Origin of the sequence: Gottfriedia sp. S16(2024), assembly GCF_050473765.1 — a bacterium.
Taxonomy (GTDB): domain Bacteria; phylum Bacillota; class Bacilli; order Bacillales; family Bacillaceae_G; genus Gottfriedia.
Window position 1 is genome coordinate 1,841,886 of the sequence record NZ_JBFLUO010000001.1, and the last position, 115,343, is coordinate 1,957,228.

Genomic DNA, 115,343 nt, shown 5'->3' on the forward strand with positions numbered 1-115,343 from the left:
AAAATGCTAGAAGTTGTAAATGAGATTCTGCCAAATTTACCTATCAGTAAGGTAAATATTAATGAAATAGTGGAAGAAGCTCAAAACTGGAAGGTTGAAAGTGTACCTTGTTTACTTATTTTTGAAAATGGGGAAATGAAACAAAAAATTTACGCTTTTCAATCTGTACCTTATTTACATGAATTGTTAAAAAAATATAATTTATATATTAAACGATGAGTTGATCATCAAGTTTTTAGGATTTTGTCATTACATTAAAGAGAGTGCATTCGAAATGCACTCTTTTTATTTGTCTTTTTAAGTGATCATACGAGAGCTATTTCATTTTCTAAATCCCTTATAAATGTCCCTAACCTTTGACATATTTCTCGGGAAATGAGTTGAATGTTGTAGAAATAAAATTAAAATATAGATTTTTATCAAGGTAAATGTCGAGCGAAATATAAAGAATACACCTCTTATCTATGAGAAAATAAGATTAAAGAAATCGGGAGAGGTGTTTATTATGGATATCAAGGAGTGGATAGGACAAGCAAGAAACTTATTTATAAAAAAGGAATATTTACAAATCATTTTGCCAATCGAAGAAAGGATTGTAGAATTAAACTGCCTAAATGAAAAAGTATTTATAAAGTTAAGTAAAAAGGCTCCTTTTATCGAGGTAATTGATCGTTCGATTCCGCAACTTAGAGTTAATTTTTCAAAAGATGGATGGGAATATCTAAATTCAGGTTCGCAAAGGTTAGGACTTTTATTAAAACTGAATGATGCTTCTTTTGAAGGGAACTATCGATTATTACTACTAATGGAAACGATTTTTCAATATACAAGTGTAGAAAACGAAAAAAAACTTTTAGAAAATTGTTGACAACTACTGTCTAAGTTTGTAGAATTGGACTTACGTTAAAGAAATTACGTTAAACAACTTAATAGATCGTAAGTTAACTCTTATCGAGAGAGGTGGAGGGACTGTGCCCTGTGAAACCCAGCAACCGTCAATGATTGTCATTGAAATGGTGCTAATTCCTGCAAAGCATATGCTTTGAGAGATGAGAGAAAGGAATACTTTTTGTATGTTAAACCTTTCTACTCATGTGAGTTGAAAGGTTTTTTTGTTTTATGCGACTAAAAAAGTACTTACTTACAAAAAATTGAAAGATAAGTTGTTAGAATGTTTTGAAAGGAGATCAAGTGTATGATTCAAATAAATAATGTAAGTAAAACATACAAAGGTAAAAAGGGCACAGTTACCGCAGTACAAAATGTTTCTTTAAATATTGAAACAGGTGAAATTTTTGGCATGATCGGATATAGCGGCGCAGGGAAAAGTACGTTATTACGTATGCTAAATGGACTTGAGTCCCCTACATCAGGTGAAGTGATTATTAATGGTCAATCGATCTCTAAATGCTCATCTAGTCAGTTAAGAAAAGCAAGACAAAAAATAGGAATGATTTTTCAGCATTTTAATTTATTGTGGTCAAGAACTGTATTAGAAAATATACTTTTCCCACTTGAAATTGCTAAAGTTTCAAAAAAGGAAAGCATTAATCGTGCGAAAGAATTAATTAAACTTGTAGGACTTGAAGGTAGAGAAAATGCTTATCCTTCTGAACTAAGTGGAGGTCAAAAGCAACGTGTCGGAATTGCAAGAGCACTTGCTAATAACCCAGATGTTCTTTTATGTGATGAAGCGACTTCTGCATTAGATCCTGAAACAACAGATTCAATATTGGCTTTACTGACAAATATTAATAAACAGCTTGGTATTACAATCATTCTGATTACCCATGAAATGCATGTTATTCAAAAGATTTGTCAACGAGTAGCAGTAATGGAAAACGGAAATGTAGTAGAAGAAGGCCATGTTGTTGATGTATTTACTCGTCCTAAACAAGCAATTACAAAGAAATTTGTGACGCAAATCAAAGGCAATGATGAAGGTGAAGTAATTTCTCAAGGTGATGGGAAGGATAATACTTACAAGCTAACCTTTAAAAATGGTCAAGCAGATCAGCCGCATATTTCTGAGGTAGTTAAGCACTTTGATATTGAGATTAACATTTTACAAGGAAAAATTGTTCAAACTGCTGAAGGCTCTTATGGGACAATGAAGATTCAACTTGTTGGTGACATAAAAAACATCAAAGAAGCAATCGCTTATTTAGAAGCAAAACAAGTTGAAGTGGAGGTAGCATAAGATGACACAACTTTTTCCGAATGTTGATTGGGATGCAATGCTTGTAGCTACTCAAGAAACATTATTCATGGTTGTAATTGCTGCGGTTGCAACTTTTATTTTTGGACTAATAATAGGTTTATTCTTATTTTTAACTAGTAAAGACCAGTTACTTGAAAATAAATTTTTTAATACAATCCTAGCAGCGTTTGTAAATATTTTTCGTTCAATACCGTTTATCATTTTAATCATTTTATTAATTCCATTTACGATCTTTATACTTGGCTCAATGCTTGGAGCAAAAGCAGCATTACCTGCATTAATTATTGGTGCTGCACCATTCTATGCAAGGATGGTCGAAATCGGATTACGTGAAATTGATAAAGGTGTAATCGAAGCTGCAAGAGCAATGGGAGCTAGTACCTTTACAATCATCGTAAAAGTATTAATACCAGAAGCTTTACCAGCAATTATTTCAGGTTTAACAGTTACTACAATCGCAATTGTTGGTTATACAGCAATGGCTGGTGTTGTAGGTGGAGGTGGACTTGGTAACCTAGCATTTATGGAAGGATACCAACGTTCTAATAACCAAGTAACTCTTGTTGCGACAGTCATTATTTTATTAATTGTATTTATTCTTCAGTTTATTGGAGATTTAGTAACAACGAAAATAGATAAAAGAGCTTAATCATATAAGGGAGGAACTGACAGTGAAATTCAAAAAAATCGCAAGTTTATTAGGAGCAGGTGTTTTAGCATTATCTTTAGCAGCATGTAATAAAGGTGGAGAAGATAAAAATAAAGAATTAGTGGTAGGTGCATCAAATGTACCTCACGCAGTTATTTTAGAACAAGCTAAACCAATCCTTAAAAAAGAAGGAATTAACTTAAAAATTGTTAAATTCCAAGATTATGTATTACCAAATAAAGCACTAGCTTCAAAAGAATTAGATGCAAACTATTTCCAACACATTCCATATTTAGAGTCTCAAATGAAAGAAAATGGTTATAAATTTGAAAACGCTGGTGGAATCCACATCGAGCCAATTGGAGTTTACTCTAAAAAATATAAGAGCTTAGATGAACTTCCAAATGGAGCTAAAATTATCATGAGTAGCTCAGTAGCTGACCATGGTCGTATGTTAAGCTTATTACAACACGAAGGATTAATTAAACTTAAAGCTGGAATTGATCCAACTACTGCTCAAATTAAAGACATTGTTGAGAATCCAAAACACTTAAAATTCCAAGCTGACGTAGACGCTGGTATGCTTCCAAAAGTATATCAAAACAATGAAGGCGATGCAGTTTTAATTAACACAAACTACGCAATTGATGCTGGATTAAACCCAATGAAGGATGCTATTGCTTTAGAAGGTAAAGACTCTCCATATGTAAACATTATCGCAGTTCGTAAAGGTGATAAAGATAAAAAAGAAATTAAAGAGCTTGTAAAAGTATTACACTCAAAAGAAATTCAAGATTTCATCATTAAAAAATATAAAGGTGCTGTAGTACCTGTAAGTCAATAATAAACAGAGAGGGTATCCCAAGTGAATTTTTATGGGAACCCTCTTTTTTCTATAGGGAATAAAGCTTTGAAAAACTATTAACTGCAAATAAATTCTGAAAATCGCTAATAAAATAAATAAAAAAGGGAATGGACATAAGTCAGTTAAACTAACTTATGTCCATCCCTTTTCTATATTTAGCTCTTCACAAGAATTTGATTTACAGGTGAGATTGGTGGTCGTTCAGCCATAACCTCAATAATATTTTTAGCTGCTATTTCTGACATAGCATCACGAGTTTCATATGTTGCATTACCGATATGAGGTGTTAATACAACATTTGTAAGTGATTTTAGCTCTTCTGTTATTTTTGGTTCGAATTCAAATACATCTAGAGCCGCACCCGCAATTACGCCATCCTTTAATGCGTCTACTAATTCCTGTTCGTTCGCTAAAGGACCTCTAGCTGCATTGATAAAAAATGCAGTATCTTTCATCTTATAAAACTCTTCTTTTCCAAATAAATGGTGTAGATCGGGCTTGTAAGGAGAATGAAGGGTAATATAGTCAGAAGTCTGTAAAAGTTCATCCATTGATACGTAAGTGGCATTTAATTCTTGTTCAAGTTCATTACTTAATCTTCTTGGTTGGTGATAAATAATATTCATATTAAAAGCCCTAGCTCGTTTAGCTACAGCTTGTCCGATATTACCGAAACCAAAAATACCTAAAGTTTTTCCTGATACTTCGGTTCCTCTAAAGAATAATGGAGCCCACCCTTCAAAACCTATTGTGCGGCAAAGTTCGTCCCCTTCGACTATTCTTCTGGATACAGCTAGGAGGATTCCAAAAGTTAACTCAGCAGTTGCGTCTGTAGAAACAAGTGGAGTGTTTGTAATATGAATGCCTTTACTAGTTGCATAATCTACATCGATATTATTAAATCCTGCTCCGTAATTAGCAATAATTTTTACATTTTTAGCAGCATCAATTACTCTTTTGGTGATTGGAGTGGATAGTAAACTTAAAATTGCATCTATCCCACCAACTAGTTCACACAATTCATCTTCTGTAATTAATTGCTCATTTTCATAAACAATGACATGATGATCTTTTAATAATTGCTCGGCTTTTTCTGGGATTTTTCCCGCTACTAAGATATGTGCCAAATTAGAAACCTTCTTTCAACAGTTTAATAATTGAATGTTATCGTTTTTATTATAAATGAAGTTTCAAGTTTTTGTTTAATTTAGTATTTGGTAGTTTAAAGAATTTATTTATTTTTAATGTCTGTCTGCAATGAAAAAAGTAGACACAAGTCTGCTTCACGTTGTTGAGAAAAAATCTTGTCAATTAATTATCATATTTTCGTAAAAGGAGTAGAGTGATATTGATTTCCACTAAGGGATGCTCGCTTTCCATGGGGCGAGATTCTTTAGCCTCCTTGGCGCGCCGCCTGCGGGGTCTCAGCCTTCCCGCATATCCCATAGGAGTCGAGCACCCCTTTCGTTCCAATCAACTTGTTTATCTCAAAGAAGCCTACAATAAAAACCTAATCAAATAGCCTTTACTTAGCATAAACTAACAGTTATTTATTAATCAGTTTATAGGTCAATTAATATCGAACATTTTACTAAACTATTATTTGAAATTGTTTTTCTAAAAATTAGCTCAAAATATTTTTAATTTCTCAAGAATAATTAATACTATAGTTTGTTGATATTTTAAAACAGCTAAACATATTAACATTAAAATAAATATTAGATAACAAAAAAATAGTAATAAGATTCACTTAATATCCGTTTGACTATTTTATATTTCAACACAATGAAAAAAAAGCAGACATTAGTCTGCTTTTGTCATTGATATCTATGATTTAAACTTGCAGAAGGGGGTGTATGATTTACTGAATAAAACTTATTTAAAGATTGATCTACATATACCCAGCCCTTCCAGCCTAAGTGAATTGTATCTTTTAGGAAAAACTCATCGTATTCATGTGAAGAAAAATCAGCCACTTGGAATCCAGAATCTTCAATTTGTTTTTTTACTTTTTTGTAATAAACTTCTCGACCTTCTTTAGGGAAACCAGCGTAATCATACCATGGTCCATTTACTGGAACGGAGATAAACAACGCTTTTGTGTGCTCTTTTTTTAATAATGCTAATACCATTTGAAGGTCATCATATTCTGGCGATACACCATAGTTACTATCGTGTTTATAATTTTTTAATGCTAGAAGACGGTTTTGAATGTGCTTTTTATAATATTTATTAATTATACCGAAATGGTTTGAAGTTGATTCACGTTGGCCCATTTTATCGGCAACTTGAGCTACTCGATCCCAGGATAAATCTTCATATTTTGATTTTTTTAATCGGAAGTTTTTATCTGGATCCATTATAACGGTATCAAAAAGATCTTTCTTTTCAAGTATTTTAAAATATGTGTAAGCTAACGGCTTTTCAGCCATAGCCTCGAATTTAATTTTTTTGTTATTTGAAATAAATGATTCTAGTTGAGTTACTAATAAAGAGTCTTTTTTGATAATTGACAGCGTTAAAAGTCTCTTTGCAATTTGTCTCTTTACTGAAATATCAATTGTATTATTAAAAACGAATGAATAAGTTTGAAGCGCAGAATAATTAGGTGAAAAATGAGTATCATCAATCCCATGTGGAATAAACCACTGTGGAGATAAAACAAACACAATTTTTCTATTTTTAATGCCATCACCTAAAGATGCTAAATCAAGAAAATGAACGAGACTTTGTGATCCCCCTCGACCAATTAGATAGGGAGTAAATTCATCTTTTTCTCCCATAAAAAATCTAGAAGGATGGAAGGGGTCTCTTCTAGCAAGTTCTGAAGACCCAAAAATAGGTAGAAATTTTGGGTCTTTTAACATTTTGCTTTGAAGTAAAGTCCCTTGAAATGTTTCAGGATTTAAAGATGCTGCTGTATTATTTAATCGTTCTTTTGTAATAAATAGTTCGTAAAAAGAATTTGGAAGATACAAAGCTAGTAAAAAAATTAAAATAGCTGTTATCATCCCAAAAAATTGAACTTTTTTCATTTTCTAGCCTCTAAAATCGAAATGATTTTATTTGGTGTTGCCCACTCCTCACGATCGAAGTCAGAAATCGTTACGTTGATACCAAGTTGTTCTTCGATTTCAACTAATAAGCTAACTGTACCAAATGAATCTAATAATCCTTCTTCAAAAATCAGAATATCTGGATTTTCAACCACTTCATCTGTATTACATAAATCTGCTAAAAGTTTTAAAACTTCTGCTCTTAAATTTTCCATTATACTCATTCTCCTTTAGTTAACTAGATGTCCTGAAAATATTAAAAATCCGAAACAAATAAAATGGAATGTAATAATAACCGCTAATACATGTGTTAGTTTATTATTTTTCCAAATCTTTTTTTTCTTATTGAATTGTTCAAACCAATCAAAACTACACATCAATATGGCTTGGTATACACCATAAAGTAGGTAATTTAGTTGGATCCCGTGCCATGCACCCATTAGTAAAAATAAAGTAGTGTAACTGATATATGATATATTTCTTCTATTTTTTATCACTTTTTTCTTAGTCAGTAAGAATACCATTCTCATATATACATAGTCACGAAACCAAAATGATAAGCTCATATGCCAGCGATTCCAAAAGTCCTTTATATTTCGACTAATGAATGGCATATTAAAGTTTTCAGGTGTTTTAATACCTACTAAATAACTAACGCCGATTGCAAATGCACTATAACCTGCAAAATCAAAGAATAAGTACAGACTATATGCATACATATACGTTAGATTTGAGACGAAAGTATGCCCTACAACAAGCTGTGTTTCAAGTATATGAACGTTAATTAAATAACCAATTATATATTTATAGAGAAAACCAATAAAAATTTTATGAACGCCAATTTGAAAATACTCCTGGTATTCACTAGCCGTTAGCTTTTTTTGATAATCCTGTTGAAATCTCCTGAAACGATCAATTGGTCCAGAGGAGATCGTTGGAAAAAATAATAAAAACTTCAAGAAATCAACAATGCTTATTTCTTTTATACTGTGGTCGCGAATTTCAATAATGACTTGTGTTGTTTTAAATGTTAAATACGAAATTCCTAAAAAGCCTACAAGTGTAGCACTTTCAAATATCGGTGAAACCTTTACAATTATTAAAGGTAAAATTGATAGAAAAACACTTAAGTAATAAACAGTTGAATGGTTCGCATTCTTCCGATAAACACTATAACCTTTTATTAAAATAACTACCCAAATTATATAAGCAACTAGATAGAAGGTTTGTATTTTAGAAGAGGAAAAGACTAATAATAAAAACACAAAAGAAAGAAATGTTGTGTAGTTAGTTAATCTTTTTCCTAAAAAGCCTAATATGACTGCTGGGATTAATAGAACAAACAAAATACCGAAAAACGTAAAACTACCGTAAGGAATCATTGGTAAGTTTGCTCCAATAATTTTTTACGATCAACTTTACCATTCGTTGTCATTGGTAAGCTTTGTAAGTAACTAAATTTTCTTGGAATCATATAAGTCGGCATATATTTATTTAATTCTTGTTTTAAAAAACGTGTTAAATGATATTCCTTTTCGAAATCGTGTTCTTTAACGACTGTTAAGCAATGTAAATCGATACACTTACCATCCTTCATCTCTGGTAATATAACTGCAGAATGGACTAATGGTAATCTTCTAATGTTATTTTCAATGTCCTCAATTTCAATCCGATACCCATGTAGCTTTACTTGAAAATCGATCCTACCTTTATAGAACAAAAGTCCGTGATCAAAGTAACCAGAATCACCTGTTTTATAGGCGCGCATACCATTTATTTGATAATAGGCTGCATCAGTTTTTAATTGATTATTAAGATACCCTTTACTAACACTTGGACCAGCTATAATAATTTCCCCTGTTTCTCCTTCTGGAAGTGGGTTCCCTAATTCATCCATAATGTAAATAATTGTATCATCTTTCGGAGTTCCAATCGGTAATGGGGAATATTGGTTTATGACCTTCTCAGTAATCTGGACGAATGTTACAGCAACTGTTCCTTCTGTTGGACCGTAAGTATTATAAATCTCGGCATTAGGAAATCTAGATAAAAGCTGTTTAGCACTATTATTCGATAGTACTTCACCACAGAAAAGAAAAGTCTTTAAGTTTGGTAGTAGGGATTCGCTGAAATTTGGGTTCATCATACACATCTCTATAAATGAAGGTGTAGAAGTCCAAACCTTAATATCACTTTCCATTAAATAATCGAATAATACTTTTGGTCGCTCAACCAAAGATTTTTCAACAGCAATGAGTGTGCCACCCGACAATAAAGATGGATATAAATCCATTACTGATAAATCAAAAGAGAATGGAGCTTGATTCAAAAATCGTTGTCCATTGTGTATATTAAAATCCTTCAATATCCAATCGGTAAAACTACGTAAGTTTTTTTCAGTAATTTGCACACCTTTTGGATCTCCAGTACTGCCGGAAGTATAGATAATATAAAATGTATCATCGTCTTTAACATTAAAATCAGTTAAAGAATTGACTAGATCAGTAGAATCAATAATTTCCTGTAGTTCTCCAAAATTTATGATTTTAATGGATTCAAACTCTAAAGTAATTTCTTTTGGTGTAATTAGTAAAGTTGCTCCAGAATTAGTAATCATTTTTTTGAGTCTTTCAAAAGGAATAGACTCATCAACGGGAATATATGCACAACCTGCTTTTACACTTCCTAAGAAAATGGAAATCATTTCTGTCTGCATATGCCCATACACAATAATAGGCTTATTCGTAAAATTATTTTTAATCATCCAGCTAGCAATCGCATCTGATTGTTGCTTTAAAGTTTTATATGTTAAAGAGTAATCACTATTTTGAAATGCGATCGTGTTTGGGGTGTTAATTGCCCAATAATCTATTTGTTCAATAATTGATTTCATCAGCTCACGTCCTAAAAATCGTTATATATAAAGGTCCCAGTAAATGAATCTTTAAATCCATATAGGTAAAGTAGTGCAAGTAAAATTGATAAATAAAACGCAGTATAAAATAAAAACCTTAAAGTCTTTGAACGGAAAATATGGATTTTACCCATTTGTTTCCCCTTTCTTAATTTTTAGCTAGACGTATTATAACACCGAAAAATAGATGAAAAATTAACAAAACACCTTTTAAAATTACAAACAGATAATAAATTATTAAGGTTTAAGTAAATTTTTTCTAATTAAATTTTAAAGATTAATGGACAAGATTGTTAATACAATTAGGATAAGTAATTGAAGTGAATTTTTGTTCTTCGTTCCGATTTAAAAGTTTTAGATACAGTAGCTTTAAGATAGTATGTGATTGGAACTAAGAAATTGCACAATAAAATAGGGGTAAGGTAAAAATAATGGGGAAGAGGGAATATAGGGAAATCCTCTTAACCCTGCAAAATGGGAGAGCGGTATATGATGAAAAAAATTTATTTGTTCTTGATTCCTAGTTTCTTAGCTGTTTTAATTATGTCTCCTTTTTGTAGTTTTATCTTGAATAAAAACTCTTCGAAAGTGACAGTTTCGAATCACTCTTCGATGAATAAAGTTGATTTTACTAATGATCAAAATAAGAATAATGGAGAGATTGATCGCTACTTACAGCAAATTCATTTTAACGGAGTTGTTCTTGTAAGGAAGAATGAAGAAAATATCCTTAATAAAGGATACGGTTATCGAGATATCTCAAATCAGTTACCGAACAAACCAAATACCTATTACCCAGTTGGCTCAATTTCTAAATTTTTTGTTTCAACGTCGTTAATGCAATTAAAAGAAGAAGGCAAAATATCTTTTAATGATCCGATTTCAAAATACATACCGGACTTTCCAAATGGGTCAAAATTAACATTATTTCATTTAATTTCACATACTTCAGGGATTAAGAAACAAAAAGAGCTATTTAATCCAATTTCATCATCGAATCTGATAAAGAAAATAGTTAAATCAAATGTACATTATAAACCGTTGAACAAATGGGATTACAATGACACAAATTATATTTTACTTGCTTATGTTATTGAAAAAGTAACTGGAATTCCTTATGGAGAATATATAAAGACACATATTTTCGATAAAGCGAATATGACTGAAATTGGACAAGGTAATGATTTTTATAAAACAAGGAATCATGCTCTCGGTTATTTATTAATTCAATCTAAAAATGATCCGCAGCAATTACGAATCCCAAATTTTAATTATTTATTAGGCTGTGGAGATATTTATGCAACGGTTTCAGGATTGCAAAAAATGGACGAGGCACTTATTTCAAATAAACTTATTTTGAGTAAAAGTTTTACTCAATTTATTAAGCCGTATCAAAACCATTATGCTTACGGATTTTATAATAAAGGCAAGTATTTATACAATCGTGGGGTAGTTCCAGGAATTAATTGTATGAATGTCTTCGATCCTGTTTCAAAAACATATGTAATTGTGTTTTCTAATAGTCAAAAGGTGAAACCAAACACTTATGAAATAGCAATGAACTTATTTAAACTAGTTAACAAAATGACTTGAGAACAGTCTGTTAATTGATTGTAAGTATTTAGACTCTCATAAAATATTTCATAAATAATTTAAAAGATACTCATACTATTTTTTGATAAAGAAAATAGGAGGAGTCTAGTGAAAAAGTTTCTATATTATTTCTTATTAATTATAATGACTAGCAGTATTAATTTGGGCTCTATTAAATTTGTTAATGCGGAAACTAAAGCTCGAATCAATGAAAACCCATTACCGCGTCATATTAAAATTACTGAACAAAAACTAAATGATGCACCGATTAAGTATCCACAAATAAGTGGAGCTTCTAATTCAACCGCACAACAAAAGATCAATGGTATTTTAAAACAAGGTGCTGATTTAGCGAATAGTAATCGTTTGAAGCTATTAGAAGACGAGAAAGAAGCTAAGGCAAAATGGGATGTTAGCCAAGGGCCGTGGAGACCTTATGAATATGTTTTTACTTATAAAATACTATACAATAATCTTGATAAATTAAGTGTTATTTATAATGAGTATTCATATACAGGTGGAGCACATGGGATGACAGTGGGAACTACATTTAATTTTGACGTGAAAACAGGTGAAGTAGTTCCACTATCTAAGTTAATAAACGAAAATACAAAATCCGTACAAGAATATGCTTATCAGCAATTACAAAAGAAATATAAAGGATATGTATTAATAAAATCTCCTAACGAAATTGATTTAAGTGACAAAAATAGATTATGGGCATTTGACCATGCGGGCATTAAATTAATCTTTAAAGAATATGAAGTAGCTGCATATGCTGCTGGTATGCCCGAAGTCTTTATACCTGTGCAAGTTTATCAATAAAAAATTCGTTTTTCTCATGTTTTAAAATCGCATTTGAGAATATATACGAGGGATGAATTAATGTTTTTGAAATATAGTTAAGGAAGTAAATTTATTTAATTGAACAAAGCCTTTTTTCTTTAGAGTGTTGAAATATGTAAAGGTTATTGATGTTTTGAGGAACTATTAATGATTTTAGAAGTAAATGTATTTCAATAAATTTAATATATCAACAAACTATATTAATTGTTTTTTTTGAAGTTAAAAATGTTCGATCTGACTTGAATTACAAACTGATTAATAAACCGTTATTTTACTCTAAGTAAAGGATATTAAATTAATCTTTTATCATAATCTTTTTTTGATGAACAAGATACAACTTTATTTAATTGGTCAAATTCCTTATTAGAAAGTTAAAAAGAACCTTCATTATAGTAAAAAGGTTCTTTTTTTTGATAATTTGATTAATGAAATCTAGTTTTTTCGTAAATAATGGAAGAGTCTGCATTAAAACATTTATTTGTTTTAACAATGCAAGAATAATTTGAACAACTATATAAATATTGAATAATCTAAAATTGAGTATGTACGTAAAATAAAGTGTGTGCTAAAGGTCGTTAAAAACTAAAAGAAAAGAAGTTTACTAAAACAACTTAATCTTCAATCTGTTCTTTTAATAATAAAGCATATAGATCTTCAACCCGTTCGGACATAAATCTTTGTGAGTCTTCAACTCCCTTATTGTAAAACATAGGTCCAAGTTTTTGTGAAATAAAGTCTAATAGCAACATCGAACTTAATTCACTTAATTCTTCGTCTCTTTCTTGTAAGAAATATGTTTGTAGTTGAGTAATCGCAAATTTTTGTTGATCTGGTGAAAGCTTAGTTGTTTTAGACATTAAATTCCCCTCTTTTTTAGTTGTGATATTAGATATTTTATTTCCTATATATATAGTATCTCTATTTATTCTTTTTTTGTGAAAAAAAGTTACACGTAATAAAACTTTTTTGGTAAAATAGGGCACGGCTTGAAAATACTTTTTAATTGCTTTAAGATTAGAATGAGAATAAAATGAGAATGAACTTAAAATAGCCATTTTCTATTTTATAGAATTTTTATGTAATATTATGGAGGGTGTAAAATGGGAGCTTCTACATTAAAAATAAAAGACCTTCAAGTAGCAATTGAAGGAAAGCAAATTTTAAAAGGTGTAAACCTTGAAGTAAAAGGTGGAGAAATTCACGCAATCATGGGACCAAATGGTACAGGTAAATCAACTTTATCTTCTGCTATTATGGGTCATCCTAAATATGAAGTAATCGGTGGTAGCATCGAGCTTGATGGCAACGATGTTTTAGAAATGGAAGTTGATGAGCGAGCTCAAGCTGGTCTTTTCCTAGCTATGCAATACCCAAGTGAAATTAGTGGTGTAACAAACGCAGATTTCTTACGTTCTGCAATGAATGCACGTCGCGAAGAAGGCGATGAAATTTCATTAATGAAATTTATCCGTACATTAGATAAAAACATGGAATTCTTAGAAATGGATCCAGAAATGGCTCAACGTTACTTAAATGAAGGATTCTCAGGTGGAGAGAAAAAACGTAATGAGATTCTTCAAATGATGATGATCCAACCTAAAATTGCTATTCTTGACGAAATTGACTCAGGTTTAGATATCGATGCATTAAAAGTAGTTTCTAAAGGTGTTAACGAAATGCGTGGAGAAGAGTTTGGTTGCTTAATCATCACTCACTACCAACGCTTATTAAACTACATTACTCCTGACTTCGTTCACGTAATGATGCAAGGTCGTATTGTAAAATCAGGTGGTCCTGAATTAGCTGCACGTTTAGAAGCTGAAGGATATGACTGGATTAAACAAGAATTAGGTATCGAAGACGAGACTGTTGGGCAAGAAGCTTAATCGGATAGGAGGGATTCTCATGACAACTGGTACTACAATTCCATTTAGTCAAGAAACAGTTAAGCAGCTTTCTGCACTGCTAAATGAACCTGCATATTTCACAGAGTTCCGTTTAAATGCACTAGCAAAAGCTGAATCACTTTCTCTTCCAAAGCCAGATAAAACAAATATCTCTAAATGGGATTTCTTTGGAAAAGAATTTAATGTTACAACAGGAAATGTTCCTACAAAAGATCAATTACCAGAGTCAGTAACATCTTTAATAAATGAAGACACTGATCAATCAGTTTATGTACAATATAATGGATCTGCTGTATATCACTCTCTTTCTTCTGAAGCAAAAGAAAAAGGTGTAGTATTCGTAGATTTACACACGGCGATTAAAGATCACGAAGATCTTGTGAAAAAATATTTTATGACAGAGGCTGTAAAAGTCGATGAAAATAAATTAATCGCATTACATGCAGCATTAGTAAATGGTGGAGCTTTCTTATACATTCCTAAAAATGTAGTATTAGAAAAACCAATCCAATCTATTTTTGTTGTAGATGGCGAAAACGTACCTGCATATAACCACGTACTTGTTGTTGCAGATGCAAACAGTGAAGTTACTTATGTTGAAAACTATGTTTCTACATCTGCTGATTTAGATGCGGCTGTTGTAAACGTTATTACAGAAGTAATTACATTAGATAATGCAAAAGTTCGTTATGGTGCTGTTGATACGTTAGCAAAAGGTGTAACTGCTTATGTTGTTCGTCGTGGTCATGCTGGTCGCGATAGCAAAATTGAGTGGGCACTTGGTCTAATGAACGATGGAAACTCAGTTTTCGAAAATGTTACAAACCTAATTGGAGACGGTTCTTTCGGCGACATGAAAATGGTTACTGTAGGCCGTGGTGAGCAAACTCAAAACTTTACAACAAGCATTATTCACTTTGGTAAAGGATCTGAAGGTTGGATCTTAAAACATGGTGTATCAATAGATTCTGCTACTTCAATCTTTAATGGTATTGGGAAAATTGAACACGGCGCTTCTAAGTCTAATGCACAACAAACTTCACGTGTATTAATGCTTAGTGAAAAAGCTCGTGGAGATGCGAACCCAATTCTATTAATTGATGAAAATGATGTTATGGCAGGTCACGCTGCTTCAGTTGGTAAAGTAGATCCAACTCAGCTGTACTACTTAATGAGTCGCGGTATTCCGAAGAAAGAAGCAGAGCGCTTAGTTATTCACGGATTCTTAGCACCTGTAGTTTCGGAATTACCAATTGAAGAAGTTAAAAAAATGCTTGTTGATGTAATTGAGAGGAAGGTTAAGTAATGGATGTTAAAGCAATCCGTGAAGCCTTTCCGATATTAAATCAAGAAGTAAATGGACATCCTTTAGTATATCTGGATAGTGCTGCAACTTCACAAAAACCTGTTCAAGTAATAGAAGCTGTTGCTAACTACTATAAAGAATATAATTCTAACGTTCATAGAGGTGTACACACTCTAGGAACAAAAGCTACTGATGCATACGAGGGAGCTCGTGATAAAGTTCGTAAATTTATTAATGCATCATCAATTGAAGAAATTATTTTTACTAGAGGCACAACTACTGCAATTAATACAGTTGCTGCTAGCTACGGAAGAACGAACTTAAAAGCTGGAGATGAAATTGTGATTTCTTATATGGAACATCACAGTAATATTATTCCTTGGCAACAAGTTGCAAAAGCTACTGGCGCAACATTAAAATATATACCATTAGAAGAAGATGGTTCAATCAGCGTTGAGCAAGCAAAAGCTATAATTAACTCAAATACAAAAATAGTTGCGATTATGTACGTTTCAAACGTACTTGGTTCAATTAACCCTGTTAAAGAGATTGCAGCAATTGCTCATCAAAATGGAGCAATCATGCTTGTTGATGGTGCACAAAGTACTCCACATATGAAGGTCGACGTTCAAGACTTAGATTGCGATTTTTACGCATTTTCAGGTCATAAAATGTGTGCTCCTACGGGTATTGGTGTACTTTATGGTAAAAAACATCTTCTTGAAAACATGGAACCTATTGAATTTGGTGGGGAAATGATTGATTTTGTTGACTTACAAGATTCTACTTGGAAAGAACTACCATGGAAATTTGAAGGTGGAACTCCTATCATTGCTGGTGCAGTTGGTTTAGGCGCTGCTATTGATTTCTTAACTGAAATCGGTATGGATAATATCGAAAAGCATGAACATGAGATTGCGAATTATGCACTTGAACAGTTATCTACTGTAAAAGGAGTAACAATCTATGGTCCGAAGCATCGTGCAGGGCTAGTAACGTTTAATGTGGAAGATGTGCATCCACATGATGTTGCAACTGTATTAGATGTAGAGGGAATTGCTGTTCGAGCTGGCCATCACTGTGCTCAGCCATTAATGAGATGGTTAAAGGTATCTGCTACTGCTCGTGCAAGTTTTTATCTGTATAATACAAAAGAAGATGTAGATGCTTTTGTAAGAGGATTAGTTAAAACGAAGGAGTATTTCAGCGATGTCTATTAATCGAAACATTGATCTAGATGCTTTATATCGTCGCGTGATAATGGACCATTATAAAAACCCTCGTAACAAAGGGGTAGGGGCAATATCAGAAAACGATGTAACAATAAACATGAATAACCCTACTTGTGGTGATCGCATTGAACTTCGTTTAAAGGTTGATGATGGAATAGTATCAGATGCGCGTTTTGACGGTGAAGGATGTTCAATTTCAATGGCGTCAGCTTCAATGATGACTCACGCAATTAAAGGTAAAAAAATAGAGGAAGCTCTACAGCTTGCTCAAATATTTTCAGATATGATGCTTGGAAAAGAATACGATGAATCAATTGATTTAGATGATATTGAAGCACTACAAGGTGTTTCGAAGTTTCCAGCACGAATTAAATGTGCAACACTTGCATGGAAAGCGATGGAGAAGGGCTTAAAATCAGAGGAATAATCCTCTGAGCTTAATCCTACTCTTCTATTAGAAGGGAGTATGAATAATGTCTACTAATTTGCCGGATATTAGTGATTATAAATATGGTTTTCATGACCGTGACGTATCAATCTTCCGTTCAGAGCGTGGTTTAACAAAGGAAATCGTTGAAGAAATTTCACGTATGAAAAATGAACCACAATGGATGTTAGATTTCCGTTTAAAATCTTTACAATATTTCTATGATATGCCAATGCCTCAATGGGGTGGAGACATGTCTGATTTACGCTTTGATGAAATTACTTACTATGTAAAACCATCAGAGAAAACAGAAAAGTCTTGGGATGAAGTACCTGAAGAAATCAAAAATACTTTTGATAAATTGGGTATTCCTGAAGCAGAACAAAAGTATTTAGCTGGTGTATCTGCACAGTATGAGTCTGAGGTAGTTTACCACAGCATGAAACAAGATTTAACTGATCTTGGTATCTTATTTACTGATACAGACACAGCATTACGTGAGCATGAAGAAATTTTCAAAGAGCACTTTGGAAAAGTAATTCCGCCTACTGATAACAAATTTGCTGCATTAAACTCAGCTGTTTGGTCTGGTGGATCATTCATCTACGTACCAAAAGGTGTTAAAGTTGATACGCCACTTCAAGCGTATTTCCGTATTAACTCTGAAAATATGGGTCAATTTGAACGTACATTAATCATTGCTGATGAAGGTGCACATGTTCATTACGTTGAAGGTTGTACAGCTCCTGTATATACAACAAACTCACTTCACTCTGCAGTAGTAGAAATCATCATTAAGAAGGATGCATACTGCCGCTATACAACAATTCAGAACTGGGCGAATAACGTATTCAACCTAGTTACGAAACGTGCTGTTTGTGAAGCGAATGCAACAATGGAATGGATCGATGGAAACATTGGTTCAAAATTAACAATGAAATACCCAGCAGTTATCCTTAAAGGTGAAGGTGCTCGTGGCCTTACACTTTCTATTGCAATCGCTGGTAAAGGACAACACCAAGATGCTGGTGCTAAAATGATTCACTTAGCTCCAAATACTTCATCTACAATTGTTTCGAAATCTATTTCTAAACATGGTGGTAAAGTAACGTATCGTGGTATCGTACACTTCGGTCGTAAAGCAGCTGGATCACGTTCAAATATCGAGTGTGATACGTTAATTATGGATAATGCGTCAACTTCTGATACAATTCCATACAACGAAATCTTAAACGACAATATTTCTCTTGAGCACGAAGCGAAAGTTTCGAAAGTATCTGAAGAGCAATTATTCTACTTAATGAGCCGTGGTATTTCTGAGCAAGAAGCTACAGAAATGATCGTAATGGGCTTCATTGAGCCATTTACAAAAGAATTACCAATGGAATACGCAGTTGAAATGAACCGTCTGATTAAATTCGAGATGGAAGGTTCTATTGGTTAATCCATTGAATAAAGATAAACCCTGTTGCCAATTGGTAACAGGGTTTTTTGAGGTTGAATTTTATATGAAATTTAAGAATAGGTATAGAACCATTGGATGCATTAGTTTTTTTCATTGGTTCTTTTAGTCGTGTTAATTATTGAAAGAATCATGTCGAGTTCTGTTAAAAGTGATTGAAATTATAGCATATTATTAGCATTTTGACCTTAAAATAACACGACTTAACACGATTGAGTAATACATTAATAATCTATATAATTCGAATTGTATGAAAATTGAATGGAAAAAATTTCAATTAGAAACTACTAAGCTTCAAAAGAAGTTATTAGTAACCCCTATTTTCAAAATTGAGCCATTCAATTTTCCTCATCTATATTTTATTATTGAGGAGTGAATTGAAAGCATGAAAAGGAAATTAAAAAAGGTTTCAACCGTTGCACTAGGAGTAGGTTTAGCTTCTAGCAGTTTAATAGCTTCGTATTTGAGTACCTCTTCTAAAGTCCATGCAACTACGTCAACTCAACAAGTTATATTCAGTAATTTACAACAAGAAAATACGTCTAGTAGTTTGAATCAAACAGAGAAATTACTTAATAGTTTAACTTCCGAACAAAAGAAAGCCCTAGTAAACTTGCAATCAATCAATGAAACGGGTTTACACTTAGCACAAAATATTGACAAAAATAGTTCAGAAGAGATCTCCGTTATAGTTGAATTTAAACAACCTACAACTAAAGCCGCAGTATTAAAAGCAGCAACGGAAGGGAAAATTTTAGATGAAAAGGAAGCGGACAAATTAGTAGATGATTCACATGCTTCTTTTAACAATGATTTATTAAAAGTATTATCGGCAAAAGGAACTAAGAAAGCATCTGCATACAAAGTAAATCGCACGTTTAAAACAACATTTAATGGTATTTCAATGAAACTTCCTGCAAATCAAGTTGAAAATTTATTAAAATCGGAAGCTGTTAAAGCTGTTTATAGCGATGTAGAAATAAAGGCAGAACCACCAGTTCAGGCTAAAGATATTGCTCCAGAACAAATGGGGTTAGGAATGGCTGATGAGCGCTCGTATTTACAAGTGGACAAGTTACATGCTGAAGGCCATACAGGTAAAGGAATTAAAGTAGGAATTTTAGATACTGGTATGGATTATAACCATCCGGATTTAAAATCGGCCTATAAAGGTGGATACGATTTTGTAGATAATGATAATGATCCAATGGAAACTACATATGAGGATTGGAAGAAATCAGGAAAGGCAGAAAAAAACGCCAATGGTACATATTATACGGAACACGGTACGCACGTTTCTGGTACGATAGGCGGTCGAGGTGCAAATAACAGTAAATATGCTACAACAGGTATTGCCCCGGGTGCTGATTTATATGCATATCGAGTATTAGGTCCATATGGATCGGGTCCGACTAATGGAATTATTGCTGCAATAGATAAAGCTACTGAGGATGGGATGGACGTTATTAATATGTCATTGGGCTCCGCTACAAATAATCCAATGGAGCCTTTAAGTATAGCGGTAAATAATGCTGTTTTAAATGGAGTAACGGTAGTTCTATCTGCTGGTAATTCTGGGGATGGAATGTATTCGTTAGGTACACCGGGTGCTTCAGCATTAGCAATTACTGTAGGTGCAAGTGATGTACCTGTTTCCATAGCAAGCTATAAAGGGATACTAGACACAGTCACTGCAGATTTACGTGCAATTGCGTTTAGCTATAAAGATGATATAAATTACCTTAAAGGAAAATCACTTCCTGTTGTATATGCTGGCATGGGTGCAGCAGCTGATTTTGCAGGAATCGATGTAAAAGGTAAAATTGCTTTAATAAGCCGTGGGAAGGGTATTCCGCTAGCTAATAAAATTACAGAAGCAAAAAATAATGGTGCAGCTGCTGTGCTTTTGTTTAATGATAATGCGGCAGAAGGTCATATTCCTGCCTATTTAGCAGAAGGCCAAAATTACATCCCAACGTTTTCATTAAGTAATGCAGACGGTCTAGCGTTAAAGTCAAAGGTAGATAATGGGCAAAATAACTTTACTTTTGGAGAGATGAAGGAATTAAAATTACAAGGTGATAATTTGGCTACTTTTAGTTCTCGAGGACCAAGTAGGACAAATTATGACATAAAACCAGAAGTAGTTGCACCAGGTGTGTCCATGATGTCAACTGTTCCTTCCGATGTAGTAAATGGTGATAAAGGGGACGACTATGAGTATGCTTATGCACGTTTATCGGGCACATCAATGGCAGCTCCTGTTGTTACTGGTATTTCTGCTCTTTTACTAGAAGAAAATCCTAATTTGCAACCGTCCGATGTTAAGAGTGTTTTAATGAATACTGCAGATTCATTAAGTAAACCATATAGTGTTTTTGAGCAAGGCGCAGGACGTGTCGATCCATATGAAGCGGTTCATTCAACTATAGAAATTACAGTAAAAGATAAAACAAATATGATTGAAAATGGAGAAACGAAGGTAATTAATGATGAAACTGGTGGCCTTAGCTTCGGGCGAGCAGTTTTAACAGGTGAAGACATTTCAGATTCACGTTCTGTCAAGATTAGTAACAACGGGGAAAAAGCTAAAACATTTGATGTGAAAGTACAATATCAAACAGATTTAAGAGGATCAAAAGACGCAGAGAAAAACGGAGTGAAGGTTCTAACCGAAAATTCTATAAAAGTAAATGGTAATAGTAGTAAAAAACAATCCGTGTTTTTATCGATTCCAAAAACAGCAGAAACAGGTATCTATGAAGGGTATGTAATCTATACTAACAGGAATAACCCATCTGAAGTGTACCAAATACCGTTTGGTGTAACGTATGAAGAAAACAAATTTGAAGCATTTGACATTTTAGGATCGCATGCAGTTGCTGCAAACGCCACTTTCGATCAAAGTATATTTTCAGTAAGCGGTTTTTTTGTAAACTTTAAATTAAAAGGACATGTTAAACGAATTGATTTCTTATATTTGGATCCAAAAACTAACAAAATCTTGGGACATTCAGGATATATTAGTGGAAATGCTTTAAATCCAAGTACAAATTATAATTCTGCAAACTTAGGCTTTAGTACACCATTTACAGGTGATCAAAGTAAGCCGTTTTCTTCTGATGCTGAATATATGTCAACTCAGTTTGATCATTTTTCAGAATTTGTTAAGCATGGAGACTATAAATTTAGGGCAATTGCAACGGACGATCAAGGGAATACATTTAGTTCTGACACTTACTTATTTGTAGATAATACGGCGCCAAAATTTAATATCACTTCTCTTCCTCATGGTGTTTACGAATATGAAGATGGACAAAAATCAGTATTAGTTTCGGGATCAATTGACGAAGAAAATATTAAAACGATGAATGAATATGGTTTTACTAGAGATCAATCTGCAAATAAAGTAGCGTTTTATTATAATAGAGATTTACTAAAACCAGACAAAACAGCAAATACTGCAAATGGTTTTGTTCCTTTAAATCCAGATGGTACGTTTAATGCGAATATGCCAATTGATGATACGGTGCCAATTCTTCCAGTTCGTTTCTTTGGTGTAGGTGTATCAAGTGCAGTTGATTATCCGAACGCACACGTAACCTATTTTGTAAAAAAAGGCACGCAATATGTAGATGCTAAGCCAGATCAGGTTAACCCAACGATGGGAGATACAGTTACTTATACACTAACAGCAAATAATGTAAAAAAAGTAAATGATCAAACATTTACTTTTGATTATTTAAATAAAAATTTTGAAATAGAAAATGTAACAATACGTCCAGAATTACTGAAAAAAGCTAACGTACAGTTAGAACATAAAGAATTAACTAGTAATGGAGAACTGAATAAACATTCGATCCATCTAGCAATAAATAACACAGATGGTATAACTGGAACAACTCCAATGGTAGACGTTAAGGTAAAAGTAAAGAATGAAGATTATTATGAAGGGATTTTACAATTGCAAAATCTTACTTCTACTTATGTGAATACAGATAAAGCGGAAATCTCTATTCCTAGTTTATCGGTGGAATCTTATGTGAAACCATCATTCTCACAATTAACATTTTCTCCAATTGCTGAAGGGTTACATTACACGTATGATGGAAGAAATTTAAACATGAGGGACTATACAAATATAGGTGCGAGTGCATATGTTACAGATGCAAACAACAAATTATACAATGGCACTATAACTTCTTATCCTATAACTTCACCAGCTTATGGGACATACCTGTGGCCTAAAGCAACAATTAAATTGCCTGTCACAAATAAAGAAATGATGTTCACTATTCATGTTCCAGGGCATTTTAAATATAGCAGACCATTTACATTATTTAAACAAGCAGGCGATCAGTATCGTGGCGAATGGAACAATATTTATGGTGAAGTGCAATTAGAAGCCGGTGATGTGAACGGTGACCAAGTCGTTGACGTTATGGACGCAATTTATATGCAAACATATTGGGGTACGAATAAGCGTGCTGCAGATATTAATTTTGATGGCAAGGTTGATCTGACAGACTTTGCATTTATTGAAAAAAATTACAAGTTAAAAAATCCGTCAATGACGAATGCTCCAAGTCCGAAATTAAAATATAAAGGTTTGACATTAGAAAAAGTCAAAGCAGAGTTGGAGAAGATGGAATAGACGTTAACTTTATCATTCTTTAGGGACTCTCCTACTTAAAAGCATGGCAATCTTGCCATGCTTTTTTCTATTAGGAACAATAAGCATGATTTTAATTTAGTTACCTTTTTTATGGTAAAATTTAACTTGAAAGGTCACGAGATGTTGTTAAAGGAATTTATATTTTAGTGTGGGAGGAGTTTTTTTATGAATTTTAACCTTAAAGAAGCGATTGAAGTTTTAGAAAGAACACCCAAATCATTAGAGTCCCTTTTGTCAGGTTTATCTGAATCTTGGCTATGTAGCAATGAAGGTGAAGGAACATGGAATGCTTCTGAAGTAATCGACCATCTAATTGAGTGTGAAAAAACAAATTGGATTCCAAGATTGAACAGCATACTTAACAAAGAAGGAAACAACCATTTCCCGCCATTCGATCGTTTTTCGCATTTAAATGAAAAACATGAAAAATCAGTAGAAGAAAGATTACTAGAATTCAAAAATTTAAGAGCAGAAAATATTACAAAATTACAATCATTGGTTGACCCTAATTTACACCTAGAATTAGAAGGGGTTCATCCAGATCTTGGAACAGTTAAATTAAGAGAATTACTATCTACTTTTGTCGTACATGATCTAACCCATATAGCTCAAATTACAAGAGTGATGGCAAAAAGATATAAAACTGACGTAGGACCTTGGATTGCAAATTTAAGTATATTAAAACAATAGCCAGTGTTTATAAATGGTATTATTCATACTCGGGGAAATCCGAGTTTTTTTGTGTTAAACTATTATTTAAAATATAGAGAAGATAGATGTTTAGTGTATTTATAAAGGGGAGAAATTTAGGTTGGATATCATTCTACAAATTCTTATACTCATCAGTATAGGACTCGCTGCAGGAACAGTCGGATCATTGATTGGTTTAGGCGGAGGAATTATTATTGTTCCAATGCTACTTAATATTGATCACTTTTTATCCGCTTTTTCGACTGTGCCAATTCATGTTGCAGTTGGAACTTCACTGATTACAATTGTGTTTTCTTCGCTTTCATCCACCCTTTCGTATCATAAGCAAAAACGAATCGATTATAAGAGTGGCATTTTATTTTTAATAGGTAGTGTTCCTGGTAGCTTACTAGGTACTTACATCAATTCGCTTTTAAATACTGAGCGGTTTACTTTATTTTTTGGGATATTTTTAATCTGTATATCAGTCTTTCTATTTGTTTCTGCAAAATTAAATAGAAAATCAAAGGAATTACATAAGGGTATTATACGAACATTTACAAATGATGAAGGCGAGGCATATACATATAGCTATAGTCTTCCATTGGCGATTTCATTGTCTATTTGTATCGGGATCATCTCAGGTTTATTTGGAATTGGTGGAGGAATATTGTTAGTACCAATGATGGCGTTTTTATTCGGTTTTCCACCTCAGTTAGCTGTAGCGACTTCAATGTTTGTCGTTATGTTTACGACACTTGGAAGCTCAATTTCATACATCACATTAGGAGAAGTAAATTTCTATTACATTCTTTTACTTATTCCTGGCGCATGGTTTGGTGGGAAAATTGGAGCGTATATTAATCAAAAATTAAAAACTGAAACAATCGCATTAATTTTAAGGTTAGTCGTGTTATTTTATGGCATAAAATTAATTATAGAAAATATTTAAAAAAAGGATGGTGGAACAATGGAAACAAATCAATCTATAAATATTCGGTTGTTCCATACAAATGACATTCACAGCCACTTCGAAACGTGGCCAACAATTGTCGGTTTGTTGAAGTCTAAAAGAGAATTAGCCAAAGGAAAAGGGGAGGCCACACTTACTTTTGATATTGGTGATTTCGTTGATCGATTTCATCCAATCTCTGAGGCCACTTTAGGAAAGGGTAATGTGAAACTTTTAAATGATGCAAAGTTTGATGCAATTACAATAGGTAATAATGAAGGAATTACCTTATCTAAAGGTGAGTTGTTAAATCTTTACGAAGATGCAAAGTTTGATGTATTAGTTGGTAATTTAGCCATTACAGATGAAGGTACCGAGAGTATCAGCAAGCCTTTTGAAATATATGAAAAAAATGGAGTAAAGCTAGGAGTAATTGGATTAACAGTCGCTTATCCTGTGTTTTATGAAACTTTAGGATGGAGTATAAAAGATCCGTTTGACATGTTAAATAGCGTCCTTCCAATTGTCAAAGCGCAATCTGACATTGTCATAATACTTTCTCATTTAGGTATGAGAGACGATCAGAGAATTGCTGAACAATTTTCAGGAGTCGATATTATCTTAGGCGCACATACTCACCATCTATTTCCAAATGGGGAGTATGCTGGTGAAACTTTACTTTGTGGAACAGGTAAACACGGTAACTATTTAGGCGAGGTTTTAATTACTGTAAATAAAGAGACGAAAAGTATAATGAATACTGAAGCTTCAGTTACTGAAGTTCATACAGTCCCTAAAGATTATCAAGATGAAGTGACGAAACTCATGCTGGCTAATTTAATGAGATTAAGTGAAGAAATTTTAAGTGAACCAGTGACACATCTACCGAGTGACATGCATGTGAATTGGTTTAAAGATAGTCCATTGCTGAAATTATTAGCGAATGCACTTCGCCAATGGACAAAATCAGATATCAGTATATTAAATTCGGGTATTTTACTTGATGGCTTATCGCATGGACTTGTTACAAAGGGTGACATTCATCGAATATGCCCACATCCTATTAATCCTTGTGTTGTTAATTTGTCTGGTAAGGAATTACTAGATGTTTTAAATCGCTGTGAAGATAAAGAGTTGACTCATTTGAAGATGAAAGGTTTTGGATTTAGAGGTAAAGTAATTGGAAAAATGGTTTACGATGGAATCACTTTTGTTAAAAGGGATAAGAAAAGACATTTTTATCAAGAAGAATTATTTATTAATGGAGAAATGTTAGATTTAAGCCGAATGTATACGATCGGAACTTTGGATTTATTTACGTTTGGCCATTTAATTCCTACAATTCGTGATGCTAGTCATAAAAGATTTTTTATGCCTGAATTTATTCGTGACGTGTTATTTGGGGCTTTAAAAAGTGTCTAAAATTTATCAAGTTTAGACAGGTTTCACTTTTGTTTTTTTCTCATATTTTAGAATGAGAAAGGAGCGTTGAACTTGATCAATTTAAGCCCAATTAAAATAGATAATCATACATTTAATGCTGTTACGGTTTTACTTCCAAAAACTACATTATTAGTCGTTATGAATGATAAGGGATATATTATGTGCGGAGCATTAGATGTAGCTTTATTAAATGAAAAATTGCGCGACCGTCAAATTATTGCAGGCCGAGCAGTTGGTGTAAAAACAATAGAAGAATTATTAAATGCGCCTTTAGAGTCTATCACTGTTGAAGCAGAAAAATTAGGTATTCAAAAAGGAATGATTGGAAAAGACGCATTATTAAAGATGATATAAAATAAGCCACTAAATTTTTTTAGTGGCTTCATTTGTAAACGAATGCCCAAAAAAATCGATTATTACAATGTATTAACTGTAATGAAGAACCATATATTTAATTAAAAAATTGTTGAAGGAGAAAACAATGAGAGTTGTTGAAGCATCAACACTTGTTCCAGGTACGATCTTAGGAATGCCGGTTTATACTGAACATGGAAAAATGATCGTAAATGCAAATATTCCTTTAACAGAAGAGATGATTAAGCAAATACATAAATTAGCTACTCCATTTGTTTTAGTACATGCTCAATTATCAGAACGCTTAACGGAAGAGAAAGTATCAAATAAACTTCGCATTGAAATCACGAAAAAAATAGAAGATGCTTTTGTTAAATTAATTAGCGAAGATTTATATTTAAGATGTCTATCTTTAGAAAAAAACGAATCTAGGCTTAAAGAAATTATAAAGTCACTGCATAATGAATTATGGCAACAGAATGATGTTTTATCTTTATTAGCTGACTTAATAATATATGATGAGTGTATCTTTAGACATTCACTAAATGTAGCTATGTATTCTTTAGGAATTGGAACGATTTTAGATTTAAGTAAAATCCAGCTTAATTTACTTGGATTAGGTGCACTTTTACATGATATTGGGAAGATGGTCATACCAAAAAAGATTTTAAATAAACGCGACCGTTTAACTGAAGAAGAATATTCGTACATTAAACAACATACCATTGCTGGATACGATATACTACGACAAGTACCTACTATTCATCCGGTAATTGCAGACTGTGCATTACAGCATCATGAAAGGATCAATGGGAGCGGGTATCCAAAAGGAATATTTGGTGAGGAAATGCATCTTTTTTCAAAGATTATTGGGATTGCCGACTTTTTTGATGCTGTAACTTCAAATCGAGTTTATCGACAAGCAATGCTTCCGCATGAAGGATTAACATTATTAAATAGTGGAAGTGATAAATTATTTGATGCTAGATTAGTCAGCATTTTTAATGATCTACTAACCATTTATCCAACGGGATTATACGTAAAATTGAGTGATGGTAGACGCGGAATTGTTTTCAGGCAAAATGATGTTTCTACAGATCGTCCAGTTGTACGGATATTTGAAGAAAACGGAAGAAAGGTAAGTACTCCTTATGAAGTGAATCTTTATAATGAGTTAAAATTAGAGATTATCGAGTGTGATCAAACAATAAAACAAAGCATTTATTAATAAATGACAGAAATTACTGAGGCATCTTTTTTATTGTTTTTGTACAAATCCATTAAGAATGAACAAGCAATGACATGCATACCCATTAGTAAGGGGGCATGGATACGATGAAAAGATTTAAGTACAGACGTGTTCCAAAAAATAAATTTTTTGTTTCAAAAAGAAAATCTTTTGGCGGATATAAAACTGGTTCAACTCAAATAACAGAATCAATTCGTAATATATTTCCAAATAAATATGTAGTTATTAGTATTGTTTTACTATTTTTTTCCTTTTATGCTTTTTGGCAAATTGATAAAATTTTCACCCCGACCATTTTGAAATATTCTGAGAAACAAACAAGACGAATTGCATCCCTAGTCATAAACGAAGCATATGAATCAGCCTCTAAGGAATTACAGGGTCAGGATATTATCATTCGGGATGTCGATGAAAATGGGAAAGCAGTAATTAGTACAAATACATACTTAATTAATAAAATAATTGGTTCCACTACTCAGCACGTTGAAGAAAATATACGTAGAGTTGAAAATGGAGATATATCATTTTTATCTTTATCAAAATCAGAAATGAACAAAATGAAGGCAGATCATGATGGACTTTATTTAAAAGTACCGATTGGAGTCGTTACAAATACAGTATTACTAGGAAAACTTGGACCTACTATACCAGTTCGTTTTTCTGTAGTCGGTGATGCAGTGGCAAATGTTACACAGGAAGTTAAGCCATTTGGGTTTGATAATTCTGTAGTCGAAATTATTATGAATGTAGAAGTAAATATGAATGTAATTATCCCGTTTAGTACGAAATCAACAAAGGTGAAAGTACAAGTCCCAATTGCTACTGAAATCATCGATGGAGAAGTTCCTAGTTATATTCCATTTACTCCAAATACTCAACAAACCATACCACAAACTCCATCAACAACAAACGGAAAAAAATAAATTTAAAAATAGAGCAGACTAACTTAGTACACCAGTATAAATTAGTCTGCTTTTTTATTTTACATTACTCAACTACTCCTTTGGCTTCGCCTAAAAACTCGGAAATCGACGAGTTTTTTTATTTGTTTCTATCTTGACGCTCCCAAAGACTTAATCTTGGATAAGGATCAAAAGACCACTCTGCGTAACCATTGTCTTTGTATATACCATAGTGTAAATGCGGAGGGAATTTTCCAGATGTCCCTGGAGGTCCGTAACCAGTACTTCCAACATAACCGATGAGTGTTCCTGGCTCTACTACTTGCCCTCTTTGAATGTCTTTGTTAAAGCCCCCTAGATGAGCGTAGTAATGATAATTATTATTTAAGTCTCGAATTCCGATTCTCCATCCTCCAATGCGATTCCAGCCCTTTGTTTCAATAATTCCATAGCATGTGGACCTTACAGGAGTACCATAATTTGCAAATATATCAGTACCTTCATGAACTCTTCGTCCGCCAAAGCTTCGAGGGGCACCCCATGTACTTCGATAACTATGTGTACTGTGAATTGGTAATGGGAACGCATTACCTTCTATATTTAACTTTCCGTAATACTGATATAAACGGGCATATTCATCGATAATATCAACAGTTATTGCTCTTTGGTAGTAATCCCATAGCATCATTCGGATATATTGCCTGGATGGCCCATAGAAATGTAATCGATGAATGAAAGTGTATAGAATATCCTCATCATCTTCTAGTGAAGCTTTTCCATCACTATTTCCATCTAAACCAATTCCGCTAAATAAATGGATTGTAGGGGCGTATGTGTCTTTCTTAACCGGATTTGAAAGCCCGCTCCAATCCTCTGGCTTGATATAAATTGAGAGGACACCATTTTGGCGCTTTGGTATATCGTTTCTTACACTGCGGACATTGCGTTCATAAGTATCGATCGCAGCAAAGTAATACCAAGGAATAAAGGTTAGTGTTTCACCTTTTTTATATAAGGCCATTCGTTCTTTATTAAGCTGAGCTTGATCAATTTCTTCTGCATTTGTAAATGATGGCACAATGAACATAACCACCATACTAAAGAGTACAATTATTTTTTTCAAAACCATCATCCTTTAAATTGATTTACATATATAGTTTGGTTAAAGAAGCAACTTTCATAAATGGAAATTATAGGGATAATCAAACGAAAGTTTTTCATATCCGTGAAAAATGTAGTAATATATAAACTATTGGAAGAAAAAAATGAAATATGTCGTAAACGAATAAACGTTGGAGGAATTTCAAATGGCATCAAAAAAGGAAGAATATTTAAGAAAGCCTGAGTGGCTAAAAATAAAATTAAACACAAATGAATCTTACACAGAATTAAAGAAAATGATGCGCTCAAAAAATCTTCACACTGTTTGTGAAGAAGCTCGTTGTCCAAATATCCATGAATGTTGGGCTGTAAGAAAAACAGCTACATTTATGATTTTAGGTGCGGTTTGTACTCGTGCATGTCGTTTCTGTGCAGTTAAAACTGGTTTACCAACTGAGCTTGATCTACAAGAACCAGTTCGTGTTGCTGAATCAGTAACACAAATGAACTTAAAGCACGTAGTAATTACAGCGGTTGCTCGTGATGACTTAAGAGACGGTGGAGCAGCTGTATTTGCAGAAACTGTTAGAGAAGTTAGAAAAGCAAATCCATTTACTACAATTGAAGTTTTACCGTCTGATATGGGTGGGAAATTTGAAAACCTTAAAATGCTAATGGATGCAAAACCAGATATTATGAACCATAATATTGAAACAGTAAGAGAATTAACACCACGTGTTCGTGCAAGAGCTACGTATGAAAGATCACTAGAATTTTTACGTAGAGCAAAAGAAATTAACCCTAGCATCCCTACAAAATCAAGCATCATGCTTGGTTTAGGTGAAACAAATGAGCAAATTTACGAAGCTATGGATGATTTACGTGCAGCAGGTGTAAATATCATTACATTAGGTCAATATTTACAACCAACGAAAACTCATTTATCTGTAAAAAAATACTATACTCCTGACGAGTTTGCAGCGCTAAAAGAAGTTGCATTAGGAAAAGGATTCTCACACTGTGAGGCTGGTCCTCTAGTTCGTTCATCATACCATGCTGACGAACAAGTTGAAGCTGCTAAGCAAGCATAATAAAAAAGCAAAAAGCACTAGCCCATGCTAGTGCTTTTATTTTTTATTTTGAAATCTGATCAAAATGCATGCTTTGTTTATCTACATCAAAACCTTGAGCTAAATCTTGTATTTGTTGCTCTAATTGACCATCATTAAGTTGACCATATTTATTTAGGTCCTCAATATTATTAATATTTTTTATCGAATTTGAAGTAAAGATATGATAGTAACTAGGAAGCGCTGATTGTGCTGTTTTTTCAACTTGCTTTCTAGCTAGTTTTTTATCACCATCAGATCGATAAGCAATCAATACCTCTTGGTCTGTAACTAGTGTAGCAGCATCGTCTATATCAGGAAGCTTTACAACTAAATAAGAAATGAATTTTGATACTTCTTGTTTATCAATTGTTAATGTATATTCACCATCTTTACCTAAAACATCTTGCTTTTGTAGTCTAGAAAAGCCATAATCTTTGTAAGAGTTATTTGACATTTTAGCATTTACATCGCCTAAATCCATCGGCTTTGTATTCAATTGTTTAGGTGTTGGATTTGATCGATGTTCATTTTTATATGTTACGTCCTCATAATCGAACTGTCTCGAATGACTTGGACCGAATGAACATCCTGTTAATAAAAATAAGGTTAATAAACAAACTAAATATTTACGCATATTAAATACCACCTTTTAATAATCATTGTAAAATTAGTATGCCAAAATATTGGTTACATATTTATGGGAGTAAAAGGAAGGAGAATACAAATTGGTTTGCATACAGAATATTTGCTATGAAGTAGTTGAAGATTACCGTGAAGGATTCAATGAAGAAGCCTTTAAAGCGAGATATGCAGAGATCCTTTCAAAGTATGATTACATTGTTGGGGATTGGGGCTATGAGCAACTAAGACTTAGAGGATTTTTTGATGATTCTCAAAAAAATGTTCCATATGATTCAAAAATAAGTACATTACGTGAATATATTTATGAGTACTGTAATTTTGGATGTAAATATTTTGTAGTTAAGAAAGTAAAAAATTAAATGATGGGTAACCCCATTTTTTCAGACTGCCCGCCAAACGCTTGCAATCAGTCTGAAATCAAGTTTATATAACTTTGTTTATATACCGAAATGATAGGGGAACCTATCATTTTTTTGTTTGTAAAGGGGATCACCAGAATTTTTAAGGAAAGTTGTCTGATCTTTATCATAAACAAATTTTGTGGATAAAATGTTTTTTGATTTTTTGAAACAATAAAAACCTTGTGGATAAGTTTGAATCTTTCAACAAGAATGTGAATAACTAAAGACTTAATCACACAAAAAAGTGGACAACTCTTTAGTTATCCACTATTTTTCAGATTATTTAGTAAAAATAAATTATTTATCCACAGGAACGAAAAATTAGAAAATAATTTCACTAAGGAAATCTAATAATTCAGCAGCCTTTTCTTCAGATATTCCGAAAGCAAATTCTAAGTAACCTTCTTCTTTTAAATCATCCGAACCAATAATTGCAAATCGATTACTTTGCATATCCATAATCATAACTTTGCCATAATGACGATCAGAGTATACTAAAGCAAGATCATGTCTTTGCTCTTCTCCCATAAAGCTTACAAAGCGAGTCTTTGCTTGAATAGTGTCATCATATAAGAAAAAACGTTCTGACATTTTTTTATTCCTCCATTATACTAAAATAAGATTTGGCTTGTATCCTAAATGGTGATGAGCTTTAATATGTCGCACAGTTTTTGTTTTACTTCTCATTACAATTGAATGAGTTTCGACTAAGTCTCCACCTAAGAAAGTAACACCTTCAAGTAATTCACCTGAAGTAACACCTGTAGCTGCAAAAATTGCATCGTCACCTTTTACTAAATCATTTAATGTTAATAATTGTCTTGGGTTATTAAGACCCATATCCATACAACGTAGTTCTTCTTCTTTATTCATTGGTACTAATCGAGCTTGCATGTCACCGCCAAGGGCTTTTATCGCTGCAGCGGCTATAACCCCTTCTGGTGCGCCTCCAGTACCTACAAAGAGATCGATTCCTGTTTGAGGTAATGCTGTAGCTATAACAGCACCAACATCTCCATCACCGAATAATTTAACTCGAGCACCTTTTTCACGAATTCGTTCAATGATTTCCTCATGACGAGGACGTTCTTGAATAATTACCGTTAAATCTTGTACACGTTTATTGTTTGCTTCAGCAATAATATCTATTGTTTTTTCAATCGGATCATCTAATGATATTTTACCTGCAGCACGAGGACCTACAGCTATTTTTTCCATATACATGTCAGGTGCATGTAGTAAGTTACCTTTATCAGAAATTGCGATTACTGCCATTGCATTTGCATGGCCTTTTGCAAGGATATTTGTTCCCTCAAGAGGATCGACTGCAATGTCTACCTCTGGTCCATTACCAGTTCCCAATTTCTCACCTATATAAAGCATTGGTGCCTCATCGAGTTCACCTTCACCAATTACTACAGTACCCGCCATATTCACTGAATCAAACATCGAACGCATTGCAGAAGTAGCAGCGTCATCAGCTTCATTTTTCTTACCGCGTCCCATCCAATGCGCAGAGGCAAGGGCAGCTGCTTCAGTAACTCTTACAATCTCAAGTGCTAATTCACGCTCCAAAAGTCCAACCCCCAGAAAAATATTCACCTATATAATATAACAAAAATCGTTAAGAAACGCTTTCATTTGTCGATTTTTTTCGAATTTAGCTATAAAATAAATATAAGTCCATAAAATGTAGAAGATAGAATTGAGAAGGAAGTGTACATATGTACTTTGTAAATCGTCAAAACATATTAGATCGAATTGAAATATTAAATTCAATGCTTGAATTTTATGCGTCAAACAGCCATCCAAAAAATAAGCTAGAAGAACTAGCTTTGGAAAGAATGACACATCTTTTGATAGACAGTATGTTAGATATTGGAAATACAATGATTGATGGCTTTATAATGAGGGACCCAGGAAGTTATGATGATATTGTTGATATTCTAATGGATGAAAAAGTTATAACTGCATCAATTGGGGAATCAATAAAAAAATTAATTCCAATTCGAAAACATTTATTACAGGATTACACATCTTCAATTACAGAAAAAATAGTGACGACATTAAGCGAAAATATAGAAGCATATAAGGAATTTCCGGTTTCGGTTCAAGCTTTTCTTGATAAAGAACTAGGAGTAATTAATGCTTTTAGTAGTGATGAGGAAAAATAATCTTAATTTTTCTATGAAAAAATTGATACTAATGCTGTTTTCATGTCTTACCGAGTGAGACAGCTTGACTAGTAAGGAGTGGCAATATGAAACAATATAAAGGATACTTAATCGATCTAGATGGAACTATGTATCGTGGTGAGGAGCAAATTGAGGAAGCTAGTCTTTTTATTAAGGCTCTAAAGGAAAAAAATATTCCATATCTATTTGTAACAAATAATTCTACACGTAGACCAGAACAAGTTGCTGATAAACTTAATTCCTTTAATATACCAACTACAAAAGAACAGGTCTTTACAACAAGTAATGCCACAGCAAATTACATAAAAGAACAAAAGGCAGATGCTACTGTTTATATGATAGGTGAAGAGGGCTTACAGTATGCCTTAGAAGAAGTTGGCTTAACAATTAAAGATGAAAACCCTGATTTTGTAATTAGTGGTTTAGATCGAAGTATTAATTATGAGAAATTAGCAAAGGCTTGTATAGCTGTAAGAAATGGTGCGACATTTATTTCTACTAATGGCGATATAGCGATACCGACTGAAAGAGGTTTATTACCTGGTAATGGTTCACTAACATCTGTTATAGCCGTATCTACTACAGTAAAACCAATTTTCATTGGAAAACCTGAATCAATTATTATGGAGCAAGCATTAAAAGTTCTTGGTGTTGCAAAAGAGGACACATTAATGATTGGTGATTATTATGATACAGACATCATGGCTGGGATTAATACTGGTGTTGACACATTAATTGTTCATACTGGTGTTACGACTAAAGATATGTTGTCAAATTACGAAACACAGCCAACTTATTCAGTTGACTCATTAGAAGAGTGGATTAAATATATTTAAGGAAACTATCTAGACTTGAAAAACCCCACAAGTAATTAATTTACTTGTGGGGTCTTTGTGTTATTTCAAATGAAAAAGTGGTCTCAAATGTAGATTGACTTATGAGACCACTCTTTTTTATTCATCTTCAGCTTTAATTTGATCAGCCTTTTTATGTGCGGCACGATGCGCAAGTCGGCTAGATGCAGCAGCTGCAATCGCTCCAACAATATCATCTAAAAATGTATTTACTAAGCCTGTTGATTTATCGTTTAATCGTTCTAAAATTCCAGGTTTTAATTTATCGATGTAACCGTAATTCGTGAATCCAATTGAACCATATACATTTACAATTGATAAGGCAATTATTTCATCAATTCCATAAAGGCCTTCATCTTTTTTGATAATAGCCAACAAAGGCTCCTGTAGTTTATCTTGCTCTGCCAAAATATCTAATTCAATACCAGTAATGATGGCGTTTTGTATCTCACGTTTTGTCAAGACCCTCTGTACATTGTGTTTACACTCATCCAAAGATAAATTTTCATGATATTTATTCTGTAAAAAGAAAACTAAATCAGCAATGTCATCGAGCGTAACACCTCTTTTTTCTAATAACGATAATGCAGTCTTTTCTAAATCGTGATTTAAATATTCCATTTCATCACCTTTTCCTTATCGATTGATTTAATTACTATAAAAATAACTAAAATGGAGATTTCATAAAATAAGTAAAACTTTTACTATAAATTATTTTTAAGAAATAAGAGGATTAATTATATATGATTCGATATCGAACATAATTCCCCTTTATAAAAAAAGCTAAAACATAGTAAAAAATTTATTACTTATGTCTTATTTGCTAATCTACTTGCCTTCATATTTTTGGAAAGTACAGTTCAGGAGATTAACCCCCTGCGTAAAATGCCTGTAGAGGCTGACCAACCCGCCTCCACATATCATGATGCCTTGTTCCAGCGAGTAGCCCACGAGGTCAATCTTTCTTGGCCTTTGTCTTATGCTTGTCAGGGCTGACCAACCCGCTTCCACTTTTCGTGATGTCTAGTTCCGGCGGGTAGCCCCTCGAGGTGTCGGGGCTGACCAACCCGCCTCCACTTTTCGTGATGTCTAGTTCCGGCGGGTAGCCCCTCGAGGTCATAAGCCAAAGTCCAATAAAAGTAAAAAGCAACTTTTCTTGGCCTTTGTCTTATGCTTGTCGGGGCTGACCAACCCGCCTCCACTTTTCATATATACTACGTCATTCTCTCCTTTTTTGTGTATGGCCATTCGGTTTTATATAGGGAAAGTGAAAAAGTAGGGTACAGGTTTTTGGATTTGTGACATATATATTAATAAGTAGTTATAAGAAGGATGTGAGTGATGATGTTTATTCGCAACCAAAACATCATTCAAGACATGTTTACTCATTATCAAATTCAACCAGCTGAATTACTTCAAGTCCAGTCATATTACATGTTTTGGCAGCGGAATAGGGTGTATTTTCTTGCTCCTATTGGAAATTTAAAAGAAGATGATTTGCAAGAAATGAAGAGTTTAAGTGATTTTATGAGCTCAACTGGAGATCAATCGGTCGCAACCTTTGTTCAAAATGTTCAAGGGTACTATGTGAGTAAGATTGATGGAAATAATTATTCTTTATTTAAGAGTAACAGACAAAATGAACGCAGTAATAATAACGGTGAAGAACTAGCAATTTTTCATTTAAGAGGGAAAAAATATTCAGATGAATTGAAAAGATTAAATAGGATTGGGAAATGGAAGAATTTATGGGAAAAACGTTTAGAGCAATTAGAAAGATTTTGGCAAAGTAAAGTGAATAGCCATCCTGAAAATTTTTTCGAACAAATATTTATTGAATCTTTTCCCTATTATCTCGGAATGACTGAAAATGCGATTCAATATGTTGTAGACACTGAATTAGATGATACTCCCCAAGTTGTTGATGCAGCAACAATTTGTCATCAAAAAATGACTGAACGAAGACAGAAAGAAATTCATTTTGCAAAAGTACCGATTGAATGGATTTATGATCATCCAAGCAGAGACCTTGCTGAATGGGTTAGGGATGAATATTTAGAGAATCATGAAAATTATCAAAAGAAAATCCTTTCATTCTTTTATGGTTATGAAAAGAAAAGTCCATTATCTACTTTTGCGTGGCGTTTGTTATTTGCAAGACTTCTTTTTCCAGTACATTACTTTGAAACAATCGAAGGATATTATTTGGCAAGGAGCGATGCGGATCGGAAAAGGTATGAACGTAAGTTAGTTAATTATCTTGAGAACACTAGTGAGTTTGAAGCTTTTTTAGGTGGGTTTTATGATTTAATCGGATTACCAACTGCTAAGTTAGGGATTAGAGAAATTAAATGGCTAAAATAAAAGAGAGGGTTTTATACCCTCTCTTTTAGTATTGAAAATATATTAGAATACTTGCTCTACCTCAATTACACCAGGTACTTCTTCTAATAAAGCTCGCTCAATACCAGCTTTTAATGTAATAGTTGAACTTGGGCAGCTACCACATGCACCTAAAAGGCGAAGTTTAACAATTCCATCCTCAATATCAACTAAATCAACGTCTCCACCATCGCGTAGTAAAAACGGTCTTAATTTATCTAAAACTTCTTGTACTTGTTCTTTCATGTCCATTCATATCGACTCCTTTCACTAATTTTATTATAATCAGTTAAGAGGAAAAAATCTATTACAGAGTACTTTGTGTGTTTGAAATTATTTTTGGACACACTCTTATTGTATGCTAGGAGGAGAAAATGAGTAATAAAATTTTAGTGGAAGTTTTTGGAGCTGAAGTAATATGTGCAAGTTGTGTAGGAATGCCATCATCAATTGAAACTTTTGAATGGCTTCAAGCTGCACTTCAAAGAAAATATCCTGACTTAGCCTTTGATTTTCAATACATTGATATATTTAATGTAGAAAATAATGAAAAAGAAGATTTCGCTGAACGAGTTAGAAATGATGAGTTTTTCTATCCGGTAGTACTAGTAAATGGAAATGTTGTTGGTGAAGGTAATCCAAAATTAAAAGATGTTTATAACGCTATTGAACTATAATGAATTAAAACCCCTTACATGAATTTAAGGGGTTTTTACGCTGTTGAAAAAAAAAACCGTCAATTAAATTCCAAATTTTCGTAAAAGGAGTAGAGTGATGTTGATTTCCACTACAAGATGCTCGCTTTCCATGTGGCGAGATTCTTTAGCCTCCTCGGCAAGCCTGCGGGGTCTCAGCCTTCCCGCATATCCCATAGGAGTCGAGCACCCCTTTCGTTCCAATCAACTTATTCATCAAAAAAAGTCTGCAATAAATCCTAATCAAATAGCCTTTACTTAGAGTAACTTAACTGTTGTATATTAGTCAGCTTGTAGGTCAATTAATTTCGAACATTATTTAAATAAAAAATTGAATTTGTTTTTCCAAAAATTAGCTCTTAATATTTTTAACTTTTGAAATAAATCATTACTAGTGTTATTGGAATCAAATAGCTCAAATATACTAACATTTAAAACCATTAATAGATCATCCAAAAAAAATAATTCATCATTAAATAAATGTTCATTTAATGGCCGTTTTTCCTATTGAACATTTTATATTTCAACACTCTGAAACCCCCTTACAAAAATGTAAGGGGGTTTTTATTGATTATAAATTGCTTTTTGTTGGGTGCTTATTGTAATTGATTCTTTTCCAAAAAAATTAAAATGTTTTAATAAAATTCACTATTTTATGTAAAATGCTGAAGATTTACATGATAGAATAGAAGTGTAAAACAAATAAATTGCAATTTTTGGCATATATATAGAATTGGGAGGAGGGGTGGAATGGTTGCAATTAGTTTATTTGTAATTGGAGTTTTATTAATTATCATCGAAATGTTTTCATTAACCTTTGTATTCTTATGGATTGGTATTGCGAGCATTCTAGCATCAGTTGTAAATTATTTAACAGGATCCAACACCTTTACTTTTATCGTTTTTGTTATTAGTGCACTAATTTTATGGCTTAGTACAAAGAAATTTGCAAAAAGAATCCACCAGCAAAAAACGATTGAAAATGGAGTATATGCATTAATTGGTAAAGAGCTCGTTGTAGCTTCTGTTGAATTAGAGGATGATACAGTAGGAACAGCTAAAGTTTATGGAGATGAATGGACGATCCGTTCAACAGAACCTTTATTATTAAATGAAAAGGTAATTGTAACAAAAATAGAAGGTGCAACTTTATACGTGAAAAATAACTAATTGAGGAGAAGTGTTATGTCTGATGTAAGTTCTATGGTTGGTCCAATTATTATTGGTATTATTGTTTTATTCGTTGTGTTACTTTTGTTATCAAGTATTCGTATTGTTAGACAATCTGAAGTATATCTTGTAGAACGATTAGGGAAATTCCATCGTAAATTAGAGAGTGGAATCCACGTTGTAATGCCATTTGTTGAACGTGTAGCTAGTAAAAAAACATTGCGTGAGACTGTGGTAGATTTTCCACCACAATCGATGATTACAAAAGATAATGTTAGTATCCAAGTAGACTCAGTTGTCTTTTATCAAGTAACTGATGTTGTGCGTCATGAATACGAAATTGCTAATCCCCTGTCTGCGATTTCCAATTTGACTGCTACTACATTACGTAACTTAATAGGGGAATTAGATTTAGATGAAACTTTAACAAGTCGTGATACAGTTAATAATAAACTCCGTGCAATTCTTGACCAAGCAACTGATAAATGGGGAATGAAGGTTAATCGTGTAGAGATCCGAAATATTATTCCACCTGTTGATATACAAAATGCGATGGAGCGACAAATGCAAGCAGAACGTACACGTCGTGAAAAAGTATTAAATGCACAAGGTGAAAAAGAATCAAAAATCCTGAAAGCGGAAGGAGAAAAGCAATCAAAAATTCTTGAAGCAGAAGGGGAACGTTTAAGCCAAGTTGAAAAAGCTCGAGGAGATAAAGATTCTCAAGTTTTACGCGCTGAAGGGGAAGCGGAAGCAATCATTAAACTTGCCGAAGCGAAAGCTAGAGGGGAACAAGTTGTGTTAGATGTTTGGAGAAATGCAGAGCCAACTAAAGAAATGGTTCAATTGCGTTCAATGGAAGCTTTAGAAAAAGTAGCTTATGGTCATGCATCAAAACTTGTTATTCCGACAGACGCTACAAAGCTTTTAGGAATGGTTGAAAGTGTAAAAGAAGTTATTAAATCTGACAAAACAGAATAAAAAAAGGCCCTTTAACAATTAAGTTAAGGGGCTTTTTTGCATATAAGTATAGCTAAAAAGATAATTTAATCATCAACCGTTATGGTATTTATACATCCATAAGATTCCAGACTTAATTAATCTTGGAACACGTCCGATTAGTGGGCGTTCATTGAATAGTCCAAAACCATGTTTTTTACCTAATGAGCCCATAATACCTTTTAATTTTATTTTAGGCATTTCTTCTGGAAGGTCTTCACCTTTCCATTTCTTTTGTAAAATCATAACGATTTGTTCTGCTTGAGCTTCAGCAAGCTGTGCAGAAGGTGCATATGGTAATGATGCACAATCTCCCACTACATAAACATGCTCGTCGTTTGGCATGTGATGATATTTTGTTACAACGATTCTTCCTGTATTGTCTTTTTCTACGTCTAAATTGCGGACAACTTCAACTGGTTGAATTCCCGCTGTCCAAATAACAGCGTCACAATGAATTTCATCATCATGGTTAAATAAAGTATTTTTCTCAACTTTTGTAATGTTTGAATTGCTAACAATTTTTACATCGTGCTCAATAAACCAGTTTTGTACATAATAACTAAGTTTTTCTGGAAACATTGATAAAATTCGGCTTCCACGATCAAAAAGTAAAATTTGTAAATCGCTTCTACTTTCTCTTAATTCACTAGCTACTTCTACACCACTTAAACCAGCACCTACAACACCGATTACTGAATTAGGAGGTAGACTGTTTACATTTTCATAAGCGTTTCTTGTTTTTTCAATTGTTTGAATACTATAGGTATGTTCTGGTGCACCAGGTACATTATGGTATTTATCCTCACAACCTAAACCGATAATCAAATCATCATAAGAAACTGATTTTCCATTGCTTAATTCTACTTTCTTGTTTGCCGTATCAATTGTAGTAATATCTCCATATACCACCTTTAATTTCTCATGAGTTGGTATTGGTATTCTAATATGTTGCTCTGGAACCGTACCTGCAACTAATGCATAATACTCAGTTTTAAAGCAATGAAAAGAATTTCGATCAATCAATGTGATATGAACATCCTCAGGTAAATCAGATGTTAATAGACGTGACAAAGCACGAATATTTCCATATCCGGCACCTAGTAATACGAGGTTTTTCATAGTTGATGTTCCCCTTTTGTTTTATTAGCGTTGAATGAAAAAATTTTTCTATTTTTCGACAATTATATTATATATATTTTATGTTAAAATAACAACGCCTAACTCGGTAAAATAAAGCTCATTCCATTTATTCTCAAAAGGATTGACGTTTTAAAAAAAAAAGAGTAACTTTATGAGGAGCAAGGAGTGAAAAATAGTGAGACCATTAGTCGAATTTTGTATAAAAAACCTAGCAGACGGTGCACAAAAAGCTTTAGAACAGCTTGAACGTGATCCAAATCTAGACATACTAGAATATGGCTGCCTTGGATATTGTGGAAAATGTAGTCTATCACTTTTTGCACTAGTTGAAGGGGAAGTAGTAACTGGAGAAACGGCAACCGAGCTAGTAGATAATATTTATATTTTCTTAGAAGAAAATATGTTGATATAAGAAGCACTGTTAATAATTAACAGTGCTTTTTCTATTTTTCGAGCTATTTCAACAATATTTTAGTTTTCCACATAATCCCTTTTACATCCCTCATTCATTCACTAAATTAAATATTTCACTAATAGGAAAAAATTACTATTCTTTAGATTGATTACATTAACCAATATTATTTTTATTACGTACACTATTTTTAATTATTTAGCAAAATTAGTGCAAAAAAAATGAGCATTCACCTAAGTGAAGCTCTTAAAATGTTTCTATATCGAGAAACGGGGGATGTTCTTATTGTGCTCAATTCATTTAAATTTTATACTTGTAGTAATAAAAAAAGTAAGGAGTCATGAAAATGAATTCTTTTCGTTATACAAAAATGCATGGGCTAGGAAATAACTATATTTATGTCAATATGTTTGAAGAAAATTTAAGAGAAGAAGAGCTGTCTAAAATTGCAGTTGAAGTTTCAAATGTTAATACAGGAATTGGTAGTGACGGAATGATATTAATCTGTCCATCAGAAGTTGCAGATGTAAAAATGCGAGTATTTAATAATGATGGATCAGAAGCTAAAAATTGTGGTAATGGACTAAGATGTGTAGCTAAATATGCATTTGAAAATGGAATTGCAAATAATACTTCATTTAAGATTGAAACGATAAGTACAATTGTTAAAGCAACAGTACATGTTGAAAATAATATTGTTAATCAAGTAACAATAAATATGGGTAAACCAATATTCCAAAGATCACAAATCCCAATGATTGGTGATGACCAGGAATATGCTAGGGACAGATTTTTATTTGAAGAAAAAAGCTATGAATTTACAGCTGTTTCGATGGGCAATCCACATGCTGTTTTTGAAGTAAGTGATATTAAAAAAGCACCATTAACAACTTTAGGTCCAATTGTTGAAAAACATGATTTATTTCCGGAAAGCGTAAATGTTGAATTTATCGAATGTTTGCCGCATAATGAGATAAATTTCGTTGTATGGGAGCGAGGTTCAGGTGTAACTCAAGCTTGTGGAACAGGGGCATGTGCTGCAGCAGTCGCTATGATACAAGAAGGTAAATATAAACGAGATGAACCAATAACTGTTCACCTACAAGGTGGAGATTTACAAATTACTTGGTCTACTGATGGGGATGTATGGATGAAAGGCCCAGCAGTTACAATAACAAAAGGCATATACTATACTCAAAGAGGAGTGATATAAATGATTACAGTTACTGAACAAGCAGGATTAAAAATTAAAGAAATGATTGAAAACGAAGAAGACCAAAATACTTTTGTTCGCTTAGGTGTAAAAGGTGGAGGTTGTTCTGGACTTTCATATGGACTTGGTTTCGATCCACAAAAAAATGATGATGACACAGAATTAGAATATTATGGCATTAAGTTTTTAATTGATAATGAAAGTGCTCCTATTTTAAAAGGTGTTGTTATTGATTTTAAAGAGTCGTTACTAGGTGGAGGATTTACAATCGATAATCCAAATGCAATCGCATCATGTGGATGTGGTTCAAGCTTTAGAACAGCTTCAAATGCTGGTACACCTGAAGAGTGCTAATAATAAGAATTTCTAATTGAAGAAATTTTTAATCAAAAATAGGATACTTTTGTATCCTATTTTTTCAATCAAACAAACTAGGCCAAATTCTCATTTGTTAATATTTTTACAAATTTGGGGTAAATTATTGAATCTTTTTTGAATTTGTGTACTATTATATAGTGTAGATATAAATTTGAAATGATTTTTTAAGCAGTTTGTTGTGAAATGGTTCACGAATTGCGTTGTAGAATGTTCAATGTATCACAAAGTATTTTTTAAAAAGACTGCCTATAAAAAGACAGTTCTTATGATTAAAATCTATATTTTAGAACATTGAAGAACTATGTCCAGGTTGTACTTTCGCAGTTGGATCAATATATGTTTTAGCATGGTTGATTGCTGTTGGTGCCTCACCAAACCCGGAAGCAATTAGTTTAACTTTTCCATCATATATACAAATATCTCCAGCAGCATAAATACCTGGAATATTTGTTTCCATGCGTGAGTTAACAACAATGTTATTCTTTTCAATGTTTAGACCCCAGTTCTTAATTGGTCCTAGAGAAGAAACAAAACCATAGTTAACGATTACATCATCAACTTCGATTTCAATACGATCTTCAGATTTTGCATTTTGAAGAACAACTTTTTCAATACGTTCTTTACCAACGATTGCAACAGGGATCCAAGGAGTTGTTACTTCTACTTTAGAGTGCATTAAGTTTTCAACGCTATGCTCATGAGCTCTAAATTTATCACGACGGTGAACTAGTGTTACTTTTTCAGCGATGGGTTCAAGCATTAATGACCAGTCTACAGCAGAATCTCCGCCACCGAAAACAATAACTCGTTTACCAGCAAATTTATTCATGTCATCTACGAAGTAATGTAGGTTTGCTTTTTCGAATTTTTCAGAACCTGCGATTTCAAGTTTACGTGGTTGGAATGCACCATTTCCTGCAGTGATGATTATAGCTTTTGTATAATGCTCAAAACCATCATTACAAACTAAATGGAATACTCCATCTTCACCTTTAGTAATTGTTTGAACTGATTGCTCTAAACAAACGGTAGGATTAAATTTTTTCATTTGCTCTTTTAAGTTATTAATTAACTCTTGAGCGCGTACTTTTGGAAAGCCAGCAACATCATAAATATATTTTTCAGGGTAAAGTGCAGATAATTGACCGCCAAGCTGTGGTAAACTTTCAATGATTTTTACACTAGCTTGTCGCATTCCACCATAAAAAGCAGTGAATAAACCAACCGGTCCGCCACCAATAATCGTTATATCATATACTTTTTCGTCTTTCATAAACGGAATGCCCCCCTTATGTATAAATGCATGTCATCTATAATAGAATAATATCATATTTTATGCCGATAAAATAAAAAAATGGTAATTAAACTATTGTAGAAATCTTTAATAAAACAAAGGTGTGAATCTAAAAAAACTTAATTTAGTTTAATATTTTGAGAATTCTACCGATTAGATTTATGCTTGAAATCTTACACAAAAAACTTTAATATTGTTATAGGCTAATTGTTAACATTTTGTGACAATTATTACGAAATATTTAGACAAATATCCCTATATAATCGTTTGCTCACTTATGTACTAATTTATAATGATTTAGATTGCTCACTATTGAGCTTAGTTATAGATTTAGAGATATTACAGCAAATTGTAGGTACTTAATATAATTTAAAAGGATGGTATGTATATCATGAATAAGCCTAAGATTGTAATCCTTGGAGCTGGGTATGGTGGAATTATTACTGCAACTCGACTTCAAAAAACATTATCTGCAAATGAAGCGGACATTACACTAGTAAATAAAAACAGCTACCACTACCAAGCAACATGGTTACATGAAAATGCAGCAGGTACATTACACCATGACCGTACACGTCTTGATATTAAAGACGTGATTAATCAAGATAAAATTAACTTTATTCAAGATACTGTTACTCAAATCAAACCTGAAGAGAAGAAAGTATTTCTTTCTAACGGCGAATTAGACTATGATTATTTAGTAGTTGGACTTGGTTTTGAGTCAGAAACTTTCGGAATTAAAGGATTAAAAGAACATGCATTTTCAATTGCTAACATCAATGCTGCTCGTCAAATTCGTGAGCATATTGATTACAGCTTCTCTAAATACTACAACACTCCAGTTGAAAAACGCGATGAGTTATTAACAATTATCGTTGGTGGTGCTGGATTTACTGGTATTGAATTTGTTGGTGAACTTGCAAACCGTGTTCCAGAATTATGCAAAGAGTATGATATCGATCGTGATTTAGTTCGTATTATTTGCGTAGAGGCTGCACCAATGGTATTACCAGGTTTCGATCCTGAATTAGTTGACTATGCGGTTTCTCAATTAGAGAAAAAAGGCGTAGAATTCAAAATTGGTACAGCTATTAAAGAATGTACTGAAGAAGGAATCATCGTTGCTAAAGGTGATGTAGAAGAGAAAATCAACTCTGCAACAGTTGTTTGGGCTGCAGGTGTACGTGGAAATGCATTAGTAGAGCAAGCTGGTTTTGAAGCTATGCGTGGACGTGTAAAAGTTACAAAAGATATGCGTGTTCCTGGAAATGACGATGTATTTATCGTTGGTGACTCTGCTTTATTAATTGACGAAGCAAGTAACCGTCCATACCCACCAACAGCACAAATTGCAATTCAACAAGGATTTAATGTTGCACACAACTTAGCAGTACTAGTTCGTGGAAAAGGTGAATTAGAAGAATTCACACCAGACATTAAAGGTACAGTATGTTCATTAGGACATGATGATGCAATTGGCGTAGTTTACGGTAAAAAATTAACTGGTTGGAAAGCTTCATTTATGAAAAAAGTAATTGATAACCGTTATTTATTCGTACTTGGTGGACCAATGTTAGTTCTTAAAAAAGGTAAATTAAACTTTCTATAAGCATATTAGCTCGACTTAAGTCGAGCTTTTTCTTTGTACATTATTCAAAATTGAATTGGCAGCAGGGAGTTGACGTAGTTTCCAAGTTTAAGTATAAAATATAAAGGCAACTACGTCTCTGTCTTCTCCTAAAGGCTCGCCAATAGACGAGTTTTCTTTATCGTAAAGGTGGTCATAATAGATGAGTAAAAGAAGTAATGTATGGCTAGGAGTAGCAGGTTTAGTGAAAGACTCTAATGGAAGATGGTTAGTTGTAAAGAAAAAATATAGTGGCTTAAAAGGTTTATGGTCTTTACCAGCAGGTTTTGTAAAACAAGATGAAACTGTTGACCAAGCTGTATTGAGAGAGATTAAAGAGGAAACGGGCATAAACGCATCCTTAATAGGCTTAATAGGTGTTAGAACTGGTGTTATTCGTGAAGAAATTAGTGATAATATGTTAATTTTCTTATTACAGGCAAATGATACAACGATTTCGATTCAAGAAGAAGAGTTATCAGATGCACGTTTTATTTCTGAAGAAGAGCTAGTAAAAGATCCAACATCTTCATTACTAATTAAATACTTAATCGAAAATCCTCCGAATAAACCAATGGATGTGGTTAAAGGTTTAAACCCAGGAGATCAATTCCAATATACTACATATCATTTTATTAAGTAATTTTTAAATAGTTTGAATTTTTTTAAAATTGACGATAGGACAAGAAGGTTTTACACTGTATATAGAAAAAATGTGGGGTGTTTTTTATATGGTGATGAGTATTCCAGTTTTACTAATTTCAATATTGTTATTTTTCGTATTAGCTTTTGGAATCGGTTTCCTAGCAAATATGCTTTTTCGAACAACTTGGTTTATGGTAGTAATCTATCCGCTATTGATTGTTATGATTGTGGACAAGATTAGTACGGTAAAATATTTTACTAATACTACTGTAGCTTTTGAGACACTAAAAACAAACCTAATGGCAGTAGGAACCGGTGATATTGTTATTTTAACAGCTGGTCTAGTAGGAGCAATTATGTCAGGTGTAGTAATCCTTTCATTAAGAAAAAATGGATATCAAATGTTCTAACTTTCTCATGTATGAGAAAGTTTTTTTTATAATTTTTTTGTTTTAGGGAAAGATGAAAAGATGAAAAGGAGTGAAATGATTCATTGGGTATAAATAAAAAATTATTTAGACGAGTTATTTTATCTATTTTATTCATTATTGCTTTGTTTTCTTCTTTAAAAATTCTTGCAAATATTCAAGTCGCTACAATAAAAGGTTGGTTTAGTGATTCAATCGTAATAAATAAAGTATTTGCTGAAGAAAATAAAACGATCACAAATGAGAGCATAATGATTACAATGGCAAAAAACATCGAACATAATACGAATTGGGATAATTATAAAAAGATAACAGTTACAGCAACTGGATATACAGCTGGAAGGGAATCGACAGGAAAAAGTCCTAAAGACCATTCATATGGAATTACTTATTCAGGTGTGGAAGTAAAGAGAGATTTATTTTCGACCATTGCAGCTGACTTGAACGTATTTCCAATCGGAACGGTATTATTTATTCCTGGGTATGGATATGGAGTAGTAGCAGATAAAGGCGCAGCAGTAAAAGGCAATCATTTGGACTTATATTATCAAACTGTTGGAGATGTATTTGAGCATTGGGGAAAGAAGAAACTAGCTGTTTATATAATAAAACAGGGATCAGGAAGATTTACTGAATCAGATCTAAAAGAATTGAATGAACAAAACTCGTTACAAGTATTTAGGCAACAATCAAAGAATCAAATTGGAGAATAGATCATGGAAAATATAAATTATAGCTTAATCATTAATGCACCAATCGAAGCTGTTTTTGAAGTTGTTGATTCAGATGAGCATTTAAAAAAGTGGATGGAAGGTTTTATAGAGAATCAGTATGATGAAAATTATAATAGAGAAAATCCAGTTGGTCATAAGTTTAAGCAAAAGTTAGAAGAAGATGGGGAAATTCAAGAATATGATGGCGAAATCATTTCCTATAGCCCACCAAAAGAATTGGGTATTCGATTAAAGCATACTAATTATACAGCAGATGCGGTCTATCGATTTTTTTCTGTTGAATCAAATCAGACCCGGTTAGATTATGAATGTAGCTTGGAAATGTCTTCAGTAGTAGCTAAAATGACGGGCTTCATACTCAGTTGGTTCACAAAACGAAATTTAGTAAAACAAATGGATAGTTTAAAAAATTACGCAGAAAAACGGTTTGATGGCGTACTATAAAAACATGCCCCTTGCAATTGCAAGGGGTTTACAACGTTACTAGTAAATTTATTTCGAATAAAAGGATAATCTTTTCATTACCTCGAATTTAAAATATGTAAAATTTTATAATAAAATAGAATTTGTTAAACATAATCTTTTGTTCAAACAAGTATGACGAAAATAGATTTTGTTTAAAGCACGTAAGCTTTAATCGAGAGGCGGAGGAGTAATGGAAGAGAAAATGACCTTAATGCATGCTTTAGGCATGACGATAGAGTCTGTTGAAGAAGGCAAAGTAGTGATGAAAATGGAGGTAACGGAAAAAGTACATCAACCGTTTGGTTATTTACACGGTGGTGCTTCAGTTGCTTTAGCTGAAACAGTTGCGAGTGTAGGGACGTTTTCGATGATTGATCAAGAGAATCAACTCGCTTTTGGCCTTGAAATAAACGCAAATCATATACGTTCTGTTCGTGACGGTGTCGTAACAGCGATCGGAACTGCAGTACATACAGGTAAAACGACAATGGTTTGGGATATAAAAATTTATTCCGAGGATGAGCAGTTAGTTTGTATCTCAAGATGTACAGTTGCGATTAAAGATAAAAGAAATTAACATAAAAAACTGCTAAATTACAATTATAATTTAGCAGTTTTTTTATGGACGTGGATATCAAACGAATGACACTTGGTTAAAGGATGAGTCGAGTTTCTTAAATATTAAATGTAATTTAAAATGATTATTTCTAAAAAGAAAAAGTAGAAACTCATCAATTTTATCTTAAACTTATGGTAAAATAATTAAGTTGTGTATATAAAAATTCGAAGATAAGTGAGACATCCTCTATTTAAGGATTTTTGAATGAATTTGAAATTTCTTGAGATAGAGAAGAAAGGAGACATTCGATGAAAAATATATATTACACAGGCTTTAATGCACTTTTATCAATTATTATGTTTACGGTCGCCATTACATTAAACTTCTTTCAAATGACTATAAACTTTTTATCAGTATCTGGTATTCTACAACCACTTACAGATCTACTTCCAGAGAAGGAAATTAGAATCCTTACATTTCTAGGTATAGCATTTCTTTTCTATTTAGTTTTGAGTGGATTCAAATTAATTTCTGATATGATCTGGCAATTTGCTCTACTTCTATTTTCAAAGGATAATGAAGGAGTAGACTTATTAGCAACTAAGAAATATTCTTTTGTCTTCTTAATAGGTGGATTAATCGCTATCTTTTTAAATAAATCTTTAGTGTATATTGCTATTGTTTTACTAGTATCAGTAATTGCATTTTATATTTTATTTTTAATTAAGCAAAAATCTAACTATACAATTGTAGGGGTCATTGGATTTATAATGATCCAATTAATCATTTGGGGATTAGTAGGTAGCGGAGTAGTATATGGTGCATTTACGGTTTTAGCTAAATTAAAAACTTCAATGCCATTTTAAAAAAAGTAGCACTTTTGATAATCAAAAGTGCTACTTTTTTGTTTATAGATTAATATAAATGGCCATTCACAACGATGTTTTGCCAAATTCGTTGTGTAGGTGGATAAGAATAGTTTTTTGGAATTGGAATTCTTTGTTTATCATTACCAATCCATGTACCAATTGTATAATTTGAAGTTAATCCCATGAACCATAGATTCGTATTATCGTTAGTTGTACCTGTTTTACCACCTATATAGTTTAACGGCATATAAATATGTTTAGCAGTACCATCTTTTACTACAGAGTTTAACATGCTTCTCATTGTTTCGTTCGTTGATGGATTGTATACTCGAACTGCTTTTGGTTCATTATCGTATAAAACAGTACCATCTCTTAACGTGATTTTTTTAATCGCGGTATTTTCATAGAATACCCCATTGTTTCCGAATGTAGAATATGCATCTGTCATTTCTAATGGTGACATACCGACATTGAAGCCACCAAGTGCACGACCAAGCTCTATACGGTCTTCATTTGTAATCGTTCTAAAACCATACTTATCTAAGTATGAATAACCTATACGTGGTGTAAGTTGCTCATATAATCGAACTGCGGCCGTATTGAATGAGTTCTGCATAGCAGTACGTAAAGTTACATCACCGTATTCTTTCTTACTATCATTTTTAGGGCAATATGTGCCCTTACAGTAGTTATCTGCGTTTACTTTTGTATCAGGAGTAGCACCAAAGGTTTCAATATATGGCGCATAAACTAGTAATGGTTTAATTGTTGAACCTGGCTGTCTATACGATTGGAACGCTCGATTTAGATTGTGAGGTTCATAGTTTCTTCCCCCAGAAATTGCAATAATTTCATGTGTATCATTTTTTACTACAACTGCAGCGCCCTGCGTATTTGTTGAAAGTGTTCCTCGATTAACTGCGCTGACAGTCACTTGTTGTACCGATGGATTTAAGCTTGTATAGACTTTTAAGCCTTGATTTTGTAAATATAATGCTCTTTCTTGAACAGTTTTTAATTTTTTTAATTCAGTTTGTTGTGCTGCTGATAGTTTGCTAGTATTAAATTTTCCTTTTTTACCAGCTAAAATGCTCTTCAGTTCAGAATCAACGTAAGAATAGTAATCAGGATATTCCTGTGTTTTACTATCTTTCTTTAGCGTGATTTTTTCTTTCATAGCAGCAGTATACTGTTGCTCAGTGATTTTACCCTGATCTCTAAGAATACCTAAAATTCTTTCTTGACGCTTTTTAGCGTTATTAAAGTTTTTCAAAGGATCATATAAAGTTGGGTTATTTGGAATTGTACATACGAAAGCGGTTTGAGCGATACTCAAATCCTTTGCCGATTTGCTAAAATATGCTTTACTTGCAGCTTCAATTCCATAGTTTCGGTTTGCAAAATATATTGTATTAATGTACATTTCTAAAATTTGATCTTTAGAATATTGCTTTTCAAGTTGTAAAGAGATTTGAATCTCTTTTATTTTGCGTTCGACTGTACGCGCTTGAGTTAAATATAAATTTCTTGCAAGTTGCTGTGTAATTGTACTAGCTCCCTGTTCTATTCCACTATTCGAAACATTCACCATAAATGCCCTAGCAACTCCAAATAAATCAATACCCTTATGTGAATAAAAATATCGATCTTCGGTAGAAATAAAGATATCCTTTACTAGTTGCGGAATATCACCGCTTTTTAAATTAATTCTATTATCACCAGAAGCAGGAATGTAAAAAGGATTATTATTTCTGTCATAAAAAACACTGTTCTGTGATAAAGAAACAACAGGTAGTTCTTCTACCTTCTTTTTGGGAATATGTTTTGAGGTCTCATACGCCATCATAGCTTGCTGAGATGTGAAATAAAAGACAAGAAAGCTTATTATAATAATAATAAATCCAATAATTTTTTTCATAATAGCCCTCTATATACTTTCTATTTATTAATTCGTTTAAAGAAAAAATTAAACGAACGATATTATTTTAACACGATTTTTCATCTTGATGGGTATCTTATGTTATTTTTTACACAAATTGGTTGTATTAATAAAATAAGGAATAAAGTTGAAAATAGGAAATTTGTCTTACTTGAATATTCGTTAATCATATAAGACAATAAGTAAAAATCAGAAAATTTATTTTTCTGGAGGTGAGGAAATGAAAGAGCAGTTACTGTTTATTGATTTTGAATTTACAATGCCAGATGGAAAATCAAAAGGAATTAAATTTTTTCCGGAAATCATTGAAGTTGGTTTTGTAAGTGTCATTAATGATGAGATTAATCAAACATATTCTTCATTTGTTAAACCGCTACAGTTTCCAACGTTATCCTCAAGATGCAAAAGGTTTCTAAATATTTCTCAAGAGAATGTTGATCATGGTATACAGTTAAAAGAACTTGGAGAAATATTAAATGAAGCGACAAATAACTATCGAACTACGGTAATTACTTGGGGCAATATGGATATGAGAGTACTAAAACATAATTGTGAGGCTGCAAATATTTCATTCCCAATTAATGGAGAAGTAAGGGATTTATGTCTTGAGTATAAAACCTTCTTCGGTAACCAAAATCAAACTGGCCTTTGGAACGCAATGAAAGAGTATGGAAAAGATGGAACTGGAAATCACCACAAAGCACTAGATGATGCATTAACGACATATCATATTTATAAATTAGTAGAAAAAGATAAGCAATATATGAAAAAACCTGCTCCAGCAACTTTAGGAGACTTAATTGATTTTTCATTATTAAAGAAAAGAATATCTTCATACTAAAAACCAATTGATTTTAAATCAGTTGGTTTTTTATTTTGTAGAAAGAGGAATTTGTTAATTAAATTGTTGGATGTATCATTGATAAGTAAGTTGTGCCTATTGATTTCCACTACAGGGTGCTCGCTTTCCATGGGGCGGGACCTGAGCCTCCTCGGCGCCGCCTGCGGGGTCTCAGCCTTCCCGCTAATCCCATAGGAGTCGAGCACCCTTTCGTTCCAATCAAGTTCTTTATAAAAAAATAATAATCTTAAAAAAATCGAATAGTCAATTGAACGAATGAATTACCCTTTATTAATCAAATTGTAACTTATGATGACGACATACACATCTTTACAAAGATTGATCGTCAAATAAGAAAATAGTTTAATTTTGTAAGTTAGTTAAAAAAATTATCTATCAACCAAAAATCAATTGTTTATGATAGATAAAACAATAATAAATAGACCATTTTTTCATAGAAATTCATTTAATGTTTGTATTTTCAATATTGACTACAATATATTGCAACACTCTGCAAAACCGATAGATTTTAAATCAGTTAGTTTTTCAGAGTGTTGAAAGAGGAATTTTGCAGTTAAGATTCAAATTGATTGATATTTTTAATAGGGGCAAATAATGGAGTAGATTTAAATGTTTTCAATATTTTTTGATGAATACCTCGTTCTTGAGTTTCATTTATCATTTGATTAATAAAATTGAGAATCACTAGAACAATGATTCTCAATTTTTAAGAGAAACTTTTTTATAAAGATAATGATTGGAACGAAGGGATTCTCGACTCCTATGGGAGATGAATGAAGGGTGAGACCCCGCAGGAACGAGGAGGCTCAGCTCATGCCCCATGGAAAGCGAGCATCCCGAAGTGGAAATCAACAACACAATACTTAATTATCAGTGGAAAATCTTTTAACCTATACCTCATTTTACTTTGATTATTTTAGAATACTTTGTATAATTGGCAGTGGGAGTGATGGGACAATGATGGAGTTTTTATATTTTCCTGAAGATAAAACAGAGTATATACCTGCCGTTATTTCATTAATTATTTTTATGATTGGCGCATTTATTACTTTTTACTTAATTAAAAAGGCATCGCTGAAAGAAGAAAAGCGTATAACAGAATTAATGGAATCAAAAGAAAAAAAATCAATACGTGAATAAAATAATTCATAATGGGGACTTACTAAGGAAGGTCTCTTTTTTTTGGAGTTACATCACATTTTCATCACATTTTTGTGATAGATTGTTTTTGTGAATTTATTAGCTACATTAGACTAATCCAGATCTGTTTAACAAAGCGCATTTAAAACATAATCTTATCGATCTAAAATATAAGATCTGTTTACTTTAGCAGAATCTTAGGAGGTAATACATATGAAAAAGTTTTTAAGTCTATTAATTGTAAGCATTATGATTACTGCAGGATGTTCTAATGAGAAGAAGAAGGAACCTGTAGTTGAAAAACCTGTTGATGTAAATATACTTCTGCCGACATCCGATATTAGTTTAAATAAAGAAATTACAATTGGTGCTGAAGTTAGTCAAAATAATAAAGCGGTTTCTGACGCAGATGAAGTTCAATTTGAAATTGGTAAAAATGGTGAGGATAGTATTGCCATGCTTGATGCAAAAAATGGTGCAGATGGTATTTATTCGGCTACATATAAATTTACTGATCCGGGAGATTATTATGTTATTGCCCATGTTACTGCTAGGGATCAACATTCAATGCCGAAAAAGGATTTTAAAGTTCAAGCTACTACCTCAACTAGTAATAGTAATACTGGAAAGAGTGAACATGAAACACACAGTGGAGATAATCATCATGGCGATGTAATGATTCATTTAATGGGCACTGAAAAGATTGTTGCAAATAAAGAAAATCTCTTTACGATTCATCTTATGACAAATGATGGTAAACCACTTGAAAAAGCGAACGTGCGAATTGAAACATGGAAAGATGAGCAAGGAAAGCATGACTATACTGATGCAAAAGAAGTTGCACCTGGCGAATATGAAGTTAAGTATACATTTAAAGAAAAAGGAACAAATACAGTAAAGGTTCATGTTGAAAAAGAGGATTTACATGACCATACTGAAAAAGAGGTTAGCGTAAATTAAATAATAACGAAGGCTATCCTATCTTTGATGAATAGAAGGATAGCCTCTTTTATATAAAAGCTAGAAGTCAAGATTGGCAGACTGATATTGCTTTTATGGGGGTGAATATTTTGAGAAAGATTTCGATCTTCAGCACGATTTTACTTTTCTTATTTTGTGCTGGCTGTGTATCAAATAATATGTCACATATTAAGGATTCGGAAAATGTCCTTATTTCAGTAAATAAAAAAGTGGGAAGTTTAACGTTCCTAAATTTAGATGACTTACATAAAGTAACAGATTGGAATTTAAATAGAGATGTAAGTGGAGCAGAATTATTACAAAATGGAGAAGATATTGCGGTATATGATCCAACAAATCCAAAAATAGATATTTATCATCTTTCCACAGGGGACCATGTTGATAGTTGGAATGCTGGTACTGGTATCACTAATATAATTTCTTTAAAAAGTAATCGGATGATTGCTGTAACGAATGGAAAAAAGAATAACATTACATTTTTTAATCATAATGGTAAGGTTCTTAAAAAAATTAAAATAGGTAGAAATCCTATTTCTATGGTTGAAGATACGATTCATCATAAATTATATGTTAGCTTGTTTAACGAAAGAAATGTGATTGGTATTAACTTAAGTAGTTTTAAAATTGAACAAACAATTGAAGTGCCGAACACATCGGTAGGCTTAATTTTAAACAAAGATTCATCTGAACTATTTGTAGGGGGACATGGAAATGGTGAAGAGGAAAATGAGTACGTAAAAGTATATTCAACTACTACTGGAAAGCAAAATAAGTCCCTTCATACGCCTTTAATGCCTATTTCGTTTTTTCAAAATGAAGATGGATTGTTTACGATTGCCCATGGTACAAATCAAATTTATAAGTTAAATCCGAATGTAGTTAATCAAACTAAGTTTATAGAAGTTGGATCGAATCCTTATACGGCTATTGGCTTTAAACATACTGCTTATGCAGCTAGTTATGATTTAAACAAGTTGTACCAAATAAATACGACAACGATGAAAATTGAAAAAGAAGTTGCAGTAGGAAGAGGACCTTTTCAATTATTGTTAAGAGAGGGCATTCGTCATGATTGAAAGAAAGATATTGATTGTTGATGATGAACAAGAAATTTGCCAATTGGTTGGAATGTATTTAGAAAATAGTGGATATAGTTGGGACGAAGCAAACAATGGTGAAATCGCATTATCAAAAATAAGTCAATCAAACTATGATTTATTAATTTTAGATATAATGATGCCCATTATGGATGGATGGACCCTTTGTAAAAAGATTAGAGAAACATCAAATGTACCTGTAATTTTCTTAACAGCAAAAGGTGAAGAGTGGGATAAGGTAAATGGATTGAAAATGGGAGCGGACGATTATATCGTAAAGCCCTTCAGTCCAGGTGAATTAATTGCAAGAGTAGATGCGGTTTTAAGAAGAACGAAAAATACGGATGCCTCAGTTTTACAGATTGGCCAAATTAAAATAAATGAAAAGTCTAGGAATGCTTTTGTATCGGACAAACCTTTATCGCTTACTTTAAAAGAATATGATTTGCTTCTTTTCTTTTGTAAGAACCAAGACCACGTTTTTAGCCGTGAGCAAATTTTAGAAAAAGTTTGGGGTTTTGATTATTTCGGTACAGCTAGAACAGTCGATACACATATAAAAACTTTAAGAATTAAATTAGGACAGGATGCAGATTATATATCTACCGTTTGGGGTGTAGGGTATAAATTTGGGATAAACGGATGAGGAAATTGCTCTATTCGTTATCGTTTTTACAAAAGCTTTGGTTAACGATTTGTTTAATCGTAATCTGTACAACGATCTTTTTCTTTTTAATGTTTCAGTTTGCATATAAGCAATTATATGTTTCATACGTTCGTTCCACGTTAATCCAAGAAGGTAAAGGTTTAGTAAATCATTATCATAATACGAATAATGTAAATGACTTTTCAGAATTTGTTTCAAAATTTGATGCTGTTTCAAATGCTAATGTTTTATTTATTAGTAATCCAAGAGATTTAAGTGCATGTATCCCCTATAATGTAAGCCACGAATCTTTCATTACTGAAGATGATCGTGAAACTTTATTAAAAGGAAAAGTGATTACGAAGACAGGATTTGAAAAAAGATTTAAGCATCAAATAATCGGTGTCGTTGTTCCGGTTGTAAAAAAAGAAAAACTTGAAGGGATTATTTATTTACACTTACCTTTAAGGAGTGTTACTGAATTAATCCAACAATCAAAATGGATTTTTATGATCAGTACATTGTTATTTGCTTTCATTATTCTTTTAATTGGCAGAAGTATAATAAAACAAATGATTAAGCCATTATCAAGAATGGAGCAAATATCTTATAAAATGGCAAATGGTGATTACACTGAACGTATACATTACATTAGTGGTGATGAAATCGGAAAACTAGCTACTGCGTTTAACTCAATGTCTGATTCTTTACAAAAAGAAGATGAAAATAGAAAAGAGTTTTTAGCAAATGTTTCTCATGAATTAAGAACTCCATTGAGTTATGTTAAAGGATATAGTGAAGCAATTTTAGATGGTGTTATAAAACAAGAACAACAACTAAAATATGTTGGTATCATTCAAAAAGAGGCTAGTCGGATGCAAAGATTAGTTAGAGATTTACTTGACTTGGCCACATTAGATGGTCAGCAATTTCCACTTAATCAAGAACCTAATGTAATTGCCCAGTTAATTGAAGATACAATCGAGACATATTCCCAGATACTAATTGAACGTAATATTAAAATTCAAAAAAATTTAGATGAGACGATTATCGCAAATGTTGACCCAGATCGATTTCAACAGGTAATCCACAATTTACTTGATAACTCAATCCGTTACACGCCTTCAGGTAAAACAATTTATATTTCACTATTTCAAGATAAACAAGTCACATTGGAAATATTAGACGAAGGAAAGGGGATCCCGTCTGAAGAGATTCCGCATTTAGGAGAAAGATTTTATCGAGTCGATAAAGCAAGATCTAGAAACGAAGGTGGGACCGGACTAGGACTTGCCATCGTAAAGCATATTATTGACCAACACAATGGTAAGTTAAAATTTATGAATATTGATGGTAAAGGCTTGAAGGTTATAATTACTTTACCGATATTTGAAATATAAAAAATGTGAAAAAGAGTCCCGATTTGATATTATCCCCTTCAGGTAGACAGTAAAAAAAGAGAACATGATATGATGTTCTTAACTGTTTAACTGAGAGGGGATTTTTTTATGGCTAAAAAAGGACAAACATTTTCAACTTATTCTGAAGAAGTAAAGCGAGAAGTCGTTCGTTTGAAAGTGGATGAAGGATGGTCATATCGTATGCTTCGTGAAAAGTTTGGAATTAAAAGTGATTCCCAAATAGCTCAGTGGGTACGTAAGGTTAAAAATGGGGAAACCTTTGATGATCAGCGTGGAATATGGAGTAAAAAAAACTTTACTAGTATTGAAGAAGAAGTTAATTACCTGAAAGCGCAGGTAGAATACTTAAAAAAGCGCAATCCAAATCTTCACGGAAAGGAATGGTCTTAAAGGCGGCACGTTTTGAGATAATTAATCAACTTCGAAATTTTCATCCTTTAAAGTGGTTACTAAAAATAGGTGAAGTATCAAAAGCTGGCTTCTATAAGTGGCGAAAAAGTCTTTCTAAACGCTCGGTTAAAGTGGATGAAGAATTATTATTAAAAGAGCATATCTTAGCTATTTATAAAATACACCCTTATTTTGGGTATAAACGAATGACAAAAGCCTTAAAACGAGAAGGCATTCTAGTCAATCATAAACGAGTACGACGCATGATGAGAAATTTAGGAATTCGTTCAGTTATTCGAAAAAAGCGTCCTTTCTATGGTAAACGTGGTTCGGTCGTTTTTCCAAATATCCTTAACCGCAAATTTTCTGCAGAAAAGCCATACCAAAAGCTAGTAACAGATATTACTTATGTGCGAACTGGGGATACATTTGTCTATTTATCAACAGTTTTAGACCTTTATAATAATGAAATTGTAGCCTGGAAACTTTCAGAAAGAAATGACCTAGAATTAGTGTTGAACACTCTCGATCAATTGGAAAACAAGCCCTTCACAAAAGATGCATTAATCCATTCAGATCAAGGTTTTCAGTACACATCACCAGCTTATAAGAAGCAAGTTACAGAGAAAATAAAGATTCAAGGAAGTCATTCTAGGAAAGGTAACTGTTACGATAATGCCTGTATCGAAAGCTTCTTTTCTCATTTAAAAACGGAAAAGTTGTATTTAGTGAACCCGAAAAGCAAGCCAGAAGCAGCAAAGGCAATTCACGAATATATTTATTTTTACAACAATGATCGATTCCAAGAAAAATTAAACGACCTTTCCCCGATAGAATATCGTGAAAAGGTCGCAGCTTAATATACTCTTTTTTTCATTGTCTACTTGACAGGGTTATGTGCAATTCGAGACTCTTTTTCTTATACAAAATTTGATATCCGTTCATAAATATGTTCAGGGATTTCTTCAGGAATTAAGTGCCCTGCTTCTGGATAAGTATATAAAGTTGAGTACCTTAAATCACGATGCAATCTTTCGCCTACTTCTAGTGGAACTACTTTATCTTTTTCTCCCCAAATTAAAAGAGTAGGTACAGATATATTCTGTAGATCTGAAGGACTTAAATCACCTTCTCGATCACGAATCATCTTTGTTAATGCTCTAAAAATTTCATCTTGCAAAAAAGGTTCCTTGTATCCGTTTATCATCTCATCATCGATTAACTTCTGATCATGAACAACAGAAATTAGGGATTTCATAATACCTTGTTTAGCTAAGTGCCTTTTTATATATAGATAGAAAAAAGGAAAATAAGATGAAATAATTAAATGTGGATTTGCCCTTCCTAAATAACCTGAACTACATAATAAAATGACTTTTTTAACAAGTTCCGGTTCTTTTTTCGTTACATATAAAGCAATTTGCCCACCCATAGAATGTCCGACTAAATAAATGTTTTGCAAATTTAAATGATTTACAAGAGAGATAACAACATTCGCAAAGTTATCATACGAATATTTAAAATTTAACTGTTTTCCACTTTTACCAAACGGGGGTAGGTCAATTACGACAACTACATGATCTTTTGAGATAAAAGGGATTAGTCTTCGGAAACTGAAGCAAGATGATAAAAAACCGTGAATTAATACAAATACTTTTGAATCTTGCTTATTGCTATTATGGTATCCGTAAAGTTCATAATAAACATCAAGTCCAGAAACCTTATATGTCGACTGCATTGTTCCAGAATGATTCATCATCCAAACTCTCCTTTAAGTTTTTGGATTATTATGTCCAAACGGAAGGAATACATTCTTTATTTCAGTAATACTCTGTATGTCACCATATGATATGCAATTGGCTAAAATACTTTTAAATTATAAGTTTTTCGTCAATTCTAATAGAGACAGGTATTTATTTAAAATAATTGAAATAGCCCAACCTTTAAAGTGACTATAATAAGTAAAGGGATTTTAGAAAAGAAGTGCCATTTATGAGTAGTAAGCAAACTTTAAAAGTTGGTCTGTGTGTGCTAAAATTTAGTTAGTGGAATTGAACGAAAATTAGGAGTGTTTTGAATGGCACAAAACTACAATATTGGAAAAGTTTACACTGGTAAAGTAACAGGGATTCAAACGTATGGTGCCTTTATTTCACTTGATCACCAAACACAAGGACTAGTACATATTTCCGAAATTATTAATGGATATGTTCGAGATATTCGAGACTATATTTCTGTTGGGCAATTAGTAAATGTACGTGTACTGTCTATTGATGAGATGACAGGAAAAATAAGTTTGTCTTTAAAAGGAGCAAGTATCGATCAAGGATTTAATGGTGACGAGAACTTAAAACATGCAGCTAGACTATTAAGAGAGCTTAAACCAGATGGATTTAGCACCCTGCATAAAAAATTAAATGAATGGCTTCGCGTTGAGATGAAGAAAGAAAATATGACGAATTAAAAAGGAAGGGAATTTACCCTTCCTTTTTAATGTTGGAAAAGTACAGATACAAAAGAGACTAATTTCGTCTGCTAGTTATCTTACTTCATTTGTTTCAGGATGTGTTCCCAGCTCTTCTGAAGGTTTGAATAATAAGCCAAGGTTAATTAATCCTGAAATACCAACGATACCATAAATAATTCGAGCAAAAGCAGAATCTGCACCACCAAAAATTGCTGCAACTAAATCAAATTGAAAAAACCCAATTAAACCCCAGTTAATAGCTCCAATAATTGTAAAAATAAGTGCAATACGTTGTAATGTACTCATATAGGTTAACCTCCTTTTTTATGACCTTCTATCATATCTTTCCTCATTTGTTTTTGTTTATGTACTAAAAATAATTATAAGGAGAATTGTCTTTTTAATTTCTGTTAAAAATTTCACAAAAATATAATTCCATTTACTTGCTTTCAATTATTTAATTAGGTACATTGTAAAGGTATTACAACTATTTAAGGAGGTTTGATGTATGACTTCTCATATTAAATTTGACTATTCAAAAGCAAAAATGTTTTTTCAAGATCATGAAATATCTTATTTAAGGGATGCAGTGAAATTATTTCACCATACAATTCATGAAAAAACAGGTGCAGGTAGCGATTATCTAGGATGGGTAGAGTTACCTAATGACTATGACAAAGAAGAATTTTCTCGAATTCAAAAAGCAGCAGAGAAAATTAAATCAGATTCAGACGTTCTTTTAGTAATTGGTATCGGTGGATCTTATTTAGGTGCACGTGCTGCAATTGAAATGTTACAACACTCATTTTTTAATATTGCTTCTAAAGAAGAAAGAAAAGCACCTCAAGTTTTCTTCGTAGGAAATAATATTAGTTCTACATATATGCACGATTTAATTCAAGTTTTAAAGGATAAGGATTTTTCAATTAATGTTATCTCAAAATCTGGGACAACTACTGAACCAGCGATTGCATTCCGTATTTTTAGAAAGCTATTAGAAGAAAAATATGGTGCTGAAGAAGCTAAACATCGTATTTATGCTACAACTGATAAAGCACGTGGAGCATTAAAAACTGTTGCCGATGAAAAGGGATATGAAACATTTGTTATTCCTGACGATGTAGGTGGACGCTATTCAGTATTAACTGCAGTAGGTTTATTACCGATTGCTGCAGCGGGTATTGATATTGAACAAATGATGAGGGGTGCACAAGATGCATATAAAGAATACAACTCTTCAGAATTAGAAGATAATCAAGCATATCAATACGCAGTTGTTCGAAATGTTTTATACAACAAAGGTAAAACAATAGAGATGCTTGTTAACTACGAACCATCATTACAATATTTTGGAGAATGGTGGAAGCAATTATTTGGAGAAAGTGAAGGGAAAGACCAAAAAGGGATCTATCCATCTTCAGCAAACTTCTCAACGGATTTACATTCTCTTGGACAATATGTACAAGAAGGTCGACGTGATTTATTTGAAACAGTTTTATCTGTTGAAAATCCTCGCCATGAATTAACAATTGAACTTGAGGATAACGACTCTGACGGATTAAATTATCTTGCTGGTAAAACTGTAGATTTTGTTAATAAAAAAGCATTTGAAGGTACGATCTTAGCTCATGCTGACGGTGGAGTACCAAATCTAATTGTTTCATTACCAAAATTAGATGAGTATACTTTCGGTTATACAGTATACTTCTTTGAACTAGCTTGTGCGATGAGCGGATATTTACTTGGAGTAAATCCTTTTGATCAACCAGGTGTAGAAGCTTACAAGAAAAACATGTTTGCATTATTAGGAAAACCAGGATTTGAAGAACTAAAAATGCAATTAGAAGAACGTTTAAAATAATATTAGATAAAAGGACCGTTGTTAAATTGACTTTAACAACGGTTTTTTTATTGAAATTAAAATTAATATTCATGTTTTTACTTAATAAGAAAATACTATTGAAAAAGGAGGAGGAAAGCATGTATCCTTTAAAATCAAAATTAGAAAATGCAATATATCCGCTTAATGACATTGAGGGGAAATTAAAAAATCATGGATTTGTAATTGGAGCAAACTGGGAATATGATCATGGCAGTTTTGATTTATTAATGCAGGATGATGACGGGTATCAATATTTAAGATTACCTTTTAATGTTACTTCAGGTTCGTTAGATATGGATGGAGCAGTTATACAATTCGATACTCCCTTTTTATTAACGCATATTTATAATGAGGGGCTAGATGATAATGTTGGTTTAGAGGGAAATTTAACTGGATCATTAAACCAGTTCCAAGAACCAATTGAAAAAGATGGAAAAGTTCCTAGAAAATATCAAATAAAAGGGTTTGAAATTCTAAAGAGAATTGAAGATGAACTTTTATAAAAAAAGAGTCAAGTTTTAGAACTTTGTCGATCAAAAAAGAGCCATATCATTTAGATTGGCTCTTTTTTAATCGTAACAATTATTAAGTAAGTAAGATAAGGAAATCATCTTTTGCAATCTTAATACTTTTATCGGGTCTGATGATTGTTTGTTTATCACGAATTATTCCAATAATCATTTTATCGTTGTTTAATTCTTCAACTACAATATCGAAATAAAATTTTCCAACCATTTTTTGTTCAACTTCCATTATTTTTACTGTAAAGGTTTCTAATTGGTTTGTTAACTTAAGCACAACATCTGAATATCCTCTATGCATAATCGAACCTGACATAACAAAAGAAGTCAACAAATGCGCTTCGATTATTTCGTTGGCTCCAGCTCGATTAGCGTTAATTACTTGATTTTTCGTTAAGATTTCTGCGATACAGTTAATTGATTCGTTAAGACCTTTTGTTGCGATGATTGTTAAAATTGTTTGCATATCAGCATCTTGCTCATTTTTATTTTGATCAGCTGTAATTAAGATTGTATTGGCAAATTTTATATTTGCTTTTTCTAAAACTGAGTCATTAGCGGCAGAGCCTTTTACAAAATGCACCTTCTCTAAATCAGGAGGTAATAACTCTAAACTTTCATCAATTAATACGATATAGACTTGGTTTGAAGATGCACGTAGTTGTTTAATAACATTTTTAACTCGTTCATTCCAACCTACTATTATAATATGGTTCTTTTTTGTAAACGTAAGTGTACCCCTAAAATCCGCGTCTTGGTTTCTAAATGTTTGTGCCGTGAATGAAATCATATAAAAAGAACCAATTCCAGTACCAAGTAAAATTAAAATAACTGCAAAAAAACGTCCAACTGGAGAGAGAGGTACATAATCACCGTAACCTACTGTAAATGTAGTTACGATTGACCACCACATACCGTCCCAAACAGTCGGAAAAGTAAATGGTTCTGCGAAATGGATGATTGTTCCGAATATAGCAATCAACGATAATAATAGTACAGTAATTTTTAATAGTGTATAGGATTTAAAATAGATAGGTTGGTTACGAAATACTTTCAAGCTTATACCCCCATCGCAATTTCGTAACACTTATTTTTACCAATAAGCAATAACTTATCACTACTATATACTTTCTATTTCAATTCCACGGATGTTTTCTATTTGTTCAATATCATAATAAATTTCTGTCGTTCTTCGTTTATTAAATACTAATAATTTCATTTGGACATAATGTTCATCATTATTTAATCCTTTTATTTTAATGTTTTTAACTGTAATATCCTGAGCGGTTATTTGATCAATGACAATATTTATATTTTCGCTTCCTATTACTGTAAGCTTCAAACTTATATCTCTTTCTTTTAATCTTTTAGGACCAAGCTTGTTTATTAAGTAGGGAATTAATTCTACACTTATTATTAATAAGCCTACGCCTGCAAAAGCTTCGACATAAAAGCCAGCCCCAACAATTATTCCGATACCCGATGCACCCCAAATCATAGCAGCTGTTGTTAACCCAGCAATTGTATCGTTACCTCTTCTGAGAATTACACCAGCCCCAACGAAACCGATTCCTGATACTATTTGTGCCGGTAAACGTAATGGGTCCATTGTTATATTTAAATAATCACTTCCATGAAATGAAAATGCTGAACTAATAGAAACAATTGTTAATAGGCAACTCATTATTGAAATAACAAGGCATGTCTTTAATCCAAGAGGTTTTCGTTTTAACTCTCTTTCTAACCCGATAACGGAACCTAACATTGCTGATATTAGTAATTTTATGAGGATATCTGGTTGTAGATCCATTTTCTAAACCCCTTTTCTATATAGTTTATGGCTAATTCGACATAGCGTATTACACTTCCTCCGTACTATATATAATTTTTTTATCTTTTTTTAAAAAAAATGAAAAAAGGGGCTTGTCATAATCTAAATGGGGTGTTATATTTATATACGTCGCCAAGATGGTTCGACAAAAAACGAAACAAAGTAATAAAAAATAAAAAAATGTTGACTCACTGATAAAGAGATGTTAATATGAAAAAGTCGCAAATGACGCGATGAAGTGAACTTTGAAAACTAAACAAAACATGAAGTAAACGTCAATTATTAGTTTTTTGAGCAATACAAGATTTAAACTTAACTTTTATGGAGAGTTTGATCCTGGCTCAGGACGAACGCTGGCGGCGTGCCTAATACATGCAAGTCGAGCGGACTAATGGGAGCTTGCTCCCGTTAGTTAGCGGCGGACGGGTGAGTAACACGTGGGCAACCTACCTGTAAGACTGGGATAACTTCGGGAAACCGGAGCTAATACCGGATGATATAAAGGAACTCCTGTTCCTTTATTGAAAGATGGCTTCGGCTATCACTTACAGATGGGCCCGCGGCGCATTAGCTAGTTGGTGAGGTAACGGCTCACCAAGGCGACGATGCGTAGCCGACCTGAGAGGGTGATCGGCCACACTGGGACTGAGACACGGCCCAGACTCCTACGGGAGGCAGCAGTAGGGAATCTTCCGCAATGGACGAAAGTCTGACGGAGCAACGCCGCGTGAGCGATGAAGGCCTTCGGGTCGTAAAGCTCTGTTGTTAGGGAAGAATAAGTACTAGTTGAATAAGCTGGTACCTTGACGGTACCTAACCAGAAAGCCACGGCTAACTACGTGCCAGCAGCCGCGGTAATACGTAGGTGGCAAGCGTTGTCCGGAATTATTGGGCGTAAAGCGCGCGCAGGCGGTTTCTTAAGTCTGATGTGAAAGCCCCCGGCTCAACCGGGGAGGGTCATTGGAAACTGGGAAACTTGAGTGCAGAAGAGGAAAGTGGAATTCCAAGTGTAGCGGTGAAATGCGTAGAGATTTGGAGGAACACCAGTGGCGAAGGCGACTTTCTGGTCTGTAACTGACGCTGAGGCGCGAAAGCGTGGGGAGCAAACAGGATTAGATACCCTGGTAGTCCACGCTGTAAACGATGAGTGCTAAGTGTTAGAGGGTTTCCGCCCTTTAGTGCTGAAGTTAACGCATTAAGCACTCCGCCTGGGGAGTACGGTCGCAAGACTGAAACTCAAAGGAATTGACGGGGGCCCGCACAAGTGGTGGAGCATGTGGTTTAATTCGAAGCAACGCGAAGAACCTTACCAGGTCTTGACATCCTCTGACAACCCTAGAGATAGGGCTTTCCCTTCGGGGACAGAGTGACAGGTGGTGCATGGTTGTCGTCAGCTCGTGTCGTGAGATGTTGGGTTAAGTCCCGCAACGAGCGCAACCCTTGATCTTAGTTGCCAGCATTTAGTTGGGCACTCTAAGGTGACTGCCGGTGACAAACCGGAGGAAGGTGGGGATGACGTCAAATCATCATGCCCCTTATGACCTGGGCTACACACGTGCTACAATGGATAGTACAAAGGGTTGCAAGACCGCGAGGTGGAGCTAATCCCATAAAACTATTCTCAGTTCGGATTGTAGGCTGCAACTCGCCTACATGAAGCCGGAATCACTAGTAATCGCGGATCAGCATGCCGCGGTGAATACGTTCCCGGGCCTTGTACACACCGCCCGTCACACCACGAGAGTTTGTAACACCCGAAGTCGGTGGGGTAACCTTTTAGGGGCCAGCCGCCTAAGGTGGGACAGATGATTGGGGTGAAGTCGTAACAAGGTAGCCGTATCGGAAGGTGCGGCTGGATCACCTCCTTTCTATGGAGACATCATGAACCGATGGTTCATGTATGAAATGTTTCTTCATTGTTTTGTTTAGTTTTGAGAGTTCACTCTCAACTTTGTACCTTGAAAACTAGATAATGTCATTCATTAAACTGCGTAAGTTTAATTCAATTAGTTTTAAAATTAGTTAAGTTAGAAAGGGCGCACGGTGGATGCCTTGGCACTAGGAGTCGATGAAGGACGGGACTAACACCGATATGCTTCGGGGAGCTGTAAGTAAGCTTTGATCCGGAGATTTCCGAATGGGGGAACCCACTACTCGTAATGGAGTAGTATCTTTACCTGAATACATAGGGTACTGAGGACAGACCCAGGGAACTGAAACATCTAAGTACCTGGAGGAATAGAAAGCAATAGCGATTTCCTGAGTAGCGGCGAGCGAAACGGAAGATAGCCCAAACCAAGAGGCTTGCCTCTTGGGGTTGTAGGACACTCTATACGGAGTTACAAAGGAACGGGGTAAATGAAGCGACCTGGAAAGGTCCGTCAAAGAAGGTAAAAACCCTGTAGTTGAAACCTCGTTCCCTCTTGAGTGGATCCTGAGTACGGCGGAACACGTGAAATTCCGTCGGAATCTGGGAGGACCATCTCCCAAGGCTAAATACTACCTAGTGACCGATAGTGAACCAGTACCGTGAGGGAAAGGTGAAAAGCACCCCGGAAGGGGAGTGAAAGAGAACCTGAAACCGTGTGCTTACAAATAGTCAGAGCTCGTTAACGAGTGATGGCGTGCCTTTTGTAGAATGAACCGGCGAGTTACGATCCCGTGCAAGGTTAAGTTGAAGAGACGGAGCCGCAGCGAAAGCGAGTCTGAATAGGGCGATATAGTACGTGGTCGTAGACCCGAAACCGAGTGATCTACCCATGTCCAGGATGAAGTTCAGGTAACACTGAATGGAGGTCCGAACCCACGCACGTTGAAAAGTGCGGGGATGAGGTGTGGGTAGCGGAGAAATTCCAATCGAACTCGGAGATAGCTGGTTCTCCCCGAAATAGCTTTAGGGCTAGCCTTATGTGTTAGAGTCTTGGAGGTAGAGCACTGATTGGACTAGGGGCCCCCAACGGGTTACCGAATTCAGTCAAACTCCGAATGCCAATGACTTATCCATAGGAGTCAGACTACGAGTGATAAGATCCGTGGTCAAGAGGGAAACAGCCCAGACCGCCAGCTAAGGTCCCAAAGTATACGTTAAGTGGAAAAGGATGTGGAGTTGCTTAGACAACCAGGATGTTGGCTTAGAAGCAGCCACCATTTAAAGAGTGCGTAATAGCTCACTGGTCGAGTGACTCTGCGCCGAAAATGTAACGGGGCTAAACGTATCACCGAAGCTGCGGATTGATACCGTATGGTATCAGTGGTAGGGGAGCGTTCTAAGGGCGTTGAAGCTAGATCGTAAGGACTGGTGGAGCGCTTAGAAGTGAGAATGCCGGTATGAGTAGCGAAAGACGGGTGAGAATCCCGTCCACCGTATGCCTAAGGTTTCCTGGGGAAGGCTCGTCCTCCCAGGGTTAGTCAGGACCTAAGCCGAGGCCGAAAGGCGTAGGCGATGGACAACAGGTTGATATTCCTGTACCACCTCATTTCCGTTTGAGCGATGGAGGGACGCAGAAAGATAGGGTAAGCGCGCTGCTGGATATGCGCGTCCAAGCAATTAGGCTGATGTGTAGGCAAATCCGCACATCATAAGGCTGAGTTGTGATGGCGAGGGAAATATAGTACCGAAGTTCCTGATTCTACGCTGCCAAGAAAAGCTTCTAGCGAGGAAATAGGTGCCTGTACCGCAAACCGACACAGGTAGGCGAGGAGAGAATCCTAAGGTGAGCGAGAGAACTATGGTTAAGGAACTCGGCAAAATGACCCCGTAACTTCGGGAGAAGGGGTGCTCTTTTGGGTGTATGCCCGGGAGAGCCGCAGTGAAAAGGCCCAAGCGACTGTTTAGCAAAAACACAGGTCTCTGCGAAGCCGCAAGGCGAAGTATAGGGGCTGACGCCTGCCCGGTGCTGGAAGGTTAAGAGGAGGGGTTATCCCTTACGGGAGAAGCTCTGAATTGAAGCCCCAGTAAACGGCGGCCGTAACTATAACGGTCCTAAGGTAGCGAAATTCCTTGTCGGGTAAGTTCCGACCCGCACGAAAGGCGTAACGATTTGGGCACTGTCTCAACCATAGACTCGGTGAAATTATAGTACCTGTGAAGATGCAGGTTACCCGCGACAGGACGGAAAGACCCCGTGGAGCTTTACTGCAGCTTGATATTGAATTTTGGTACAGCTTGTACAGGATAGGTAGGAGCCTGAGAAGCCGGAGCGCTAGCTTCGGTGGAGGCGTCGGTGGGATACTACCCTGGCTGTATTGAAATTCTAACCTAGAGCCGTTATCCGGCTCGGAGACAGTGTCAGGTGGGCAGTTTGACTGGGGCGGTCGCCTCCTAAAGAGTAACGGAGGCGCCCAAAGGTTCCCTCAGAATGGTTGGAAATCATTCGAAGAGTGTAAAGGCATAAGGGAGCTTGACTGCGAGACCTACAAGTCGAGCAGGGACGAAAGTCGGGCTTAGTGATCCGGTGGTTCCGCATGGAAGGGCCATCGCTCAACGGATAAAAGCTACCCCGGGGATAACAGGCTTATCTCCCCCAAGAGTCCACATCGACGGGGAGGTTTGGCACCTCGATGTCGGCTCATCGCATCCTGGGGCTGTAGTCGGTCCCAAGGGTTGGGCTGTTCGCCCATTAAAGCGGTACGCGAGCTGGGTTCAGAACGTCGTGAGACAGTTCGGTCCCTATCCGTCGTGGGCGCAGGAAATTTGAGAGGAGCTGTCCTTAGTACGAGAGGACCGGGATGGACACACCGCTGGTGTACCAGTTGTTCTGCCAAGAGCATGGCTGGGTAGCTATGTGTGGAAGGGATAAGTGCTGAAAGCATCTAAGCATGAAGCCCCCCTCAAGATGAGATTTCCCATAGCGTTAAGCTAGTAAGACCCCTGAGAGACGATCAGGTTGATAGGTCAGAGGTGGAAGCGTGGTGACACGTGGAGCTGACTGATACTAATCGGTCGAGGACTTAACTAACAAGTTTGATAATGACATTATCTAGTTTTGAGGGTGCAAAAGTTATTATAAAAAACTTTTAAAAAGTCATTGACTTTTGAGTGAGATTTGATATAATAGTTATTGTCCTTAAGGAATTGAATCAAGTGATGATAGCGAAGAGGTCACACCCGTTCCCATACCGAACACGGCAGTTAAGCTCTTCAGCGTCGATGGTAGTTGGGGGTTTCCCCCTGTGAGAGTAGAACGTCGCTTGGTTTATGATTATTCCGCAGTAGCTCAGTGGTAGAGCACTCGGCTGTTAACCGAGTGGTCGTAGGTTCGAACCCTACCTGCGGAGCCATTTTGGAGAGCTGTCCGAGTGGCCGAAGGAGCACGATTGGAAATCGTGTAGGCGGGTAACCCTGTCTCAAGGGTTCAAATCCCTTGCTCTCCGCCACATGTTTTCAGCACTATTATACTGGCCCGTTGGTCAAGCGGTTAAGACACCGCCCTTTCACGGCGGTAACACGGGTTCGAGTCCCGTACGGGTCACCATTTTATCCTGGAGGATTAGCTCAGCTGGGAGAGCACCTGCCTTACAAGCAGGGGGTCGGCGGTTCGAGCCCGTCATCCTCCACCATTTAATTATTAAAATTAATATATATATCTTATTATCGCGGGGTGGAGCACGAGCGAATATGCTTCGAAGAAATTACTTCAGCATACCAATCGAGCTGCTACTTGCAATAACATCCTGAGATTGGGATGGTCTTAACGAAATACAGTTTATGGATCTATAAATAATAGAGTCCACATTATCGCGGGGTGGAGCAGTCTGGTAGCTCGTCGGGCTCATAACCCGAAGGTCGCAGGTTCAAATCCTGTCCCCGCAACCAAATGGTCCCGTGGTGTAGCGGTTAACATGCCTGCCTGTCACGCAGGAGATCGCCGGTTCGATCCCGGTCGGGACCGCCATTTAAGTTGGCTCGGTAGCTCAGTCGGTAGAGCAGAGGACTGAAAATCCTCGTGTCGGCGGTTCGATTCCGTCCCGAGCCACCATCTTAAATAAAATATATAGCAAGCAATTATTATTAAGCCGACTTAGCTCAATTGGTAGAGCAACTGACTTGTAATCAGTAGGTTGGGGGTTCAAGTCCTCTAGTCGGCACTCTTTAACCGGAGGGGTAGCGAAGTGGCTAAACGCGGCGGACTGTAAATCCGCTCCCTGTGGGTTCGGCGGTTCGAATCCGTCCCCCTCCACCATTTTTATAGGGGCATAGTTTAACGGTAGAATAGAGGTCTCCAAAACCTTTGGTGTGGGTTCGATTCCTACTGCCCCTGCCAAATAATTCAATAATGGCGGTCGTGGCGAAGTGGTTAACGCATCGGATTGTGGTTCCGACACTCGTGGGTTCGATTCCCATCGGTCGCCCCATTTAAATTATTGTAAGGATTACTCAAGTGAGTAATATTATTTATAATAAACTGAATATAGTATATAAAGTTCTTAATTAATGGGCTATAGCCAAGCGGTAAGGCAACGGATTTTGATTCCGTCATGCCCTGGTTCGAATCCAGGTAGCCCAGCCATTATGCGGAAGTAGTTCAGTGGTAGAATACAACCTTGCCAAGGTTGGGGTCGCGGGTTCGAACCCCGTCTTCCGCTCCAAATATGGCGGTATAGCCAAGTGGTAAGGCAGAGGTCTGCAAAACCTTTATCATCGGTTCAAATCCGGTTACCGCCTTTTAATTTACTTCTGCCGGGGTGGTGGAATGGCAGACACACAGGACTTAAAATCCTGCGGGGGTTGACCCCGTGCCGGTTCGAGTCCGGCCCTCGGTATCATTAAACCTCTTACAAAAGTAAGAGGTTTTTAATTTCAGATTTGATTGGACAATTAGTCCTTCCTATATTATAATTATTTTATAACTTTTTGGCGGTGTGGTGGAATGGCAGACACGCCTGACTCAAAATCAGGTATCTTCACGGATGTGCAGGTTCAAGTCCTGTCACCGCTATATTGAAATCAGGGAAGAGGATTTTGCAGAGATGCAGAATCCTTTTTTTTGTTTATATAGTAAAAGGTAAGGAATAGAATAGGGTTTATATATTCTTTATCTTCATCGAGCATTAAAAAATTATCTTCATACGATTATCATAAAGAAAGGCAACGACCATTATAGTCACTGCCTTTCTTTAAGGGGCTATTCTTCATTTAGAAATGCTCTTCATTACATTTTTACATATTTACGTTTTTGCTTTGCAGCAAGCCAATCAAACTGTTTTGGTTTTCTTTTATTTGCTAAAGTAACGACTAATCCTGTTGTTGCTATTAGTAAGCTTGCAGCAGCTACTTTAATAGTAAATTGTTTTGCATCTTTTAATTTCTCGTTATTGTATCGATCAAGTTCCTTAAGGGTATCTTGTGTAAAATCAATTCTGTCGTTTGTTTCTTCAATCAAACTACAGACACCTTCGAAACTTTCGACCAAAGGATTTTTTTCTTCATTTACCAAAGGATCTGTCATAGTTATTCTCCTCCTATATTTAACCTATAAAGAAGAATTCTATGAGAAAATAAATTATACCTTTATTCAAATTTCTACAAATCTTTCAATACACTCTGCTATTAGCTAATTAATAAAGTTCTGATGATTATTGAGCTTACTAATTTAGACATTTTCTATTCTCGACCTTTCCATATTCTAAGCTTAACCATGCTAGAACACTTTCGACAAAAAATGATTTTATTCTTGAATTTATGACATATTTATGATAAATTTAATTACAAGTTCATTAAAAACCTACTAAATACATATTACATTTGTATTAGTAGATAAGCACTTATAACTTGATAACAACGCAGTGTATTGATTCATTCGAAGAACGATACATTGCGTTTTTTTATATTAAAAAGTCTATTATTAAAGGATTTTGTGTCATAATTAAATAAAGAAATAATTTTCTGACTAGAATAGAAAATATAATTTGTAAATTAACAGGCAGTTAGGTGATTCTTGTGAATATAAAAGAATTTCAAAAAGAATTGATTTTATATAGTAAAGAAATTGGAATAGATAAGATTGGATTTACAACTGTTGATCCGTTTTTAACATTAAAAAATCGTTTATATAAGCAGCAGGAATTAAATTACCAATCGGGTTTTGAGACAAAGGATATTGAACGAAGAGTAGATGCAAGAAAAATTATGACAGAATCTAATTCAATAATTGCAATTGCTCTAGCTTATCCATCTAAAATGAAAAATCCTCCTAAAAGTAAAAAAGGATCTACAAGAGGTATCTTTTGTAGGGCTTCATGGGGGGAAGATTACCATGTAGTTGTAAAAAAGAAATTACTTCAGCTTGAGTCATTTATTTTATTACATTATCCAAATGCAAAGGTTCAGTCGATGGTCGATACTGGAGAGCTAGTAGATCGAGCTGTAGCTGAGCGAGCAGGTATAGGTTGGAGTGCTAAAAATTGTTCAATCATTACCCCAGAATTCGGTTCCTATGTCTATTTAGGGGAAATGATTACCTCATTACCTTTTGAACCAGATTCGCCTATTGAGGAACAGTGTGGAGAGTGTACAAAATGCCTTGATGTTTGTCCGACAAGCGCTATTGTTTCTCCAGGTCAATTAAATGCTAAAAATTGTATTGCATTTTTAACCCAATCAAAAGAAATGATTCCTGTTGAGTTTCGAAAAGAGTTAGGAAATCGAATATATGGTTGCGATACATGTCAGACAATATGTCCTAAAAATAAAGGGGTTAATTTTACGCATCATACTGAAATGGAACCTGATCCGGAAACTGTAAAACCTTTATTACGCTCAGTATTAAAGGTAAGTAATAGAGAGTTTAAAAGTCAGTTTGGTCAAATTTCTGGGTCATGGAGAGGAAAGAATCCTATTCAGCGAAATGCTATTATTGCTTTAGCACATTTTAAAGATGAATCTGCATTAGAGGATTTAAAGCAATTAGCAAAAAAAGATGCTAGACCAGTAATAAGAGGTACAGCTATCTGGGCTATTTTTGAGATTGAAGGAAAGACCAGTACACCATTTATTGAAAGTTGTTTACAAAAAGAGCAAGATGAGATTGTACTTAATGAAATTAATGCTGTTCTTTCAAAGTAATCAATAATGAGTGGTATAATCTCTTATTTTTCAACATCGTATAGAATAAGAATATATGTTGAAAAGGGGGATTATCTTGTTTAATCGTGAACTTTTAGAGCGTTATTTAAAAGAACGATTACAGCTTTATTTTGGTGAAGGACATCGAAGTCATCCTATTCAAGAAAAAGAATATCAGGCCATCAGGCGTAAAGTTGAATTATATAATAAACGTAATACTTCATTAGTAAAAGTATATGGAAATCTTGATGTAAATAATATTTGGAATGAACAGGATATAACGTATATAAATTATACCTTCCATACGCGATATTTTTTAAAGCAAACCGATTTATATTTTGAAGAGGATCAACATCAAAGACAGATCGCGATTGAAAATGATGAAATCTTATATGACATAGCGTTCCCGATTGATAATCAAGTTGAAAATTATGAACTCGAAGAAGACGATATAGGTGATAGTGAATCATTAGATCGAAATAACAGATATAATCGCTTTAATGCTGTTAAATATGCTGAAACCTGGTGGGATGGCCATAATAAAGAATATCCATTGTATGCAAATGATTGTACTAATTTTATCTCTCAATGTTTAAGGGCTGGAGGTATTCGAATGGTTGGAATGCCAAAACCAGGGACAGGGTGGTGGTATAGAAATCATTCTAATAGTAGTTATAGCTGGAGAGTTGCTCACGCATTAAGAAGATTTTTACCTTCACCTAAAACTGGAATTAAAGCAGAAGAAGTGCCTTCTCCAAAAGATCTTACATTGGGGGATATTATCGTATATGATTTCGAAGGTGATGGAGTATGGAATCATTGTACAATCGTTGTTGCTAAGGATGAAAATGGTGAACCGTTAGTGAATGCACATACTGTAAATAGCCGTAAAAGATATTGGTCTTACTATGATTCTTCTGCTTTTACGGAGAATATAAAGTATAAGTTTTTTCACTTCGTTGATGACTTTTCTAATCCTCCAATGGAATAATACCTTATTAATTACGAATTTGGTATAATATAAAGCATTGAAACAATATAGAGGTGAAAAAGATGGGAATACACGTTGTATTATATCAACCACAAATTCCAGCAAATACAGGAAATATTGCACGTACTTGTGCAGGAACCGATACAAGTTTACATTTAATCCGTCCGTTAGGTTTTTCAACTGATGATAAAATGTTAAAAAGAGCTGGTCTTGATTATTGGGAGCATGTAGATATCCATTATCATGATTCTTTGAACGATTTATTTGATAAGTATAAAGACGGGAAATTTTATTTTATAACTAAATTTGGGGAAAAAACATATTCAAACTTTGACTATACAAATTTAGATGAAGAGATTTTCTTTGTATTTGGTAGAGAAACAACAGGGCTTCCGAAAGAGTTAATTGAAAAAAATATGGAAACTTGCTTACGTATACCAATGACAGATCATATTAGGTCACTAAATTTATCAAATACAGCTGCAATTTTAATTTATGAAGCTTTACGTCAGCAAGATTTCCGCGAGTTGTTGAAGGTAAAGGATTATTCTAAATAATAAAAGTCACCATATAAATGGTGATTTTTTTTGTATTAATGTAAGAGTTTATCAAAGAGTACAAAAAAAGATGCTTCCATAAAACGGTCTAAATTAAAATAAGATCCGCGTTTAGAAGCATCCTTTAAAAAATATTATCTGTTTTTCAGTCCAGGTTTGTCATTATAGCCGCCTGTGAAAATTGCTGCTAAGAATGATGCTGTTACTAATAAAATTAATACTAGTCTCATCAGTATGTATCCTCCCAATTGAAAAATTCCCAACACCCTAAACCTTATTATACAAAAAAAACATAGAAATATGAAAGTAAAATTATGAGAATTGGATTTCGATAAAATATATTTTCCTACTCAAAGATATAGCATGAGTACGGACATCCTTGCATATCCTTTAATAATCTCTCTTACAGATGAGAAGAAGGAGGTACTTGTCCATGGATATTTTAAAGAAACTTGAGCAGCACCGGGACATGGAACAAAGATTGAAATGGGAAGGCACTTTTGCTGAGTATCTTGAAATGTTAAAAGAGGAGCCATTGGTTGCACAAACTGCACATTCTAGAATTTATAATATGATTAAAGACGCAGGTATTGAAGAAGTGAATGGTAAAAAAACCTATAGTTTCTTTAATAACAACCTATATGGATTAGAAGAAGCGTTAGAGAGACTCGTGGAAGAATATTTCCATCCTGCTGCCAAGAGATTAGATGTAAAAAAACGTATTTTATTGTTAATGGGTCCTGTAAGTGGTGGTAAATCTACACTGGTAACGATGTTAAAGAGAGGCTTAGAAAATTATTCAAGGTCTGATCAAGGTGCAATCTACGCAATTAAAGGTTGCCCAATGCATGAGGATCCATTGCATTTAATTCCTAACCATTTAAGAGATGATTTTTTCACAGAATATGGAGTTCGAATTGAAGGAAATCTTTCACCTTTAAACTTAATGAGACTTGAACAAGAGTTTGGTGGAAGAATAGAAGATGTTATGGTAGAAAGAGTATTTTTATCAGAAGATCGTCGAGTTGGTATTGGTACTTTTAGCCCTTCTGATCCAAAATCTCAAGATATTGCAGATTTAACAGGAAGTATTGATTTTTCAACAATTGCTCAATTCGGATCAGAGTCAGATCCACGTGCCTACCGGTTTGATGGTGAGTTGAATAAAGCGAACCGTGGAATGATGGAATTCCAAGAGATGTTAAAATGTGATGAAAAGTTTTTATGGCATTTATTATCCCTGACGCAAGAAGGAAACTTTAAAGCAGGGCGTTTTGCATTGATTTCTGCGGATGAATTAATCATTGCTCACACGAATGAAACAGAGTACAGATCCTTTATTAATAATAAGAAAAATGAAGCGTTACATTCTCGAATAATCGTAATGCCAATTCCTTATAACTTAAGAGTGAGTGAAGAAGAGAGAATCTATCAAAAAATGATCTCTGAAAGTGATGTTTCAAATGTTCATATTGCTCCTCATACTTTAAGAGTTGCCGCAATGTTTACAATACTTACTCGTTTAAAAGAACCAAAACGAGGAGATATTGATTTAGTTAAGAAGATGCGTCTATATGATGGTGAAATGGTAGAAGGCTATAACACTGTTGATTTAGAAGAGCTGAAGAAAGAATATTTAGATGAAGGTATGCATGGTATCGATCCACGATATGTCATTAACCGTATTTCATCTACAATTATTCGAAAAGAGATCCCTTCAATTAATGCTTTAGATGTTTTACGCTCATTAAAAGATGGTTTAGATCAACATCCATCTATTTCGAATGAAGATCGTGAGCGTTATATGAATTTTATCTCAATCGCAAGAAAAGAATATGATGATATTGCAAAACAAGAAGTTCAAAAAGCCTTTGTTTATTCATATGAAGAGTCTGCAAAAACACTTATGGATAATTATCTTGATAATGTAGAAGCATATTGCAATAAGAATAAGCTTCGTGATCCTTTAACAGGTGAAGAGATGAATCCAGATGAAAAGTTGATGCGTTCGATTGAAGAACAAATTGGCATCTCTGAGAATGCGAAGAAGGCATTCCGTGAAGAAATATTAATCAGAATCTCTGCCTATGCAAGAAAAGGCAAACGTTTTGATTACAATTCACATGAAAGATTAAAAGAAGCTATCCAAAAGAAACTTTTTTCGGATCTGAAGGATGTTGTGAAAATTACGACGTCCACAAAAACTCCTGACGAGCGTCAATTGAAGAAAATCAATGACGTTGTCAGTAGATTAGTTGATGAATATGGTTATAATTCAACATCAGCAAATGAATTATTACGCTACGTAGGTTCATTACTAAACCGATAAATTGTTTAAGCGGCTATCTATTAGATAGCCGTTTTCTTTTGCAATTAATAACGTTTATCCTATAATGATGATAATGATTAAATAGAAGGGTAAGGTAATGTATATGAAAAGAATTCAAATAGCTGATAATCTTGAGTTTTCACAAATTATTCACGGATTATGGCGTTTAGCTGAATGGAAAATGACATCAGAACAATTAGTCGCTTTTATAGAAGAATGCATTGATTTAGGAATTACAACATTTGATCATGCCGATATTTATGGTGGTTATACTTGTGAAGAGATTTTTGGAAAGGCTTTAGCAATAAAACCGGAGCTTCGTGAAAAAATCCAAATCGTTACAAAATGTGGGATAAAGTTAAAGTCATCAAAGTTTCCTGAACTTAAAATGAATCATTATGATACTAGTAAAGAGCATATCTTAACGAGTGTGAACAATTCATTGGAAAATCTACAAACAGATTATATCGATTTACTGTTAATACATAGACCAAATCCATTTATGAATCCAAAGGAAATCGCAGAGGCGTTTAATCAACTTCAATCTGAAGGAAAAGTACGCCACTTTGGGGTATCCAACTTTTTACCATCTCAATTTAATGCATTACAAGCATATCTAAACATGCCTTTAGTAACAAATCAAATTGAAGTTTCACCAATGCAATTAGAGCATTTTGAAAAGGGAACAATTGATTTATTACTTGAAAAAGATATTGCTCCAATGATCTGGTCCCCATTAGCAGGCGGACAAATTTTTACTAGTCAGTCTGAAACAGCGGTACGAGTTCGAGAGATGCTTGAAGAGATTTCTAGTGAAATTGGTGCAAATTCAATCGACGAAGTAATGTACGCATGGTTATTAGCTCACCCCGTTAAAATGATGCCAATCGTAGGGTCTGGTAAAATTGAACGTGTCAAAACAGCAGTTGAATCTACAAAGTTAAGTATGTCAGCGGAACAATGGTTACGAATTTACGTAGCTGGAATGGGGCATAATTTACCTTAAACAAAAAAAGTGGAAAACTTTTTACTAGTTTTCCACTTTTTTTGTTCTTTTTTAAGTATTGTTACATATAGTTAAAGGCAAAAGTTTATTGGAATTTTTATATAAATATATTTATTTTTAAGGACTCGTCCTATTTTCTGAAAAAATGGGTGTAAAATTTAGAAGAAACATTGTCAATTATTGTGTCCTTCTGCATATGATAGAGTAATCCATAAAAAAGGGTAGAAAATCACCTACCGAATTAGTTTATGCAATTGTGTATTACTGTGTGACGATTTTTTTATTTTTAAAATAAATCATAACAAGTAAGGGAGGGAAAGAAAATGAGTAATGAAAATAATGAACATGAACAAAAGCATAATTTTACCATTTCACAGGAAGACTGGACCCTCCATCGTAAAGGACACGACGACCAACAGCGCCATCAAGAGAAGGTACAAGAGGCGATTAAAAAGAATTTAGCAGATTTGATCACAGAAGAAAGCATCATCATGTCAAATGGGCGCGATGTAGTAAAAATCCCAATCCGGTCACTAGATGAGTATAAGATTAGATACAACTACGATAAAAATAAACACGTTGGTCAGGGTACTGGAGACAGTAAAGTTGGCGATGTAGTGGCAAGAGATGGTTCACAAGGCGGCCAGCCGCAAAAAGGTGCTGGTAAAGGCCAAGGAGCAGGTAAGGAATCAGGCGAAGATTATTATGAGGCAGAGGTTTCACTAATGGAATTAGAGGAAGCTCTTTTTAGTCAGTTAGAATTACCAGATCTAAAAAGAAAAGAACAAGACTTAAATACAGTAGAAAATATTGAATTTAATGACATTAGAAAAACTGGGTTAATGGGTAACATTGATAAAAAACGTACAATGATGTCTGCGTTTAAACGTAACGCAATGAGTGGTACGCCATCATTCTATCCTATATCTCCAGAAGACTTAAAGTTCCGTACATGGAATGAAATTAGAAAACCAGAATCTAAAGCCGTCGTACTCGCAATGATGGATACGAGCGGAAGTATGGGCTTATGGGAAAAGTATATGGCAAGAAGCTTCTTCTTTTGGATGACTAGATTTTTAAGAACAAAATATGAATCAGTTGATATCGAGTTTATTGCACACCATACAGAAGCAAAAGTAGTTACAGAAGAAGAGTTCTTCACAAAAGGAGAAAGCGGAGGAACGATCTGTTCATCTGCTTATCGAAAAGCTTTAGAAGTAATTGAATACAAATATTCTCCAGAAAGATATAATATCTATCCATTCCATTTCTCTGATGGAGATAATTTAACATCTGATAATGCTCGCTGCGTAAAATTAGTTCAAGAATTAATGAAAGTGAGCAATATGTTCGGATACGGAGAAGTAAACCAATACAATCGACACTCTACACTAATGTCCGCATATAAAAACATTAATGATGAAAAATTCCGCTACTACATCCTTAAACAAAAATCAGATGTATTCCATTCAATGAAGAGCTTCTTTAAACAGGAGCATGAGAAGGCAGCGAAATAATCGCTGGATAACTGAATTAAATGAATGTTGAGTAGAATAGGTAAGTGAAACCAGAAAAGCCCGGTAGAGGGTTTTTCTGGTTTTTTGTCATGAATACTCAAAGTTTAATGAATGGCATAGAGGATCTTATTCAACATATTTGCAGTATAGTTGACCAATATTGTTAAAAAAATGAATAGGGTTTTCCTTTTGTTGAAATAATCGGGGTACATATTAAAAGTGATGTGTGATTGTAAACAGGGTTGGACTGAACAGATGAGTATTCCCAAAAGCTTCTGGTAATTTCATAAGCCCACCTTTATCTGTAATTTAATCTTGAAATTCCATCATTTCATCAATCAGAGAAGAAACACGATAATTTAGTTGTTAGCTTTTTCCTTTTATTAGTTAGTGATATATATTACAACACCTTGTATAATTGTGATAAATCAAACAATAAAAACATAGCTAGTGTAAAATAAAAGTTATGTAAACGAAGATAGCAGTATACTGTGAAATACCCCGATGAAAAAGGGTATTTTTTTTTGTGAAGACAGGAGCAAAAGAAAGGAAGATATACTTGAAAACACTTTATGTTTGTTACACTTGTGAATCCTCTATAAAATGGGAAAATGTAACCCAAGGACTAGAAGTTACCATCGAGGAGATTAGGCTTGAAGTGATGAGTAAACTGTTAAACTAAGATTATTTTACTGTGAAAAATGATAAAGGGTATAGTTTGATTATTTCCTCTTTATTACGGTATGTACGTATTGTTCATGAGAAGACCGAATCAAAGAAAGTAAATTAGATTTAATAGAAGCCTTTATTCTATAAGGGTAAATAGCCTTGATAGCTCTTCTATATTTATGTTATCCCTCTATAAATTAACGAAGCAAAAAAGATGGATAGGATATAGAAGAATATTGCATGTACCATCCAGCAAATGATAAACATTTTTATAGATAAATGACAAACAGTTACATTAAATTTAAAGGGGAAAACAGTGTGGGGAGAATAGAGAGAAGACAGCAAAGAAAATTATCAAAGAAACTATGGAACCGTTTATCTTCCAAAGGCTTCCTTTTCAAAATATTATCGATAGTTGCAGCGTTAGTTGTATGCTTTTTATTTATTATGAATATCTTGATTTGGACAAGTGATGTGAGTAAATTGGAAGATCCTGCACCGCAGCCGACAATCATCTTTGATCAAAAAGGAGAAGCCGCAAGTAAGATCTCAGTTTCGAACATCGAAGGAGTCAGCATAAAGCAAATTCCAACAAATATGATACATGCCGTTATTGCAACTGAAGATCAACGCTTTTACAAGCATAATGGTATTAACTATTTCGGGATTGCAAAGGCGCTACTAAAAAACTTAGTAAGTGGAGAAATTGTTGCAGGCGGAAGTACAATTACGCAACAGTTAGCCAAAAATGCTTTTCTAACACAAGAGCGTACCTATACAAGAAAGTTAAAAGAATTGATTTTGACAAAGAAGATTGAACGAGTATACTCGAAAAATGAAATTTTAGAGCGTTATTTGAACCAGATCTATTTCGGAGAAGGTGCTTGGGGTATTCAGCGTGCAGCCCAAGTGTATTTTGGGAAAGATGCGAATCAGTTAACATTAAGCGAATCAGCGATGTTAGCGGGCATCATTAAGGCTCCTTCTAACCTGTCGCCTTTTAAGAATTTCGATAAAGCAATTAATCGTAGAAATACTGTGCTGTCATTAATGGAAAATGAAGGCTATATTAGTCAAAGTGAAGCTCAGAAGGCTAAGGCGCAAACAATTGTATTAGCAGATAAGAAAAATAAAGATTACCAAGGTAAATATCCATATTATGTAGATTATATTATTGATGAGGCGATCAATAAATATCATCTGACACCAAACGAGGTTCTTTCAGGAGGACTCCATATTTATACCGAATTGAATCCTGCCATTCAAAGTGCTGTTGAAGATGTGTATAAAAATAACAATTTGTTTCCTAAAAGTCAGTCTGATCAAACCATTCAAAGCGGAGCCATTCTGATTAACCCTTCAACAGGAGGTATTACTGCCCTTGTTGGCGGACGCGGTGAGCATACTTTTAGGCAATTTAATCGTGCTACTCAATTAAAACGTCAGCCTGGGTCCACAATGAAACCATTGGCAACTTATACTCCAGCGTTGGAACAAGGATATGATATTTTTGATACCTTAGAAGATCATCCTATTAATATTAATGGCTATCAACCTCAAAACTCTGACAATCAATTTCATGGAGAAGTTACGATGTACGACGCCCTTATCCACTCTTATAATGTACCTGCTGTTTGGTTATTGCAAAAAATAGGATTAGAAAATGGGATAAATGCAGTAAAGCGTTTTGGTATTCCATTAGGTAAAAAAGATCAGACTCTTGGTCTAGCTCTTGGAGGTATGAATGAAGGAACATCTCCTTTAAAAATGGCTCAAGCATTTTCCGCCTTTCCAAATAACGGAATTATGGTAGAAGCACATGCGATTCAAAAAATTGAGAATGCAGATGGAGAGACGATTGGGAAATGGAATAAAAAACAAACTCGGGTGACCGAGGCATCCATCGCTCAAAAAATTACATTTATGCTCAAGGGTGTTGTCAAAGAGGGAACTGGAGTTAAAGCACAAATAGAAGGCAGAGATATTGCAGGTAAAACAGGAACTACTCAGCTGCCTTTTTCTACTGTGAACGGAGCAAAAGACCATTGGTTTGTAGGGTATACTCCAAACATCGTTGGGGCTGTTTGGTTAGGCTATGATAAAACAGATAAAAATCATTATTTGACATCATCAAGTAGTCAAACCGCGACTGTAATATTTAAAGAAATTATATTGAAATCTGGAAAGGAAATTCCGCCCAATAAGTTCGATCTACCACTACTTGGAAAGAATTATAAAAAACAATTAGAAAAGAAAAAGAAACAAGAGGAAATGTACAGAGAAGAAGAGAAAGTGCAAGATGATGGTTGGAAAGAAGACAAGCATGAAAAGAAGGAGCATAAAAATAAAGGAAAAGGAAAAGGAAAAGAAAAAGGAAAAGAAAAAGGACATGGAAATGGAAAAGGTAAAAAATGGAAGGATTAAAGAAGCGACCCGACATAATTAAAAGTCGAGTTTAGTAAATCTATATAAAATTCGTAGAAAGTGAGAAACAGAGAGACCCCATTGAGGGTTTTTCTGTTTTTTTGTCATAAATACACAAAGATTAATAAATGTGATAGAGAGGATTCTTATTCAACAAAATGGAGCCGTTTCGTTCATTATGACTATCCTGCCATTTAGTGCAATAATATAACCCACCTATTTTAAACATGAATTTCGTCAATAATGCCTGGTATAACAACAATTATTGGAGGGAATTCATTAATGTTATTATCTAAAGCATGGATAAGTTACTATAATGATAAGTTAATTGAAGGATACTCAACAACTACTCTAAAGGCATATAAAATCCAAGCAACATTATTAATAAAACACTTCGGTGATATTGATATTGCTCAAATCTCTACTGATGCTTTAAAAGAGTATCTTGTAATTGTTGGAGAAAAGTTAAAACCTGCAAGTCTAGCACATAGAGTTCGTTTTATAAAATCTTTATTCCGTTGGGCTCATGAAGAGGGTGAGATTCATAGTAACCCTTCTTCAAAGTTAAAAGAACCAAAAGCTGGAACTAGAATTCCTAAATTCTTAACTGTTAAGGAAATTGAACTCCTTCGAGAAGCCTGTAATACGCTAAGAGAACATGCAATAATTGAGTTTATGTATTCATCAGGATGCCGTATAGGCGAAATTGTCTTAATAATAAAAATAATATTAATTGGACGAATCACTCTGTAATAGTACGAGGAAAAGGTGATATAGAAAGAGAAGTATACTTCAATACTCGAGCTGAAATTTGGTTATTTAGATACTTGAACGAACGAGACGATTCAGATCCTGCATTATTTGTAACCGAAAGAGCACCTCGTCGGTTAAGTATTGCTCAAACGCGCCATATAATTAATGAGGTTTCTTTACAGGCAGAGTTTAATAAGAAGATTTCACCCACCAACTAAGACACAGTTATGCAACCCATTTAATGGATAATGGAGCTCCAATTGAAGTAATCCAAAGCTTATTAGGTCACGAAAAGAGTGAAACAACACGTATATATGCGAAACTGAGTGGAAAGCAACGCCAAGATCAATATTGTAAATACTTTTAAAAAAGGAATTGCAACGCTCCATTTAATAACTTCTTATAAAGCTGAGCATGCTGATAAGGAAAAAGGGTGTATTATGAAATTTCTCTTTTATAAAGATAAACCAGAAAGCCCGGTAGTGGGTTTTTCTGGTTTTTTGTTGTAAAAACCAACGATAAATATTTTCCAACAAAAGATCAAAATGTGTTATCGTTAAATAGGATTTTCTAGAGTAGAAAAATGAGAAAGGTGTGCAGAAGTGTGATTAAAAGAGTATTTTTGATTTTATTTACTGTGATTTTATTATCTATATTTGTGGGTTGCGGACAAATCACTGAACAGACTTCGTCAAAAAAAGTGGAATCCCCAACGAGCACGGCTTCTAAGACTGTTGAAAACATTAAGAGTACACCTGCAGATGACACAGAAAAAACAAAGAGTGATAGTGAACCGAACAAAAGTGTTCCTGCTTTTAGCACTTCAAAGGCAACAGGTACAACAGACGGATTTGATTATAGCAAATATACCCTAATTGTAGTAAACGGCGGGGATATGTCAGGAGATAGACAGCCGAATGTCAAAGTAGATGTCGGATATGGAGAACGGGAATATTGGGCGTATACAAATGAATACGGTCAGCTAATTCGTGTTGAGGCGAAAAAGATAACTCTTCAAAATTCGAATACGGATCATGTTTTGTCATCAGGTCGATATTACTCTGATGAAGCAAATGTTCCTGGTACAGAGAGTCCAACCTTGGATAAAGGGCATGTGATTGCTGACTCGCTTGGGGGAGTATCAAACGCATATAACATTACACCTCAGAACAGCAATCTCAATAGGCACGGTGATCAAGCTTATATGGAAAAAGTGATTCGAGATGCAAAAGGTTGCACTGATTTCGTAGCAGTGATTCACTATCCTAATACTAGGACGCAAATTCCTAACCACTATAAATTCACATATAAAATTCAGGGCAGATCCATTACAGATGAATTTGACAATGTAAACCCAGATGAAGTGAACAAAAATTTAGGGAAAACGACAGGTACGAGCAGTACTCCACCGAAAACAAACAATGTGCCTGCAAACAAAACGAAAAATAGTAATGAAGACGTTAGTAAAGTGGATACAAATCATAACGGAAGTGTTACGATCGCTGAAGCCAAAGCTGCTGGATTTAAAATGCCAATTACGCGAGATTCATGGCTCTATAAATATATGGATGATCGAGATGGTGATGGCTTAGTAGGCGAATAAATGAGGTTATGTGGTGATTCTTTTCTTCTTATTGAAGTAAAGAGGCAAGTTATAAAATGATGCTGGTTTTAATTCCCTTGATAAGTGTTTTGATCTTATGAATTTGTTAATACAGCATCATTGATATTTTGGAATTATAGAGTTTCTTATGCAATTAACGCATGTACATCAAAATCGACTATTTAGTCGATTTTTTTTATTGTGCTTTCTGGGAGAAGATATTGTATGGATCTAAGTATCTTTTTTTTTTGCATGGGTAAATATAATCCTAAAATACATTAGGCAGGGTTTATATGAAGACAAAATTTTTTATATTAATCTCAATTAGCATGTTCATTTTTCTTATTCAACCTTCTGTAATTAAAGCAAATCAAAATGAAATAAATAATAAATTACTTCATGATACATTGCTGACTACACTCGATCCTTATATTTCAAAAGGTGTAGAAGATTATTATGGATATCACAAAGCGTATGGTTTGTATGATGCGAAAATATTAAATATTAATAGGGATCGCGAAGGAAGCTTCGGCTTTACTGCAAAAGTCAAAGTGAATACTTTTGAACATGCACACAATCCTCCTCATGGAAAGGAGACAATGATCTTTCATATAAGCCCAATAGGAATTAAGAAGATTAGTTATAATCATGAAGGCGATCAAGAGGAAAGGAAATTTAAACAGTTTTATAGTGAGACGATTTCAGATATAAAGCAATCGTTTAATTTAAATTTAGAGCTATATTCAGAATATAATTATTCGCAGCTACAATATAAAGCAGAAAAAGAAAAGGAATACAAATCCCTTACCAATATTACTGAGGAGATCATTAATAACATTTTGAATCCAGAGGTCCATCCACCTTATAAAAATGTGATTTCTCCTGTTACCTTTATAAAAGGGAAAAAAGCATATATCCTTTTTAAGAAATCAGATGGAACAAATATACTTTATGAAGTGAATAAGCAAAATAAGAGATGGGAAGTTGTAAAAAAGATGAATAAGAATGGTAAGAAAATGAAAAATGAATTGCTTTGGTATTTGTAGAATAATGTATTGCTTATGCAAAGAACACAGACTACATCCTTAAACAAAAGTCAGATGTGTTCAATTCGATGAAGAGCTTTTTCAAGCAGGAGCATGAGAAGGCAGCGAAATAATCGCTGTACAATAGAATAAAATGAAGTACGATTTGAATGGCAAGTGAAAAACAGAAAAGCCCCTTATAGGGTTTTTCTGTTTTTTGTTATAAAGATTTAGTGTTTAATCAATAGTGAAGTCAGGGTTCTTATTCATCATAATGGAAAGTAGTAATCGTAAAAATAGATCTCTTTTTACATTTGACATTATATTTGTTCAGTTTTGAATGTGGATTTTGCTACTTTTTCTGGCATTGTTAAGAAAATAACTGCGATGACGATACATATACCACCTAGTAATTGGTATACTCCGAAAGATTCTTTTAGCCAAGTAATAGAAACAATAGTTGCTACAAGTGGTTCAATACTAGATAAAATACTAGTCTCTGTTGCTGATAAATATTTTAGGCTACCGATGTAGAGAAGAAAAGAAACTGTACCAATTATTATAATTAAAATTAGCATAGAGAATATTGACAGCGTAAAGGTTTGTGAAAGTTGTTTCCATTCAAAAGAGTGATTGTAAATAAATAATGCAATACCTCCAATTAGCATACCCCAGCCAATAATAAGAGTCGTCCCCCATGTTTGTATAAGGGAAGTAGGGTGAAGTGTATAGAAGGTAAAACCAATAGCTGTTAACAGTCCGAATAAAATAGTTTCCTTAGACATGACAATATTATGGGCTGATCCATTTGTAATAATAAAGTATGTGCCGATCAGTGCAGAGACAATTGCTACTGCTTGCGTAGTAGAGGGCAGTTTTTTATTTTGGATTGCAACGTAAATAGTAATTAGAACTGGTCCTAAAAATTGAAATAGTGTAGCTGTCACGGCGTTGCTAATATACACAGTTTCAATAAAAGCATATTGTGCGCCAAGCATCCCAAGGATTGAGAAAATGATAAGGTGTAATAGATGATGTGGTTGTTGCAAAATACGAAATATATTTTGTTTTTTTGTAAGTAAGAAACATAAAATAAAGACCCCAGCAAGTAAGAGGCGAATGACTAAATAGTCGATTGATGATATTGTCGTACGTTGAAAAAACCATTGAATTAATGGACCTGATAATCCCCATAAAGTAGCTCCTGTAAGAATCATAAATAGTCCAAGACTTCTGCTGTTTTGCATAATCATGATGCTCCTTTCAAACATTGATTTTATTCGATTTACATGATAAAAAGTATTATATATAAACTCTGGTACTGTATAAAGTATCAGTAATTCATTTAGTGAGGGGGTCAGATTTTATGTTAGAGTTAACACCAAATTTGAATATTGAGTCAAAAATGCCGATGTATGTACAGTTATATGGGTATATAAAAGAAGAAATAAGAAGTGGAAAAATCCCTCCTATGACGAAGCTTCCAGCAAAAAGAAAGTTAGCAATGTATTTAGAAGTGAGTAAAAATACAGTTGAATCAGCATATGAACAACTTCTGGCAGAAGGGTATATTGAATCAGTTTCACGCAAGGGATATTTTGTATGTGAAATTGAGCAAATGATGCTTACAGAGAAAAAAAGAGAATTCGTTAATGAAGTATTATACGGAGAACAGATCTATAAATATGATTTTACACAGACGGGTGTAGATCCAAAGACATTTCCATTCGCTGTCTATCGTAAAATTTCAAATGAAGTATGGCAACAAGAAAATAAGGAACTTCTATTTCTTGGTCATCCTCAAGGTGAATCCAACTTGCGTGAAGAGATTGCGAAATATTTATATGAATCAAGAGGTGTTAGATGTTCATCGAGTCAAATTGTAATAGGAGCCGGAACCCAATTTTTAATAAGAATCTTGTTTCAGTTACTAAAGGGAAGGAATTTTGCAGTTGAAAATCCAGGGTATCATCGAAAGTTGGTTGTTTTTGAGAAGGGAGAAGAAAATGTTCAAATGATCCCACTTGATGAGGATGGGATCTCTATTGCAGCCTTAGAAGCTAGCAATGCGAAAGTTATTTTCGTTACACCGTCTCACCAATTTCCTTGTGGAATGATTATGCCAATTAAAAGAAGAGGACAACTATTACAATGGGCTCAAGAGGAGTATGGACGTTATATTATTGAAGATGATTATGATAGTGAATTTCGTTATTCTGGAAAACCAATTCCTGCATTGCAGGGGCTTGACGCAGAGGGAAACGTAATTTACATGGGGACATTTTCAAAAGCTTTACTTCCATCATTACGAATGAGTTATATGGTGTTGCCAAAACAGCTGATTAAATTGTATCATTCACAATATTTATTCTACACACAAAGTGTTTCGAGAATTGATCAAGAAATCATTAGAAGATTTTTAAACGAAGGACATTGGGAAAAACATATTAATAAAATGCGAGTTGTTTACAGAAAAAAGAGAGATGTACTTATTTTGGCGATAGAAAGGTATTTTTCTAATAAAGTGGAAGTGATAGGAGAAGATTCTGGCTTACATATTTTATTAAAGGTTCACAATGGAATGTTAGAAGAAGAGTTAATAAAAAGAGCGGCTGAAAACAGTATTAAAGTCTATCCAGTTTCAATGTATTATAGCGAAGGGAATAATCCGAAAAATACAGTCTTACTTGGATTTGCTATTTTATCAGAGGCTGAGATTGAAGAGGCTATTCGATGGTTGTATAATTCATGGTTTAAAATATAACATGATACTAAAATAATTCTCGATTACTTTAGATCTGTTTAAAAGCCAACATGCATAAAAAAGTCTGTAATTATAGATACAGGCTATATATTGTGTTCTATTCAATGAAGAGCTTCTTTAAACAGGAACACTGGACAATAGAATAAAATGAAGTACGAATAGAATAGCAAGTGAAAAACAGAAAAGCCCCTTATAGGTTTTTTTGTTTTTTTGTTGTATATAGAAGGTGTCTTCAAAAAATGAAATCTTCAGCTAATCATGGAATATCATCTGGTGGATCACCTTGAATATTGTGGGAAGTTTTGAATTTATTTAATACTTCAGATTTTTTTGTTTTTGTAAAATAATTTCTTCTTTTTTGTGTTATAATTTTAGAGTGAGATTGTAATATATGCATCTTAGAATTTCTAAAAGGAGCAAATTTTTAAAATGAAATGGTTAATTGTATTTGGACCGGTAATAGAATTAGTATTATATGCAATAGTTTCTAAGTTTTGGATAAGTGATTTTAAAGAAATAAAACCAATAATTATTTTACAAATAGTACTTTACACTTTTCTTATTACACCATTATTACTTTGGGGATATATGTTAAAGCACTAATAAATATAATTTTACAATAAAGTAAGCATACCAACGAAAAATCGGGAAGAATGCTTTTTTTTATCCTTATTTTTCTTGGCCTATAGGATTTTTATACAACTAATCAAGTGAAAAACAGAAAAGCCCCTTATAGGGTTTTTCTGTTTTTTGTTATCAAGAATCATTCTTTCCAAAATTGTTCCAGTAGAATAACAATCATGGTACCTACGAGTAATCCATTACTTAAAACATATTTGAAGGTAGATGGTAATCCGCTAAATGCACTTTCTGGAAGAAACATTATTCCAAACTAATTAATAATGAAATTCCTAATATCGTTAATCGACGTTGGTTTAATTCTTCACGTAAAATCGATTGAAATGAAATTCCGATCATTTGGACAAAGGTTGCTAAAAGCGCGGCATTTGCAATAGGACCTGGTAGCAAGGATATAAAGCCTACAAAAGAGGGAATAAAAGAAATTCCAGCTAATATGAGATTTGCTATAAGGAACGGCTTCACTTTTTTTTGTCCTGTTAGTTGAATAAATCCTGCTGATGAAGGTAATGGAACAACGCCAATTGTAGAGAACAACGACGTGAAAACATGAGATATACCTCCGACCCATATACCACGGTTCAATGTTTGTCTTTCATTTTCTTTAGATAGCGGAGACACTTGTTTTACAGCCGAAATTGCAGCAATTGTGTTTGCAACTAATAGGAATGTAAATAAAGTTACAGTTATGGTTATCCCAGTATCTAACTTAGGCATGCCCCAAGCAAATACTTCAGGGAACTTAACTAAAGGTGTATTAGAAGGAAGGTGTGACGGTTTTCCAAATACAGCATACAAAAGCCAACCAACTGAAATTCCAAGTAACACAGCGTAACTTTTCATCCATCCTTTTCCCTTAATTGATAAGAAAGTAATCATGGCAAAAACAAAGAGTGCAATAGTAGCTAATGTATAATTAGGATGAGTTACAGTTCCTTGTAATCCCATCATTCCTTTTAGTAACACACCACTAAGCTGAAGAGCTAAGATTAAAAGAAATGTTCCTGTAACCAAAGGGGTAAATAAACGTAGAATTCGATGCACAAGTCCTGTTATCCCAAGGACGAAAAGTAATAGACCTGCAATAATTAATCCACCTTCTAAAAGTCGGAGTACATCTTTTGCACTTTGTCCCTGATGCATAGCTACTTGTCCCAATATGACAAATATACTTACCCATGAACCGGCTGGGCCATCCGCAATGGGATAGCGATGCCCTAACCATGCTTGTAAAAAAGAACTTACTCCCACAACTAAAAAAGTTCGCTGCATTAAAGTTGAAATTTCATCAATTGATAAATGGAATATGCCTCCAATAATGATTGGCAATGCAATTGCATTTGCTAATAGAAACACAAACCACTGTAAGATACTAAAACTAGTATTAACATATTTATTATTCATATTAATCTCCCCTGCTTAAAAAAGAACCTTATAGAAAAAATCCATCTTTTCTATAGTGGTAGATTAAAAAGATGGATTTCTAAGGTTTATATAGTGTAAATTTATTTTAATTTAATAGAAATATTTTTTTATAATTTACCATTTACGATAAGGTAAGAATTTACCATTAAGTGTTAGGATTACACGGTCACCATTTGGATCTTCTTTTTTCTCCACACCTAGTTCGAAATCAATTGCACTCATAATACCTTCACCAACTTTTTCTTGAATTAATTCTTTAATAGTTGGTCCGTACACTAATAACATTTCATATAAACGATATAAGATTGGGTCAGTAGGAGGCATTTGCATTGCATCACCTCTATGTGGAATAATCGTTAAGGCTTGAACTACTTCTTCATTTAACCCTAATAGTTCAGCCATTTTTTCTGCTTCTGGACGGGTCATTGTAGCTTGTCCTAATAATGCTGTTACAACCCAAGACTCAGAGTTCTCACTTACTTTTGAAATTTCTTCCCATGTTAAACCTTTTGCAATTTTTGCTTCTATAATTTTTTGCGTAGCTTCTTTTCTATTCATATCTATTAACTTCCTTCCATTTAAGTAGTAATAATTAATTTTTCACTTCATTTAATGTTTTATATCCATCAACTAATAAATCTAATTTACCTGTGTGGGGATCAATAGCTAAACCATGGACAGGAATATCTTTTGGTATAAATGGATGATTTCTTACTAAATCAATATTAGCTTGAATTGAATCGTTGACATGATCAAATCCAAATAACCACTTTTCAAGGTCAATGCCAGCATATTCAATAGCTGAGATAATTTCTGGTGAAGATACTCCACGATTTAATATTTTTTGAAGTGTTCCTTTTGGATTACTTTGACTCATTCCACATGCATGATGTCCAATAATATAAATTTCTTCTGCATTCAATTCATATACAGCTGTTACAACACTTCGCATGATACTACCGAAGGCATCTGTAATCGTACCACCTGCATTTTTGATGATTTTTGCATCACCATTGTGTAAATCTAAAGCTTTTGGAAGCAGCTCAATTAAACGAGCATCCATGCAAGAGACAACAACCATACGTTTTTGAGGTATCTTTGTTGCTTCATAAGGAAGGTATTCCTTGTTTTGTACAAATTGTTCATTGTACGCTAAAATTTCTTGTAATAACATGTTTTTAACCACCTTTACATTAAGATGTATTTCTTTGTTGAATCCACTATGTTATAAGTAAAGTGATATAAGAGGATAAATTAAGTATAGTGAATTGTATCGATAAGCAGAATAAGTTGGCGAAACACTATCTGGCTTTCTACTTTCATGATGAAAGGATTGATTTATATCATTGATCAAACAGATTTTGAGATACTGAAATTATTAGGAGGAAACTCAAGAATTCAATGGAAAGAACTCGGTCAAAAAATACATATGACAGGGCAGGCTGTAGGAAATCGAATTCGAAGACTAGAGGATTTAGGAATAATTGAGCAATATACAATCGCAATAAACCGAATCAAATTAGGACAAATAGTGACTGCATTTGTTACTGTGTTCGTAAAAACAGCTAATCATCAAGAGTTTAAGATGTTCTTTCAAGAAGAAGAAGCAGTTTCTGAAGTACATCGTACAAGTGGTGAAGGATGTTATTTATTAAAAACTCATTTTGCTTCGAATGAAGAATTGGATACATTTCTAGAAAGACTATTAAAGTATGGAAATTATCGTGTTAACCTATCAATAGGAAAGTTAAAATAAAGCTAATCACATTTGGAAACTGACACAAATTACGAATAGAAATAAGCAAAACAAAAAAAGCCCGATAAAGGGCTTTTCTGGTTTTATAATGTAATAAATGATTGCTAAACTTTACTAGTTTTAACTGTCATAAAATAATTCCACTTGTATACATAGTCACTTTTGTATTGACCTCAAAGGGAACTTTTGAATAGTCCTTTTCCCAATTTAACTTCTTCCAAGTATCAGGATGATAGGCCATTAAATATCTACCTATTCCTAATGCATCACAATTTGTTTCTTGAAGAATGCTAATTACTTCTTTTAGCTCGTTTTCGATATTTTTAGTAATTTTGTTTTCTATTTCCCTTTTCTTGATATTACTAGCTAGATCTTCGCCAGTATACTCGATTAAATCAATCTTTATTTTTAAATCGATCTTTACTTTAGGTTGCTTTTCATTTTTAATTTGTAGGTTTCTTTTTATACTTTTTACTTTAAAAGAAACAATCTCATTATTGCTCCCTAATGGTTCCGTCAAACTCATCGTATTACTTTTTTTGTCTTGCAGTAATAACAATAATTTTGACTGTTTATTATTTAGGACTTTTCCGGTAAAACGATTGTTTTCTAAAAGTGCCACACCTTTAATTTTTATTGTTTCATCATCTATTTTTTCTAAATAAGGGACGACTAAATCCCTACCTGGATCGTCCATTTTTTTGTAAATAGTTTCTTGTGTCTCTTTTGGAATTACAGAAATATTTTCAGCTGCCTCAAGCATTTCTGAAAGTGACTCACTGATAGAAATATCTTTATAAGTTTTCATTTCAATAATACTAGAGGCCTGTCCTTTTACGATTGCTACTCGTGAAGTTAGTGGGTTTCTAATAAATCGGAAAAAGGTATCAAAATAAGGATACAAATTGTTTTTTGCGAGGTTTTCACCTAATAGCATCACTAGCAATTTGTTGGGTGAAAAACTACCAGGAATTTGGTAATCAATATTGTTACGTACATCTCTTATACTTGCGCCTTGATCATTAACAATATAATTAGTGGCCTCGGTTTGGTCACCTTTTGCAATATTAGCACTGACGCTTGCTGTTCCCTGAATATTGTCATTAGGAAGTTGGTCAAATGCAATACTTAGTACTAATGCAGAGTCCTTCAAGGAGTGTTGATCCCAGCATCCTGTTAAAAAGAAGATTAATAAATAAACAGTGTAATGATATTTTTTCATGACACTTTAACTTCCTTACTTTTAATCTTAAAGAGTAGGGAAATACATAAGATCAACGCCGGAATCAATAGTATAAAAATAAAACTCGAAATAGATAAGATTTTTATTAAGATATCTAAAAAACCATTTGAAGAAGGTACTAAATTACTAACTAGAAAGATAATCAAGCAAATTGCAAGAGTAGAAAATGTAGTAACTCTATTTCTATTTATCAAATTTGAAATGCCAACATTAGCCAAATTTAAATAAGCAACATAGGAAGAGGCAATTACGACAAACCACAATGAAAGAAATAGTAAATCAAGTCGTTCTAGTACTTTGAAAAAAGTTAAGGTTTTAAATAAATAAATTGTTGGTTCTGGAATTAACGCCATTTCTTTTTTACTAAAGAATACGAAACATAAAACGACAGTAAATAGATTAATCATTGTAATAAATAATATAGAAAAAATAGAGCTTTTTATTATTTTTCTATGAGGGCCTTTTACAAATGGGTAGACAACTAAAAGACACTCAAAACCATGTAGAAAATAATAAGACGTATAACTTCCTTTCATTATATGGGTAAAGTTAACTTGAGCAACTGGTAGTAAAAATTTCCATTCCACCTGTTGAAACGCTTCAATACTAAAAACGAAAATGATTAAAAATGTCCAAAAAGATAATTGGAAAAATCGAGTCATCGTTCGAATATTTTCTTTTCCTAAATAGATACCAATTATCAATAAAAGGAGTAAAATACTCCAAAATGGTGAGTTTGGAAAAACCCACTTACTAAAAACAAATAGATAGGATTGATTAATTGAATAAGCAATAAAGACAAAATATAAAATATAACAAATTTTTAATATTCCACCGATCCATTTTCCAAAAAAAAGCGTACAAACTTCAAAAATTGTTAAATTAGGAAACCGCTTAATTAAAAATGAATATAGGAATATAGTACAAACAGAATAGAAACAAGAAAGTAATAAAGAAATCCATCCATCATGAGCACTTTCTTTATATAAATACATTGGTAGCCTTAATGTTGTAACATTTAATTGGACGATTACCATATAAAAAAATAATTGAAAGGATGAAATGGTCTCGTTTTGCTTAATTATCATTTTTTCCACCCTTTCGTTCCTTGGGACTGAATCGTATCAGTGGGTTGCGCATTTGTCGGTCGAGTCTTCATTTTCCAATTTGGCACTCTTATCAAGGTATCCTTTAAATCCTTTATTCGAATTGGTGCAAGAGGTGAAAAGTATGGAGAACCAAAAGATTCTAGTTTAACAATATGAATAAAAATAAGCGTTAAACCGAATATAATACCAACAAATCCATAGATTGATGCCAAAATAATCATTGGAAAGCTTAATAATCGAAGTGTAAAACTCATTTCATGAACAGGAACAACAAATGATGCAACTGCTGTGATGGCGAGTACTACTGTCATAGGATTTGAAACTAAATTAGCCTCTACAATAGCTGTTCCGATAACGAGCCCTCCTACAATGCCGATCGTTTGAGCAATTGGGCTTGGTAGTCGAATGGATGCTTCTCTTAATAATTCCAATATCAATTGCATAATGATCGCTTCGACAAATGGTGAAAATGGTACAAATTCGATGCTGTTTTGAATAGTAGTAACTAATTCATATGGGAGAATTTCATAACCAAATGAAATAACTGATATGTATACTGCAGGTAAAGTTATACAAAGAAAAAAACTAAATAGCCGTATGATTCTTAAAAAAGACCCAACTAAAACCCGCCCATTATAGTCATCAGGAGTTTGAAAAAACATAAAAAAAGTAGCTGGCATAATTGAAACGGTAGGACTCCCTTCAACGATTACTGCAATTTTACCGTCAAACAAATTTGAAATAACTCGATCAGGACGTTCTGTTTTTAATAATTGTGGGAAAGGGGAGAAGGAACTATCCTCGATAAATTCTTCCAGTTTACCTGATGTTAAATTATTTTCAAGTTGAATTGAATGAATACGATTTTTAACATTTTGTAGAATATCTTTATTTACTATATTATCTAAATATAAAATGCCAACATTTGTAGCAGGATCACCAATTTGTACAATTTCCGTTTTAAAATGAGAACTTCTAATTCTATTTCTTATATAATTTACATTTTTACTTAGGCTCTCAATAAAACCGTCGTGAGCACCCGAAACGACTTTTTCATTTACAGGTTCACTAGTTGATCTCACTTCAAATAAAATAGTATCTATTATATAGGCTTCCTTGGATCCATCCTCTAATATAATTGTATTTCCATTAATAAGAGAAACATTAATTTCGTTAAAACAAACAGTTGTAGAAATAGTTGAAACCGGAAGATCCGTCATAATATTTCCATGTTTTATATTTAAAAGTACCTTTATAATTTTTTCATTAATAATCTCTTTATTTGAGATTGTATCGATAAAAGCAATACATAGTGGTCTATTATTGAAAGTAATCTTTCTTGTTTTAAAATCAAAAACATTTGAAAACTCTTCTTTTAATTTTTCTAAATTACGATTAATGTCTTTAGAAATTGTAATTGTTTGTTCCGTTTTCAATAATATTCCACCTCCTATCGTATATTGTTTGTAAAATAGAAAAACATATTCATTGGTCAGATTAAGTAATTGAATGATTATAAATAAAGAAAAGGGCTCTCACATAGGTCAGATTAACTGACATGTGAGAGTCCTATTTTTAATTGCAATAATAAAATAGATTGCACTAACGCTAGTGGGAGTTAATATCTATGTTCGTTTGCACAGATGGACACCTAATTTACCTTCTATAAGATTTATTTACAATTCAGATTTAATTCACTACGAAAGCAAGCGGAAAACTAGCAATTTCGAGATGAATCTCACATTTTTTACATATTTTTACAAAAAATCAATTTTAAAGTAGATAAATAGCAAAAAAATGCAAAAAAAGTTTGAATTGAGTGAATTTTGCAAAATATAAATCGTGACAACTTTCATTATAATGAACATATCTTGAGGAAAGAAAGTAGGTTAGTAGATGAAAAAGAAAATGTTTCGAAATGTTACAACATTAGCATTAACAACAGGACTTATAAGTACTACAATGACACCAGGTTCCTTTTCACAACAAGTTCATGCACAAGCAACATCAAAGGTCGAACAAGTATTAGCAAATCTTACGCCCCAGCAGCGTGAGGCAATTAAGCAATTGAAATTAAGTGATAAAGCAGGGCTCCAATTATCTACTGAAGTCGATCAAACAAGCGATAAGCTTACGTCTGTCATTGTCGAGTTTAAGGACAAGCCTAAACAGACTGCTGTCTTAGAGGCTGCGTCAAAAGGGGAAGCGCTTACATCTGAAGACGCACAAGCGAAAGTTGACGCTTCACACGAAACATTCCAAAAAGATTTAAAAACAATTTTTAGCAGTGAACTAAAAGAAAAGAAAAATCCATACTCAATTAAACGTTCATATAAAAAAGCATTTAATGGGGTTGCAATGACAATTCCAGCTAACAAAATAAAACAACTACTTAAATCTAGTGCAGTACAATCTGTCTATAGTGATTTACAAGTTCAAGTAGAGCCACCGTCAGTCAGCGAAACATCAACAACAGGTAAGCAAGCTGCAACTCATACAATGGTGACATTCCCAGGAGTTGAAAAGCTTCACGAAGAAGGTTTTACAGGAAAAGGCGTAAAAGTAGGGATTCTTGATACTGGAATTGACTATAATCACCCAGATTTAAAAGGTGCCTTTAAAGGTGGTTACGATTTCGTTGATAATGACAATGACCCAATGGAAACAACATACGCAGATTGGAAGAAGTCTGGGCAAGATGAGTTAGGCTCAAATGGAGAAGCGTATTATACTGAGCACGGAACACATGTTGCTGGTATTATTGCTGGACAAGGGAAAAATGATGGAGACCTTTCAGTAACAGGTGTTGCGCCGGGGGCAGATATTTATTCATATCGTGTTCTGGGACCATATGGAGGTGGTTATACATCAGCTATTTTGGCAGGACTTGATAAAGCAGTATCGGATGGAATGGACATTATTAACATGTCTCTTGGTGCAGATTACAATGATCCATTATATCCTACTTCAATTGCCGTTAACAATGCTGTTCTTGCAGGTGTAACTGCGATTGTCGCAGCAGGAAACTCTGGGGATTCAATGTATTCACTTGGTGCTCCTGGTAATTCACCTTTAGCCATTACAGTTGGAGCTTCCGATACTTCTGTCTCTATTCCGACGTATACAGGAACATTAAAACCGTCAACTGGTGATGTTACAGCAGATTTAAAACTAGCGGCTCAAGGCTTAGGGGATAATATAGCAGATTTTGATGGGAAAACTGTGCAAATGGTTAATGCAGCATATGGCACTGAAGGTTCGTACTGGACTGGAAATACCGGAACTTCTACACCAGTAGATGTAAAGGGGAAAGTAATACTGGCGCAAAGAGGTAGCATCGGTTTAACTCAAATCATAGCAAATGCGAAAGCACGTGGGGCAATTGGGGCTGTATTATACGACTCACCTGTTCCTAACGGTGATGTATACCTAGGAGAAGGTTACGGCTATATTCCGACATTTCTAATTAGTAATGCTCAAGGAAAAGCCTTAGCTGCGAAGTTACCATCAAGTAGTAATACAACTTTAGATTTTACTTTTAGTAATATGAAACAATTAGTCACAACAGGTGATAAATTAGCCCCATTTAGCTCACGTGGTCCATCTCGTGTGTTATATGATATTAAACCTGAAGTAACAGCTCCTGGTGTATCTGTATTCTCTACTGTTCCTTCTTATATGCACGGGGCAGATCAAATCGGAAATTATAATTATGCTTACGAGCGTTTATCTGGAACATCGATGGCAACGCCAAATGTTGTAGGCGTAGCAGCTTTAGTCAAGCAGGCGCATCCTGACATGACTCCATCAGATATTAAAGCGACGCTGATGAATACGGCAGATCCATTATCAGATAAATATAGTGTATATGAAGTTGGGGCAGGACGCGTAGATCCATACAATGCGGTTCATGCTCAAACGGAGATACAAGTTAAAGACAAAACTTCAACGGTAAAAAGTGTAACAAATAGTATAACAACTTTAGCAGATAAGGGAATTAAACAAATAAAAAACATAACCGGTGCTTTAAGTTTTGGTGAACAAGCCGTTGAAGGTAAAAATCTGACAGATCAACGTTCAATGACTTTATTTAATAAATCTTCTGTTGATAAAACATATGATGTAAAAGTTCAGTTTCAGACGTTAGATGCTCGATTTACTGACGATTCTAGAGCAGACCAAGATGCTGCTGCAAATGGTGTGTCATTAGATGTGAAATCATCTGTAAAGGTAAAAAAATATAGCAGTGCGAATATGGATGCTACGATCAATGTGCCTAAATCTGCCAAACTAGGAACATATGAAGGATATATTGTTTATACAAATCAAAACAATAAAAATGAAACATATAAAGTTCCATTTGCAATTCATACAGTGAAAAAAGGAATTGAGTATGTGACAGGAAATCCATCAGCTTATACAATACCATATGAAGCTGGAAGTAATGCAACAAGATGGTCTATCGGCGCAAACTTTAAATTGAATTCACATATGCGTTATTTTGATTTCTTCCTTGTGGATCCAAAAACAGACAAAGAAATTGGTTTCTTAGGTACAGCGGATGGAATGGGAGCAGACGAGAATATTGATTATTATTTCAGAGGTGTGCTGAATGAAGGGAAATATTATCCTTTAACTGATAACCCAGACAATCCGATTGCATATGACTTTAAACGCACGGAGCCTGGATTATATAAAATTCGAATGGTTGGCACAAACGATCAAGGTGAAACTTTTACATCAGATGCACCGGTATACTATGGAGAAAGAGAGCCAAAGGTAACGATGAATAACGTGAAAGCTGGAGGAATTTACGAAACAGCTAATCCAACTGACACAAAAGTTACTGTATCAGGAAATGTATTTGATAAAGATATCGATGAGATGAAAGCAGCAGGTATTACTGCATCTCAAGGAGATACTAATTTTACGTATTATAATCCTGCTAATTCTTCAGAAAAAAGTATTCCGCTAGATGCACAAGGAAATTTCAATGCAGAAATTCCATTAAGTACATCTGGTCCAATTGTGAATGCTATTACTGAATATGACTTCACAGATTATAGTAAAGCAACTGTACGAAACTATGGTAGTGTAATAGATGCCTATTTTGTAAGAAAAGGAACGGCGTATACAACAGCAATTGCAGATAAGCAACGTGTAAACATGGGCGATTCTACGACTGTAACGTTCTCAACAAAAAATGTGAAAACAAACGTAAAGAAAGCAACTTACAGTTTTACTTATCCAAATCAGTACATTGATGTAGTAAATGTTCAACCAAATGCTGCATTTAAAGGCAAGCTAGATGTTCAATATACGAGTGTTAATCAAGGTGGCGGTAGAACGTTAATGACCATTACTGCATCAGCAACAGGAGACCTTGCGAATACGGGTATAGCTGGAGACGCATCATTAGTAGACGTAACATTCAAAGCAAAAGATCTATACAACAAAGCTCCAATGACACTTTACAGTCCATCTGGTACTAGATTCTTTAGCGCTGTTTATACAAATGTGGATAATAGTACAGTAACGACACAGGGGATTCAACCATATTTCTATGTGACACCAACCTATTCATTATTGAGAGCTGGTGTTGAAGCAGAAGGATTAATGATGTTTGGTGGTTTAGAGCCAGAAATGAAACAACTTGACTATAGTAAAACAGGTACAAAAATTAGTGTGAAAGACTCGTCTGGTAAAGAATATGGTGTAACGGATCAATTTGGTTATTCTTCAACAAATCCGTGGGCAATTAGAACAAGGTTGCCCATAACAGATGATAATTTTAATTTGAAAATTGATGTGCCAGGTCACTTTACAGTATCGAAAGACTTTACAATCGGATTAAAAGAGGATGGAAAAGTAACAGCAGGATCAAAACCAGTTGATTATGATTATATCCCTGGTGGAGATGTAAACAAAGATAACGTCATTGATGTAAATGATGCTTTATTTATTCAAACGTATTGGGGTACGAATAAGCGTGATGCTGATATTAACTTTGATGGCGTTGTTGATGCAAAAGATATGCAATATGTTATTAATAATTACATGATGCAAAATCCATGGAATGATAATTCTCCAAAAGCAGTTAAGAAATATAAAGGTAAAACATTAGATGATGTATTGCAAGCACTTGGTCTAGAGTAATTTAAATAGGACTAGAAAACGGTAATCTCTGAAGAGGTTACCGTTTTCAGGCTGTTGAAAAAAGAAGTTGTCAATTAAATAAGTAATGTCTTGTTGATTTCCACTACAGGGTGCTCGCTTTCCATGGGGCGAGACCTGAGCCTCCTCGGCGCGCCGAGGCCACTGAAAAAGTAAATTTTGTTCAAATTTTACTTTTTACGAAAAATCAATTCCCATAAAAACCTCGATTTTTATAGATAAAGTGGGGATGACACATTACGTTTTAACCCATTTTTGAGACAAAAGTGGGGATGGGAATTTTAGGGAATTGAACTTTTTCAAAAATCATAGAGTTTTTCAGCAGCCTCGGCGCGCCTGCGGGGTCTCAGCCTTCCCGCTAATCCCATAGGAGTCGAGCACCCTTTCGTTCCAATCAACATATTCATAAAAAATGTTTATCTTTAAAGTCTCTAATATATACGTTCCAAGGAAGAGTAATTAAAATGCTCAAACTCAAATAATGATGATAAAACTACAATAAAAATCAATCAATAAATCAAAAAATAAATCTCCTACGCCCTCAAAGTATGGTTCCAAAAATATATGTTTAATAAACATAAGTATTTCAACAAAAATTGCAACTTTTTTATCAATAGAGTTCATTTAATCTACTTTTTTACAATATTTACTGTTTTATATTTCAACACTCTGAAAATGGTAATCTCTAAAGAGGTTACCGTTTTTTTTTATTCATTGTGCTAAAACGAAATCAGAATCTATATATGAGTACTAATCTCAACAATTTGTTAAAAAGAAAACTAAAGTATATGGGATATAATAGATTTTTTTCTAAATTTTTACAAAAAAGTCAATGCTGAGCAAAAAAACAGAAGATTTTTGTAAAAAAAAGTAGAATTGAATGAATTTTGCAAAATGTCGATTGTGGCAACTCTCCGTATAATGAATCTATCAAAGGAAAGATAGATAGAAAGATAGAAAGATAGAAAGAGGGTTATTAAATGAAAAAGAAAATGGTAAGAAATGTTACTACTCTAGCATTAACAACAGGTCTTATTAGCACTGCGCTTTCACCGGTTTCATTTTCACACAATGTTCATGCTCAGTCGACTTCTAAGATTGATCAAGTACTAGCAAAACTTACGCCACAGCAGCTTCAGGCAATTAAGCAATTGAAATTAACTGACAAAGAGGGTCTTCAATTATCTTCGGATGTTGATCAAACAAGTGACAAGCCTACATCTGTCATTGTCGAGTTTAAGGACAAGCCTCAGCAGACTGCGGTTATAGAAGCAGCATCAAATGGTGATACGCTTTCAGCAGCGGATGCGCAAGCAAAAGTGGACGATTCACATGAAACATTCCAAAAAGATTTAAAAACTATTTTCAGTAGTGAATTAAAGGCAAATAAAAATCCATATACCATTAAACGCTCATATAAGAAAGCATTTAATGGGGTTGCAATGACAATTCCAGCTAACAAAATAAAATCACTTCTTAAATCGGGAGCAGTACAATCTGTTTATAGTGATTTACAAGTTCATGTAGAGCCACCGTCGATTAGTGAATCTTCAACATCAGGAACGCAGGCTGCAACTCATACATCTGTTACTTTCCCAGGTATCGAAAAACTTCATGAAGAAGGCTATACAGGAAAAGGCGTAAAAGTTGGTATTCTTGATACTGGTATTGATTATAACCACCCTGATTTAAAAGATGCGTTTAAAGGTGGTTACGATTTCGTTGATAATGACAATGATCCAATGGAAACAACATATGCAGATTGGCAGAAGTCTGGTCAGCCTGAATTAGCATCAAGTGGAGAAGCATATTATACTGAACACGGGACACATGTTGCGGGTATCATTGCTGGACAAGGGAAAAATAAAGGCGATCTTTCAGTAACAGGCGTTGCACCGGATGCTGATATTTATTCTTATCGTGTTCTAGGAGCATACGGGTCTGGTTCAATGTCTGCAATCTTAGCAGGACTGGATAAAGCAGTATCTGATGGAATGGACGTTATTAATATGTCTCTTGGTGCAGATTACAATGATCCATTGTATCCTACAACGATTGCCGTTAACAATGCTGTTCTTGCAGGTGTGACAGCAGTTGTTGCTGCAGGAAATTCAGGAAGTAGTATGTATACGTTAGGTGCTCCAGGTAACTCGCCTTTAGCGATTACAGTTGGGGCAAGCGATACTTCTGTGAACATTCCGACTTATACAGGAACATTAAAAGCGCCTACGGGTGATGTTACGGCAGATTTAAAACTAACAGCTCAAGGTTTAACGGATAACGTAGCGGATTTTGAAGGGAAAACAGTGCAATTAGTCAATGTATTATATGGCACTGAAGCTTCGTATGCGGGTGTTGATGCAAAGGGAAAAGTTGTATTAGCGCAACGAGGTAGTGCTTCTTTAAGCCAACTTATCAGTACAGCTAAAGCACATGGAGCAATCGGTGCTGTATTATACGACACACCTGTTCCTAACGGTGATGTGTACCTTGGAGCAGGGTACGGATATATTCCGTCATTTTTAATTAGTAACGCACAAGGAGCTGCTTTAGCTGCCCAAATAGGAGGATTGAAAACTGCTGGTGCTTCTATGGACTTTACATTTAGTAATATGAAGCAAGTAGTCACAACAGGTGATAAATTAGCGTCATTCAGTTCACGTGGTCCATCTCGCGTTTTATATGATATTAAACCTGAAGTAACAGCACCTGGTGTATCTGTTTTCTCAACTGTACCTTCTTACATGCATGGGGCAGATCAAATCGGAAACTATAATTATGCTTATGACCGCTTATCTGGAACATCAATGGCAACGCCTAACGTTGCAGGGGTAGCAGCTCTAATCAAGCAAGCGCATCATGACATGACGCCTGCAGATGTTAAAGCAACGCTGATGAACACAGCAGATCCACTATCTGATAAATATAGTGTTTATGAAGTTGGGGCTGGACGTGTAGACCCATACAATGCTGTTCATGCACAAACGGAAATTCAAGTAAAAGATAAAACTTCAACAGTTAAAGATAATTCAACAAATTATGGTGGGGAAACTTTAGCAGATAAGGGCATTAAACAAATTAAAAACATTACTGGTGCAGTTAGTTTTGGTGAACAAGCCCCTGCAGGGAAAAATCTGACAGATTCACGTTCAATGACTTTATTTAATAAATCTTCTGTCGATAAGACATATGACGTAAAGGTTCAGTTCCAGACGTTAGATGCACGTTCTACAGATGATTCTAGGGTGAGCCAAGATGCAGCAGCTAATGGCGTTACATTAGATGTGAAATCATCTGTAAAAGTCAAAAAATACAGCAGTGCAAATATGGATGCAACAATCAACGTTCCGAAATCTGCAAAACTAGGAACATATGAAGGATATATTGTTTATACAAATCAAAACAACCCGAATGAAACATATAAAGTTCCATTTGCGATTCATACAGTAAAAGAGGGTATTGAGTATTTAACAGCTAATCCTTCAGGAGCTTATACAATACCTTACGAATCAGGAAGTAATTACACTAGATGGTCATTAGGCGTAGACTTTAAATTAAATTCACATATGCGTTATTTTGAATTCTTCCTTGTGGATCCAAAAACAGACAAAGAAATCGGATTCTTAGGCTCAGCCGATGGAATAGCAGCAGATGAGAATAAGGATTATTATTACAGAGGTGTTTTAAACCAAGGCCAATATTATCCATTAACTGGAAATCCAGACAATCCAATTGCGTTTGATTATAAAGAAACGGATCCAGGATTATATACAATACGAATGGTAGGAACGAATGATAAAGGCGAGAATTTCACAGCCGATACACCAGTATACTATGGAGTGAAAGAGCCTAAAGTTACGATGAATAACGTGAAAGCTGGAGGCATTTACGAAACAGCTAATCCAACTGACACAAAAGTGACTGTATCAGGAAATGTATTTGATAAAGACATCGATGAGATGAAGGCAGCAAGTATTACTGCTTCTCAAGGCGATAATACTTTTACGTATTATAATCCTCTTAATTCAGCAGAAAAGAGCATCCCACTAGATGCACAAGGAAATTTCAACTCAGAAATTCCTTTAAGTACATCTGGTCCAATTGTGAATGCCATTACAGAGTATGACTTCACAGATTATAGCAAAGCAACTGTTCGAAATTATGATAGTGTGATAGATGCTTATTTTGTAAGAAAAGGAACGGCTTATACAACGGCAATTGCTGATAAACAACGAGTAAACATGGGCGATTCTACGACTGTAACGTTCTCATCAAAAAATGTGAAAACAAACGTAAAGAAAGCAACGTTCAGCTTTACTTATCCAAATCAATACATTGATGCAACAAAAGTTCAACCGAATGCGGCATACAAAGGTAAGATAGATGTTCAATATACGAATGTTGATCAAGGTGGCGGAAGAAACTTAATGACGATTACTGCTACTGCGACCGGGGATCTTGCGAATACCGGTATTACTGGAGACGCATCGTTAGTGGATGTAACATTCAAGGCAAAAGATCTTTACAACAAAGCTCCAATGTCATTTTACAATCCATCTGGTACTAGATTCTTTAGCGCCGTTTATACAAACGTAGACAATAGTACAGTAACGACACAAGGGATTCAACCATATTTCTATGTGACACCGACATACTCACTGATGAGAGGTGCAGTTCAGGCAGAAGGATTAATGAAATTTAATGGTTTAGAACCTGAAATGAAACAACTTGACTATACTAAAGCTGGTACAAAAATTAGCGTAACAGATTCAAAAGGTAAAGAATATGGTGTGACGGATCAGCTAGGATATGCTGACACAGCACAATCTGCGTTCAGAACGAGATTACCATTAACTGATGACACATTTACACAAAAAATTGATGTGCCAGGGCACTTTACATTTACGAAAGATTTTACAGTAGGCTATAAAGAGGATGGAAAAGTGACAGCTGGATCGAAACCAGTTAATTATGAATATGTTCCTGGCGGAGATGTGAATAAAGATAATGTTATTGATGTAAATGATGCGTTATACATCCAAACATATTGGGGAACAAATAAACGTGATGCTGACATTAACTATGATGGTGTTGTTGATGCAAAAGATATGCAATATGTAATTAATAACTACATGATGCAAAATCCATGGAATGAAAATTCTCCTAAGGCAGTTAAGAAATATAAAGGTAAAACATTAGATGATGTTTTACAGGCACTTGGTCTAGAGTAATTTAAAAATTTAAAAGATGACAAGAAAATCGGTAATCTCTAAAGAGGTTACCGATTTTTTTATTTATTCTTCTATATCAACAGGTGAATGAATCCGATCTTTGTACAAATCAAAATACAATTGACCATTTGTACCACGAACACAATATGAAACATCAGCTAAAATCAAACCTCGTTGCTCTAATTCAGTATTTAACCAATCAGTAGTTAAATGATTTTGAGTAATGTTTTTATTAATCAGTTCACCATCCATAATGATTTCAATAGGGAAGTCTGAATGTGAAGGACTAATAATCCCCAAATCTTCTTTAGTTACAAATCGATGTGATGGTTTCTTTAATATAGATAGATGTCCGTCAGGTTCAAAAATAGCGTACTCTACCTCATCAATATCAAATATATCTCTTCTCCTTAGTGCTTGATTTAGTGAATCCATTGTAACTCTTAACTTTTCCAAGTTTTTTTCAAGTATTTTTCCATCTTGTATAACTACCGTAGGTTCTCCATTAAATAATGCTCTGGCATTTCTATTTTTTAAAGAAACTAAGGTAGCAAGGAATAAAAATGCACTGAAAATTATTAATGCAGTAAGATAGTTACTAAATCTTATAGAAGTATTAAAAGTTAAATTGCCTGCAATAGATCCTAATGTAATTGAAGTAATATAATCATGATAAGTCATTTTTGAAATCGTTTGTTTTCCAAGTAAATGAGTAATACAAACTAGTAAAACAAATGCTGAAAAAGTTCGTATGATGACTTCTAAAGTTCCAACCATTACCCTCACCTTTATCTTTTTTCTTACTATTTTTTTACATAAACGATATAGAAAATACGTAAAAGTAAATTCTTATAAAAAGTTATGAAGAAATTTCTTAATGGGTTAGAGTTTTTTCTAGTTAGGAAAATTCGATGAAAGAGAAAAACAGAAATATCCTGATCTTTTCTAATTTAAGAAAAGAGAAGTTAATCCTGTAAAAAGTAATCTAAAATAATTGACCAATATATAACCATTCAAAATGACAATCTCTTAAAATACAACATTAAAAGTTAATCAAGTAATTAAATTGAATAATAAAAACTAGATTAGATTTAAAAATTGAAATTATTTGTTAACTATTGTCGATAAATATAGATAAAATGACAGAATTTTTGGAAATATCAAATTAATCAACTTTCCATATAATCAATTTAGGATGGGAAGTCGATTATGGGGGGGAGAAATTTATTAAGTTGTCTTTAACTTTAGGAAGATGAAAAAAATGATGATCGTTTGACATTGTGTTAAATAGGAGGAGTTTTACAGTACATATTCTTTCTGTTCTAAGGTCTTTTGGACAAGTACCGAATGGAACAAGAACAGAAAGTCGTTCAAAGGATAATGCTGTACTTAGATTAAGTTACACCAGAACACATTAGCGGAACTAAATCAGATTGCTACAAATGACTTGATTAATAGTATTTAAATTTCATCTGATATTGACCAAAGTTAGGGTACCCATTCATTTTTGATAGCTTTAATCATTTTAACGTTCAGGGGGAAAGTTATGAAAAAAGGAAATCTTAAACGTGTTTTAACGGGCACGGTCATTACTAGTATGTTATTTTCTACCGGCATTCACTATAAGGCGAATGCTGAAGAGAAAAGTCAGAATAATTCGAATAGTGTAGAGAAGATGTTAGCAAGTTTAACAGATGAACAAAGAATGGCACTGAAACAACTTGATGCATCACCAGGATTCGTTATTTCGCCGGATATAAACCAAAAAACTTCTGAATTGGTCAATGTAATTGTTGAATTTAACGAAGCACCTGCAAAGGTAGAGGTATTAAAACAGGCAGTGAAAGGAAGACGGCTATCTCTTTCTACCGCAAAAACACAACAAAGTAGCGATCATACTAAATTTAAACAAGAATGGAATAAAGTAAAGAGTCAGAATGAACGAAAAGCAGATAAAATGAAAGATGCTAAAATTACAAGAGAATACAACGATGCATTTAATGGTGTAGCAATGACTTTGCCAGGAACAACAGTTCAACAATTACTAAGCACTGGAGTTGTCAAACGAGTTTGGAAAGATGGTCAAGTGAAGCTTGATGAGCCAAAAGTGGCTGATGAAATGCAAACGTCTACTCCAACAAAAGTAGATGATAGCCTTCCACAAATCGGTGCGGACAAGCTTCATGATGAAAATATTACTGGTAAAGGCGTCAAAGTAGGGGTTATTGATACAGGTATTGACTATAATCATCCTGATTTAAAAGGAATTTTTAAAGGTGGATACGATTTCGTTGATAATGATTCGGATCCGATGGAGACAACGTATAAAGATTGGAAAACTTCTGGACAGGCAGAAACGGATGCAAATGGTTCAACGTATTATACAGAGCACGGAACACATGTATCTGGATCAATTGGGGCACAAAAGAAAAACAACTCGCCGTCAGCTGTTATGGGTGTAGCTCCAGACGTTGATCTTTATGTATACCGAGTATTAGGTCCATATGGTAGTGGATCAAACGATGCGGTTATGGCTGGTATTGATAAGGCTGTAAAAGATGGAATGGATGTTATCAACTTATCTTTAGGATCTAGCGTTAACGATCCACTTGAAGCAACATCGATTGCGATTAACAATGCAATGCTTTCAGGTACTGTTGCTTGTGTTGCAGCAGGTAATGCAGGTCCTGATGAAAAAACTCTTGGATCTCCAGGTGCAGCTGCCTTAGCGGTAACGGTTGGAGCGAGTGATGTATCGCAAACGATTCCAACATACAATGCAAGTGTTGGTGACCAAAACTTCACAAATATGCAACTTTTAGCACAAAATTATTCAGATAAATTAGAAGACCTTCAGAATACGACTTTACAGTTAGTTGATGTAGGTTTAGGAACAAAAGCTGATTATACGAATAAAGATGTAGCTGGTAAAGTAGCGTTGATTCAACGTGGAACGTATACTTTTGATGAAAAAGTCCAAAATGCAAAGGCAGCCGGAGCGAAAGCAGCAATTGTGTATAACAATGTTGATGGCAATATAGATGCATTTATTGGTGAAGGAACAAATTATATCCCTTCGTTCCGTATCTCTAAAGCTGACGGTGAACGTTTAAAAGGACAAAAAGAAATTACATTCCAATCATTAGGAAGTCTGAAAACAGAAGGAGATCACTTAGCAGATTTTAGTTCAAGGGGACCTGCTGAAGGGAATGATGATATCAAACCAGATGTTGTAGGACCTGGTGTATCAATATTCTCTACTCTTCCTATCTATATGAATAACAAGAACGACGATACGAATTACGATATGGCATATGGTCGTCTTTCAGGAACATCAATGGCTACACCTCATGTTACTGGATCTGCAGCATTAATCTTGCAAGCGCACCCTGATTATACACCATTTGAAGTAAAAGAGGCATTAATGAATACAGCTGATAAAATGAACGGCGATTATTCTGTTAATGAAGTAGGAGCAGGGAGAATTGATGTGTATGAGGCAGTTCATTCTGATACTTTACTGAAAGTTATGGACAAAACGAAGAATGAAGTAGATGGCAATTTAGTCGATATCGATGAAGAAACCGGATCAATTACTTTTGGTACTCACTATTTAGTAGACGCTAAGAATATTCAAGACAGTCGAAAAGTAGTGGTTGAAAATCGTAATAAGCAAGATCTGAAGAAATTCGATATAAGTGTTAAGCTATTACCAGCTAAAGGTGAAGTTCAAGATGGCGCAAAAAATGGTATAACAGTAAATGTACCAAGTACTATATCTGTAGATGCAGGAAAATCTGTAGAAATTAATCCAACAATTAATGTACCAAAACAAGCAGTAACAGGAAGATATGAAGGATATATTTATTTTGTCAATTCAAACAATAAAGAAGAAAATTATCAAATCCCATTTGCAATTAATATAAAAAATAGCAAAGGGTTTGATTATATGCACGTGAGTAGGCCAATGATGTCGGATAACCCGGAAAATATACATCCTATGGCACAACTATATGAAAATGTGTACTTTAAACTGTCAAGCCCAGCAACAACGATCGATGTGTTAGTGAAGGATGGAAATACAGGAGAACCAATTGGACTTGTAGGAACTTTTGCTGCAAGTAATTTATTGACAGGTAAGGATTATTACTCAGAAGCTTTAGTTACTGGTGTAATTTATCCATTTACAAATGATAAAAAACGACCTATTTCCGATCAAAAGGTAAGGCTGCCTGAAGGAGATTATACTCTTGAAATGGTTACACATGATGACCAAGGAAAATCATACAGCATGGATTCTAACTTTACAATTGACAATACTCCACCGAAATTAGAAGTAGATATGAAGCCAGGTATTTATGAAGTGAACGATTCAATGTATACGACAGAACCTGGATATAATGGACCAGCAATCTGGATTCATGGTAACATATTTGATTCAGGTGTTGATCGACTGAAACAGAAAGGTTTAAATGTTGATCAATCGATTAATGGTGCACTAAATTTTGAATATAGCGTATATAATTATCGTCTACTTTCAATTGATCCGGATGGTAGCTTTAGATTCCCAGTAACTAAGACTGAGGTTGACGGAGTAGGTTTTGTAGATTCGAATTTATTTGCTTTTGATAACGGAACAGCAGCAGAATCATATCCAAAAGGCATTAAGCGTTACCAGTTTATTAAAGCAGGAACAGAATACGCAGTTCCAACTTATAACAAAGACAAGATTAAACTGAGTGACGAAATTACAATGACATTGAACTTAAACAATATTAAGCAGCTAGCTTCTGGAGAGTTCACTTTGCCTTTTTCTAATAACAATTATTCAGTCCAAAGCGTAAAAATCAATGATGCATTTAAAAAATATGCTGAGGAAAAAGGGGCAAAAGTTAACTTAACAGCACCAGTTTTGAGTACAGGTTCTGTAAAAGTAGGAGCTTCTATTGATCAAGGAAGTTTAACAATTGATAAAGACTTACCTTTCTTAGATGTTACACTTAAATTGACAAAAGATAATCTATATTTACAAGAAGGATATGGATTTGATGTATCATCGTTTAAATATAAAAAAACAGCAGATGCAACTACTACTAACTTAATTAAAGTATATAAAGATAAACCATTTTATGTATTACCGAAACAATCGACGGTAAGCGGAGTTATGGCACCTGAAGCTTTTATGAAAAATGGACAAATAAATTCTGCGGTAGACTACTCTAAGCTTGGAGCAATCGTTTATGCACAGGATGCAAATGGTAAAACTTATGATGTAAGTAGTATTACAAAAAGTTCTTACTTTACATTTAATAACCTGCCTTTTTCAGATAAAGACTATGATATCTATGTGAAGGTGCCAGGACATCTAGCAAGTAAAGTATCAACAAAATTAGCAAGAAACTTCGATGGTGAACTTGCAGGGGCTCAAAAGTTAGTTGAGATTGACAAAAACAATGCGGGTGATGTAAATGGCGATAATGTCATCGACGTAATGGATGCGATTTATATTCAAACTTATTGGGGAACGAATAAACGTGCTGCGGATATTAATTTTGATGGCGTAGTTGATGCGAAAGACTTTGCATTTGTAGAGAAAAACTATTTAATGCAAAATACTTCAATCGCAAATTCACCAGCACCTAAGAAGAAATACAAATCTGCTACTTTAGAGAGCATTAAGAAAGAACTTGGAATTAACTAATGTAAAAGACGAATCATTTAAAAATATTTCTTAGTTTTATTGGCTCCGGTTGTGAACCGGAGTCTTTCTATATCTATAGCAGATTCAAAATTTGTTAATAAATAATACTAGTTTTTTACTTGTACATATGGTTACAAAAAAAATAAGATAAAAAAGAGGAAAATTTTTACAAAAATATAATTAGATAATAGATAGTACATTTGATAAATATAGTCGATTGGAGGATATGAAAGTGCATTTGTTCGTTTATCCTTTATTACTAGTGTTTTTATTTTTAACTTCAATTATTTTAATTCTAATGATCATAAATTAATGTGTTGAAATTTATTCAGTTATTTTCCTCTTAACAAACCGTAGACAGAGAACATTATAAGATTTAGGTAGTCTTAAAAAATGTTTAGGCACATTATAAGGCTACCAAAGTATAAAAGTAGAATGTCGTCATACTGGATCTCTTTCTGATAGACAAATCGTGAAGAAAATGAAACCGATACTCATGACAGCTTATCATTTTTTTGTTTTATTCTTCCACAATTAAAAGTTATAATAGAATAAAAAAGAAACTCCGGTTCTTATAGAGAGACATAGAGGTGCGACAAAATGCTAAAAACGTTAGACAATTCATTAGAGCTATTGAAATGTTTTACAAAGCAAAATCCTTCTTGGGGTGTTCGAGAGTTATCTAAGGAAATGAATATGAACCATTCAGTCGTTTATAGAATCTTATCTACGTTTGAGAGTCATGGTTTTTTATCTCAGAACTCAGAAACAAAGAAATATGAACTTGGAATTCGTTTTCTGGAATATGGTCATATTGTTCAAGAAAAAATGAATCTTTCAGATTACGTCTATCCAATTATGAAAGAGCTTTCAGAGGAAACAGAAGAGTCTACTTTTTTAACGTGGCTAGATGGAGCAGAGGGTGTCACAGTAGAAATTGCTGAAACTGAAAAAAGAATTAAATTTGCTGTTTCGATTGGAACGCGAACCGTCCTATACGCAGGGGCGTCTAGTAAAGTTATGATGGCCTATCTCCCAGAAGAAAAAAGAGCAGAGATTATTAATAAAGGGTTACAGGCATTTACAAGTAAGACAATTCTAGAACCTGAAAAATTGATGGCTGATTTAGAAGTAATTCGAGCAAAAGGTTGGTGCTACTCAATCGGCGAATATTCTGAATCTATATTTGCTTTAGCTGTCCCATTATTTAACAGTAATAATGAAATCATTGCTTCATTAACAATAGGGGGACCAGAATATCGAATGCCTGAATCAATTGTTCCTGAAGTATTACCGAAGCTCCAAAAAGCCGCGAAGAAAATCCAAAGCTACTTCTCTCAATATAATATGGGAACTCAAAATAGTTACATATCAAGATGAATTATATTATTGAATTAACTTTTTTCTAAATATGGCAGAGTTAATTTAGTATGAATTCGTATATTTATATAGATAACGCTGAAATGCACCACGAATGTTAGTACATCTAACATTCGTGGTGCATTTTTTTTTATGACTAAGTGATGAACCTTAAACCAATAAAGTCATGTTGTTTGCTCAAAAAAAAATTATTTGCAAGCATGTTGGATAGCGAGCATTCATTTTTCGTTACCAGAGTCTGGAAGAATATTAATATTGAAAATTTTTAGATTATTATATATAATTAGTTTATAAAAAGAAACAGTGTTTCTAATATAGAAACAACAAAAAGCGATGGAGATAAATGGGGGGATATTTGAGCTGTACCAAAACTGAAAACCATCTAAAAGTGGGCATAACATTTAGTAACTTATAGAGAGAGTTTTTATTGGATAACTTTGGAGAATTTAAATGGGGGGATTTTTTATGAACGACAAAAAGAAGCATCCAAGTATTTTTGAACCCTTTGCACTTTTCTTTAATATTGTAACGAGTATTATCGGAGCAATCATTGGAATGCAAATCATTACAACGCTTGGAGTAACACCTAGTACATCAATTGTTGGTGCACTTGTTGCCATGTTGGTAGCTAGAATTCCAGGAGCAATGTTTAAAAAATACAAATCGATTCATCGACAGAATTTAGTTCAAACTTCAATTTCTTCTGCGACGTTTGGAGCAGCTAACAGTTTGTTAATACCAATAG

The 115,343-nt window shown here is 34.1% G+C and carries 94 protein-coding genes, 16 tRNA genes, 3 rRNA genes, 1 pseudogene and 1 riboswitch (2 of these 115 cut by a window edge); of the genes and pseudogenes, 85 read left to right on the top strand and 29 right to left on the bottom strand.

Annotation, left to right across the window (positions count from 1 at the left end; genetic code table 11):
- From AB1282_RS08655 to metQ, 5 genes are all read left to right on the top strand, one after another.
- Positions 1 to 219: the 3' portion of a thioredoxin family protein gene (locus AB1282_RS08655; RefSeq protein WP_056468789.1), read on the top strand. Its footprint begins 105 nt before the window's first position; only the last 219 of its 324 coding nucleotides appear in the window; the start codon falls outside the window, past its left edge; the stop codon is at positions 217 to 219.
- Positions 220 to 505: 286 nt separating this feature from the next.
- Complete coding sequence (locus tag AB1282_RS08660) at positions 506 to 868, top strand: hypothetical protein (protein WP_056468787.1); 363 nt, start codon at positions 506 to 508, stop codon at positions 866 to 868.
- Between the two features lie 77 nt (positions 869 to 945).
- Positions 946 to 1,056, top strand: a riboswitch (SAM riboswitch).
- A 139-nt stretch (positions 1,057 to 1,195) separates the two neighbouring features.
- On the top strand, positions 1,196 to 2,200 hold the full coding sequence (locus tag AB1282_RS08665) for a methionine ABC transporter ATP-binding protein (RefSeq protein WP_056468784.1): 1,005 nt from the start codon (positions 1,196 to 1,198) through the stop codon (positions 2,198 to 2,200).
- Position 2,201: 1 nt separating this feature from the next.
- Entirely contained in the window at positions 2,202 to 2,870 is a 669-nt protein-coding gene (locus AB1282_RS08670; RefSeq protein ID WP_390310320.1) for a methionine ABC transporter permease, read from the top strand.
- A 22-nt stretch (positions 2,871 to 2,892) separates the two neighbouring features.
- A complete protein-coding gene (gene metQ / locus AB1282_RS08675) occupies positions 2,893 to 3,714 on the top strand; it encodes a methionine ABC transporter substrate-binding lipoprotein MetQ (protein WP_082459406.1) in 822 nt (273 codons plus the stop codon).
- 176 nt (positions 3,715 to 3,890) lie between these two features.
- Here metQ and AB1282_RS08680 read toward each other — a convergent pair whose 3' ends face one another.
- From AB1282_RS08680 to dltX, 6 genes are all read right to left on the bottom strand, one after another.
- Positions 3,891 to 4,862: a 2-hydroxyacid dehydrogenase family protein gene (locus tag AB1282_RS08680; RefSeq protein WP_429898906.1), complete on the bottom strand. Its 972-nt coding sequence runs from the start codon at positions 4,860 to 4,862 to the stop codon at positions 3,891 to 3,893.
- Between the two features lie 690 nt (positions 4,863 to 5,552).
- Positions 5,553 to 6,770, bottom strand: a complete 1,218-nt coding sequence (gene dltD / locus AB1282_RS08685; RefSeq protein ID WP_286131625.1) for a D-alanyl-lipoteichoic acid biosynthesis protein DltD — start codon at positions 6,768 to 6,770, stop codon at positions 5,553 to 5,555.
- The gene (gene dltC, locus AB1282_RS08690; RefSeq protein ID WP_056468776.1) at positions 6,767 to 7,006 is read right to left on the bottom strand and encodes a D-alanine--poly(phosphoribitol) ligase subunit 2; all 240 of its coding nucleotides are present in this window, start codon (positions 7,004 to 7,006) and stop codon (positions 6,767 to 6,769) included. Before dltC ends, dltD begins: the two co-directional genes overlap by 4 nt.
- Before the next feature lie 15 nt (positions 7,007 to 7,021).
- Complete coding sequence (gene dltB / locus AB1282_RS08695; protein WP_429898907.1) at positions 7,022 to 8,173, bottom strand: D-alanyl-lipoteichoic acid biosynthesis protein DltB; 1,152 nt, start codon at positions 8,171 to 8,173, stop codon at positions 7,022 to 7,024.
- A complete protein-coding gene (dltA, locus tag AB1282_RS08700; RefSeq protein ID WP_429898908.1) occupies positions 8,170 to 9,684 on the bottom strand; it encodes a D-alanine--poly(phosphoribitol) ligase subunit DltA in 1,515 nt (504 codons plus the stop codon). The genes dltB and dltA overlap by 4 nt, the downstream gene beginning before the upstream one ends.
- Before the next feature lie 11 nt (positions 9,685 to 9,695).
- The gene (gene dltX, locus AB1282_RS08705) at positions 9,696 to 9,839 is read right to left on the bottom strand and encodes a teichoic acid D-Ala incorporation-associated protein DltX (RefSeq protein WP_082459405.1); all 144 of its coding nucleotides are present in this window, start codon (positions 9,837 to 9,839) and stop codon (positions 9,696 to 9,698) included.
- A 355-nt stretch (positions 9,840 to 10,194) separates the two neighbouring features.
- On the opposite strand from dltX, the gene AB1282_RS08710 reads away from it, so the two are divergent.
- Both AB1282_RS08710 and AB1282_RS08715 read left to right on the top strand, forming a co-directional pair.
- Positions 10,195 to 11,298, top strand: a complete 1,104-nt coding sequence (locus tag AB1282_RS08710) for a serine hydrolase domain-containing protein (RefSeq protein ID WP_429898909.1) — start codon at positions 10,195 to 10,197, stop codon at positions 11,296 to 11,298.
- 108 nt (positions 11,299 to 11,406) lie between these two features.
- The gene (locus AB1282_RS08715; RefSeq protein WP_429898910.1) at positions 11,407 to 12,123 is read left to right on the top strand and encodes a DUF3298 and DUF4163 domain-containing protein; all 717 of its coding nucleotides are present in this window, start codon (positions 11,407 to 11,409) and stop codon (positions 12,121 to 12,123) included.
- A gap of 632 nt (positions 12,124 to 12,755) precedes the next feature.
- On the opposite strand, the gene AB1282_RS08720 is transcribed toward AB1282_RS08715, so the two are convergent.
- Positions 12,756 to 13,001, bottom strand: coding sequence for a DUF2164 family protein (locus AB1282_RS08720; RefSeq protein ID WP_056468762.1), 246 nt, complete (start codon positions 12,999 to 13,001; stop codon positions 12,756 to 12,758).
- Between the two features lie 243 nt (positions 13,002 to 13,244).
- On the opposite strand from AB1282_RS08720, the gene sufC reads away from it, so the two are divergent.
- The 12 genes from sufC to yunB all read left to right on the top strand — a co-directional run bounded on the left by sufC (position 13,245) and on the right by yunB (position 28,764).
- A complete protein-coding gene (gene sufC / locus AB1282_RS08725) occupies positions 13,245 to 14,030 on the top strand; it encodes a Fe-S cluster assembly ATPase SufC (protein ID WP_056468759.1) in 786 nt (261 codons plus the stop codon).
- A 19-nt stretch (positions 14,031 to 14,049) separates the two neighbouring features.
- A complete protein-coding gene (sufD, locus tag AB1282_RS08730; protein ID WP_056468756.1) occupies positions 14,050 to 15,357 on the top strand; it encodes a Fe-S cluster assembly protein SufD in 1,308 nt (435 codons plus the stop codon).
- A complete protein-coding gene (locus AB1282_RS08735; RefSeq protein ID WP_056468753.1) occupies positions 15,357 to 16,577 on the top strand; it encodes a cysteine desulfurase in 1,221 nt (406 codons plus the stop codon). The genes sufD and AB1282_RS08735 overlap by 1 nt, the downstream gene beginning before the upstream one ends.
- Positions 16,567 to 17,016, top strand: coding sequence for a Fe-S cluster assembly sulfur transfer protein SufU (sufU, locus tag AB1282_RS08740; protein ID WP_025671513.1), 450 nt, complete (start codon positions 16,567 to 16,569; stop codon positions 17,014 to 17,016). The genes AB1282_RS08735 and sufU overlap by 11 nt, the downstream gene beginning before the upstream one ends.
- A gap of 46 nt (positions 17,017 to 17,062) precedes the next feature.
- A complete protein-coding gene (gene sufB / locus AB1282_RS08745) occupies positions 17,063 to 18,460 on the top strand; it encodes a Fe-S cluster assembly protein SufB (RefSeq protein WP_056468751.1) in 1,398 nt (465 codons plus the stop codon).
- A gap of 403 nt (positions 18,461 to 18,863) precedes the next feature.
- Positions 18,864 to 23,132 carry a S8 family serine peptidase gene (locus AB1282_RS08750; RefSeq protein ID WP_429898911.1) on the top strand — a complete coding sequence of 1,423 codons (4,269 nt, stop codon included), beginning with the start codon at positions 18,864 to 18,866 and terminating at the stop codon, positions 23,130 to 23,132.
- 186 nt (positions 23,133 to 23,318) lie between these two features.
- Positions 23,319 to 23,843: a DinB family protein gene (locus tag AB1282_RS08755; RefSeq protein ID WP_429898912.1), complete on the top strand. Its 525-nt coding sequence runs from the start codon at positions 23,319 to 23,321 to the stop codon at positions 23,841 to 23,843.
- A gap of 130 nt (positions 23,844 to 23,973) precedes the next feature.
- Positions 23,974 to 24,795, top strand: a complete 822-nt coding sequence (locus AB1282_RS08760; protein WP_056469030.1) for a sulfite exporter TauE/SafE family protein — start codon at positions 23,974 to 23,976, stop codon at positions 24,793 to 24,795.
- 18 nt (positions 24,796 to 24,813) lie between these two features.
- Positions 24,814 to 26,217 carry a bifunctional metallophosphatase/5'-nucleotidase gene (locus AB1282_RS08765; protein ID WP_056468741.1) on the top strand — a complete coding sequence of 468 codons (1,404 nt, stop codon included), beginning with the start codon at positions 24,814 to 24,816 and terminating at the stop codon, positions 26,215 to 26,217.
- A gap of 72 nt (positions 26,218 to 26,289) precedes the next feature.
- A complete protein-coding gene (locus AB1282_RS08770) occupies positions 26,290 to 26,592 on the top strand; it encodes a YunC family protein (protein ID WP_056468738.1) in 303 nt (100 codons plus the stop codon).
- 127 nt (positions 26,593 to 26,719) lie between these two features.
- Complete coding sequence (locus tag AB1282_RS08775; RefSeq protein ID WP_429898913.1) at positions 26,720 to 27,820, top strand: HD-GYP domain-containing protein; 1,101 nt, start codon at positions 26,720 to 26,722, stop codon at positions 27,818 to 27,820.
- A 107-nt stretch (positions 27,821 to 27,927) separates the two neighbouring features.
- Positions 27,928 to 28,764, top strand: coding sequence for a sporulation protein YunB (gene yunB, locus AB1282_RS08780; RefSeq protein WP_056468732.1), 837 nt, complete (start codon positions 27,928 to 27,930; stop codon positions 28,762 to 28,764).
- Between the two features lie 118 nt (positions 28,765 to 28,882).
- Here the strand turns inward: yunB and AB1282_RS08785 are convergent, their stop codons facing one another.
- Positions 28,883 to 29,872: a M23 family metallopeptidase gene (locus AB1282_RS08785; protein WP_429898914.1), complete on the bottom strand. Its 990-nt coding sequence runs from the start codon at positions 29,870 to 29,872 to the stop codon at positions 28,883 to 28,885.
- 178 nt (positions 29,873 to 30,050) lie between these two features.
- Here AB1282_RS08785 and lipA point away from each other — a divergent pair, with 178 nt between their 5' ends.
- Positions 30,051 to 30,935, top strand: a complete 885-nt coding sequence (lipA, locus tag AB1282_RS08790) for a lipoyl synthase (protein ID WP_056468726.1) — start codon at positions 30,051 to 30,053, stop codon at positions 30,933 to 30,935.
- A 43-nt stretch (positions 30,936 to 30,978) separates the two neighbouring features.
- On the opposite strand, the gene AB1282_RS08795 is transcribed toward lipA, so the two are convergent.
- A complete protein-coding gene (locus AB1282_RS08795; RefSeq protein ID WP_056468723.1) occupies positions 30,979 to 31,590 on the bottom strand; it encodes a YhcN/YlaJ family sporulation lipoprotein in 612 nt (203 codons plus the stop codon).
- A 91-nt stretch (positions 31,591 to 31,681) separates the two neighbouring features.
- Between AB1282_RS08795 and AB1282_RS08800 the strand changes: the two genes are divergently transcribed.
- Positions 31,682 to 31,957: a YutD family protein gene (locus AB1282_RS08800; protein WP_056468720.1), complete on the top strand. Its 276-nt coding sequence runs from the start codon at positions 31,682 to 31,684 to the stop codon at positions 31,955 to 31,957.
- A gap of 363 nt (positions 31,958 to 32,320) precedes the next feature.
- Here AB1282_RS08800 and AB1282_RS08805 read toward each other — a convergent pair whose 3' ends face one another.
- Positions 32,321 to 32,590, bottom strand: coding sequence for a DUF3055 domain-containing protein (locus AB1282_RS08805; protein WP_025672291.1), 270 nt, complete (start codon positions 32,588 to 32,590; stop codon positions 32,321 to 32,323).
- Positions 32,591 to 32,605: 15 nt separating this feature from the next.
- Positions 32,606 to 33,574 carry a class II fructose-bisphosphatase gene (gene glpX / locus AB1282_RS08810; RefSeq protein WP_056468716.1) on the bottom strand — a complete coding sequence of 323 codons (969 nt, stop codon included), beginning with the start codon at positions 33,572 to 33,574 and terminating at the stop codon, positions 32,606 to 32,608.
- A 149-nt stretch (positions 33,575 to 33,723) separates the two neighbouring features.
- Here glpX and AB1282_RS08815 point away from each other — a divergent pair, with 149 nt between their 5' ends.
- Together AB1282_RS08815 and AB1282_RS08820 are read left to right on the top strand one after the other, a co-directional pair.
- Positions 33,724 to 34,173: a DUF86 domain-containing protein gene (locus tag AB1282_RS08815; protein ID WP_056468712.1), complete on the top strand. Its 450-nt coding sequence runs from the start codon at positions 33,724 to 33,726 to the stop codon at positions 34,171 to 34,173.
- Positions 34,174 to 34,259: 86 nt separating this feature from the next.
- On the top strand, positions 34,260 to 35,030 hold the full coding sequence (locus AB1282_RS08820) for a TIGR01457 family HAD-type hydrolase (RefSeq protein WP_056468709.1): 771 nt from the start codon (positions 34,260 to 34,262) through the stop codon (positions 35,028 to 35,030).
- A gap of 117 nt (positions 35,031 to 35,147) precedes the next feature.
- Here AB1282_RS08820 and AB1282_RS08825 read toward each other — a convergent pair whose 3' ends face one another.
- Positions 35,148 to 35,669, bottom strand: coding sequence for a phosphatidylglycerophosphatase A family protein (locus tag AB1282_RS08825; RefSeq protein ID WP_056468706.1), 522 nt, complete (start codon positions 35,667 to 35,669; stop codon positions 35,148 to 35,150).
- A gap of 744 nt (positions 35,670 to 36,413) precedes the next feature.
- Between AB1282_RS08825 and yutH the strand changes: the two genes are divergently transcribed.
- The gene (gene yutH, locus AB1282_RS08830; protein ID WP_056469027.1) at positions 36,414 to 37,412 is read left to right on the top strand and encodes a spore coat putative kinase YutH; all 999 of its coding nucleotides are present in this window, start codon (positions 36,414 to 36,416) and stop codon (positions 37,410 to 37,412) included.
- 42 nt (positions 37,413 to 37,454) lie between these two features.
- Here yutH and AB1282_RS08835 read toward each other — a convergent pair whose 3' ends face one another.
- Positions 37,455 to 37,682, bottom strand: a complete 228-nt coding sequence (locus AB1282_RS08835) for a NifU family protein (protein WP_025671774.1) — start codon at positions 37,680 to 37,682, stop codon at positions 37,455 to 37,457.
- A 122-nt stretch (positions 37,683 to 37,804) separates the two neighbouring features.
- Between AB1282_RS08835 and AB1282_RS08840 the strand changes: the two genes are divergently transcribed.
- From AB1282_RS08840 to AB1282_RS08850, 3 genes are all read left to right on the top strand, one after another.
- Entirely contained in the window at positions 37,805 to 38,107 is a 303-nt protein-coding gene (locus tag AB1282_RS08840; protein WP_049819759.1) for a DUF1462 family protein, read from the top strand.
- Between the two features lie 768 nt (positions 38,108 to 38,875).
- Positions 38,876 to 39,295 carry an NfeD family protein gene (locus AB1282_RS08845; RefSeq protein ID WP_056468704.1) on the top strand — a complete coding sequence of 140 codons (420 nt, stop codon included), beginning with the start codon at positions 38,876 to 38,878 and terminating at the stop codon, positions 39,293 to 39,295.
- 15 nt (positions 39,296 to 39,310) lie between these two features.
- On the top strand, positions 39,311 to 40,276 hold the full coding sequence (locus AB1282_RS08850) for an SPFH domain-containing protein (protein ID WP_216600069.1): 966 nt from the start codon (positions 39,311 to 39,313) through the stop codon (positions 40,274 to 40,276).
- Between the two features lie 72 nt (positions 40,277 to 40,348).
- Here the strand turns inward: AB1282_RS08850 and AB1282_RS08855 are convergent, their stop codons facing one another.
- The gene (locus AB1282_RS08855) at positions 40,349 to 41,416 is read right to left on the bottom strand and encodes an NAD(P)/FAD-dependent oxidoreductase (protein WP_056468701.1); all 1,068 of its coding nucleotides are present in this window, start codon (positions 41,414 to 41,416) and stop codon (positions 40,349 to 40,351) included.
- Positions 41,417 to 41,612: 196 nt separating this feature from the next.
- Here AB1282_RS08855 and AB1282_RS08860 point away from each other — a divergent pair, with 196 nt between their 5' ends.
- The 3 genes from AB1282_RS08860 to AB1282_RS08870 all read left to right on the top strand — a co-directional run bounded on the left by AB1282_RS08860 (position 41,613) and on the right by AB1282_RS08870 (position 43,416).
- Positions 41,613 to 41,849: a YuzB family protein gene (locus AB1282_RS08860; protein ID WP_056468696.1), complete on the top strand. Its 237-nt coding sequence runs from the start codon at positions 41,613 to 41,615 to the stop codon at positions 41,847 to 41,849.
- A 346-nt stretch (positions 41,850 to 42,195) separates the two neighbouring features.
- Positions 42,196 to 43,062 (top strand): diaminopimelate epimerase, encoded by an 867-nt coding sequence (dapF, locus tag AB1282_RS08865; protein ID WP_429898915.1) that lies wholly within the window; start codon positions 42,196 to 42,198, stop codon positions 43,060 to 43,062.
- Positions 43,063 to 43,416, top strand: a complete 354-nt coding sequence (locus AB1282_RS08870; RefSeq protein WP_056468693.1) for a HesB/IscA family protein — start codon at positions 43,063 to 43,065, stop codon at positions 43,414 to 43,416.
- A 307-nt stretch (positions 43,417 to 43,723) separates the two neighbouring features.
- Here AB1282_RS08870 and AB1282_RS08875 read toward each other — a convergent pair whose 3' ends face one another.
- Complete coding sequence (locus AB1282_RS08875) at positions 43,724 to 44,713, bottom strand: NAD(P)/FAD-dependent oxidoreductase (protein ID WP_056468688.1); 990 nt, start codon at positions 44,711 to 44,713, stop codon at positions 43,724 to 43,726.
- Between the two features lie 412 nt (positions 44,714 to 45,125).
- Here AB1282_RS08875 and AB1282_RS08880 point away from each other — a divergent pair, with 412 nt between their 5' ends.
- The 7 genes from AB1282_RS08880 to AB1282_RS08910 all read left to right on the top strand — a co-directional run bounded on the left by AB1282_RS08880 (position 45,126) and on the right by AB1282_RS08910 (position 50,058).
- The gene (locus AB1282_RS08880; protein ID WP_056468680.1) at positions 45,126 to 46,343 is read left to right on the top strand and encodes an NAD(P)/FAD-dependent oxidoreductase; all 1,218 of its coding nucleotides are present in this window, start codon (positions 45,126 to 45,128) and stop codon (positions 46,341 to 46,343) included.
- Positions 46,344 to 46,524: 181 nt separating this feature from the next.
- A complete protein-coding gene (locus tag AB1282_RS08885) occupies positions 46,525 to 47,004 on the top strand; it encodes an NUDIX hydrolase (RefSeq protein WP_056468677.1) in 480 nt (159 codons plus the stop codon).
- 94 nt (positions 47,005 to 47,098) lie between these two features.
- Entirely contained in the window at positions 47,099 to 47,416 is a 318-nt protein-coding gene (locus AB1282_RS08890) for a YuiB family protein (RefSeq protein ID WP_056469021.1), read from the top strand.
- Positions 47,417 to 47,499: 83 nt separating this feature from the next.
- Positions 47,500 to 48,147, top strand: coding sequence for a 3D domain-containing protein (locus tag AB1282_RS08895; protein WP_056468674.1), 648 nt, complete (start codon positions 47,500 to 47,502; stop codon positions 48,145 to 48,147).
- 3 nt (positions 48,148 to 48,150) lie between these two features.
- Positions 48,151 to 48,612, top strand: a complete 462-nt coding sequence (locus AB1282_RS08900) for an SRPBCC family protein (RefSeq protein ID WP_056468671.1) — start codon at positions 48,151 to 48,153, stop codon at positions 48,610 to 48,612.
- A 211-nt stretch (positions 48,613 to 48,823) separates the two neighbouring features.
- On the top strand, positions 48,824 to 49,210 hold the full coding sequence (locus tag AB1282_RS08905; RefSeq protein WP_286131624.1) for a PaaI family thioesterase: 387 nt from the start codon (positions 48,824 to 48,826) through the stop codon (positions 49,208 to 49,210).
- 290 nt (positions 49,211 to 49,500) lie between these two features.
- Positions 49,501 to 50,058 (top strand): DUF5366 family protein, encoded by a 558-nt coding sequence (locus AB1282_RS08910; RefSeq protein WP_056468668.1) that lies wholly within the window; start codon positions 49,501 to 49,503, stop codon positions 50,056 to 50,058.
- A 49-nt stretch (positions 50,059 to 50,107) separates the two neighbouring features.
- On the opposite strand, the gene AB1282_RS08915 is transcribed toward AB1282_RS08910, so the two are convergent.
- On the bottom strand, positions 50,108 to 51,979 hold the full coding sequence (locus tag AB1282_RS08915; RefSeq protein ID WP_056468665.1) for a transglycosylase domain-containing protein: 1,872 nt from the start codon (positions 51,977 to 51,979) through the stop codon (positions 50,108 to 50,110).
- A 241-nt stretch (positions 51,980 to 52,220) separates the two neighbouring features.
- On the opposite strand from AB1282_RS08915, the gene kapD reads away from it, so the two are divergent.
- From kapD to AB1282_RS08950, 7 genes are all read left to right on the top strand, one after another.
- Entirely contained in the window at positions 52,221 to 52,841 is a 621-nt protein-coding gene (gene kapD, locus AB1282_RS08920) for a 3'-5' exonuclease KapD (protein WP_056468662.1), read from the top strand.
- A gap of 978 nt (positions 52,842 to 53,819) precedes the next feature.
- Complete coding sequence (locus AB1282_RS08925; protein ID WP_056468660.1) at positions 53,820 to 54,002, top strand: hypothetical protein; 183 nt, start codon at positions 53,820 to 53,822, stop codon at positions 54,000 to 54,002.
- 213 nt (positions 54,003 to 54,215) lie between these two features.
- The gene (locus AB1282_RS08930; protein WP_056468657.1) at positions 54,216 to 54,962 is read left to right on the top strand and encodes a FixH family protein; all 747 of its coding nucleotides are present in this window, start codon (positions 54,216 to 54,218) and stop codon (positions 54,960 to 54,962) included.
- A 110-nt stretch (positions 54,963 to 55,072) separates the two neighbouring features.
- Entirely contained in the window at positions 55,073 to 56,059 is a 987-nt protein-coding gene (locus AB1282_RS08935) for a YncE family protein (RefSeq protein WP_429898916.1), read from the top strand.
- Positions 56,052 to 56,726: a response regulator transcription factor gene (locus tag AB1282_RS08940; RefSeq protein ID WP_056468652.1), complete on the top strand. Its 675-nt coding sequence runs from the start codon at positions 56,052 to 56,054 to the stop codon at positions 56,724 to 56,726. Before AB1282_RS08935 ends, AB1282_RS08940 begins: the two co-directional genes overlap by 8 nt.
- A complete protein-coding gene (locus AB1282_RS08945; protein WP_056468649.1) occupies positions 56,723 to 58,126 on the top strand; it encodes a sensor histidine kinase in 1,404 nt (467 codons plus the stop codon). Before AB1282_RS08940 ends, AB1282_RS08945 begins: the two co-directional genes overlap by 4 nt.
- A gap of 108 nt (positions 58,127 to 58,234) precedes the next feature.
- A protein-coding gene (locus AB1282_RS08950) for an IS3 family transposase (RefSeq protein WP_429898917.1) occupies positions 58,235 to 59,397 on the top strand; the annotation gives its coding sequence in 2 pieces (ribosomal slippage) (positions 58,235 to 58,493 and positions 58,493 to 59,397; 1,164 coding nt in all).
- Between the two features lie 59 nt (positions 59,398 to 59,456).
- On the opposite strand, the gene AB1282_RS08955 is transcribed toward AB1282_RS08950, so the two are convergent.
- Entirely contained in the window at positions 59,457 to 60,293 is an 837-nt protein-coding gene (locus AB1282_RS08955; protein WP_390310387.1) for an alpha/beta fold hydrolase, read from the bottom strand.
- A gap of 321 nt (positions 60,294 to 60,614) precedes the next feature.
- Here AB1282_RS08955 and AB1282_RS08960 point away from each other — a divergent pair, with 321 nt between their 5' ends.
- A complete protein-coding gene (locus AB1282_RS08960; protein ID WP_056468646.1) occupies positions 60,615 to 61,001 on the top strand; it encodes a CvfD/Ygs/GSP13 family RNA-binding post-transcriptional regulator in 387 nt (128 codons plus the stop codon).
- A gap of 75 nt (positions 61,002 to 61,076) precedes the next feature.
- On the opposite strand, the gene AB1282_RS08965 is transcribed toward AB1282_RS08960, so the two are convergent.
- The gene (locus AB1282_RS08965) at positions 61,077 to 61,310 is read right to left on the bottom strand and encodes a DUF378 domain-containing protein (protein WP_056468643.1); all 234 of its coding nucleotides are present in this window, start codon (positions 61,308 to 61,310) and stop codon (positions 61,077 to 61,079) included.
- Between the two features lie 202 nt (positions 61,311 to 61,512).
- On the opposite strand from AB1282_RS08965, the gene AB1282_RS08970 reads away from it, so the two are divergent.
- Entirely contained in the window at positions 61,513 to 62,865 is a 1,353-nt protein-coding gene (locus tag AB1282_RS08970) for a glucose-6-phosphate isomerase (protein WP_429898918.1), read from the top strand.
- Positions 62,866 to 62,984: 119 nt separating this feature from the next.
- Entirely contained in the window at positions 62,985 to 63,389 is a 405-nt protein-coding gene (locus tag AB1282_RS08975) for a YugN family protein (protein WP_056468636.1), read from the top strand.
- An 82-nt stretch (positions 63,390 to 63,471) separates the two neighbouring features.
- Here the strand turns inward: AB1282_RS08975 and AB1282_RS08980 are convergent, their stop codons facing one another.
- Together AB1282_RS08980 and AB1282_RS08985 are read right to left on the bottom strand one after the other, a co-directional pair.
- Positions 63,472 to 64,464, bottom strand: a complete 993-nt coding sequence (locus tag AB1282_RS08980) for a potassium channel family protein (RefSeq protein ID WP_056468633.1) — start codon at positions 64,462 to 64,464, stop codon at positions 63,472 to 63,474.
- Positions 64,465 to 64,527: 63 nt separating this feature from the next.
- Positions 64,528 to 65,217 (bottom strand): MgtC/SapB family protein, encoded by a 690-nt coding sequence (locus AB1282_RS08985; protein WP_056468630.1) that lies wholly within the window; start codon positions 65,215 to 65,217, stop codon positions 64,528 to 64,530.
- Between the two features lie 339 nt (positions 65,218 to 65,556).
- On the opposite strand from AB1282_RS08985, the gene AB1282_RS08990 reads away from it, so the two are divergent.
- The 19 genes from AB1282_RS08990 (at position 65,557) to AB1282_RS09080 (ending at position 72,176) form a co-directional block, all read left to right on the top strand.
- A 16S ribosomal RNA gene (locus AB1282_RS08990) occupies positions 65,557 to 67,106 on the top strand.
- A 152-nt stretch (positions 67,107 to 67,258) separates the two neighbouring features.
- Positions 67,259 to 70,196 (top strand): 23S ribosomal RNA (locus AB1282_RS08995).
- A 121-nt stretch (positions 70,197 to 70,317) separates the two neighbouring features.
- Positions 70,318 to 70,433 (top strand): 5S ribosomal RNA (rrf, locus tag AB1282_RS09000).
- Together the 16S, 23S and 5S rRNA genes with 16 tRNA genes alongside form the textbook arrangement of a ribosomal RNA operon.
- A 10-nt stretch (positions 70,434 to 70,443) precedes the next feature.
- Positions 70,444 to 70,518 (top strand) — tRNA-Asn (locus AB1282_RS09005).
- Positions 70,519 to 70,522: 4 nt separating this feature from the next.
- Positions 70,523 to 70,614 (top strand) — tRNA-Ser (locus AB1282_RS09010).
- Positions 70,615 to 70,637: 23 nt separating this feature from the next.
- A tRNA-Glu gene (locus tag AB1282_RS09015) sits at positions 70,638 to 70,712 on the top strand.
- 9 nt (positions 70,713 to 70,721) lie between these two features.
- Positions 70,722 to 70,797 (top strand) — tRNA-Val (locus AB1282_RS09020).
- A 179-nt stretch (positions 70,798 to 70,976) separates the two neighbouring features.
- A tRNA-Met gene (locus AB1282_RS09025) sits at positions 70,977 to 71,053 on the top strand.
- A 3-nt stretch (positions 71,054 to 71,056) separates the two neighbouring features.
- Positions 71,057 to 71,132: transfer RNA gene (locus AB1282_RS09030), tRNA-Asp, on the top strand.
- Positions 71,133 to 71,140: 8 nt separating this feature from the next.
- Positions 71,141 to 71,216: transfer RNA gene (locus AB1282_RS09035), tRNA-Phe, on the top strand.
- A gap of 36 nt (positions 71,217 to 71,252) precedes the next feature.
- Positions 71,253 to 71,325: transfer RNA gene (locus AB1282_RS09040), tRNA-Thr, on the top strand.
- A 10-nt stretch (positions 71,326 to 71,335) separates the two neighbouring features.
- A tRNA-Tyr gene (locus AB1282_RS09045) sits at positions 71,336 to 71,420 on the top strand.
- 7 nt (positions 71,421 to 71,427) lie between these two features.
- A tRNA-Trp gene (locus AB1282_RS09050) sits at positions 71,428 to 71,501 on the top strand.
- A gap of 15 nt (positions 71,502 to 71,516) precedes the next feature.
- Positions 71,517 to 71,592, top strand: a tRNA-His gene (locus tag AB1282_RS09055).
- 80 nt (positions 71,593 to 71,672) lie between these two features.
- Positions 71,673 to 71,747 (top strand) — tRNA-Gln (locus tag AB1282_RS09060).
- A 4-nt stretch (positions 71,748 to 71,751) separates the two neighbouring features.
- Positions 71,752 to 71,826: transfer RNA gene (locus AB1282_RS09065), tRNA-Gly, on the top strand.
- 5 nt (positions 71,827 to 71,831) lie between these two features.
- Positions 71,832 to 71,902 (top strand) — tRNA-Cys (locus AB1282_RS09070).
- 14 nt (positions 71,903 to 71,916) lie between these two features.
- Positions 71,917 to 72,000, top strand: a tRNA-Leu gene (locus tag AB1282_RS09075).
- A 93-nt stretch (positions 72,001 to 72,093) separates the two neighbouring features.
- Positions 72,094 to 72,176, top strand: a tRNA-Leu gene (locus AB1282_RS09080).
- A 213-nt stretch (positions 72,177 to 72,389) separates the two neighbouring features.
- On the opposite strand, the gene AB1282_RS09085 is transcribed toward AB1282_RS09080, so the two are convergent.
- On the bottom strand, positions 72,390 to 72,686 hold the full coding sequence (locus AB1282_RS09085) for a hypothetical protein (RefSeq protein WP_056467865.1): 297 nt from the start codon (positions 72,684 to 72,686) through the stop codon (positions 72,390 to 72,392).
- Between the two features lie 491 nt (positions 72,687 to 73,177).
- Here AB1282_RS09085 and queG point away from each other — a divergent pair, with 491 nt between their 5' ends.
- The 11 genes from queG to AB1282_RS09140 all read left to right on the top strand — a co-directional run bounded on the left by queG (position 73,178) and on the right by AB1282_RS09140 (position 87,197).
- Complete coding sequence (gene queG / locus AB1282_RS09090; RefSeq protein ID WP_429898919.1) at positions 73,178 to 74,302, top strand: tRNA epoxyqueuosine(34) reductase QueG; 1,125 nt, start codon at positions 73,178 to 73,180, stop codon at positions 74,300 to 74,302.
- Between the two features lie 76 nt (positions 74,303 to 74,378).
- On the top strand, positions 74,379 to 75,293 hold the full coding sequence (locus tag AB1282_RS09095; RefSeq protein WP_056467860.1) for an amidase domain-containing protein: 915 nt from the start codon (positions 74,379 to 74,381) through the stop codon (positions 75,291 to 75,293).
- A 62-nt stretch (positions 75,294 to 75,355) separates the two neighbouring features.
- Entirely contained in the window at positions 75,356 to 75,850 is a 495-nt protein-coding gene (gene trmL, locus AB1282_RS09100; protein WP_429898920.1) for a tRNA (uridine(34)/cytosine(34)/5-carboxymethylaminomethyluridine(34)-2'-O)-methyltransferase TrmL, read from the top strand.
- A 433-nt stretch (positions 75,851 to 76,283) separates the two neighbouring features.
- Positions 76,284 to 78,179, top strand: coding sequence for a PrkA family serine protein kinase (locus AB1282_RS09105; RefSeq protein ID WP_056467854.1), 1,896 nt, complete (start codon positions 76,284 to 76,286; stop codon positions 78,177 to 78,179).
- A gap of 103 nt (positions 78,180 to 78,282) precedes the next feature.
- Positions 78,283 to 79,185, top strand: a complete 903-nt coding sequence (locus tag AB1282_RS09110; RefSeq protein WP_429901094.1) for an aldo/keto reductase — start codon at positions 78,283 to 78,285, stop codon at positions 79,183 to 79,185.
- Positions 79,186 to 79,508: 323 nt separating this feature from the next.
- Positions 79,509 to 80,702: a sporulation protein YhbH gene (gene yhbH / locus AB1282_RS09115; RefSeq protein WP_097976849.1), complete on the top strand. Its 1,194-nt coding sequence runs from the start codon at positions 79,509 to 79,511 to the stop codon at positions 80,700 to 80,702.
- Between the two features lie 1,116 nt (positions 80,703 to 81,818).
- Positions 81,819 to 83,795, top strand: a complete 1,977-nt coding sequence (locus AB1282_RS09120; RefSeq protein WP_429901096.1) for a transglycosylase domain-containing protein — start codon at positions 81,819 to 81,821, stop codon at positions 83,793 to 83,795.
- 282 nt (positions 83,796 to 84,077) lie between these two features.
- Positions 84,078 to 84,548, top strand: coding sequence for a tyrosine-type recombinase/integrase (locus AB1282_RS09125; RefSeq protein WP_353611573.1), 471 nt, complete (start codon positions 84,078 to 84,080; stop codon positions 84,546 to 84,548).
- Positions 84,549 to 84,789: 241 nt separating this feature from the next.
- Positions 84,790 to 84,915: a hypothetical protein gene (locus AB1282_RS09130; protein ID WP_429898921.1), complete on the top strand. Its 126-nt coding sequence runs from the start codon at positions 84,790 to 84,792 to the stop codon at positions 84,913 to 84,915.
- Between the two features lie 240 nt (positions 84,916 to 85,155).
- Positions 85,156 to 86,151 carry a DNA/RNA non-specific endonuclease gene (locus AB1282_RS09135; protein WP_429901098.1) on the top strand — a complete coding sequence of 332 codons (996 nt, stop codon included), beginning with the start codon at positions 85,156 to 85,158 and terminating at the stop codon, positions 86,149 to 86,151.
- 293 nt (positions 86,152 to 86,444) lie between these two features.
- Positions 86,445 to 87,197, top strand: a complete 753-nt coding sequence (locus AB1282_RS09140) for a DUF3888 domain-containing protein (RefSeq protein ID WP_429898922.1) — start codon at positions 86,445 to 86,447, stop codon at positions 87,195 to 87,197.
- A 299-nt stretch (positions 87,198 to 87,496) separates the two neighbouring features.
- Here the strand turns inward: AB1282_RS09140 and AB1282_RS09145 are convergent, their stop codons facing one another.
- Positions 87,497 to 88,423: a DMT family transporter gene (locus tag AB1282_RS09145; RefSeq protein WP_429898923.1), complete on the bottom strand. Its 927-nt coding sequence runs from the start codon at positions 88,421 to 88,423 to the stop codon at positions 87,497 to 87,499.
- Positions 88,424 to 88,542: 119 nt separating this feature from the next.
- Between AB1282_RS09145 and AB1282_RS09150 the strand changes: the two genes are divergently transcribed.
- Positions 88,543 to 89,940, top strand: a complete 1,398-nt coding sequence (locus AB1282_RS09150; RefSeq protein WP_429898924.1) for a PLP-dependent aminotransferase family protein — start codon at positions 88,543 to 88,545, stop codon at positions 89,938 to 89,940.
- Between the two features lie 429 nt (positions 89,941 to 90,369).
- Positions 90,370 to 90,543 (top strand): hypothetical protein, encoded by a 174-nt coding sequence (locus AB1282_RS09155; RefSeq protein WP_156339624.1) that lies wholly within the window; start codon positions 90,370 to 90,372, stop codon positions 90,541 to 90,543.
- Positions 90,544 to 90,703: 160 nt separating this feature from the next.
- Here AB1282_RS09155 and AB1282_RS09160 read toward each other — a convergent pair.
- The 3 genes and pseudogenes from AB1282_RS09160 to AB1282_RS09170 form a co-directional block, all read right to left on the bottom strand.
- A pseudogene (locus tag AB1282_RS09160) lies at positions 90,704 to 91,983 on the bottom strand (purine/pyrimidine permease).
- 135 nt (positions 91,984 to 92,118) lie between these two features.
- Positions 92,119 to 92,562 (bottom strand): cyanase, encoded by a 444-nt coding sequence (cynS, locus tag AB1282_RS09165; RefSeq protein WP_056467834.1) that lies wholly within the window; start codon positions 92,560 to 92,562, stop codon positions 92,119 to 92,121.
- 34 nt (positions 92,563 to 92,596) lie between these two features.
- Positions 92,597 to 93,178, bottom strand: a complete 582-nt coding sequence (locus tag AB1282_RS09170) for a beta-class carbonic anhydrase (RefSeq protein WP_429898925.1) — start codon at positions 93,176 to 93,178, stop codon at positions 92,597 to 92,599.
- A 150-nt stretch (positions 93,179 to 93,328) separates the two neighbouring features.
- Here AB1282_RS09170 and AB1282_RS09175 point away from each other — a divergent pair, with 150 nt between their 5' ends.
- Positions 93,329 to 93,760: an Lrp/AsnC family transcriptional regulator gene (locus tag AB1282_RS09175; protein ID WP_056467903.1), complete on the top strand. Its 432-nt coding sequence runs from the start codon at positions 93,329 to 93,331 to the stop codon at positions 93,758 to 93,760.
- A 127-nt stretch (positions 93,761 to 93,887) separates the two neighbouring features.
- Here the strand turns inward: AB1282_RS09175 and AB1282_RS09180 are convergent, their stop codons facing one another.
- From AB1282_RS09180 to AB1282_RS09190, 3 genes are read right to left on the bottom strand one after another with little or no spacing between them, the layout of a single operon-like run.
- Entirely contained in the window at positions 93,888 to 94,982 is a 1,095-nt protein-coding gene (locus tag AB1282_RS09180) for a Ger(x)C family spore germination protein (protein WP_429898926.1), read from the bottom strand.
- Positions 94,979 to 96,091 carry a GerAB/ArcD/ProY family transporter gene (locus tag AB1282_RS09185; protein ID WP_056467825.1) on the bottom strand — a complete coding sequence of 371 codons (1,113 nt, stop codon included), beginning with the start codon at positions 96,089 to 96,091 and terminating at the stop codon, positions 94,979 to 94,981. Before AB1282_RS09185 ends, AB1282_RS09180 begins: the two co-directional genes overlap by 4 nt.
- A complete protein-coding gene (locus AB1282_RS09190; RefSeq protein WP_429898927.1) occupies positions 96,088 to 97,548 on the bottom strand; it encodes a spore germination protein in 1,461 nt (486 codons plus the stop codon). The genes AB1282_RS09185 and AB1282_RS09190 overlap by 4 nt, the downstream gene beginning before the upstream one ends.
- Before the next feature lie 460 nt (positions 97,549 to 98,008).
- Here AB1282_RS09190 and AB1282_RS09195 point away from each other — a divergent pair, with 460 nt between their 5' ends.
- Together AB1282_RS09195 and AB1282_RS09200 are read left to right on the top strand one after the other, a co-directional pair.
- The gene (locus AB1282_RS09195) at positions 98,009 to 102,268 is read left to right on the top strand and encodes a S8 family serine peptidase (RefSeq protein ID WP_429898928.1); all 4,260 of its coding nucleotides are present in this window, start codon (positions 98,009 to 98,011) and stop codon (positions 102,266 to 102,268) included.
- A 998-nt stretch (positions 102,269 to 103,266) separates the two neighbouring features.
- A complete protein-coding gene (locus tag AB1282_RS09200; RefSeq protein WP_429898929.1) occupies positions 103,267 to 107,517 on the top strand; it encodes a S8 family serine peptidase in 4,251 nt (1,416 codons plus the stop codon).
- A gap of 63 nt (positions 107,518 to 107,580) precedes the next feature.
- Here the strand turns inward: AB1282_RS09200 and AB1282_RS09205 are convergent, their stop codons facing one another.
- Positions 107,581 to 108,294, bottom strand: coding sequence for a DUF421 domain-containing protein (locus AB1282_RS09205; RefSeq protein ID WP_429898930.1), 714 nt, complete (start codon positions 108,292 to 108,294; stop codon positions 107,581 to 107,583).
- 769 nt (positions 108,295 to 109,063) lie between these two features.
- Between AB1282_RS09205 and AB1282_RS09210 the strand changes: the two genes are divergently transcribed.
- From AB1282_RS09210 to AB1282_RS09220, 3 genes are all read left to right on the top strand, one after another.
- Positions 109,064 to 113,218 (top strand): S8 family serine peptidase, encoded by a 4,155-nt coding sequence (locus AB1282_RS09210; protein ID WP_429898931.1) that lies wholly within the window; start codon positions 109,064 to 109,066, stop codon positions 113,216 to 113,218.
- A 600-nt stretch (positions 113,219 to 113,818) separates the two neighbouring features.
- Positions 113,819 to 114,598 carry an IclR family transcriptional regulator gene (locus AB1282_RS09215; protein WP_429898932.1) on the top strand — a complete coding sequence of 260 codons (780 nt, stop codon included), beginning with the start codon at positions 113,819 to 113,821 and terminating at the stop codon, positions 114,596 to 114,598.
- A gap of 465 nt (positions 114,599 to 115,063) precedes the next feature.
- Positions 115,064 to 115,343 carry the 5' end (the start) of an OPT/YSL family transporter gene (locus AB1282_RS09220; RefSeq protein WP_429898933.1) on the top strand. It continues 1,325 nt past the right edge of the window, so the window shows 280 of its 1,605 coding nt (coding positions 1–280); it begins with the start codon at positions 115,064 to 115,066; its stop codon lies beyond the right edge, outside the window.

What these genes read in the sequence shown, in the direction of transcription:
- AB1282_RS08660 (WP_056468787.1), top strand. Translation starts at nt 506, where the DNA reads ATGGATATCAAGGAGTGGATAGGACAAGCAAGAAACTTATTTATAAAA.
- AB1282_RS08665 (WP_056468784.1), top strand. Translation starts at nt 1,196, where the DNA reads ATGATTCAAATAAATAATGTAAGTAAAACATACAAAGGTAAAAAGGGC.
- AB1282_RS08670 (WP_390310320.1), top strand. Translation starts at nt 2,202, where the DNA reads ATGACACAACTTTTTCCGAATGTTGATTGGGATGCAATGCTTGTAGCT.
- dltD (WP_286131625.1), bottom strand. Translation starts at nt 6,770, where the DNA reads ATGAAAAAAGTTCAATTTTTTGGGATGATAACAGCTATTTTAATTTTT.
- dltC (WP_056468776.1), bottom strand. Translation starts at nt 7,006, where the DNA reads ATGGAAAATTTAAGAGCAGAAGTTTTAAAACTTTTAGCAGATTTATGT.
- dltB (WP_429898907.1), bottom strand. Translation starts at nt 8,173, where the DNA reads ATGATTCCTTACGGTAGTTTTACGTTTTTCGGTATTTTGTTTGTTCTA.
- dltA (WP_429898908.1), bottom strand. Translation starts at nt 9,684, where the DNA reads ATGAAATCAATTATTGAACAAATAGATTATTGGGCAATTAACACCCCA.
- dltX (WP_082459405.1), bottom strand. Translation starts at nt 9,839, where the DNA reads ATGGGTAAAATCCATATTTTCCGTTCAAAGACTTTAAGGTTTTTATTT.
- AB1282_RS08710 (WP_429898909.1), top strand. Translation starts at nt 10,195, where the DNA reads ATGATGAAAAAAATTTATTTGTTCTTGATTCCTAGTTTCTTAGCTGTT.
- AB1282_RS08720 (WP_056468762.1), bottom strand. Translation starts at nt 13,001, where the DNA reads ATGTCTAAAACAACTAAGCTTTCACCAGATCAACAAAAATTTGCGATT.
- sufC (WP_056468759.1), top strand. Translation starts at nt 13,245, where the DNA reads ATGGGAGCTTCTACATTAAAAATAAAAGACCTTCAAGTAGCAATTGAA.
- sufD (WP_056468756.1), top strand. Translation starts at nt 14,050, where the DNA reads ATGACAACTGGTACTACAATTCCATTTAGTCAAGAAACAGTTAAGCAG.
- AB1282_RS08735 (WP_056468753.1), top strand. Translation starts at nt 15,357, where the DNA reads ATGGATGTTAAAGCAATCCGTGAAGCCTTTCCGATATTAAATCAAGAA.
- sufU (WP_025671513.1), top strand. Translation starts at nt 16,567, where the DNA reads ATGTCTATTAATCGAAACATTGATCTAGATGCTTTATATCGTCGCGTG.
- sufB (WP_056468751.1), top strand. Translation starts at nt 17,063, where the DNA reads ATGTCTACTAATTTGCCGGATATTAGTGATTATAAATATGGTTTTCAT.
- AB1282_RS08750 (WP_429898911.1), top strand. Translation starts at nt 18,864, where the DNA reads ATGAAAAGGAAATTAAAAAAGGTTTCAACCGTTGCACTAGGAGTAGGT.
- AB1282_RS08755 (WP_429898912.1), top strand. Translation starts at nt 23,319, where the DNA reads ATGAATTTTAACCTTAAAGAAGCGATTGAAGTTTTAGAAAGAACACCC.
- AB1282_RS08765 (WP_056468741.1), top strand. Translation starts at nt 24,814, where the DNA reads ATGGAAACAAATCAATCTATAAATATTCGGTTGTTCCATACAAATGAC.
- AB1282_RS08775 (WP_429898913.1), top strand. Translation starts at nt 26,720, where the DNA reads ATGAGAGTTGTTGAAGCATCAACACTTGTTCCAGGTACGATCTTAGGA.
- yunB (WP_056468732.1), top strand. Translation starts at nt 27,928, where the DNA reads ATGAAAAGATTTAAGTACAGACGTGTTCCAAAAAATAAATTTTTTGTT.
- AB1282_RS08785 (WP_429898914.1), bottom strand. Translation starts at nt 29,872, where the DNA reads ATGGTTTTGAAAAAAATAATTGTACTCTTTAGTATGGTGGTTATGTTC.
- lipA (WP_056468726.1), top strand. Translation starts at nt 30,051, where the DNA reads ATGGCATCAAAAAAGGAAGAATATTTAAGAAAGCCTGAGTGGCTAAAA.
- AB1282_RS08795 (WP_056468723.1), bottom strand. Translation starts at nt 31,590, where the DNA reads ATGCGTAAATATTTAGTTTGTTTATTAACCTTATTTTTATTAACAGGA.
- AB1282_RS08805 (WP_025672291.1), bottom strand. Translation starts at nt 32,590, where the DNA reads ATGTCAGAACGTTTTTTCTTATATGATGACACTATTCAAGCAAAGACT.
- AB1282_RS08815 (WP_056468712.1), top strand. Translation starts at nt 33,724, where the DNA reads ATGTACTTTGTAAATCGTCAAAACATATTAGATCGAATTGAAATATTA.
- AB1282_RS08820 (WP_056468709.1), top strand. Translation starts at nt 34,260, where the DNA reads ATGAAACAATATAAAGGATACTTAATCGATCTAGATGGAACTATGTAT.
- AB1282_RS08825 (WP_056468706.1), bottom strand. Translation starts at nt 35,669, where the DNA reads ATGGAATATTTAAATCACGATTTAGAAAAGACTGCATTATCGTTATTA.
- AB1282_RS08835 (WP_025671774.1), bottom strand. Translation starts at nt 37,682, where the DNA reads ATGGACATGAAAGAACAAGTACAAGAAGTTTTAGATAAATTAAGACCG.
- AB1282_RS08840 (WP_049819759.1), top strand. Translation starts at nt 37,805, where the DNA reads ATGAGTAATAAAATTTTAGTGGAAGTTTTTGGAGCTGAAGTAATATGT.
- AB1282_RS08845 (WP_056468704.1), top strand. Translation starts at nt 38,876, where the DNA reads ATGGTTGCAATTAGTTTATTTGTAATTGGAGTTTTATTAATTATCATC.
- AB1282_RS08850 (WP_216600069.1), top strand. Translation starts at nt 39,311, where the DNA reads ATGTCTGATGTAAGTTCTATGGTTGGTCCAATTATTATTGGTATTATT.
- AB1282_RS08855 (WP_056468701.1), bottom strand. Translation starts at nt 41,416, where the DNA reads ATGAAAAACCTCGTATTACTAGGTGCCGGATATGGAAATATTCGTGCT.
- dapF (WP_429898915.1), top strand. Translation starts at nt 42,196, where the DNA reads ATGAATTCTTTTCGTTATACAAAAATGCATGGGCTAGGAAATAACTAT.
- AB1282_RS08870 (WP_056468693.1), top strand. Translation starts at nt 43,063, where the DNA reads ATGATTACAGTTACTGAACAAGCAGGATTAAAAATTAAAGAAATGATT.
- AB1282_RS08875 (WP_056468688.1), bottom strand. Translation starts at nt 44,713, where the DNA reads ATGAAAGACGAAAAAGTATATGATATAACGATTATTGGTGGCGGACCG.
- AB1282_RS08880 (WP_056468680.1), top strand. Translation starts at nt 45,126, where the DNA reads ATGAATAAGCCTAAGATTGTAATCCTTGGAGCTGGGTATGGTGGAATT.
- AB1282_RS08885 (WP_056468677.1), top strand. Translation starts at nt 46,525, where the DNA reads ATGAGTAAAAGAAGTAATGTATGGCTAGGAGTAGCAGGTTTAGTGAAA.
- AB1282_RS08890 (WP_056469021.1), top strand. Translation starts at nt 47,099, where the DNA reads ATGAGTATTCCAGTTTTACTAATTTCAATATTGTTATTTTTCGTATTA.
- AB1282_RS08900 (WP_056468671.1), top strand. Translation starts at nt 48,151, where the DNA reads ATGGAAAATATAAATTATAGCTTAATCATTAATGCACCAATCGAAGCT.
- AB1282_RS08905 (WP_286131624.1), top strand. Translation starts at nt 48,824, where the DNA reads ATGGAAGAGAAAATGACCTTAATGCATGCTTTAGGCATGACGATAGAG.
- AB1282_RS08910 (WP_056468668.1), top strand. Translation starts at nt 49,501, where the DNA reads ATGAAAAATATATATTACACAGGCTTTAATGCACTTTTATCAATTATT.
- AB1282_RS08915 (WP_056468665.1), bottom strand. Translation starts at nt 51,979, where the DNA reads ATGAAAAAAATTATTGGATTTATTATTATTATAATAAGCTTTCTTGTC.
- kapD (WP_056468662.1), top strand. Translation starts at nt 52,221, where the DNA reads ATGAAAGAGCAGTTACTGTTTATTGATTTTGAATTTACAATGCCAGAT.
- AB1282_RS08925 (WP_056468660.1), top strand. Translation starts at nt 53,820, where the DNA reads ATGATGGAGTTTTTATATTTTCCTGAAGATAAAACAGAGTATATACCT.
- AB1282_RS08930 (WP_056468657.1), top strand. Translation starts at nt 54,216, where the DNA reads ATGAAAAAGTTTTTAAGTCTATTAATTGTAAGCATTATGATTACTGCA.
- AB1282_RS08940 (WP_056468652.1), top strand. Translation starts at nt 56,052, where the DNA reads ATGATTGAAAGAAAGATATTGATTGTTGATGATGAACAAGAAATTTGC.
- AB1282_RS08945 (WP_056468649.1), top strand. Translation starts at nt 56,723, where the DNA reads ATGAGGAAATTGCTCTATTCGTTATCGTTTTTACAAAAGCTTTGGTTA.
- AB1282_RS08955 (WP_390310387.1), bottom strand. Translation starts at nt 60,293, where the DNA reads ATGAATCATTCTGGAACAATGCAGTCGACATATAAGGTTTCTGGACTT.
- AB1282_RS08960 (WP_056468646.1), top strand. Translation starts at nt 60,615, where the DNA reads ATGGCACAAAACTACAATATTGGAAAAGTTTACACTGGTAAAGTAACA.
- AB1282_RS08965 (WP_056468643.1), bottom strand. Translation starts at nt 61,310, where the DNA reads ATGAGTACATTACAACGTATTGCACTTATTTTTACAATTATTGGAGCT.
- AB1282_RS08970 (WP_429898918.1), top strand. Translation starts at nt 61,513, where the DNA reads ATGACTTCTCATATTAAATTTGACTATTCAAAAGCAAAAATGTTTTTT.
- AB1282_RS08975 (WP_056468636.1), top strand. Translation starts at nt 62,985, where the DNA reads ATGTATCCTTTAAAATCAAAATTAGAAAATGCAATATATCCGCTTAAT.
- AB1282_RS08985 (WP_056468630.1), bottom strand. Translation starts at nt 65,217, where the DNA reads ATGGATCTACAACCAGATATCCTCATAAAATTACTAATATCAGCAATG.
- AB1282_RS09085 (WP_056467865.1), bottom strand. Translation starts at nt 72,686, where the DNA reads ATGACAGATCCTTTGGTAAATGAAGAAAAAAATCCTTTGGTCGAAAGT.
- trmL (WP_429898920.1), top strand. Translation starts at nt 75,356, where the DNA reads ATGGGAATACACGTTGTATTATATCAACCACAAATTCCAGCAAATACA.
- AB1282_RS09105 (WP_056467854.1), top strand. Translation starts at nt 76,284, where the DNA reads ATGGATATTTTAAAGAAACTTGAGCAGCACCGGGACATGGAACAAAGA.
- AB1282_RS09110 (WP_429901094.1), top strand. Translation starts at nt 78,283, where the DNA reads ATGAAAAGAATTCAAATAGCTGATAATCTTGAGTTTTCACAAATTATT.
- yhbH (WP_097976849.1), top strand. Translation starts at nt 79,509, where the DNA reads ATGAGTAATGAAAATAATGAACATGAACAAAAGCATAATTTTACCATT.
- AB1282_RS09120 (WP_429901096.1), top strand. Translation starts at nt 81,819, where the DNA reads ATGAATATCTTGATTTGGACAAGTGATGTGAGTAAATTGGAAGATCCT.
- AB1282_RS09125 (WP_353611573.1), top strand. Translation starts at nt 84,078, where the DNA reads ATGTTATTATCTAAAGCATGGATAAGTTACTATAATGATAAGTTAATT.
- AB1282_RS09130 (WP_429898921.1), top strand. Translation starts at nt 84,790, where the DNA reads ATGGATAATGGAGCTCCAATTGAAGTAATCCAAAGCTTATTAGGTCAC.
- AB1282_RS09140 (WP_429898922.1), top strand. Translation starts at nt 86,445, where the DNA reads ATGAAGACAAAATTTTTTATATTAATCTCAATTAGCATGTTCATTTTT.
- AB1282_RS09145 (WP_429898923.1), bottom strand. Translation starts at nt 88,423, where the DNA reads ATGCAAAACAGCAGAAGTCTTGGACTATTTATGATTCTTACAGGAGCT.
- AB1282_RS09150 (WP_429898924.1), top strand. Translation starts at nt 88,543, where the DNA reads ATGTTAGAGTTAACACCAAATTTGAATATTGAGTCAAAAATGCCGATG.
- AB1282_RS09155 (WP_156339624.1), top strand. Translation starts at nt 90,370, where the DNA reads ATGAAATGGTTAATTGTATTTGGACCGGTAATAGAATTAGTATTATAT.
- cynS (WP_056467834.1), bottom strand. Translation starts at nt 92,562, where the DNA reads ATGAATAGAAAAGAAGCTACGCAAAAAATTATAGAAGCAAAAATTGCA.
- AB1282_RS09170 (WP_429898925.1), bottom strand. Translation starts at nt 93,178, where the DNA reads ATGTTATTACAAGAAATTTTAGCGTACAATGAACAATTTGTACAAAAC.
- AB1282_RS09175 (WP_056467903.1), top strand. Translation starts at nt 93,329, where the DNA reads ATGAAAGGATTGATTTATATCATTGATCAAACAGATTTTGAGATACTG.
- AB1282_RS09180 (WP_429898926.1), bottom strand. Translation starts at nt 94,982, where the DNA reads ATGAAAAAATATCATTACACTGTTTATTTATTAATCTTCTTTTTAACA.
- AB1282_RS09185 (WP_056467825.1), bottom strand. Translation starts at nt 96,091, where the DNA reads ATGATAATTAAGCAAAACGAGACCATTTCATCCTTTCAATTATTTTTT.
- AB1282_RS09195 (WP_429898928.1), top strand. Translation starts at nt 98,009, where the DNA reads ATGAAAAAGAAAATGTTTCGAAATGTTACAACATTAGCATTAACAACA.
- AB1282_RS09200 (WP_429898929.1), top strand. Translation starts at nt 103,267, where the DNA reads ATGAAAAAGAAAATGGTAAGAAATGTTACTACTCTAGCATTAACAACA.
- AB1282_RS09205 (WP_429898930.1), bottom strand. Translation starts at nt 108,294, where the DNA reads ATGGTTGGAACTTTAGAAGTCATCATACGAACTTTTTCAGCATTTGTT.
- AB1282_RS09210 (WP_429898931.1), top strand. Translation starts at nt 109,064, where the DNA reads ATGAAAAAAGGAAATCTTAAACGTGTTTTAACGGGCACGGTCATTACT.
- AB1282_RS09215 (WP_429898932.1), top strand. Translation starts at nt 113,819, where the DNA reads ATGCTAAAAACGTTAGACAATTCATTAGAGCTATTGAAATGTTTTACA.